The organism is Nostoc sp. NOS(2021), from assembly GCF_017115025.1.
GTDB lineage: Bacteria > Cyanobacteriota > Cyanobacteriia > Cyanobacteriales > Nostocaceae > Nostoc.
Genome location: NZ_JABXKM010000099.1, coordinates 1 through 91,902 on the forward strand (window position 1 = coordinate 1; position 91,902 = coordinate 91,902).

Annotated in this window: 67 protein-coding genes, 2 pseudogenes and 1 CRISPR repeat array; of the genes and pseudogenes, 25 read left to right on the forward strand and 44 right to left on the reverse strand. The window is 40.4% G+C overall.

The window, feature by feature from the left end:
- The 3 genes from HWQ41_RS12040 to HWQ41_RS12050 all read left to right on the forward strand — a co-directional run.
- Nucleotides 1-5,442, forward strand: a 5,442-nt coding sequence (locus HWQ41_RS12040; RefSeq protein WP_292762943.1) for an ATP-binding sensor histidine kinase, incomplete at its 5' end; no start/stop codon positions are given.
- A 21-nt stretch (nucleotides 5,443-5,463) separates the two neighbouring features.
- Nucleotides 5,464-14,700 (forward strand): non-ribosomal peptide synthetase, encoded by a 9,237-nt coding sequence (locus HWQ41_RS12045; RefSeq protein WP_292762945.1) that lies wholly within the window; start codon nucleotides 5,464-5,466, stop codon nucleotides 14,698-14,700.
- A 190-nt stretch (nucleotides 14,701-14,890) separates the two neighbouring features.
- The gene (locus HWQ41_RS12050) at nucleotides 14,891-15,745 is read left to right on the forward strand and encodes a phytanoyl-CoA dioxygenase family protein (protein ID WP_292762948.1); all 855 of its coding nucleotides are present in this window, start codon (nucleotides 14,891-14,893) and stop codon (nucleotides 15,743-15,745) included.
- A 269-nt stretch (nucleotides 15,746-16,014) separates the two neighbouring features.
- Here the strand turns inward: HWQ41_RS12050 and HWQ41_RS12055 are convergent, their stop codons facing one another.
- Entirely contained in the window at nucleotides 16,015-17,949 is a 1,935-nt protein-coding gene (locus HWQ41_RS12055; protein ID WP_292762950.1) for a type I restriction enzyme HsdR N-terminal domain-containing protein, read from the reverse strand.
- 702 nt (nucleotides 17,950-18,651) lie between these two features.
- Nucleotides 18,652-19,548, reverse strand: coding sequence for an alpha/beta hydrolase (locus tag HWQ41_RS12060; protein ID WP_292762951.1), 897 nt, complete (start codon nucleotides 19,546-19,548; stop codon nucleotides 18,652-18,654).
- A gap of 638 nt (nucleotides 19,549-20,186) precedes the next feature.
- Between HWQ41_RS12060 and HWQ41_RS12065 the strand changes: the two genes are divergently transcribed.
- Nucleotides 20,187-20,789: a hypothetical protein gene (locus HWQ41_RS12065; protein WP_292762954.1), complete on the forward strand. Its 603-nt coding sequence runs from the start codon at nucleotides 20,187-20,189 to the stop codon at nucleotides 20,787-20,789.
- Between the two features lie 104 nt (nucleotides 20,790-20,893).
- On the opposite strand, the pseudogene HWQ41_RS12070 reads toward HWQ41_RS12065, so the two are convergent.
- The 4 genes and pseudogenes from HWQ41_RS12070 to HWQ41_RS12085 form a co-directional block, all read right to left on the reverse strand.
- A pseudogene (locus HWQ41_RS12070) lies at nucleotides 20,894-21,247 on the reverse strand (glucosidase); the annotation flags it as partial.
- A 126-nt stretch (nucleotides 21,248-21,373) separates the two neighbouring features.
- Nucleotides 21,374-23,383 (reverse strand): amylo-alpha-1,6-glucosidase, encoded by a 2,010-nt coding sequence (locus tag HWQ41_RS12075; protein WP_292762957.1) that lies wholly within the window; start codon nucleotides 23,381-23,383, stop codon nucleotides 21,374-21,376.
- Between the two features lie 249 nt (nucleotides 23,384-23,632).
- Complete coding sequence (locus HWQ41_RS12080) at nucleotides 23,633-23,980, reverse strand: hypothetical protein (RefSeq protein ID WP_292762960.1); 348 nt, start codon at nucleotides 23,978-23,980, stop codon at nucleotides 23,633-23,635.
- A gap of 96 nt (nucleotides 23,981-24,076) precedes the next feature.
- Complete coding sequence (locus tag HWQ41_RS12085) at nucleotides 24,077-24,970, reverse strand: NADPH-dependent FMN reductase (protein WP_292762963.1); 894 nt, start codon at nucleotides 24,968-24,970, stop codon at nucleotides 24,077-24,079.
- Between the two features lie 446 nt (nucleotides 24,971-25,416).
- On the opposite strand from HWQ41_RS12085, the gene HWQ41_RS12090 reads away from it, so the two are divergent.
- Nucleotides 25,417-25,941, forward strand: a complete 525-nt coding sequence (locus HWQ41_RS12090) for a thermonuclease family protein (protein ID WP_292762965.1) — start codon at nucleotides 25,417-25,419, stop codon at nucleotides 25,939-25,941.
- An 11-nt stretch (nucleotides 25,942-25,952) separates the two neighbouring features.
- Here the strand turns inward: HWQ41_RS12090 and HWQ41_RS12095 are convergent, their stop codons facing one another.
- The gene (locus tag HWQ41_RS12095) at nucleotides 25,953-26,999 is read right to left on the reverse strand and encodes a low specificity L-threonine aldolase (RefSeq protein WP_292762968.1); all 1,047 of its coding nucleotides are present in this window, start codon (nucleotides 26,997-26,999) and stop codon (nucleotides 25,953-25,955) included.
- 741 nt (nucleotides 27,000-27,740) lie between these two features.
- Between HWQ41_RS12095 and HWQ41_RS12100 the strand changes: the two genes are divergently transcribed.
- The 8 genes from HWQ41_RS12100 to HWQ41_RS12135 all read left to right on the forward strand — a co-directional run bounded on the left by HWQ41_RS12100 (nucleotide 27,741) and on the right by HWQ41_RS12135 (nucleotide 35,066).
- A complete protein-coding gene (locus tag HWQ41_RS12100; RefSeq protein WP_292762971.1) occupies nucleotides 27,741-28,523 on the forward strand; it encodes an ABC transporter ATP-binding protein in 783 nt (260 codons plus the stop codon).
- A gap of 108 nt (nucleotides 28,524-28,631) precedes the next feature.
- Entirely contained in the window at nucleotides 28,632-30,071 is a 1,440-nt protein-coding gene (locus tag HWQ41_RS12105; RefSeq protein WP_292762973.1) for an MlaD family protein, read from the forward strand.
- Nucleotides 30,072-30,325: 254 nt separating this feature from the next.
- Nucleotides 30,326-31,238: direct repeats of the CRISPR family, unit length 36 nt; unit sequence CTTTACATAACCACTTCCCCTAACGGGGATGGAAAC.
- 585 nt (nucleotides 31,239-31,823) lie between these two features.
- Nucleotides 31,824-32,984 carry an aminoglycoside phosphotransferase family protein gene (locus tag HWQ41_RS12110; RefSeq protein WP_292762975.1) on the forward strand — a complete coding sequence of 387 codons (1,161 nt, stop codon included), beginning with the start codon at nucleotides 31,824-31,826 and terminating at the stop codon, nucleotides 32,982-32,984.
- Nucleotides 32,981-33,580, forward strand: a complete 600-nt coding sequence (locus HWQ41_RS12115) for a DOMON-like domain-containing protein (protein ID WP_292762978.1) — start codon at nucleotides 32,981-32,983, stop codon at nucleotides 33,578-33,580. The genes HWQ41_RS12110 and HWQ41_RS12115 overlap by 4 nt, the downstream gene beginning before the upstream one ends.
- A 159-nt stretch (nucleotides 33,581-33,739) precedes the next feature.
- Nucleotides 33,740-33,877, forward strand: a complete 138-nt coding sequence (locus tag HWQ41_RS12120) for a hypothetical protein (RefSeq protein WP_292762981.1) — start codon at nucleotides 33,740-33,742, stop codon at nucleotides 33,875-33,877.
- Between the two features lie 253 nt (nucleotides 33,878-34,130).
- On the forward strand, nucleotides 34,131-34,361 hold the full coding sequence (locus HWQ41_RS12125; protein WP_292762983.1) for an addiction module protein: 231 nt from the start codon (nucleotides 34,131-34,133) through the stop codon (nucleotides 34,359-34,361).
- Nucleotides 34,358-34,717, forward strand: coding sequence for a type II toxin-antitoxin system RelE/ParE family toxin (locus tag HWQ41_RS12130; protein WP_292762985.1), 360 nt, complete (start codon nucleotides 34,358-34,360; stop codon nucleotides 34,715-34,717). The genes HWQ41_RS12125 and HWQ41_RS12130 overlap by 4 nt, the downstream gene beginning before the upstream one ends.
- Nucleotides 34,718-34,928: 211 nt before the next feature.
- Entirely contained in the window at nucleotides 34,929-35,066 is a 138-nt protein-coding gene (locus HWQ41_RS12135) for a DUF1902 domain-containing protein (protein WP_292762987.1), read from the forward strand.
- A gap of 282 nt (nucleotides 35,067-35,348) precedes the next feature.
- Here the strand turns inward: HWQ41_RS12135 and HWQ41_RS12140 are convergent, their stop codons facing one another.
- From HWQ41_RS12140 to HWQ41_RS12190, 11 genes are all read right to left on the reverse strand, one after another.
- Nucleotides 35,349-36,998, reverse strand: coding sequence for a GMC family oxidoreductase (locus tag HWQ41_RS12140; protein ID WP_292762990.1), 1,650 nt, complete (start codon nucleotides 36,996-36,998; stop codon nucleotides 35,349-35,351).
- Nucleotides 36,999-37,127: 129 nt separating this feature from the next.
- The gene (locus HWQ41_RS12145) at nucleotides 37,128-38,249 is read right to left on the reverse strand and encodes a glycosyltransferase family 4 protein (protein WP_292762992.1); all 1,122 of its coding nucleotides are present in this window, start codon (nucleotides 38,247-38,249) and stop codon (nucleotides 37,128-37,130) included.
- 32 nt (nucleotides 38,250-38,281) lie between these two features.
- Nucleotides 38,282-39,730, reverse strand: coding sequence for an O-antigen ligase domain-containing protein (locus tag HWQ41_RS12150; RefSeq protein WP_292762994.1), 1,449 nt, complete (start codon nucleotides 39,728-39,730; stop codon nucleotides 38,282-38,284).
- Between the two features lie 178 nt (nucleotides 39,731-39,908).
- Nucleotides 39,909-40,838 carry a glycosyltransferase family 2 protein gene (locus HWQ41_RS12155; RefSeq protein WP_292762995.1) on the reverse strand — a complete coding sequence of 310 codons (930 nt, stop codon included), beginning with the start codon at nucleotides 40,836-40,838 and terminating at the stop codon, nucleotides 39,909-39,911.
- The gene (locus tag HWQ41_RS12160) at nucleotides 40,756-41,979 is read right to left on the reverse strand and encodes a glycosyltransferase family 4 protein (protein WP_292762997.1); all 1,224 of its coding nucleotides are present in this window, start codon (nucleotides 41,977-41,979) and stop codon (nucleotides 40,756-40,758) included. The genes HWQ41_RS12155 and HWQ41_RS12160 overlap by 83 nt, the downstream gene beginning before the upstream one ends.
- A 136-nt stretch (nucleotides 41,980-42,115) precedes the next feature.
- A complete protein-coding gene (locus HWQ41_RS12165) occupies nucleotides 42,116-43,108 on the reverse strand; it encodes a glycosyltransferase family 2 protein (RefSeq protein ID WP_292762998.1) in 993 nt (330 codons plus the stop codon).
- Between the two features lie 64 nt (nucleotides 43,109-43,172).
- Nucleotides 43,173-44,339 (reverse strand): glycosyltransferase family 4 protein, encoded by a 1,167-nt coding sequence (locus tag HWQ41_RS12170; protein ID WP_292763000.1) that lies wholly within the window; start codon nucleotides 44,337-44,339, stop codon nucleotides 43,173-43,175.
- Between the two features lie 153 nt (nucleotides 44,340-44,492).
- Nucleotides 44,493-46,343, reverse strand: coding sequence for a heterocyst formation ABC transporter subunit HepA (hepA, locus tag HWQ41_RS12175; protein ID WP_292763003.1), 1,851 nt, complete (start codon nucleotides 46,341-46,343; stop codon nucleotides 44,493-44,495).
- A gap of 151 nt (nucleotides 46,344-46,494) precedes the next feature.
- Complete coding sequence (gene hepC, locus HWQ41_RS12180; protein WP_292763007.1) at nucleotides 46,495-47,226, reverse strand: heterocyst development glycosyltransferase HepC; 732 nt, start codon at nucleotides 47,224-47,226, stop codon at nucleotides 46,495-46,497.
- 1,009 nt (nucleotides 47,227-48,235) lie between these two features.
- Nucleotides 48,236-50,464, reverse strand: a complete 2,229-nt coding sequence (locus HWQ41_RS12185) for a polysaccharide biosynthesis tyrosine autokinase (protein ID WP_292763009.1) — start codon at nucleotides 50,462-50,464, stop codon at nucleotides 48,236-48,238.
- A 146-nt stretch (nucleotides 50,465-50,610) separates the two neighbouring features.
- Nucleotides 50,611-51,711 (reverse strand): glycosyltransferase, encoded by a 1,101-nt coding sequence (locus tag HWQ41_RS12190; RefSeq protein WP_292763012.1) that lies wholly within the window; start codon nucleotides 51,709-51,711, stop codon nucleotides 50,611-50,613.
- Nucleotides 51,712-51,742: 31 nt separating this feature from the next.
- Here HWQ41_RS12190 and HWQ41_RS12195 point away from each other — a divergent pair, with 31 nt between their 5' ends.
- Complete coding sequence (locus HWQ41_RS12195) at nucleotides 51,743-51,898, forward strand: hypothetical protein (RefSeq protein WP_292763014.1); 156 nt, start codon at nucleotides 51,743-51,745, stop codon at nucleotides 51,896-51,898.
- A 200-nt stretch (nucleotides 51,899-52,098) separates the two neighbouring features.
- On the opposite strand, the gene HWQ41_RS12200 is transcribed toward HWQ41_RS12195, so the two are convergent.
- The 13 genes from HWQ41_RS12200 to HWQ41_RS12260 all read right to left on the reverse strand — a co-directional run bounded on the left by HWQ41_RS12200 (nucleotide 52,099) and on the right by HWQ41_RS12260 (nucleotide 68,176).
- Complete coding sequence (locus tag HWQ41_RS12200) at nucleotides 52,099-53,412, reverse strand: Gfo/Idh/MocA family oxidoreductase (protein ID WP_292763016.1); 1,314 nt, start codon at nucleotides 53,410-53,412, stop codon at nucleotides 52,099-52,101.
- A gap of 307 nt (nucleotides 53,413-53,719) precedes the next feature.
- Entirely contained in the window at nucleotides 53,720-54,958 is a 1,239-nt protein-coding gene (locus tag HWQ41_RS12205) for a glycosyltransferase (protein WP_292763018.1), read from the reverse strand.
- 60 nt (nucleotides 54,959-55,018) lie between these two features.
- Nucleotides 55,019-55,576 (reverse strand): dTDP-4-dehydrorhamnose 3,5-epimerase, encoded by a 558-nt coding sequence (gene rfbC, locus HWQ41_RS12210; protein WP_292763021.1) that lies wholly within the window; start codon nucleotides 55,574-55,576, stop codon nucleotides 55,019-55,021.
- Nucleotides 55,577-55,686: 110 nt separating this feature from the next.
- Nucleotides 55,687-56,538, reverse strand: a complete 852-nt coding sequence (locus HWQ41_RS12215) for a phytanoyl-CoA dioxygenase (RefSeq protein WP_292763023.1) — start codon at nucleotides 56,536-56,538, stop codon at nucleotides 55,687-55,689.
- Between the two features lie 50 nt (nucleotides 56,539-56,588).
- Complete coding sequence (locus HWQ41_RS12220; RefSeq protein ID WP_292763026.1) at nucleotides 56,589-57,596, reverse strand: glycosyltransferase; 1,008 nt, start codon at nucleotides 57,594-57,596, stop codon at nucleotides 56,589-56,591.
- Between the two features lie 89 nt (nucleotides 57,597-57,685).
- On the reverse strand, nucleotides 57,686-58,639 hold the full coding sequence (locus HWQ41_RS12225) for a glycosyltransferase family 2 protein (RefSeq protein ID WP_292763029.1): 954 nt from the start codon (nucleotides 58,637-58,639) through the stop codon (nucleotides 57,686-57,688).
- A gap of 207 nt (nucleotides 58,640-58,846) precedes the next feature.
- Nucleotides 58,847-60,115 carry a class I SAM-dependent methyltransferase gene (locus tag HWQ41_RS12230; RefSeq protein ID WP_292763031.1) on the reverse strand — a complete coding sequence of 423 codons (1,269 nt, stop codon included), beginning with the start codon at nucleotides 60,113-60,115 and terminating at the stop codon, nucleotides 58,847-58,849.
- A 200-nt stretch (nucleotides 60,116-60,315) separates the two neighbouring features.
- Nucleotides 60,316-61,344: an NAD(P)-dependent oxidoreductase gene (locus tag HWQ41_RS12235; RefSeq protein WP_292763033.1), complete on the reverse strand. Its 1,029-nt coding sequence runs from the start codon at nucleotides 61,342-61,344 to the stop codon at nucleotides 60,316-60,318.
- 440 nt (nucleotides 61,345-61,784) lie between these two features.
- Nucleotides 61,785-62,999, reverse strand: a complete 1,215-nt coding sequence (lhgO, locus tag HWQ41_RS12240; RefSeq protein ID WP_292763036.1) for an L-2-hydroxyglutarate oxidase — start codon at nucleotides 62,997-62,999, stop codon at nucleotides 61,785-61,787.
- 161 nt (nucleotides 63,000-63,160) lie between these two features.
- Nucleotides 63,161-63,934 carry a glucose-1-phosphate cytidylyltransferase gene (gene rfbF / locus HWQ41_RS12245; RefSeq protein WP_292763038.1) on the reverse strand — a complete coding sequence of 258 codons (774 nt, stop codon included), beginning with the start codon at nucleotides 63,932-63,934 and terminating at the stop codon, nucleotides 63,161-63,163.
- A gap of 507 nt (nucleotides 63,935-64,441) precedes the next feature.
- On the reverse strand, nucleotides 64,442-66,610 hold the full coding sequence (locus HWQ41_RS12250; protein WP_292763040.1) for a tetratricopeptide repeat protein: 2,169 nt from the start codon (nucleotides 66,608-66,610) through the stop codon (nucleotides 64,442-64,444).
- A 57-nt stretch (nucleotides 66,611-66,667) separates the two neighbouring features.
- Nucleotides 66,668-67,450 carry a PP2C family serine/threonine-protein phosphatase gene (locus HWQ41_RS12255; RefSeq protein WP_292763042.1) on the reverse strand — a complete coding sequence of 261 codons (783 nt, stop codon included), beginning with the start codon at nucleotides 67,448-67,450 and terminating at the stop codon, nucleotides 66,668-66,670.
- A gap of 51 nt (nucleotides 67,451-67,501) precedes the next feature.
- Nucleotides 67,502-68,176 carry a VWA domain-containing protein gene (locus HWQ41_RS12260; RefSeq protein ID WP_292763045.1) on the reverse strand — a complete coding sequence of 225 codons (675 nt, stop codon included), beginning with the start codon at nucleotides 68,174-68,176 and terminating at the stop codon, nucleotides 67,502-67,504.
- An 871-nt stretch (nucleotides 68,177-69,047) separates the two neighbouring features.
- Between HWQ41_RS12260 and HWQ41_RS12265 the strand changes: the two genes are divergently transcribed.
- From HWQ41_RS12265 to HWQ41_RS12280, 4 genes are read left to right on the forward strand one after another with little or no spacing between them, the layout of a single operon-like run.
- On the forward strand, nucleotides 69,048-70,454 hold the full coding sequence (locus tag HWQ41_RS12265; protein WP_292763047.1) for a response regulator: 1,407 nt from the start codon (nucleotides 69,048-69,050) through the stop codon (nucleotides 70,452-70,454).
- A 47-nt stretch (nucleotides 70,455-70,501) separates the two neighbouring features.
- A complete protein-coding gene (locus HWQ41_RS12270; protein ID WP_292763050.1) occupies nucleotides 70,502-70,864 on the forward strand; it encodes a response regulator in 363 nt (120 codons plus the stop codon).
- A 39-nt stretch (nucleotides 70,865-70,903) separates the two neighbouring features.
- Entirely contained in the window at nucleotides 70,904-71,104 is a 201-nt protein-coding gene (locus HWQ41_RS12275) for a type II toxin-antitoxin system VapB family antitoxin (protein ID WP_292763052.1), read from the forward strand.
- Nucleotides 71,101-71,505 (forward strand): PIN domain-containing protein, encoded by a 405-nt coding sequence (locus HWQ41_RS12280; protein ID WP_292763054.1) that lies wholly within the window; start codon nucleotides 71,101-71,103, stop codon nucleotides 71,503-71,505. Before HWQ41_RS12275 ends, HWQ41_RS12280 begins: the two co-directional genes overlap by 4 nt.
- A gap of 66 nt (nucleotides 71,506-71,571) precedes the next feature.
- Here the strand turns inward: HWQ41_RS12280 and HWQ41_RS12285 are convergent, their stop codons facing one another.
- Nucleotides 71,572-72,603 (reverse strand): hypothetical protein, encoded by a 1,032-nt coding sequence (locus HWQ41_RS12285; protein WP_292763057.1) that lies wholly within the window; start codon nucleotides 72,601-72,603, stop codon nucleotides 71,572-71,574.
- A gap of 232 nt (nucleotides 72,604-72,835) precedes the next feature.
- Between HWQ41_RS12285 and pheT the strand changes: the two genes are divergently transcribed.
- Both pheT and HWQ41_RS12295 read left to right on the forward strand, forming a co-directional pair.
- Nucleotides 72,836-75,286, forward strand: a complete 2,451-nt coding sequence (gene pheT, locus HWQ41_RS12290) for a phenylalanine--tRNA ligase subunit beta (protein WP_292763058.1) — start codon at nucleotides 72,836-72,838, stop codon at nucleotides 75,284-75,286.
- 105 nt (nucleotides 75,287-75,391) lie between these two features.
- Nucleotides 75,392-75,661, forward strand: a complete 270-nt coding sequence (locus HWQ41_RS12295) for a YciI family protein (RefSeq protein ID WP_292763059.1) — start codon at nucleotides 75,392-75,394, stop codon at nucleotides 75,659-75,661.
- Nucleotides 75,662-75,962: 301 nt separating this feature from the next.
- Here the strand turns inward: HWQ41_RS12295 and HWQ41_RS34290 are convergent.
- Nucleotides 75,963-76,040: pseudogene (locus HWQ41_RS34290) on the reverse strand (ribbon-helix-helix domain-containing protein); the annotation flags it as partial.
- 145 nt (nucleotides 76,041-76,185) lie between these two features.
- Here HWQ41_RS34290 and HWQ41_RS12300 point away from each other — a divergent pair.
- The 5 genes from HWQ41_RS12300 to HWQ41_RS12320 all read left to right on the forward strand — a co-directional run bounded on the left by HWQ41_RS12300 (nucleotide 76,186) and on the right by HWQ41_RS12320 (nucleotide 79,332).
- The gene (locus tag HWQ41_RS12300; RefSeq protein WP_292763064.1) at nucleotides 76,186-77,001 is read left to right on the forward strand and encodes an ice-binding family protein; all 816 of its coding nucleotides are present in this window, start codon (nucleotides 76,186-76,188) and stop codon (nucleotides 76,999-77,001) included.
- A 274-nt stretch (nucleotides 77,002-77,275) separates the two neighbouring features.
- Nucleotides 77,276-78,070, forward strand: a complete 795-nt coding sequence (locus tag HWQ41_RS12305) for a Tab2/Atab2 family RNA-binding protein (RefSeq protein WP_292763066.1) — start codon at nucleotides 77,276-77,278, stop codon at nucleotides 78,068-78,070.
- A 52-nt stretch (nucleotides 78,071-78,122) separates the two neighbouring features.
- Nucleotides 78,123-78,695 (forward strand): Uma2 family endonuclease, encoded by a 573-nt coding sequence (locus HWQ41_RS12310; RefSeq protein ID WP_292763069.1) that lies wholly within the window; start codon nucleotides 78,123-78,125, stop codon nucleotides 78,693-78,695.
- A 60-nt stretch (nucleotides 78,696-78,755) separates the two neighbouring features.
- Nucleotides 78,756-78,986 carry a CopG family transcriptional regulator gene (locus HWQ41_RS12315; protein WP_292763072.1) on the forward strand — a complete coding sequence of 77 codons (231 nt, stop codon included), beginning with the start codon at nucleotides 78,756-78,758 and terminating at the stop codon, nucleotides 78,984-78,986.
- Nucleotides 78,973-79,332, forward strand: a complete 360-nt coding sequence (locus HWQ41_RS12320) for a type II toxin-antitoxin system PemK/MazF family toxin (protein ID WP_292763074.1) — start codon at nucleotides 78,973-78,975, stop codon at nucleotides 79,330-79,332. Before HWQ41_RS12315 ends, HWQ41_RS12320 begins: the two co-directional genes overlap by 14 nt.
- Here the strand turns inward: HWQ41_RS12320 and dcm are convergent.
- From dcm to HWQ41_RS12375, 11 genes are all read right to left on the reverse strand, one after another.
- Nucleotides 79,303-80,643 carry a DNA (cytosine-5-)-methyltransferase gene (dcm, locus tag HWQ41_RS12325; RefSeq protein WP_292763076.1) on the reverse strand — a complete coding sequence of 447 codons (1,341 nt, stop codon included), beginning with the start codon at nucleotides 80,641-80,643 and terminating at the stop codon, nucleotides 79,303-79,305. The genes HWQ41_RS12320 and dcm overlap by 30 nt on opposite strands.
- 107 nt (nucleotides 80,644-80,750) lie before the next feature.
- Entirely contained in the window at nucleotides 80,751-81,383 is a 633-nt protein-coding gene (locus HWQ41_RS12330; protein ID WP_292763079.1) for a hypothetical protein, read from the reverse strand.
- Between the two features lie 438 nt (nucleotides 81,384-81,821).
- On the reverse strand, nucleotides 81,822-83,021 hold the full coding sequence (locus HWQ41_RS12335; RefSeq protein ID WP_292763082.1) for a DUF4159 domain-containing protein: 1,200 nt from the start codon (nucleotides 83,019-83,021) through the stop codon (nucleotides 81,822-81,824).
- Nucleotides 83,022-83,109: 88 nt separating this feature from the next.
- Nucleotides 83,110-84,144: a phage tail protein gene (locus HWQ41_RS12340; protein ID WP_292763085.1), complete on the reverse strand. Its 1,035-nt coding sequence runs from the start codon at nucleotides 84,142-84,144 to the stop codon at nucleotides 83,110-83,112.
- A 110-nt stretch (nucleotides 84,145-84,254) separates the two neighbouring features.
- Nucleotides 84,255-86,450, reverse strand: a complete 2,196-nt coding sequence (locus HWQ41_RS12345) for a putative baseplate assembly protein (protein WP_292763088.1) — start codon at nucleotides 86,448-86,450, stop codon at nucleotides 84,255-84,257.
- Nucleotides 86,447-86,860: a GPW/gp25 family protein gene (locus HWQ41_RS12350; protein ID WP_292763142.1), complete on the reverse strand. Its 414-nt coding sequence runs from the start codon at nucleotides 86,858-86,860 to the stop codon at nucleotides 86,447-86,449. The genes HWQ41_RS12345 and HWQ41_RS12350 overlap by 4 nt, the downstream gene beginning before the upstream one ends.
- Nucleotides 86,861-87,186: 326 nt before the next feature.
- On the reverse strand, nucleotides 87,187-87,567 hold the full coding sequence (locus tag HWQ41_RS12355; RefSeq protein ID WP_292763091.1) for a hypothetical protein: 381 nt from the start codon (nucleotides 87,565-87,567) through the stop codon (nucleotides 87,187-87,189).
- Between the two features lie 67 nt (nucleotides 87,568-87,634).
- Nucleotides 87,635-88,132 (reverse strand): PAAR domain-containing protein, encoded by a 498-nt coding sequence (locus tag HWQ41_RS12360; protein WP_292763094.1) that lies wholly within the window; start codon nucleotides 88,130-88,132, stop codon nucleotides 87,635-87,637.
- A gap of 72 nt (nucleotides 88,133-88,204) precedes the next feature.
- The gene (locus HWQ41_RS12365; protein WP_292763097.1) at nucleotides 88,205-89,941 is read right to left on the reverse strand and encodes a VgrG-related protein; all 1,737 of its coding nucleotides are present in this window, start codon (nucleotides 89,939-89,941) and stop codon (nucleotides 88,205-88,207) included.
- 69 nt (nucleotides 89,942-90,010) lie between these two features.
- Nucleotides 90,011-90,586 carry a hypothetical protein gene (locus HWQ41_RS12370; protein ID WP_292763100.1) on the reverse strand — a complete coding sequence of 192 codons (576 nt, stop codon included), beginning with the start codon at nucleotides 90,584-90,586 and terminating at the stop codon, nucleotides 90,011-90,013.
- Nucleotides 90,587-90,624: 38 nt separating this feature from the next.
- The coding region (locus HWQ41_RS12375; RefSeq protein ID WP_292763102.1) for a hypothetical protein at nucleotides 90,625-91,902 on the reverse strand (1,278 nt) is incomplete at its 5' end.

Below are 91,902 nucleotides of genomic sequence, written 5' to 3' on the forward strand. Positions count from 1 at the left end.
GGTCTAGATACTGTTGTTTTTCGGGCACAAGAATTTACGAATGAAAGAATGGTTATCCTTAAAATACTCAAAAGTGAATACGCTAATCTTGAGTATGTAACAGAGTTTAAACATGAGTATGAAATTGCTAAATCATTAGATTTACCAGGAGTTATAAAAGTTTATGGATTAGAAAATTATCAAAACAGTATCGCTTTAGTTTTAGAGGACATGGGAGGACAAAACCTAAAACAATTCATCCATAATAATAAACTCAATATAATGGATTGCTTAAAATTAGCTATTCAGCTTGCGGATATTATTATAGATTTGCATGAACAACATATTATTCATAAAGATATTAAACCACAAAATATAATTATTAATCCTAAGTCAATGCAGGTTAAAATTACTGACTTCAGCATTGCCTCACGCCTGTCAAAGGAAAATGCAATAATCAGCAATCCTAATTTGCTTAAAGGAACACTTGCCTACATGTCTCCAGAGCAAACAGGTCGCATGAATAGGTCGGTTGATTACCGCACAGACTTTTACTCTTTAGGCGTAACTTTTTATGAGCTGCTGACTGATAATTTGCCATTTAATTGCACCGACCCCTTAGAAATAATTCACTCTCATATTGCCAAACAGCCGATACCTCCTGATCAGATCAACCCAAAAATTCCGGGGGCTGTATCTAATATTGTAATGAAACTATTATTTAAAACTGCTGAAGAAAGATATCAAAGTGGCTTAGGGCTAAAAGCAGATTTAGAGATTTGTTTCAAGCAGTTATTAAATAATGGAAAAATCGAAAATTTTATTCCTGGCAAGTTAGATAAATTTAGCCAATTTACAATTCCTCAAAAACTCTATGGACGTGAGAAAGAAGTAGCATCTCTCATGTCAGCTTTTGAGCGAGTAAGTGTTGGCAGAAGTGAGATGATGTTAGTTTCAGGTTATGCAGGGATTGGTAAATCCTGCTTAGTTAATGAAATTCATAAACCTATTCTCCAACAACGTGGATATTTTATTTCTGGTAAATTCGATCAATTTAAGCGAAATATCCCTTATACGGCTCTAATTGAATCATTTCAAGAATTAACTGGACAGTTATTAACAGAAAGCGCTGAAAAAATAATTGTTTTGAAACAGCAGCTTTTAGAAGCATTTGGTGAAATTGGTCAAGTTATTATTGATGTTATTCCTGAGATTGAAAAGATTGTAGGTCAACAGCCACCTGTGCCGCAATTAGGAGCAATTGAAACCCAAAACCGCTTTAATAGAGTATTTCAAAAGTTTATTCGAGTATTTACTCAAAAAGAACGCCCACTTGTTCTATTTTTCGATGATTTACAATGGGCAGATTTAGCGTCTCTAAAATTGATTCAGATGCTGATGCTTGATGATAGCCAATATTTTTTGATGATTGGAGCTTATCGAGATAACGAAGTCATATCAACTCATTATTTGAATCAAACCTTGAATGAACTCCAAAAAGCAGGAACGATTGTAAATAATATTACACTTAAGCCTTTAAATATTAGTGATGTGTATGAATTAATAGTGGATACACTTCATACTGCAACAGAAAAAACAAAAATACTAGCTGAACTTCTTTTTAATCAAACTCAAGGAAATCCTTTTTTCTTAACTCAGTTGTTCCAAACTATGTACCAAGAAAAGCTATTAAATTTTGACTTTAATAGTGGAACATGGCAGTGGGAAATAAATCAAATTCAGACTGTTGGGATTACAGATTATGATGCCCTAGAATTAATTGTGAGAAATATTAAAAAATTGCCTCAAGAGACACAACAGGTCTTAAAACTAGCTGCTTGTTTTGGCAATCGGTTTAACATAGACATTCTAGCAATTGTAAATCAAAAATCTCAGTCAGAAACCGCCTCGGAATTATGGGAAGCACTTCAAACAAGCCTAATTCTCCCATTGAGCGATAACTATAAAGCTCCACTGTTTTTTGACAAAGACATATCTATATCCTTAGAATATCAAGAATTAAAAGTTTCATATAAGTTTTTCCACGATCGCATCCAGCAAGCTGCTTATTCCCTGATTCCAGAATCGCAAAGAAAACAAACTCACCTAAGAATTGGGCAATTAATACTAGAATCTTGCCAAACACAGGAAATTGAAGAAAACATTTTTAATATTGTTAACCACTTAAATTTAGGTACTGAATTTATTTGCGATCAATCTCAAAGAGATCAGCTAGCTAAATTAAATCTGATAGCTAGCCAAAAAGCAAAAGCATCATCAGCATACGAAGCTGCCCTTAGCTATTCAACAGTTGGACTAGAATTACTCACACCATCAAGTTGGGAAAATAACTACGACTTGATACTAGTACTTCATCTAGAAAGCGTAGAATTAGAGTACTTAAATACTAATTTTACACGAGCAACTATCCTAACTGAAATTATTCTAGACCAAGCTAGCAATCTGCTCGATCAAGTCAAGGCTTATCAATTACAAATCCAGTTTTATATGGCTCAAAATCAGATGCTTAAAGCCATTGATACTGGACTAGAAGCGATCGCAAAGTTGGGGGTTCCTCTGTCGGCGGCACCAAATAAGCAAAGTACTATAGCTAATTTACCTCAGCTTCAAGATTTAGAAAATTTTCCAGTTGTCAAAGATCCTTCCATACTGGCAGCTTTAAAAATCCTTGTTACTATTGCTGGTGCTGCTTTTATTACTAACCCGACAAAGACAAGTTTTGCCCAGATAATCTTGACTGTCGTCAATCTCTGTATTGAACACGGTCATTCAGCTTTGGCGGCTCACGGATATGCTTATTATGGGATGCTGTTATGTGGCTATCTTGAAAATATTGATGCTGGATATCGCTCTGGTCAAATAGCTTGGCAAATATTAGAGCAGTTCCAAAGTGTTGAACTTAAAAGTAAAGTATATGCACCATTTTATGGTTTTACCATTCATTGGAAAGAGCATCTTAGAGAAACAATTACTCCGTTGCAAGAAGGAATTCAAAGCGCGTTAGAAATTGGAGATTTAGAATACGCTGGCTATTGCTCTGTCCACTATTGCGGTCATATATTTTTTAGAGGAGAACAACTTGAATCAGTAGCTCATCAGCAAGCATCATATATTAATTTATTAGGAAAATTTAAACTAGATTTTCCTATAAACTACATTAAAATTTGGCATCAGCTAGCACTTAATCTGCAAGGTTTGTCACAAAATAAACATCTTCTAGTTGGTGATAGTTTTAATGAAGTAGCAATGTTGCCATATCTAAAAACTACTAATAATGCTACTTCTTTGTTTGCTGCTTATGTTGCCAAATTGATTCTTTTTTACTTATTTAAAGATTACACTCAAGCAATTGATAATGCCAAATTAGCTTCAGAATTTATAGGTAGTGTGATGGGGATGATGACGGTTGGCATCCACAACCTATACTATTCACTAGCTCTAATTGCTTTATATCCAAATGTTGAATCTAACATTCAACAAGAATATATGGCTGTGATCAATGCCAATCAGGAAAAAATGCGGATATGGGCTGGTCATGCTCCTGCTAACTATCAGCATAAATATGATTTAGTGGAGGCGGAAAAAGCGCGATTTTTAGGGCAAACCTTTATAGCTATGGAGTATTATGAGCTAGCTATTCAAGGAGCCAAAGAACAGGGATATTTTCAAGAAGAAGCACTAGCCAGCGAGTTAGCAGCAGAATTTTACTTTTCCCGTGGTAGAGATCAGCAGGCGATCTTTTACCTGAGAGAATCTTATCATGCTTATGTACGTTGGGGAGCGATCGCAAAAGTCAGTGATTTAGAGTCAAAATACCCCGATTATTGCCCATTAAGAATAAATCAGGAATCATCTACTTTGAAGGCTAGCTTACAAACTACTTCAAGCAAAATCAATAATTTGGCATCTTTTGATTTGTCTACAGTTTTTAAAGCTTCGCAAGCTATTTCTAGTGAAATCATGCTAGATGAATTGCTAGCTAAGTTGATGAAAATTGTTATGGAAAATGCTGGGGCACAAACTAGCTGCTTCCTTTTAGAGAAAAATGGTCAAATGGTAATCGAAGCATTTGTGGGAGTTAACAAAAATGAGATGTTTTTAGAAACTTCCATGTCTTTAGATAATAGTCTATATGTGCCAATATCTATACTCAACTATGTGATCAGAACTAAAGAAAGTGTCGTTATTGGTGATGCTATATCTGAAGGAAAATTTAGTAGAGATCCTTATATTATTGAGAATAAATGTAAGTCCGTTTTATGTACACCGATAATCCATCAAAGTAAACTTATCGGAATTCTGTATCTGCAAAATAACTTAACAACAAATGCATTTACTACTGAACGTTTAGAAGTTTTAAAAATTCTTGCCTCTCAAGCAGCCATTTCTATTGAGAATGCCAAGCTGTATACTAATTTATCTAAACTAAATGATAATCTGCAACAAGCTAACCAGCAATTAGAAAATTATAGCAAAAATCTGGAGCTAAAAGTCGAAGAAAGAACACAGGAATTACATGAAAAAAATGTGTGTTTGGAAGAACAAGCAGAACAATTAGAACTTACACTAAAGCAACTACAAGCAACACAGTTACAGATGATTCAGAAAGAAAAAATGTCTGGCTTAGGTCAATTAATTGCTGGTATAGCTCATGAGATTAATAACCCAATTAATTTTATTTATGGCAACATTTCTCATGCTAGTGAGTACATTAAAGATATGTTACATCTAATTAAAAGTTATGAAAAAGTATTACCCAATCTGACTCCTGAAATGCTGGCAGAACAAGAAGATATAGATTTGCAATTTTTGATTGAAGACTTACCCAAATTGCTATCTTCAATGAAGCATGGAGCCGAACGCATCCGCCAGATAGTTCTGAGCTTACGTAACTTCTCCCGTTTGGATGAAGCAGAAATGAAGCCAGTTAATATTCATGAAGGTATTGATAGCACCTTGCTAATCTTACAACATCGACTCAAAACTGAGTCAGGCAGTTCTAATATTCAAATTATCAAAAATTATGGCTCCTTACCATTAGTAGATTGTTATCCAAGTCAACTCAACCAAGTATTTATGAATTTGTTAGCTAATGCTATTGAGGCTTTGGAAGAATATAACTCTCACCGTTCATTGGAGAACACTGAACTTAATCCAAGTTATATCAAAATAACTACTGAGTTATTAGAGCAAAATCTGCTAGCTATTCGCATTGCTGACAATGCTTCTGGGATGACACCGGATATACTTTCTCAGATTTTCAATCCTTTCTTTACAACCAAACCTATTGGCAAAGGTACTGGTTTAGGATTATCTATTAGCTACACAATTATTGTAGAAAAACATGGAGGTGAAATCAGTTGTCAGTCAATACCAGGAAAAGGAACTGAGTTCATAATTGAACTTTCAGTAAATCAAAAAAGTTTTAAATTAGTCAAGTAAAAACCTTACCCTAAACTAATCATGATGATTAACAATTCTCAAGTTACAAATGTTTCTAATATCTCAATTTCTGAAGTATTTATGGCTTTGGTAACAGGAACTATACTAGATAAGCCTTATGAACCTTCAAATATTGGAAAAATATCCCGATTAACAACTACACAAAGGGATTTATATCTGGATAATATGCTCCATCCAGATAGTACTATTTTCAGTTTAGGAATATCGGTAAAGCTACCAAAAAATTTAGATAGATTTATTTGGGAACAGGCAGTAAAAATACTATGTCAAGCAGATGATACAATTAAAACAAAGTTTATTTTTTATCAAGGTGAAGCTTTTCAATTTGTAGATCAAAGTGCTGATATTCATTTTGAATTTATCGAAATAAATACTAATAATGCTTATTTTAATAGTTTGGAATATATCATAAAAGAAAAAGTTAAAACAAAGTTTGAATTTCACAAAAATTATTTATTTAAAAATATTTTAGTCAAGGATAATCAGGGTAATTATACTGCTATTGTAGGTGCGCCTCATATTCTTTTTGATGGATATTCTGCCAAAATTTTCTTTGAAAAAGTTGGAAAAGTTTATTTAGATTTAAAAGCAGGTAATATTCCTCAAAAATTTAAACTTGGTTCTTTTTATGATTGTATTGAAGAGCATCTACTTGAATTTGATACTCAAGAAAATCAGCAGTATTGGCAGAAATCTTTAAGCAATATTATTCCTGTCACATCTTATATAAAACCCAAAGGAGAAAACGAAGCCCAATCTAGAAAAGTACAAATTACTGGGAATCAGCTAGAGCAAATTAGAAAATATTGCCAATTAAATAAATGTAATATCCCAGCTTTTTTTAGGGCTGTGTATGGTATTTACTTGAGTAAGTATTTACAAGCGCCAGGAGATTTTGTATTTTACGATATTGTCGGTAAAAGAGATAAGCAAACACTTAATGTTTTAGGTTGTCTTTATCAAGTAGTTCCTGTTATTGTTAATCAAAATCTTCTTGGAAACAATTCAACCATTTTTAATTATCTTTCATATATAAATGATTATCGAAAAAATCTCAGCCATTATCAAAATATTTCTGTATTTCAACAAAAAAAATCTTTGAAAGAGGAACCATTAAAATTCTTCTATAATTTTTATAAATTCAGAGTTATTAATCTACCTATTGCTGAAGAAAAGCCTAGATTAACTGTTCATAATTCTTTTGCTGATAATGAAGTTCATCTTATAGTTAACGAGTTTAAGGATACTATAGAGATAGAAATATTTTATAATGAAACTTTTTTTGTATATGTAAAAACTTTAGAAAGATTGCTCTTCTTAGCCAATCAAATTATTCAAGGTTGTGAGTATTTTCATCAATTGAATATATTGCCAGAAAGCGAGCATAAAGACTTATTAGAAAGCTGGAACAATACCAGTACGAATTACGCATTAGATGAATGCGTTCATCAGCTATTTGAAGCGCAGGTGGAGCGATCGCCAGATGCTATAGCAGTAGTCTTTAAAGAGGCACAGAAGCACGAACAATCTTCACTTACTTACCAGAAGCTCAATCAGCTAGCGAATCAGTTAGCACATTATCTGCATTCGCTAGGCGTGAAGCCAGATATGCCAGTGGGAATCTGTGTAGAGAGAACGCTAGAAATGGCGATCGCAGTTTTGGCAGTTCTCAAAACTGGTGGGGCTTATGTACCAATGGATTCAGCTTATCCCAAGGAACGTCTAGCCTTTATGCTTGAGGATACTCAAGTATCAGTTTTACTCACTCAACAAAAACTATTAGCAGAGCTTCCTGAAACCAAAGCGCAGATTATCTGTTTAGATACCGACTGGGACAACATAGGCCAATATAGTCAGGAAAATCCCTCTAGTGAAGTAACAGCAGAGAATTTAGCCTATATCATCTACACTTCTGGTTCTACAGGCAAACCAAAAGGTATCTGTTTAGCTCACCGTCCTTTAGTGAATTTACTGCAATGGCACTTAAACTCACTATTAACAGGTGTACGTACCCTGCAATTTGCCTCTTTGAGCTTTGATGCGAGCTTTCATGAGATGTTTGCTACTTGGTCTTCAGGAGGAACTTTGTTTCTCATCTCAGAAAACTCGCGTCGGGACACTACAGCTTTAGCTCATTTTATTCAGAGTCAAGAGATTGAAAAAGTTATCCTACCTGTTGTCGTGCTACAGCAAATGGCAGAAATGGCTGTATCTCACTTGGAATTACTTACTAGCTTAAAAGAAGTTACTACCACCGGTGAGCAACTGCAAATCACCCCAGCCATTGTCAAATTATTCAAATCGCTACCACACTGCTCATTTCATAATCATTACGGGCCATCAGAAACCCACGTAGTAACAGCTTTGACATTAGATCAGAATCCTGATTCCTGGCCTACTTATCCATCTATAGGTCGTCCCATAGCTAACACCCAAATCTACATACTCGATCCAGAGTTAAAGCCAGTTCCGATCGGTGTTCCGGGAGAGCTTTACATTGGTGGCGATAGTTTGGCTAGGGGTTACTTCAATCGACCCGATCTCACTGCCGAACGTTTTATTCCCAATCCTTATGCGAAATCGCATCGCTTGTATAAAACAGGTGACTTAGCTTGCTACTTAGCAGATAGTAATATTGAATACCTGGGTCGGATAGACCAGCAGGTGAAGATTCGCGGCTTCCGTGTTGAGTTGGGGGAGATAGAAACAATGCTATTGCAGCATCCTGACGTGCGCGAAGCCGCAGTCATAGCGCGTGAGGATGTGCCTGGGGACAAGCACTTAGTTGGTTATATTGTCTCCAACTTGATTCCAGAACGAGTACCTTATGAAAGTGTTTGTCGAGTGGAAACTGATGACAACCGGATAGTAGAACTACAAACAGAGGATATCTCCATTGGTGGCGTTTGCTTGGTAGGAGTGCCATTTAGTTGGGCTAAAGGTAAGCGCGTCCGTCTTTGCCTACGCTTGCCAGTGACATCGGAAGAACTATGGTTAAACGGCAGCGTTGCTTGGAATCAAGGGAAGCGGGCTGGTCTTCAGTTGACTTTAACACCTACCGAAAAAAACCTGTTTCACCAAAGCATAGAGCATATCTTGGAAACCCAACATCTATGGAGAATTTTACAGCGCACAGTGAGTGGCAACATCCGTAGATTTCTCAAACAGAAGCTGCCAGATTATATGGTGCCTTCTAGTTTTGTGATGTTAAATGCATTGCCACTAACACCTAACGGGAAAGTAGATCGTCGCTCCTTACCAGCACCCGATCGCACTGGACGGAATCTGGAGCAAGATTTTGTCTCACCTCGTACCACCGTTGAGGAAGTACTAGCAAAAATTTGGGTGGAAGTTTTGCGATTGGAGCAGATTAGTGTCTACGATAACTTTTTTGAGATTGGGGGACACTCACTGCTAGCAACTCAGGTAATCTCTCGTATTCGAGATACCTATCAATTAGATTTACCATTGCGGTGTTTATTCGATGCACCTACTGTTGCCAGCTTGGCTGAAAGTATCGAGGCACAACTCAAGCAAAATCTAGAATGGCACACTCAAGCGATTGTACCTGTAACGCGCAACCAAAACTTGCCTCTTTCCTTTGCCCAGCAGCGATTATGGTTTCTGGAACAGTTGTTGCCTGACAGTCCATTTTACAATTTCCCCCAAACTTTTCGCCTGTTTGGTCAGGTGAATCTGAGCGCTTTAGAGCAAAGCATCAACGAAATTGTTCGGCGGCACGAAGTTTTACGCACCACTTTTGCTTTATCAAATGGGCAGCCTGTACAAATTATTGCTCCTGCTTTGAGTGTACCTATACATCTGGTAGATTTGCGATCGCGAAGTGTCTCTTTCAGAGAATCGCTGTCTGAATCACAAAAAGATACAGAAATTCAAAGGTTAATGATTGAAGAGTTCCAGCAGCCCTTTAATATCAACCGTGGGCCCCTATTGCGAACAACCCTATTGCAGTTAGATGCAGAGGAATATCTACTGCTTTTAAGCATTCACCACATTGTTTTTGATGGTTGGTCTGTCAGCGTGTTGTTTCGAGAACTGACATTACTGTATCAGACTTTTGCCAATGGTCTACCTTCTCCCCTGGCTGAACTGACCATTCAGTATGCAGACTTTGCTGTATGGCAAAGACAATGGTTGCAAGAAAAAGTCATATCACAGGAACTAGTTTATTGGAAGCAGCAGTTAGCAGATTTACCCATTTTGGAGTTACCTAGCCATCGCCCCCGTCCAGCAATCCAAACTTATCGCGGGGCGCGTCAACCTCTAGCATTCTCCAAATCTCTCAGCGAGGCAGTAACTCGGTTCAGCCAGCAGGAGGGAGTTACCTTATATATGACGCTCTTAGCAGCATTCCAAACACTGCTATTCCGCTATACGAATAGCGAAGATATCTTAGTAGGTTCGCTAATTGCCAATCGTCACCACCAAAAAATTGAGAATTTAATTGGATTCTTTGTTAACACTTTAGTACTACGCAGCGATTTTTCTGGCTCTCCTAGTTTCCGCCACTTGCTCAAGCAAGTGCGAGAAGTTACCTTAGAAGCCTACGCTCATCAAGACATCCCCTTTGAAAAGCTGGTAGAGGAACTAGAACCAGAGCGTGATTTGAGCCGCCATCCCTTGTTCCAAATCTGCTTTGCGCTGCAAAATGTACCCATGCAAGCTCTGGAACTTTCTGGTCTAAGCATCAATCATCGCTTGGAGTACAATGGTACAGCCAAGTTTGATCTATTCTTAGAATTATTTGAAACGCCAGATGGGATTAGTGGTTGGTTTGAATACAGCACCGACTTATTTGACGCTGCTACCATCTCTCGCATCGGAGAACATTTTCAGACTTTAGCCGCAGGAATTGTCGCTAATCCAGATCAGAAAGTTGCAGATTTACCTCTTTTAACACCTGCTGAACGCCAACAATTATTAGTGGGATGGAATCAAACTCAAGCAGATTACCCGCAGGAAATTTGCATTCATCAACTATTTGAAGCCCAAGTAAAGCGATCGCCTGACTCTGTAGCAGCAATTTTTGCAGAACAGCAAATCACTTATTGCGAGTTAAATGCTAGAGCTAATCAATTAGCCCGCCATTTGCAAGCTTTAGGTGTCGGGCCAGATGTATTGGTAGGGATTTGTGTGGAGCGATCGCTAGAGATGATCGTAGCTCTATTAGCGATTCTCAAAGCTGGTGGAGCTTATATACCTTTAGATCCAGCCTATCCACAACAGCGTTTATCTTTGATGCTGTCAGACTCTCAGGTATCAGTGCTATTAACCCAACAACATTTATTGGTGCAACTGCCTAAACATCAAGCGCATATTGTCTGTTTGGATAGAGACTGGCGGGATATTGCTACACAAAGCCAAGATAACCTTGATACTAGTATTAATCCTGACAACTTAGCTTATGTAATCTACACCTCCGGTTCCACTGGCAAACCAAAAGGTGTACAAATTATGCACTGCTCTGTAGTGAATTTCCTCCACTTCATGGGTCAGCACTTAGAACTGACAGAGCAAGACATACTTCTTTCCGTCACTACTTTATCCTTTGACATTGCAGTACTAGAAATTTTCCTACCCATTACTCTCGGTGCCCGTGTCGTTATGATCAGTCGGGAAGAGACTATGGACGGCACAGAGTTAATCGCAAAATTAACGAACGGTGCTACCGTTATGCAAGCTACCCCAGCCACTTGGCAACTGCTTCTAGAAGCAGGTTGGCAGGGCAGTAAACATCTGAAAATACTCTGCGGTGGGGAAGCTTTACCAAGAAAATTAGCTCAACAGTTGCAACAGCGATGTGCTACTTTATGGAACGTTTATGGCCCCACTGAAACTACCATCTGGTCAGCAATATATAAAGTTATATCTGAGGACGGACACATTCTGATTGGTCGGCCTATAGCCAATACTCAGTTCTATATACTCGACTCTCAGTTACAACCTGTCCCTGTGGGTGTGCCAGGAGAACTCTACATTGGTGGCGCTGGTTTAGCACGCGGTTATCTCAATCGCCCCGATCTTACAGATGCTCAGTTCATTCCCAACCCCTTTAAGGAGGTAGAAGGCAATAACGATCTTCGCCTTTATAAAACAGGGGACTTAGTTCGCTATCTCCCAGATGGCAATATCGAGTATCTCAGTCGTATCGATCACCAAGTGAAGATTCGCGGCTTTCGGATTGAGTTAGGAGAGGTTGAAGCCGTGCTGAGTCAACATCCCTCAGTCAAGATAGGTGTTGTGATAGATCGCGAAGATGTACCCGGACAAAAGCGTTTAGTAGCTTATGTGGTGCAAAATCAACAAGATGAGAATGCCCAAGAGTTATTAGCAGATTGGCAAACCGAACACCTTTCCCAGTGGCAAACACTCTACGATCAAACCTACAAGCAAACTACTGAGGAACAGAACCAAGTATTTAATACTATTGGTTGGAATAGTAGTTATACAGGTACGCCCATCCCTGCGGAAGAGATGCGTGAGTGGGTAGACCACACTGTTGAACGCATTCTTTCTCTACAACCAAGCCAAGTACTAGAAATTGGTTGCGGTACAGGTCTGTTGCTATGCAAAATTATTTCCCATTGCAGTAAGTATTGGGGTACTGACTTTGCGCCTGAAGCCTTGCGACAAATCCAACAGTTACAAATGTCCGGTCAAGATTGGCCACAACTGACTTTGTTGCAAAGACCAGCTGATAATTTTGAAGACATTCAGACAGATGCTTTTAATACGGTAATTATCAACTCGGTAGTTCAGTATTTTCCCAGCATTGACTATCTGGTGCAAGTTTTGGCAGGAGCTATCAATGCTGTGAAGCCTGGTGGTTTTATCTTTGTCGGAGATGTGCGTAGCCTACCCTTACTAGAGGCTTACCACGCTTCTGTAGCATTGTATCAAGCATCATCCGCACTTTCCACAGTACAGTTACAAGAGCGCGTTCAACAACGCCTCAACCAAGAGGAAGAACTGGTAATTCACCCAGCCTTTTTCACCGCATTGCGTCAGCACTTCCCCAAGATTGGCCACGTTCAAATTCAGGTCAAGCGCGGTCAGTATCACAATGAACTCACAAAGTTTCGCTATGATGTGATTCTGCATGTAGGAACTAATACGGATAATACTGTAGATATTCCTTGGCTAGATTGGCAAAAACAAGAGCTAACGCTGTCATCTGTTCGTCATCTGCTATTAGCAACTCAGCCAGAAATTCTCTTAATTAGAAACGTACCTAATGCTAGGGTAATTAAGGAAGTCAAGACTGTAGAATTGCTAAACAACCCAGATGGATTTAAGACAGTAGGCGAACTGCGATCGCATCTAGAACAACTTCCCCAGACAGGGATTGATCCTGAAGAACTGTGGAATTTGAGCCAGGATTTACCCTATTTGCTCGATATCATTTGGTCAGACTCTAGTGTGCTTGACTGTTATGAGGTAGTTTTCAGACATTGCCAAACACAAAGGGTAGATGTATTCTCAGAGGCGATCGCTTTTCAAGATCCAGTTCACACTAAGCCTTGGAATTACTATGCCAATCAACCGCTACAGAGTAAGTTTACTCGCAAGCTGGCTTTAGAACTCCGCCGCTTTCTCGAACAAAAGCTACCAGAATATATGATACCTACAGCTTTTGTGTGCCTAGAGAAATTACCATTGACACCCAATGGCAAGTTAGACCGTCGCGCACTACCGGCTCCGGATCAGTCCAGATCGAATTTAGAAGTAGCATTAATTACGCCTCGTACTCCTACTGAGGAACAAATGTTCGACATCTGGGCTAAGATACTCGGTATTGATCATCTGGGCATTCGAGATAATTTCTTTGAGCTTGGCGGTAATTCTCTGCTAGCAGCGCAGTTAATGATGTCTGTACGAGAAACTTTTCAAGTAGAACTGCCCGTAAGATGTATTTTTGAGCAGCAGACTATAGAAGGTCTCAGCCAAATCGTTGAGAAAGTACGTCAAGAAGGAACTGCTAGTCTCAATACTGTTGTTAATCTCAAAGCTGAAGCTGTACTCGATCCAAATATCTATCCTCAGGGAGTGCTTGCTAACGATATCAGTCAGCTAGAGCATATTTTCTTAACAGGAGCAACAGGCTTTTTAGGTGCTTTCTTAATCCATGAATTGCTACAGCAAACTCAGGCGAAAATATATTGTCTTGTGCGTGCTAATAACGAAAGTGAAGGTTTCAAAAGACTACAGGAAACCTTAGAAAAATATTTAATATGGGATGCAAGCCAAAGTTCAAGAATCATCCCCATACCAGGAGATTTAGCTTTGCCTTATCTTGGACTTTCCATAGAGCAATTTGAGAAGCTAGCAGAGCAGATTGATGTGATTTATCATAGTGGCGCTCAAGTCAACTTTGCTAAACCTTACTCTGTAATTAAGGCAGCAAATGTTCTTGGTACTCAAGAAGTTCTCAGATTAGCGTGTCAGCATCAACTCAAGCCAGTACACTACATCTCAACAATGGCTGTTTTTGGTGCAATGGCCTGTTTAAATGGATTGAATATCCTTTATGAGGACGATGATATTGATAATAGTGAACCTTATCTTTCTCAAGAGATTGGCTATACACAAAGTAAATGGGTAGCCGAAAAACTTGTTTGGATTGCTAAATCTAGAGGAATCCCTGTAACAGTCATTAGATCAGGATTTTTAATGGGTCATCCGCAGACTGGCGTAACTAATACAGATGACTTCATATCTAGATTGATCAAAGGTTGTATACAAGTAGGTAGTTTTCCAGAACTAGTCAATCAAAAACAAGATTTAATCACTGTAGATTATGCCAGTAAAGCCATTGTACAAATATCTAGGAAGAAAGAATCTTTAGGAAAAGCCTTTCATCTAGTGCCTTTACCATCCGAAAATATCGATCTAATTAAATTATTTGAGTTGATATCGGCTTGTGGATACCAACTTCAAAAAGTACCATATTCCCAATGGACAGATAATTTAATCAATCAAGCTCAGTATTCACAGACAAATCCCTTGTTCCCGCTTTTGCCAATGTTAACTGAAAAAGTGAATCAAGAACTAGCTGCATGGGAGCTATATCAAAATACTGCTGATTTAGACTGCCGCAATACACTTGATGCAATTGCCGATACGTCTATTATATGTCCATCAATGGATACTGAATTAATCAGTAAATATTTAGCTTATTTCCAACGTAGCGGATTTTTAAATATGAAGTTTGTATAGCAGACTAATTTGTTGGGGGGGGTAACAGATAGGTAATACTCATTAATACCTAAATAAGCAATGAATGATTTTAATACTTTTTGAGTAGTTTAACCTATCAATAAATCCTTAACTATTTAAGTATTTATGGCAATGTCTGTAAATCTTAAAAGAGTTAAATTTTAATTGTTCCTCGATGTAGGGTTTTAATATGTACTTAACAGAAGAGCAATTAGTAATCTATAAAAAACAAGGATTTCTTTTATTGTCAGAATATTTCTCCCGCACTGAAGTCGAAAAGATGAAAGCAGAATTATCTGCTCTATCTACAGAAAACTCACCCAAAAAAATTCTTGAGAAAGATGGTAAAACTGTACGTTCACTTCACGGGTTGCATACTAAAAATGATGTTTTCAATTGCCTAACACGACATCCATTTATTGTTGAACCTGCTATGCAAATAGTTGGCAATGAAGTATATATATATCAATTCAAAGTAAATCTTAAGGCAGCATTTACTGGTGATATTTGGAAATGGCATCAAGACTACATTTACTGGCGTAAAGAAGATGGAATGTCAAGACCACAAGTAGTCAATGCTATGTGCTTATTAGATGATATGAACGAATTTAATGGGCCACTATTTGTTATTCCTGGTTCCCATAAAGAAGAGATGATTGATGTTACTACTCATAATCCTAAAGTGGCAACCACAAATTCTAATAGTTCTAGTGATAGCGATGCATGGATATCGAGTTTTAGTGCTAATTTGAAGTATTCTCTAAGCCAGGAATTAGTTACTGATTTAGTATCAAAGTATGGAATTACTTTGATAAAAGCTGCGGCGGGTTCAGTACTATTTTTTGATAGTAATATTGTACATGCTTCATCAAATAATATCTCCCCATTTGGGCGTTCTACAGTGATTATTACTTATAATAGTATTGAAAATATTCCTTTACCAGTTCAAAATCCCCGACCAGATTTTCTTGTGAGTAAAGATTATCGACCAGTCACTCCTCTAGCACCTAATGCGTTATCCCAGTTTTCTGGCGTCAAGCTTTAAAATAGACAGGACTTACGCAAAATTATGAAAAAACGAGCCACCTTCTGGTGCGTCGGCTGACGCCAACACGCAGCGTCTCGTTAGAGAAGGACGCATTCGCGTAGCATATCGTAGAGAAGGACACGAAGGAATAAGAGTTTTAGAAAGTTCTTGCGTAAGTCCTAATAGATATTGAGTAAAGATGTAGAGATATTAAACAATCCTAATAGTTTATCAGGAGAAAATGTACTACCTAGATTTATGCTAGATTTACAGCAGATTATGTAGCTTTATCGATTAGGATACACATGGCGCATTTCAAAACGACTTTGTTCCCAAAGTGGTAGCAAAGCCTGTTTAGCAGCATTTAATTGAGCTTGCGAGAAAGAGATTTTCCCATTTTCTATAATCCAAATAAATGTCCGAGTTATTAAATCTGCCTTTAAACTAATCTCGTATTCACAATTATTTATTCTTGCTACTTGCTCATCTAAGCAATCCATAGCATGTTTAAAAGTTAAGTTTGTCCAGTCTGTGGAATTGCTAGGATTTCCTTCTTGCGTATTTTTCCACTCAACCTTACGCAAATTTCCTATAATATAGTCTATGCCTATTATGGAAGAATCAGTATTACGCACCAAATTTGTATAGGCTTGGTAATATGGTTTCAAGAGCGAAGCAACAATATTTTCCACATCTATATGTAGCCAAGATTGGATGTCGCGAAGATAAGGTGCTAAATCTCTGATATGCTCAATTTCTTTAATAAACACACGATCACTTGTGTAATTTGTTATTTTGGCTAGCAATTCAGCTTCAGATAGTTGAGACTTTCCTGAGTAATAATTAATAACTTTTGGAATATATTTCTCTAATAACCACTGTTTGGTATATCTAGCTGTCCAGGTTCCCCGTACTCCAATATCTTGCTGCCATAAGGTAAATTTACTTATCTCAATAGATTGTAAATTAACATCATTTAGTTCATAGATTATATTAATTTGATTATTAGGCAATAAATACAAATCTCTATCAATTCTGGGTAAGAGAAATGTATGATCGCGAATTCCTCGACTCACTCGAATTGATATATCTTTTCTATGAAATAGATGCCATTCTGACTTGCCTTTAGTATAATCAAATTCATTAGCAAACTGCTGCATTAAGTCCCATAATTCTTGTCTTACCGAAAAAAGGATAAAACCTCGAGTTTCTGAAAATTTTACGAGTTCAAAATTCCATGTTTCTAAAGCATTTTCAAATTCAATTATTAAATTTTTATATTCTTGGCAAACTCCATCAATACACAAACACAAGTCTACTGCTTCTAACTCCGATAAAATTAGAGTTGTTTGACCTAAATATACCTCAAAATTATTTTTATCTAACCGTTTAAAAAACCGACGACATCCCCAATCTGCCTGGCTGTGCAATCCAGTCATTAATTGACCTAAAATATCTTGATGATTTAAGTAAATTTTTAGACCTCTTAAAATGATGCTGCTGAACTCTATTTCACAATTACCCTCTCCAAAAGCTTTGGGTAAATTACATGCGATCGCTACTTTTGGTTTCACAACAACTAAGCGGTAGCCTTCTTGCGTTATGGAAGGCTCAAAATCAGATTTTTCTAAAACATCCTGTAAATCTGGATAGCGTCTTATAAATTTTTCTATTAAGTTATATTTAGTATATATGAAATTAGTTGCTGTATTTTTATCGATGTTTTTAACTAAATGAAAATTTAGCTGATTATAAAATTCTGAGGCAATATCATTATTTCTCAGGGCATCTATATTTATCTCAAATAGCGACTCTTCTCTATGGTAATGTAGGCGTTTAAAAACCTTTATCTCATATCCGTTACTAACAATAAAAAATAGTGTCTTAAAATGATTACTATAAAATTTGGCTTGCTCAATAGCGTCATTTAATTTAGTCTTTTGCGGTTCTATCGTTACCACAAAAATAATTGAGGTATCTGTATTTTGTTCGTCAATATCATCTGTTGTATAATAAATCTGAGCCATTTCTGGGTTTTTGCCGTACTTTCCTGATTTAGATGTTTTTAAAGGGTATTCACGATGACATTTTTCTGGATAACAGAGATAGTGAAGCATTGGGAAAATCAACTTTTGTTTGACATCATCTTCATTTCGTAAAAGACGATGGTCAAAACCTTGTATCCATGTAATGAATTGTTTAATTGACTCTGGAATAGTCATCAGATAATCTACCTGCTAGTATAAATTTCCTATGCCTTATTTTGTTTGTGTAATTAACAATTTATCAAGTCAGTTTGGATAGTATAGTGATTGTGAATACTATAATGAAAGCATTCGTCTTTAACTTGACCTGGGAGCATCTCACTTTTGTAAAAATATACCCAGCCGTTGCTTCCGTATTTTACCCAAGTTGCTAGTTATTCATTCGAGGATACCTTCTCTACGAGAGGCTGCGCCAACAAGACGCGCAGGGACGCTAACGTAGATGGCTAATTAAGCAACAAAATCAATAAGCCTTTTTACTTAGTACCTTTTAATCGGAAATATGCCCGATTAACTAGGTACTTGATTATCCTCCAGGCGCGGTTGCGTTGTACGTAACCGAAATTTCATTGTGCGCGATCGCCTAATTAAGATAACTCTATAATTAATAACCTCTGACTTGGGTTATTAGCACTAACAGTAACTGAATTATTTATGTTTTTAGCGAGATGTTTTTGCAGTATACATAAGCAACCTGTAAGTAAGTTTAAGTTAAATTCAGGGCATTACCAAATCGAGATATGATTCAGTAACGCCCTGAATTTAATTTCTTAAGCCTCGACAATCCTAAGTCTAGCTACACAATTATGGTTGAAATTAGATCAGTAAAGAAGGCATAAAGGAGGAAATTAGATGAAGCTTTGATTACTGAACAAACCACTAATTAAGCAAAGGCAAAAATTGGCGAATTAATCCAATTGTCACTGCTGGCAATTCCAACTGCGGTGTTAACCCCACATCTTCCAACTGTTGAAAAAATCGGATCGCTTGGGGATTGATTTCGGCAAGGCGGCGACCAATTGAGGGCCCTGTAAATTCCGACTTTTGTCCCCAAATAATGGCGGTGGGAGTGGTCAACTGTTGAATGTAAAGGGATAAATCAAAGCATAAATCGCCACGGACAAAGGACAGTGCTGCATACTCAGCATTAGGCTGTTGAGCGGATTGTAAATAAGCATCTACAATTTCTTGGTACACTCGATTGGACTGAGCAAATTGCCGTTGCTCTAAGAAGCTGCGAATACCCCCACTCGTAGCAATTCCAGTGCTGTAAAGTAAACGGTCAACAAGGGGAACGCTGACTAACTGGGCAAAAAAACTACGGGAATAGTCTTCGCCAAAGTCGGAAAGTCCGGCGGGGGTAGTGAGAATTAAAGACTTGAATAAATCAGGATGATCTGCTGCTACCCGAATTGTAAATCCTGCGGTTAAAGAAGAAGCGATCGCTGTTACTGGCCCAGTACAAGTCTGCTCGAAAAACTCCCGAATCGTGGTCAAATAATCCTCAATCTGATAACTCCGTGCCGGATGCTCAGACCTACCCCAACCGATCAAATCTGGTGCAATCACCCGATATTCGGCGGCAAAAGCCGGATAAACTTTTGACCACTCATAAGCAGAAGAACCACCACCAAAGCCATGCAGGAACACCAAAGTTTCCCGATCATCTTTGACAGTTACATTGTGCTGCCAAGGTGAGCCAGCGGCAGTATAATATACCATTCTACCTAGTGAGGTATTTATGGAGCGTTGTTCAAATCCTAGTGGTTGAAACATCAGTATTTTTTGTTGACTGTAGTAATTAGTTGGTACAAGTGACAGAAGAAACCTGAGGACGCAAAGAAAAGTCTGTAGCTTGCTTCCGGCGATAGCGCAGCCTCTTTTCTACGAGAGGCTGCGCCAACGAGTCCGCAAGCGGCTAGCTTTGCCTTCCCAAAGGGTACAGAACTTCTCCTAAGGGAGACGCGCAAGGGACGGAGCAGATTGAGAGAGCATTTGATAATTTCTTCGCGTCACCGCGTCTTTTTTGATCACCCCGGAATACTTACCTATTTAGTTCAAACTCCCCACTCATTATTATTATCGGCGAACCAATCACTCTAGGACTTCTTGCTACCGCTAGATTAAGTAGATATAAATTTACTGGATTACTTGTAAAGATTTGGTAATTATTTTTTCATAATAAAAAATAACTTAACCTTGTAATTACTGTTTTATAAGGGTTTTCCGTGGTATTGACTATTACTAAAGCGTGAATGAAACATAAGTTTTTATGGTAATCTATCAAAAAACTCATAAATAATTTTGAGCGTCAAAAATAGTTAAAACGCTCATTTTAATAAACTATTAATTCTACTTCTATATGTAGAAACAATAGCTTTTAATGTATAACTAATCTGATTATTCTCTAAGTAATGGTAAGGTGGGATGTCATGGTAAAGCAGGCTACTCTTCAATCAAATAAACTACCAACGATTGAAGACGCTAAATTTGCGCTTGACAACTTTAATATCCAAAACGAAATTACAGCTTCAGCTTGGCGGGGTCAGATTGAGCCAGCTATTGACGCTGCCAGAGTGACTGTACCGACTTGTATTTGTTTAGACTTAGAAGACTTGAAGTGTTTTGAAGCAGTAGAGTGCCAGTATGAACGCTGGGGAGTAATTTTTCACAATACTCTAGCAATACAGCCATCAAATCCAGCATTTCCAACCTATTCAGGGCTAACAGTCTTAATGGGAGCGCCTAAAAGCGGATTTTTAGAAGCTACTTTCTTGCATCCGGTTAACTCGGTTAGCGCCTTTGTCACTAGTTCGCAACGGCTAGTGCTTTCCGCCTACGATCGCGATCGGCAACTGCTCGGTCAAACTGCATTACCAAGCGCTAATCTTGCCAATTCAGACTCGGCAATTTCTCCCAATACCTTATTATCTATAACTGTGAATAACATATACAGCGTTACCTTCTGTGCTTTTGATGGTCAATTCACCCTTGATAACTTTCGTTTTTGTCTTTAATAAGACTTACGCACAATAGATCCCCCGACCCCCTTTTAAGGCTTGCTCTAATTCCCTCCTTAAAAAGGAGGGTTCGGGAGGATCAGGTTTGGATGTCCTTATGTTAGAGCGATCGCTAACATATTTAAACAATACATCCTCATCCAATTAGTATTATCAGATTGGTCGATGTGTCCGCCTGTAGGTAAAGCCGCATTGCGGTCAAATACACCAATATTATCTAAACCGAGAAATCCCCCTTGAAAGACGTTGTTACCTTCAGCATCTTTGCGATTCACCCACCAGCTAAAATTGAGCATTAGCTTTTGAAATACCCGCTCTAAAAACTGTCTATCTGCTCGTCCATATATCTTCTGTTCAATTTTGTAAATACGCCAAGTTGCCCAAGTATGAACAGGTGGATTAACATCACCAAATGCCCATTCATAGGCAGGAATTTGCCCATTAGGATGCATATATAGCAGGGAACAGGGAATAATATCCCAAATTATTCTCAAACAACTGTAAGTCCTGAGTTATATCATGTCCGGCTGATTAGTTGTCATATCGTAAGTGATTAGGCGGATATGATATTATTCCCCGGATCAAATCTCTGTCGCCAACCAAGCACGTAAAACCTCTGCCACTGTCCACGCTTGGGCAATACATCCCCGTGGAGTCATCGGAGCATCACCATCAAAAATTTCGCTGAAACTGCCAAGACCGTGTGCAGTGAGATGATTAGCCATTGGTTCCAAAAATTGACGAGCCTGCTCAGGGTTTTTGTAGACGCGCAGGTGTGCTAGGACGAACGGCCCCAACAACCAACCCCAGACGGTTCCCTGATGGTAAGCTCCATCGCGTTGATACTGATTTCCGCCGTATTTACCCTGATATTGGGGATGTTCGGGGGCAAGCGATCGCAACCCATGAGAAGTTAACAGCACTCGTCCGCAAGTTTCCACCACACTCCTTTGCTGGGCAGGTGTGAGCGGACTTTCTGGTAATGAAACAGCAAATATTTGGTTAGGACGCAACGCTGAATCATCACGATCAGGACTGTCTATCACGTCATAGCAATAACCTGTCTCCTCATTCCAGAAGCGAGAAAATCTATACTCAGCACGGTCTGCCATTGCCTCATATTCTTGATGTGGTTTACCAAGCTGACGGGCAAACTTTGCCATTGTCCGTAGAGCATTATACCAGAGGGCATTAACTTCAATCGGTTTGCCAATTCGGGGTGTTACTACCCAATCGTCAACCTTGGCATCCATCCAGGTCAGTTGTACACCTGCAACACCTGCATAAAGTAAGCCATCGGCTGGATCGAGGTGGATGTTGTAGCGTGTACCGCGACAGTGCCAATCAATGATGTCTGCAAGTATTGGAAAGAGTTCAGCAAGCAAATTATCATCGTCCGTAGCGCTGTAGTAGGCGCGGACTGCTTCAAAGTACCAGAGAGTGGCATCGACAGTATTGTATTCTGGTTGCTCACCCGCATCGGGAAAGCGATTCGGCAACATTCCTTGATCTACGTATCTGGCAAAGGTGCGAAGAATTGAGCGTGCTACCTCTGGGCGACCAGTCGAAATTGTCAAACCAGGTAGACTAATCATTGTGTCGCGTCCCCAGTCGCTAAACCAGTGATAACCAGCGATGATAGTTTTACCGTGGGGGTCTTCTGGTACTGGGCGGTTAACAATAAACTGGTCAGCAGCTAGTACTAGCTGGTTGATCCAGCTAGGTGATTCCTTAGTGTTGAGGGGTCGGTTACTATTCCAAAGTCCTGTTAGCTTCTGCTCTTGAGCGCGGCGTAACTTAAGTGTGGCTTCGCTATTGAGATTTGGTTGTTTTTCTGTGCTGGCTACAAACGCGATCGCTTCCCCAGGATTCAGTGTAACTTCAAAAGTGGCGGCGTGGAGATGGTCTTCTTTGTCGCTCAATCCCCGATAGCGTTCAACTGCCAAGTCAAAGCCATAATACCAATTGTGAGCAGGGGATGCACTAACGCGTGAAGCGCAGCTATCGCCTTTGGGCGAATCGCTCAGTAGATACAGTGGTACAGCACCCGGATAAGCAGTTACACAAATCCCCTGTTCCACTTGCTCAACAGACATCTGCCAACCGTTGCTTTGGGTGTAGCCGTGATAATCGCGGTAGTTGACCATTGCTTTGAGCGTTAACTTCAGCGGTTGGGTGGCACGACGCAGAGTATATTGGACATAGGTTGTGTTAGCGCCTTGTTGCATCCACACCCGTTTTTCTAACAAGGCATCGGCAACAGCAAAACACCATAGGGGTATTGTGTTTTCCAGAGAAAAACGTTCAATATGTTGATAACCGTGGGGACTGACAATCCCATCTGCCCAACGATTGGTGTATAGAGAATAGGAGCGAGTGTCATACAGGATAGTTTCATCTAGTTTTGCCAGCAGCAAAGTGCGACCTAAAGGTGGTTTCAATGCTGCTACCAGTAGTCCGTGATAGCGGCGGGTCAATAAATTAGCCACAGTTCCAGAGGCGTAACCACCAATACCGTTAGTAACTAACCACTCCCGCGATTCTGCGGTGTCAAGATTGCCGCAGATTTCCCGCCCAAATTGTATACACATAACTCAACACTTTTTTTGGCGCTCAATATCTGGATTATCGATTATGAATCCTCTACTGTGCTGAGAGTGGTATTAAGAGTTAATAAAAGCGCAATTTTCGGTTAATCCCAACTAAAATCTTAACTGCTAATCAGGGCTAAAATTTATTAGCTTAAGCAATGTTAAATACTAGTATCTTTGGTAAGACATTTCTGTAAGTAGAAGCTAAAATGTCTCTAAACTTACACACAGGCATTAACAATTCAAAATTCAAAATGGTGTACCGTTTTGTGGTTGAACGGTAATCTCAATTAGAGCATAAGCTTCACCAGTTTCTTCACCTACCGCCTTAAAGGTATATAAATCCCCAAGCACCCAGTATGAAGAACCTTGTCTGGTTGCTGTAATAAGCTGCTGTACATTGACTGTCATGATGATTTCCTTTTGAAATTTACCTTTGAACCTCACAGAAACTTTAGTTGCCAAAAGCATTGGCATTGTCAGTCGATGCATTGGCATTGCAAGTCGATGCATTAGCATTGTCAGTCGATGCATTAGCATTGTCAGTCGATGCATTGGCATTGTCAGTCGATGCATTGGCATTGCAAGTCGATGCATTAACATTGTCAGTCGATGCATTAACATTGCAGGTCAAAAAACTTGTGTGTACACCGTAGCTTTTTCCAGGGGGCTAGGGGAAAGCAAAATTGCGACTTAAGTAACTGGGGTGGCTTCCACTTGACCAGTCTGGGCATTATCACTAACTTTCAGAACGGTATCCATCGCATCAGCACCCATCCGAGCAGCTATTTCCGGGCAGGGTTTATTGGCATGGATGTTAACTTGAGTGCTATCTTTCTTCTCTAGGCTGACTTCTCGCCGCCCATATTTCAGAACAGTTGACATCCAAACTAACTCGTCCATAAACTTTTCCATGCGGCGAATGTAGGTTGGTTTGTCAATTAAATTGCTCGACTCATCAAATAGTTTCTGAACGTTGCTAAAGTTGAGGTCATAAAAAATAGTTATTAGTCCCAACTCCCGCATCACAGGTAAGAGGTTTTGGATTACCCTTGTGCCACCAAAGGGCCCTGATGAAACGCCACATAGTCCAACGGCTTTATGAATGTATTCTTTGAGGCAGGTATCAAGCACGTGTTTGAGCAAACCCGGATAACCGTGGTTATACTCTGGTGCAACGATAATTAATCCATCTGCTCGCTCAATAGTTGCAGAAAATTGAGGGTCTTTGAGTGATTCTCCTGCATCATCTGTAGCGATCGCAATATCTCTAATATCGATTAGTTCGGTTTCTAGGCGATCGCGTGCTGCAACCTGCTCCACAATAAATTTAGCAACGTATTCACTTTGGCGACCTTGACGGGGAGTACCAAGAATCACTGGAATAAATAAGGATGAATCTGACATAGTTTTTTTCTCGCTACTGTTCCTGATAATTCCAAAATAGCCCACCATCCACAAAGAAAGTCCTACCTGTAATGTAGTCAGCATTAGAAGACGCCAGAAACGCCCGACATCTTGCGGTTGACCTAAACGACCAAGAGAAATATTTTGTAATAACGCACCTAACTTTTCTCGATCGTTCAACAGCTTGGTATTAATAGGAGTTTCTATTCCTCCCGGTGCAACGTTATGACACCGCTTATTTCTACCTATTAAATTGTTGTATAAATTTACATTTAGTTAAGTAAAAATTCATAATTTTGTTGTATGCAAATAGCAGATGTCTCTAGTAAAATCTTTCTATCAAACTAGTCCAGCGTCGCGGTAGCGAGTCCGCGAGCGTCTTGATTCTGACTTCTGAATTCTTCTTCAATTTTATAACCCATGCAATAGGCATCCATGAGGAAAGAGTGTTTAATTACCTGTAGTTATTCAATGAAGATTTGATTGATATAAATACTAGATATTTGCAATAAATCTCATCAATAGACAATATTTATTACTTTTACTTACAACTTGTGAGCTAAATCACACTAGCAACCTAAGCACTGAAATAAAATTATATTTATGCATAAAATATTACGAACGCAATGATGGAATTACTTGAACTAATTTTGGTGCTAACTACAGTAGTTGGTGTTGCAGACGGGAACACAATTTTGGTTAAAGATAATGCAGGACAAACAACTACAATCAAGCTAGCGTGTATTAATGCACCAGAGGCGACTGACCAGCCCTATGCTTTAGCAGCAACACAAAAGCTAAAACAGCTACTACCACCTCAAAGTCCTGTAGTGATTAGAAGCACAGAACAACTCAAAAGTGGTCGCACAGCTGGTGAAGTGTTTGTGGATAATCGGTCAGTAAATCTCCTTTTGGTAGAGTCAGGTAATGCCGTTGTTGACCGAGAATCTTTACAAAATTGCTCCGAAAGCAAAACCCAATTTTTAATTGCAGAAGCTAATGCTAAAAATAAGCGCTTGGGATTGTGGCAGCAATCAAAAGCGCAGTTGAAGTTTCATGCTAAGTCAGCACTTACATTGTCAGTTATGACTAATTGCGTTCGCCTAAGTTTGAGCAGTTTTAGGATTGCTGTACTTATTTCATTATTCTAGATTTTTCATATTTATTTTTTGTAAATAGTTGCCTTTTTAATATCACCAATCAATTCATCAATCCTTGATTTTGTTGTGTTCCAAGAACACATAAAACGTACTCCTCCCACACCAATAAATGTATAAAACTGCCAATTGTTTGCTTTTAAGGCGTGAATGACTTGTTCTGGTAGTTTAACAAACACGGCGTTGGCTTCTCTGGGAAACATCAAGTCAACACCTTCTATGTTTAATAGTTGATTTTCTAAGTAATCAGCACATTGATTGGCATGTCTGGCATTTTTTAGCCAAGCACCAGTTTCTAATAAACCCAACCAGGGAGCAGAAATAAACCGCATTTTTGAGGCTAGCTGACCTGCTTGCTTGCATCGATAATCAAAATCCTCTGCTAGCTCTTTGTTGAAGAAAAGAATGGCTTCACCTAATGCCATTCCATTTTTTGTACCACAAAAGCACAACACATCCACTCCAGTTTTCCAAGTAATTTCAGCAGGGCTTTGATTCATCGCGGCAACTGCATTTGCAAACCGAGCGCCATCCATATGAATCTTTAAGTTATACTTTTTCGCAACTTCTTTAATTTTCAGAAGTTCTTCAACAGAATATAAAGTTCCTAATTCAGTTGATTGTGTGATGCTAATAACTTTAGGTTTGGGATAATGAATGTCAGTACGTCTAGTGACAATTGCCTCTATCGCCTCTGATGTTAACTTGCCATTTTTACCTGGAGCAAGTAACAGTTTAGAGCCATTAGATGCAAATTCAGGTGCGCCACATTCATCTGTTTCTATGTGAGATGTTTCATGACAAATGACGCTGTGATATGACTGACAAAGGGCAGCTAAAGATAAAGAATTTGCGGCTGTACCGTTAAAGGTAAAAAATACTTCACAATCAATTTCAAAGAGTTCCCGAAAATAATCTGTGGCTTTTTGAGTCCATTCATCATTTCCATAGGCTGGAACACTACCTTGATTTGCCTTAATCATATATTCCAGCGCTTCTGGACAAATGCCAGAGGAATTATCACTTGCAAACTGCTCTGAGTTACTATTCATAATCTCTACGTTGATTTTTATCAGTAATTTTTACAATATTAGTGAATAATTTTGGCACTTGCCAACTCTAAGATTGACGGGGATGCTATTAACCTCTCAAATTATCTCAGAACTCTGCTAATTAAAAGAACTTTGGATAGTAGTAAACTAGATGTTTCTCAGGACTTACGCAAAAAGGCAGTGAAAGCCTTGATTTACCGTAGGGGCAATTCATGAATTACCCCTACATTCCGTACTTGATGCGTAAGTCCTAGTTTCTATAGCCCTACTTAATCGTTGGTGAACAACAAGATTTCCAATTTTTTAGATAAGTCGGAAATCTGAATCTTTTGATTTTCACAAATAAAATAGAATTGCTATATCTTGCATTAACCTGTTAATAATTAGTTTTTGTTGTCGTAGCTTTTCTCTGAGTAGTTATCGCCCCAAATAGTATATTTATACTATAAAATGATATATGACTTTGCTGATGTCCACAGAAAACTAGAGTCTTAGTTTCCCGTTACTGAGACGTTAGATTACTACGGTGTCTTTGTCAGCTTTGCGTTGAGGGGATTTTGGGACGTTAACACCGCAAATAACTAAATATTATGCTAGAAAAATAAAGTTTGTTAATCATATACTTATAATGTACCATAAATGCCCTACCAATACAATAACTATGACATCACTCTTGTAGGGGTACAAATTGGGGAACCCGCCCAAGGCACTGGCTCACCAATGACTAATGACTAATAACTAATGACTGAACCATTGATTGAACTGAAAAGTGTTTCTAAGTCCTTTGGTAGCCATAAAGTTCTAGATAATGTAGACTTGACCATTTACCGGGGAGAAGCACTGGGGATTATTGGCCCATCAGGGACTGGTAAATCAACAATTTTACGGGTAATGGCGGGGGTACTTAGTCCCGATGAAGGAGAAATTTATGTGCAAGGAGTGCGGCGAGACGGTTTGATTGAGGATGGTGTCCAGGAGGTTGGCATTGGCATGGTGTTTCAGCAGGCGGCGCTATTTGATTCGCTGACGGTGGAGGAAAATGTGGGATTTTTACTTTATCAAAATTCAAAGCTACCGCGATCGCGCATCCGAGATTTGGTAAAAGAAAAATTGCAGATGGTAGGTTTACCAGGAATAGGCGACCTCTACCCAGCCGAACTTTCGGGGGGAATGCGAAAACGGGTAAGTTTTGCCCGTGCGATTATGTCTAACCCCGATAGCCCCACAGAAGGCGCAGAAGTTCTATTATACGATGAACCGACAGCCGGACTTGATCCCATTGCCTCAACAGTAATCGAAGATTTAATCCGTTATTTGCAAAGTTCACATGAAACTTGTAGTACCTATGCCGTTGTTACCCACCAAGCCAGCACTGCCCGCCGTACAGCTGATAGACTTATATTTCTCTATGAAGGTAAAGTGCAGTGGCAGGGTACAGTTAGTGAAATACACAACACAGAAAATCCGTTGATCAGACAATTTATCAGTGGAAGTGTGGAAGGACCGATTCAAGTCGGGGGCTAGAAACTTAAAAGTGAGGAGTTAAGAATGAGGAGTGAGGAGTTAAATTCGACTCATAACTCATAACTCATAACTCATAACTCCTTGTTGGTTGTTGGTAGAGGCAAAAAAATGCGAGGTCTTATGACAAGCAGCTTCGCGTCTGGGCGAACATTTCGAGAAGGCTCTGTGGGGTTATTACTCCTGCTAGGATTAGGGGTATTTGGATTACTCTTTTTGTGGTTAAATAGATTCACTGCTGCTGGTCGTTCATACAAAGCTATTGTGGAATTTGCTAACGCTGGCGGAATGCAAAAGGGAGCAGTAGTTCGTTATCGTGGCGTTAAGGTAGGAACTATTTCCCAGATTCTACCAGGCCCAAATGCCATTGATGTAGAGATTGAAATTGCCAAAACTGACCTAATTATCCCCCGAAATGTACTGGTGGAAGCTAATCAAAGCGGGTTAATTAGCGAAAGTATTATCGACATTACACCAAAAGCAACCTTACCTGCTGGGGTTGTGCTTGCTAAACCCCTAGATAAAAATTGTGATACCAGTCTCATCGTCTGTAATGGCTCTCGGTTAAAAGGTCAGGTTGGGATCAGTGTTGATGAACTAATTCGCAGTTCAACTGACCTAGCTGCTGCATACAATAACCCAAAATTTTATAGAAATGTGAATGGGGTTCTGGAAGCAACTACAGGCGCAGCATCCAGTTTTACTGAGCTAAGTCACGATCTCCGAGGTTTGACCAAAAGCTTACGACAACAACTAAACACATTTTCAGCCACTGCTAATTCAGTGCAACGGGCAACAAACAAACTTAATGCATCTGCAACTCAAACTATAGATAAATTTGGTGCAACTGCAACTCAAGCAAATCGTTTGCTGAACAACTTGGATAATCTGTTGACAACAAATCGTTCGGCGCTAGTTGGTGCTTTGAACAATATCACCGAAACCAGCAACCAACTGCGTGTTACAGTCAGTAGCTTATCACCATCTGTCAATCGATTGACTCAAGGAAAATTACTCAACAATTTAGAAACTCTTTCAGCAAATGCGGCGCAAGCCTCAGCTAATTTACGCGATGCTTCTAAAACCTTAAATGATCCAAAGAATGTGGTGCTGCTGCAACAAACTTTAGATTCAGCACGAGTAACGTTTGAAAATACCCAAAAAATTACATCTGATTTGGATGAATTGACAGGTGATCCGACTTTCCGCAAAAATCTGCTGCAATTGGTGAATGGTCTAAGTCATTTAGTATCTTCTACACAACAGATGCAGCAACAAGTGCAAGTTGCTAGTACTCTCGATTCGGTAAAAGCTGCTGTGAGCAAACCAAATAATCTAATTCCTACCCCAGCACCAACCCAACAGGCGGTGTTTCATGACAAATCTTTACCCGTCTATACAATTAATCCCTCACCTGCTAATTTTGAAACTGCCGATACCAACCTTCAACCAACCCCCAGTGAGTCTATCCCGAATTCATCCCAAGAAGACCTCTTGAAGCAGCTGCGGGAGTATGGTAAGCAACGGGAGCAACTGGAGACGGGGAAATAGGCAATACAGCTTGACAATTTTAAGTAAGATATTTTACTGTAAGGTGAGTGTGTTGAAACTCATCGACACCACTCCCCAGAACCTTGAAAACCGCATAATTCCGTTGACTGGTGTCGATTATTTGCACAGTAAGGGTTTCAAGCTGTAAAAAGCATCGCTTATTGAGAATTTTTGGAGAGTTGTTGATAATTTAAAAAGTGGTGTCGATTTGGGGGTCTCAAACCCTTGCTCAGTAAGCTTTCCAAAACGTAACTCTTTACATAACCACTTCCCCTAACGGGGATGGAAACCTACAACAATCACTTTGTAACCAGTCGCTTTGACTTTACATAACCACTTCCCCTAACGGGGATGGAAACTTTATATTGTGAGCTTTGTTTTTGACAAAGCTATTTTTCTTTACATAACCACTTCCCCTAACGGGGATGGAAACGTTTTACAGCGTCTCTTGCCATTTCGGCTGCCTCCCTTTGACTTTACATAACCACTTCCCCTAACGGGGATGGAAACCCGCTGTTATGGCGCTGGAACATAAGGAACATAAACTTTACATAACCACTTCCCCTAACGGGGATGGAAACTTTACGAAGCCTGAGGGCAAACTTCCGTGATAACTAACTTTACATAACCACTTCCCCTAACGGGGATGGAAACGCTTTACCCAATTTGGAGGCGCTGCTTGAAAAATGCTTGCTTTACATAACCACTTCCCCTAACGGGGATGGAAACACACAAATCACTAATGTAATTTCTACAATTGCCCTTTACATAACCACTTCCCCTAACGGGGATGGAAACGTTATTCAGCAACAATTCACATACGGCAATTTGGCCCCTTTCCTTTACATAACCACTTCCCCTAACGGGGATGGAAACTCCATTTTGTGTTTCTAACCGAATAGTAACATCATGCAATTTCTTTACATAACCACTTCCCCTAACGGGGATGGAAACATGGCAACCATCGCAATACTAGTTCCTAAACCTTTCTTTACATAACCACTTCCCCTAACGGGGATGGAAACTTCAACTTTTCCAGCCGTTTGGGCTACACAGCGTGTCTTTACATAACCACTTCCCCTAACGGGGATAGAAACGCCTTGGACAACCCTTGAAACGTCGAACTTTTACCTTTACATAACCACTTCCCCTAACGGGGATGGAAACTGAAGCAGACAAAGCGATCGCAAAGGGCACTGAACTTTCCGGCGATCGCTTCCAGGACACTGCATCAAGGACAATCCCTTGACCTTTGAAGTTACGATTTGGTAATTTAGATGCTGAATTAGAGGCGATTATTCCTCAGTTAATGCAGTTATCTAGGTAAGAATATTTTGTCTTACTTTTACAGGCTGACCGTGAGGAATTATTATCACGGTTTCAAAGGTAAGTAGGTAGGCACGATCAAACTGATATATGTTTAGTTTTGTAAAAACGGTGAAATAACGAATTTGTAAGATATGTGCTGAATTTAGATTTCGTTACATACTTGGAAGTTTTCCGGGCTTGGTGTTTACGCAATACTGGATCACAATCAAGGTTTTTAATAGAAACTATATCAGCATAAGCACAGAAAGCTCTATCCTCTAAAAGTACATCTCCATGATTGAGAAATTCATATAATTTTCTAGCTAATTTAATATCATAAGTGTTCAGGACATCGATAACTAGCGCAACGGCGGCTCCAGTCGCTAAACTAAAATATCACACCAATTTTGACTCTTTGATGAGTAGTGCAGGTCAAACACGAACATGACAGAAGAATTCAATACGCAGGGCGCAGAAAATGTGGTTGCGATGCCTTCTCTTCGAGACGCTTTGCGAACGGCGGGCGCAGCCATCGCTAACCAATTCGCCCAATGGGGGAAGGTTACAGGCGTTAAAGCATTTGGAAGTGGTAATATCAATGACACCTTCTTAGTAACTCTAGATTCCTCAGAAGAACAACATTTTGTCCTGCAACGCATCAACACGCAGGTATTTCGTCAGCCACAACTGATTATGCAGAATATGCGTACCTTCACTGAGCATGTTCGCAAACGGTTGCAGCACACACCCCTAAATCGTCGCTGGGAAGTACCACGCGTACTATTAACCAAGGATGCTCAAGACCACTGGAGGGATGCAGACGGCTCCTTTTGGCGGGCGATTAGCTTTATTGAAGGTTCCCAGTCCTTTGATACTATGCGCGATCGCACATACGCGCAAGAAATCGGTTATGCCTTGGGAATGTTCCACAATCTGATCAGCGATTTGCCACCAGAAAAACTTGCCGACACCCTTCAAGGGTTCCATATTACACCACTTTATCTCCAGCATTACGAGGAAGTATTGGCGAAAACTAGGGCGCGTCAATCTGCTGAAGTTAATTATTGCTTGCAGTTTGTTAGCGATCGCCAAACCTTTGCACATATCCTAGAAAATGCCAAAGTTGAAGGCATTCTACCCCTGCGTTTGATGCACGGTGATCCAAAAATTAATAATGTCATGTTTGACACTGTTACCCAGCAAGCCGTCAGCGTCATAGACCTCGACACTGTTAAACCCGGTCTGGTACATTATGATATTGGTGATTGCTTGCGATCGGGTTGCAATCCGGCTGGAGAAGAAACTGAGAATTGGGAAAGTATTTATTTTGATACTGATTTGTGTCAGGGAATCCTAAAAGGTTATCTCTCAGTGGCAAAGGCGTTTCTGACTGAGAATGACTATGCATATATATATGATGCGATTCGTCTGATCACCTTTGAACTAGGACTAAGATTTTTTGCTGATTATTTAGCAGGGAATGTCTACTTTAAAGTTAAGCACCCAGAACATAACTTGGTAAGAGCGATCGTCCAGTTTAAGCTTACCGAAAGTATTGAATCTCAAGAAATGCAGATTCGTAATATTATTAAAGACATGAAATGAACGACCAGACATTTTCTCTGCAACCCTTCCCTTCTACAAAATCTCTGCCTAATTTGAAAATTGCAGGCAATATTGCTCGAAATGGTAATAAACTTGTCATCTGCTATGTGCTTGAAGGCGATTTAAAAGAAATTGCGTTGGCAAAGCCTACCGTTCGCGTAGCGTCTCGCACAGAAGGTATCGCTCCACCATCAAATACACGCTCACGCAAGCATGAATTGTGGAAAGACACTTGCTTTGAGTTCTTCCTTGGCATCAAAGATTCTCTACGGTATTGGGAATTCAACCTCTCCCCTGCCGGACACTGGAATGTCTATCGCTTTGATGGCTACCGTCAAGGAATGCAAGAGGAAACAGCTTTTACAACACTTCCGTTTAGCGTTCAGAATCAAGCCGACGGTTTAGCACTTGTGTTGGATGTCGATTTGAATAAAATCGTCTCGGCAAACCAAGCTATTGAAGTTGGCATTACTACAGTTATTAAAGATAAAGATGGTGAGGTGACTTACTGGGCGTTAACTCATCGAAGCGCGGAGGCTGACTTTCATCTGCGAGACAGTTTCATAATTAAATTGTTAGACTTGACCTGGAAATAAAATTTATCCTAAATATGTCGGCGTTGCTGATTGATGGGATGAATTTTGTCTCACGCAAAGGCGCAAATACTGTACCTTTAGTCTTGGGAAAAAATCTCAATTCATTCCACAAATACTAATAATTTCCAAAAGCAGGTTACCTTACCTGTTTTGAGCCAATTGAGTTTTTCACCTATTGATAATTCTTGGACACAAGTTAATAATATAGAAGAAGCAGCTTACGAAGTATTTATTTATGAAAAAGAAAAAAACTATGCTGCTGTATTACAAACGATAAATGGTGATTACAACTTATAGCAATACAACAATTTAGACCAGTTAAAGTTTTATGTAGATCATATTTATAGCCCAGATGTAATCCGAAAATACATAATTTGAATGCGATCGCCCAATATTTAGTAAGGTACAACATTTGCTCGTCTGTAATTGGGCGTTTTGAAAGCAGATTGCGATCGCTCATCGCCATAGGTTAGTTTCCCCATAGTTGTATCGGCTGTACTTCATCAATGAGGTACACTAAAAGCAGAAGTTAAACACCAGTTGTGTGATTATGTTGTCTATCGAACAACTGATACAAGAAGTATTGTCTTTGCCAAGTGAATCAAGAGCATTTCTGGCAGAAAAGCTGCTTGAAAGCCTAGAATTTGACATTGATCCAATGGTTGAGGCTGGTTGGATGACTGAGGCAAAACGGCGGCGAGATGAAATCCGCAGCGGTGCTGTTGAGCCGATACCAGGGGACGAGGCATTAGCACAGAGCAGGCGACTTCTTGAACAATGAAATATGTATTTCACCCTAAGGCGCTGACTGAATATTCTCAAGCAGTTCAATATTATGCCGAAAGTCGTGTAGAGTTAGCACAAGGGTTTATCGATGCAGTGGAAGATACAGTTTATCAAATTAGGGAGTCACCGACTCGCTGTCCACTAATCGATGAAGACGCTCGACGATGCCTGACACGAAAGTTTCCCTACGGTATTATCTATACAATCGAGCAAGACTACATTCTAATTCTTGCTGTTATGCATTGCAGTCGAGAGTCTGGATACTGGAAAAGTCGTAGAAGCCCGATGCCGTTTCAATTTGTTGAAAAGTTAGGATTGCAGTCGAGAGTCTGGATACTGGAAAAGTCGTAGAGAATAGCGATCACCACAATCCGCCAGTTTTGGAAGTAGATTGCGATCGCATTTATTTTGAGTATGAACTGGTTAGTGCATTACCCATAGCGAAGATCAGCTTTTAGCTACGTTTCACTCGATATTGAGACGATGTGATACTTCACTCAAGAAGCTATTCAATTGTTTTAAACTTGAATTACCGTCGTAAATTTGTGTGTAGCGCTCGCTCATGACACAAAACACATTGAAAGTTCATGCATTTTGGGATAAAGATGCAGAAGTTTGGGTTGCAACTAGTGAAGACGTGCCGGGATTGGTAACAGAAGCTTCTACGATTGAGTCTCTTATATCATGTCCGGGTAATTAGTTGTGATTCCCATAGTCATTGCACCCCACCCCTTAATCCCCTCCCCGCCGGCGGGGAGGGGAGACAAAACGCAGCTTTGGCGGGGTGGGGTTCTTCGGGTTTAATAAGTAATCAAGCGGACATGATATTACAGAAAAACTCAGAGAAATGATTCCAGAACTCCTTATTCTGAATAAAATTGTGCCATTCGACGGTTGAGCGATCGCGATCCTATCTGAGTTGTGAAAGTGGAGAATAGCGATCGCTACATCTAAAACGTGACGATTTTACGCCAAGTTATACTTATTGACACAATTCAGTTTTCACATGGTCTGCCAGTCGAATTGCCAAGGCGACAATGGTAAGCGTAGGATTAGCATAGCCTCCTGTAGGGAAAACAGAGCTACCTGTTATGAATAAATTAGAGATGCCGTGAACTTGACAATTTGCATCTACTACTCCTTGTTTTGGGTCATCATGCATACGCGTTGTTCCCATATTATGATGCGTACTAAGAGAAGCAACTGGACGATCTCCATCCAATTCAATCTGCAACTCACCCAGTCCTGCACTAGCAAATTCTTCTGCAAATAGGAACTGCGATCGCTTCACACTGCAAATATCTATTTCATTCCAATGATTAGTTAATTTTGCTTGAGGACAACCAAGTTTGTCTAGTTGATTACTGAGTGTCACCCGATTATCTGGATTTGGGGTTTGTTCAGTTTGGCTGAGAACTTCAAACTTTGTATATTTCTGCTCATTACCTTCATGGTCAGACCATCCTCCATGACTCAAATCAGGGAACAAATATTCTTTTTTGATATTATACTTATACCAATCAGCTACTAAATCATCAATATTCGTAATTACATTTTGCAAATGTTTAAAAACATTCTTAGGTAACTGCCCTTGTCGAACTGAAGAGAACAAAATTTTTGCAGAAGCCTTTGCTGCCGATCTAAACCTTTGATCTCTAGGATATAACAACGCGGTCATATTTAGTAATTTTTCGCGGCGCATAACTTGTTCCGTCAGGGCAAATTTTCCCATCACTGCGACATTATTCACCCGACGTAAGTCATACAAAGCCATCGAATTAAAGATTTTGCGATTTTGCGGAACAAGCATACCACAACGGATAAAAGGATGATCCATAAAGAACCTACCCACTAAATCATGTTGATTGCCTAATCCATTCTTTTGAATTCGGTTTGATAGCAACAATAAACGTGCGTTTTCAATACCACCTGCGGCTAAAATAAATACTTTGGCAACAACCCAAAACTTATTACCTGATAAACAAGCTACTTGTACACGTTTCACTGTCTGGGCTGCTTCATCTGCCTCAATTTCTACCACGTTGGCGTTGAGAAAGGTGCTGATATTAGGAGATTGATTAATTTGGTGGCGATATTCATTGGTGAAAATATCGCGTGGGCCAAACTGAAACATACTAGTAGTAACTCGATCACTTGTGAAATGTGTCCGAGGAGATTGAGCAGTTTCCCAAGCCTCAGCTTCATAAGCAAAAGAACCGAGTTTACAAACCGCTTGAGCACGTTCATAAAATGGATTCAGGTGAGATTTACTAAAAGGCCAGCCACTGTATGGTATCCAATCTCGTTTTTCAAAATCTATTTCGTCTAACGGCACATGCCTCAGACCAAGTTGATTTTTATTGATTTCAATATTCCAGACATTAGCTAGTCCACCAAATTGACGATGACGCATATCTTGCAGTGGTGGAAAAGGATCTCCAACAGTTTCACCCTCACCAAGAGATGCAGTCTCTTGATTAAATTCCATGTCGCCACTTTCTAGTAAGCAAACTTGAAAGTCTTGCCCAATTAATTCTCGTGCAAGTGTAATTCCTGCTGGGCCACCACCAACTATACAAACTTCGGTATTGATAACTTCATCTATTGGCAATTTCCGGCTATCAATCAACATTAATTTAATTCCTTTCAATCTAATTTATTATTCTTAACCACAGAAGCACATAGATAATTAATTGATGTAAATCTGTGGTTTTATTTTCATAAAATTGACTTTTGCAAGAAGTTTACCGTTTCATTCAGCCTATGAAACACTCGGTATCGCAGAACGAATTGCATTAATAAAATTTTGGGCATAATTCTGCGTTGAGAAATCGAGGGCGCGTTGTCGTGCAGCTATTCCCGCACTCTGGGCAAATTCTTGCTCGTCAAGATAGCGGAGAATTGCGATCGCTAATTTATCCGCATCGCCGTAAGGTGTTAATAGTCCATTCATGCCATCGGTAATAATCTCTGTCGGGCCGCCTGCACTGCCAGCAATTACAGGTTTACCCAGCGCCATCGCCTCAATAATCACAATCCCAAACGGCTCTTTATCTGATGCATGAACAAATACATCCATCGCCTGCACCCACTCCGGGATATTACGCTGTAGCCCAGCCATAATTACTTGGTCTTTCAAGCCCAATGCGGCAATTTCTGCTTTTAAGAAGTCCTGATAATCCGGTTCCAAATCGTGTTTACCGCCAACCACTACACAATGGGCATCGGGATACTTCTGTAAAATTTTGGGCATCGCTTGCACCAGTACATGCATTCCTTTCCATCGTTGCAATCGTCCAACAATTCCAATCAACGGCCCGTGTAAAGGTAAACCCAACTTCCGCCGTGCTTCTTCAGGAGAAGGTAAAGCATTAGGCTCAAATCGGTCTAATGCGACACCAGGATAAACTAAAGGTGTTGGTCTGTGGGGCCAAATCTCTGCCTGTGCTTGCTTGCCATCTTGCGAGAGGGTGATAATTGCCCGCGCTGGGATTAAAGTAGCGATTCGTACCAACCAAGTCTGATCACTAGGCACTTCTAGTTGATACCACACAGCAGGCAAGCCCGCCAGCATCGCCGCCAAGCCTCCAGATATATGCGTGATCCACATCCAATTGACAATTATATCTGCACGTTCGCGGCGGCCGATCGCAGCTATCCGAAAAACAGCAGCAATAAAACGGTGGATTTGGCGTAAACGTCCACTTTCCACAACTCGCGCATCAATACCGAGGGACTTTACTTCTTCTACCATCGGGCCGTCTTCTAAAAATATCACCAGCCACTCAACACCGGCATTACGTCCCTGCTGCACCAAATCCCAAAGCATCATTTCACCGCCACCTCGTTGCTCGGCTAGTGGCATTACAATAATTACTTTCATAATCTATAACTATCCTATTTAATTTGTAATAATCAGAACTCGGACTTCTTGTAGGCAATCTGAGGATTGCTATAGTATTTATGTCCTGCCATAGCCATAGCTAAAAATCCCCAAAGAATCATCCCTGCGACGCTCAACATGCCGCTACCAATAACTAACTGTGCAGAAGAACTGATACCAATGGCGCGGGCAGCACTGACAAAACTATCAAAACGACCTTCACCATAGCTGCTAACACTAATAATTAACAAAATTAATCCACCCATATAAAAGATGGCTCCAAACCAACCAAGGGTGAAAAACATATCTAAAATGCCACTATCAATTACCACTACTTCAATTTGACCAGTTTTTTCATTGACCTTCCAAATATTTCCTAAGCCGTTACCTAGACCATTAGAAAGAGCTAAACCAAGGTTTTTGTCGTAACTTCCCGATCTATCTTTAAAGCTGCCATCTTCTTGAAGATTAGAAAAAGTTTGCAAACGGGCTGCTAAAACCCCAGAAATTGGCTGAATAGTTGCTAATGGCACAACACAAATTGCCATCACCACGATTATGGTGATTAAGCGCATTTGAATCTGGGCCTTGACTGAACCCATAATCATAATTATTCCAAATAACCAGCCTCCCCAATTAGTACGTGCTTGTGTCAACAGGAAGGACAAGTAACCAACAGCTGAAGCTGGAAAAATTAAGTTTCCTGAACTAGTAAATAACAACAGTAAACCAGCTTGCATGACAGAACCAAAGGGGCCGACTGAGTGCAATGTACTCCAGACGCGCATCCCGAAAGGCACAGGGTTTCCAGAACTCATGAATAATTTTGATTGTATAAGCCAGTACCTATCCCACTCAGGAGCTACCACGAATTGATATACGCCATAAGTTCCTAAAATCAACACACACCAGAGGAATGTTCGCTGAAAGTTCTGGCGATAGCTGGGATAATCTCGCCAGTTTATAAATAAGTGAAAAGCGAAAATGATCGGACTGAGCCAATCCATCAATCCGCGTGCTACAGGGATAGGTGGATTGTAAATCAGACCGATTAGAAAGCCATAAAACACTCCGATAAAAGCCAAAACAAACGGCAAAGCCCCTTGGCGAGAGGCGCGGGGAAAGTGTCTTAAGAAAGTTCCTATGGTTACAAACACCACTAAATAAGGTGCTATGAGCATTTGACGGGTAGGGTCCCAGCCCACCCGATAGTCAACTAAGCGGGTAGCTAAGGGCGTGAGAAACCAGATCCACCAGGTAAAACTGATGTAGAGAATGGGATGCCGCAAGTATAAAAATACGCCTACTATTAAAGCTGTTACCGGGTAAATTAGGCGCAATGCGGCAGTAGCACCAGCAAAATAGCAAACTACAGTTAGTAGTATAAAGCCTGCGATCGCCATCCAACCCTGTTGCGATCGCTCTTCAGGAGAATAGCTTTCTTGTAAAAAACTATTGAAAAGTATCTGCTTAGAATTCATTCAATTTTAGACGCGCATATAAATTTGGCTGCTTGAAAGAATATTCGTAGGTTGGGTTTCGTTCCTCAACTTATGCAACTGAAACCCTGATTTTTAGGTAGGGGCAATTCATGAATTGCCCCTACCGCGTGTAGTTTTGCGTCAGTCCTATTAGAGAAGAAATTGAATTCATTATGAATTATGAATTATGAATTATGAATTGTTTATATCCTTGCCAACGCCCACGCCAGGATGCTAATAACTTCTTACCAGCCAACTGCCCTTGGCTAGGTAAAAATCTCAGCCATTGTACTAAACCTAAACTATCGCATGTACCCACGAATACTGCCCAGAATAAAAATACAATCCGGCGGATAAATGGCAGATGCTCTAATAAAACTAAGGTTTCATTATGGACTAAATTAATAAAGGCAATTTCATTAAAGTTATTTCGCTGATCTTCATCAAAACGTTGTGCCGGATAGTGATCTACAGCAACGTTAGGATCATAAATTATCTTCCAACCAGCCCGCTTTAATGCCAGAGTAAATGCCATTTCAAAGTGTACCTGCGCTCCTGCACCACGCATCCGCTTATCAAAGCGTAATTGCCCGATTGCTTGGGTACGAAAACTCATATTTACACCTTTGAGAACATCGACTTCACGAGGTTCTCCTACTCCCAGATGATGGTTGCCAATCACTCGCCCAAACCACTGCAACTGTCCGACTACTAAACGGGATTCGTCTTCTAATTTGCTGCCGTGGTGTATCCAATCACGTCCTCCCAGACCGCCGAGACGACTATCACAGGTAAAGTAAGCGGCGATGCGCTCTAACCAATCCGGGTGGGGAGCCGCATCATCATCAGTAATAGAAACAATATCGCCCTCCACTGCTGCTAGTCCGGCGTTGAGGGCTGCTACTACCCCCGGTTGTGTCACTTTCACAGTATGCAGTGGCAGTTTGTGTGCGTTGAATTGGGCGAGAAATTGCCAAGTTTCTGCATCTGTATCGCGGACAACCACTATCACCTGATCAACAGGTTTAATTTGCTCCTGTAGCGCCAAAAGGCAGCGTGAGAGGTCTTGTGGACGGCGATAAGTCGGTATGAGAACGGTGTTCCGCATTCTTGCTTAACTCCTCAAATAGATCCACATAAGTTTGTGCCATCGTAGTCCAGCTATATTGTTCTGCCACAGAGCGAGCAGCTTGACCCATCTGTTGCATCACGGCATCTACACTCACCAAAGACATCAACGCCAGAGCTAAAGCATCGATATCATCTGAGTCAGGTAAGACGATGCCACATTCTGGTGTCACTAACTCTGCACCTCCGGTAGCTGTGGCAGTAATTACTGGCAGTCCTGAAGAAAGTGCTTCTAACAATACGAGGGTGCAAGCTTCGTATCGGGAAGGAAAAACAAATAAATCTACTGAGCGCATAATTTCGGCGATATCACGTCGATATCCGACAAAATGCACGCGTTTACTTAACCCTAATGATGCTGCCAGTTGTGGGAAAGGGCTACCTTCGATATGACCGACCACCGCCAAATGTAAATCGGGAACTTTCACCAAGGCGTGCAACACTGTATCTAAATTCTTTCTAGGTGTGCGGATGTCTCCGGCGAACAGTGCTAGGGTAACGTTTTCTGGTAAACCTAATTTTTGGCGATGCCTACACCGGGCTAGGCCGGAGCTTTCACCAGGGGCAAACTCTTCTAAGTCAACGCCATTGACAATTACGCGAATCCGAGAACGCGGTACACCAATGTTGACTAATTCCTGAGCTACCTTTTCGGATACAGCTACGACAACCTGCGCTTTTTGGAAAGCCTGTTTTTCCCAACGGGCATTAAAAGCCGTAAACAGCCATTGGTAGAAACCATACAAATCGCGGCGGTTGCGGGAAATATGAACAGGCGATCGCAACCATGAACTGTGGACAAAATGTACAGCATTCACATCAGCCGCAGCCAGATTAATTGCTCCATTGATTTTAACTAAATCAATGCCAGAGCGATTTTGACGTAACCAATCTGCACTTTTTTGGGCAAATATGAAATTACGAACAAATTCTGTAGGATAGCCTTTGACTGGAATTTTAACCCAATCAACTTGACTATTGTCTTCTAGTTCTGGTGCGACTTCACTAGCTAATAATGTCAGGTGATGACCACGACGAATTGCTTCTTGAGCAACTTCGTAATTTACCCGACCTTGACCATCACCTTTTTTGATTTTATGGGTAACAATACAAAGTTTCATACACTACCTTCCTTAATAATAAAATCTCAGGCAAAGGCGGAAAGTAAGAATTAAAAATAATCTTATTCTTATTCTCTCTGCGTCTCTGCGGTTAGTTAAAAAAATTACTTTCTACAACTCAAAGAATACTGTTATATTATTCTGATATTTTCATTAACTTACTGGCTAAAAATCGGGGAGCAAAACTAAGACTAAGTGCGGCAATAGTTCGCAGATTAAACTTTTGTTTTTTCAATGCCTGCCAAAAATAAGGACGTGCTGCTGCCATCTGTTCACTTCGTAGCAAACCAATTCCCAAAGTTGTATTAGCTTCCAACCATTTCTGTTGAAAATATGTCCTAAATTCCTGTAAACGAGCGTCTTCCATAAAGACTTGATAACAAAACATTTCGCTTTTAGCTTTGCGGATTTTTGCTTGCACATCTCGACTACCACTGAGCATAGTATCAGTTTGCTCATGGGCACGATATCGCGTCAATCTTTCTGGATAGTAGTAAGCACCATAACCAGATATACAGCAAATATAGGTTAAATATAAATCCCACATACCGCCAACTTCTGAGGGAATACTATCCCAATTCACAAAAATATTGCGGATCACACAAGCTGCCGCAGTCGGTATACTTTTATCTATTAACCCAATTTTATAGAAAGGTTGATGAATTCCTGGTGTTAGTTTATCTCGCTTGTAACCGCGTGTATTTTCTTCAGTTCCAGCATCCTTAATTATGCCATCTGCATCTATGATATATTGGTCACAAAAAGCGAGAATTAACTCAGAATTTGCTTCTAGTGGTGGTACAAGCTTTGCTAAAAAGTCTTCATTCCAGATATCATCATCATGGAGACTAGCAAGATATTTACCTCGCGCCATTTTGAAGGCGTGTTGCTGATTAGCTAACATACCTACATTTTGCTGATGTCGCCAAAATCGGATGCGTAAATCACTAAAAGATGCGACAAGTGCTTGGGGGTTTTCTGAACTACAATTATCAGAAATAATAATTTCAATGTTTAGATAGGTTTGTTTTATAGCACTAGCGATCGCTTGCTTGAGATACTTTGGTCGATTATAGGTGGGGATAATAACGCTAACTAAAGGTTGTTGGTATTCTTGATGCAATGACATATTTTTCTCCCTTTATATTTCATAGGTAAAAGATGCACTATTTGATGTTTTGACTAAACTAAACTTATTTAGCTTGAGGGATGCTATATCTATATAAACTTTTCGCTCTAGAAGGAAATTCAGCTATTGTTTTTGCATAAATTGTTCGCAGATTTTTTACATGAGTATCCATTGTAAATTCCTTCATCAATAAAGCATGACCTTGTTCACCCATATATCGGCTTTTTTGATTATCTATATACAACTCATTAATGGCATCAGTCAGCTTTTGGATATTATTACTTGGAACAAGAATACCCGTTTCTCCATCTCGTAAATGTTCTGGAATCCCTCCGACTGCACTACCAATTACAGGTCGATAACGAGCATAAGCTTCTAGAGTTACAAGACCGGCAGGTTCAGGCCAAACACTGGGAAAGATGACTGCAAAACACTGTTGATAAAGTTTATTTATTTTATTGCGATCGCACCAACCATGCCAAGTGATCCGGTTATTCAATCCGAGGGTGTTTGCTAACTTTTCTAACCGTGGTCGTTCCCAGCCTTCACCTGCGATATCAAGTTGAATTTGTGGGTCTGTATGTATTAAGGTTTTGAGTAACCATTCCAGACCTTTATCAGAAACAATCCGTCCCGCAAACAAAATTCTATGATTTTGGTGGACTTCTAAACTTAGGGGTGCAGTTGCTATTTGTGGTATAGAGATTCCACAGTGTAGCGTTACAGTTTGTTCTGGGGGTACACCATTTTGAATCAATTGTTGCCGCACATATTCGCTATTAGCAATGAAAGTAATTTTTATCTTTTTTAAGACATCTAAAAAATGATGAGTAGTTTGAAGTTCTTTAAGAGTTCTTAATGGTTTACGGCTACCACATTTATCTACTAATTTACCCCGGATACAACCTAAGTAAGAGAAGTTGCGATCGCAGATTGTCCGCTGCTCTGCTAAATATTTTGTGCCACTAGGACAGTAGAATGAGTGATTATGAACGCTGAATATGGTAGGACATTCGCCTGTAAGCTGCAATAGCAAATCTGGGCTGTGAATGTGCAGCAATTTGAACTGGCTTTGATCTACATTATTGAGCGATTTTATCACGCGATCGCTAACATCATGTGGTCGATGTTCAAACAGAGAAGCTAAATAAGTTTCAACACCTCCGCCTTCACCTACCTCAAAATTAGAGCATTGGTAAATCAGGTCTTGATCAAATATTTTCTGGTACATGTTTTCCGTTATTGTTCAGCAATACCATTTCACCAAATCCCTGATATAGATACATAGGTAGTGGCGTAGAGATGTACGTCCCTACAGCCGATTTATCTGTTGCAAATATTTGGGAAAATTGATTTAATTTTAACTAAATTTTGGATATTGTTTCTAATCTGATTGCCTTACTTCATACTGCATCTGATGATATTTCCACAGCTTACCTTTGAGTTCTAAAAGTTCTTGATACTTACCTTGCTCTACTATCCGTCCGTGTTCTAAAACTACAACTTTATCTGCTTTAGAAATGGTAGAAAGACGGTGAGCGATCGCAATAACTGTTTTACCAACAGATAGCTTTTCTAATGAATCTTGAATTAAGCGCTCAGATACAGAATCTAAGGCGCTAGTTGCCTCATCCAAAATTAAAATTTCTGGGTTCCGCAGTAAAGCACGCGCAATCGCAATTCGCTGTCTTTGTCCTCCAGATAACCGGACACCCCGATCTCCTAATTGGGTATCAAAACCTTCGGGCATTTCCAAAATAAATTCTAGTGCATTTGCTAGTTTAGCAGCTTCTTGAATTTGCTCATTAGTGGCTTCTGGAGTCCCGTAAGAAATATTTTGCCAAACATTAGTATTGAAGATAAAAGTATCCTGACTGACGACAGCTATTTTGCGACGGAGGGAGTTAATTTCAAACTGCCGGACATCAATTTCATCAATGTAAAGATATCCATCTGTAGCATTATAAAATCGGGGAATTAAATCAGCAAGGGTTGTTTTCCCAGCGCCAGATGCTCCGACTAATGCCGTCATTTTCCCCTTTTCAATAGTCAGGGTAATATTATGTAGCACTAGATTTTTATCATCATAGCCAAAATCTACAGAGACTAAATCTATTGACCTTTTTAAACCTTTAAACTCAACTTTGCCATTTTGAAAGTAATATTTATCATCGCTTTTCAACAGATTTTTAATGTTGTCTGCTGAACCATGTAAAGTGCTGAGATATGCTCTCGTGCCATTAATATCTTGAACAAATGGTATGAAGCGAAATAGCACAAAGAAAAAGGTTAGCAAAGAAGCAACTTGTAGTGTTCCGTTGGTAACAAGGCTAGTGAACGCCAAAATAATCATTCCGATCAATACCGTAGTTGCTACACCTTCGGCAATTGGCTTAACAAGTGTCCAAGTGAACACAACTTTCGTTGTAGTACTTATTACCTTATCGCTAGCTTTGTAGTAACGCTGACGCTCAAATTCTTGGGTACCACACGAGTGAACAGTGCGAATGCCATTAATAAATTCTATGGCTGTTGATGTAAAATTAGCATTAGCAGTTGTCATGCCAAAACTTGATTCTCTGACTCTAGCGTTCAGATTAGACAAGCCTACACCTAAAAGTGTAAATAGTAATGCTGATATCAGCGTCAGTTGCCATGATATCAAAAACATTGATATTAAGTAGACAAAGGTTGTTAGTCCTCTAGTTACTAAAAATGCTGCGCCACTGAAACCCTGTCTGATCCTTTCGATTTCTGTGGTAATTGTGTTAATTAGTTCACCAGAACGAGTTTTGGCAAAGTAACTTAACGATAAGGATTGTAACTGTTCAAAAATTTGTTTACGTAAGCGGTCGGCAAGATGTAGTTGAGATAATTCAGTATAGACTTGAGAAAAATAATTGAAGGTGGCACGTAACCAAGTACTTAATAAAATCAGCAAAGATACGCGATAGAGACGATTAATTGCCGATGTCTTAGCTCCCAGAATCCAAATATCAAACCAGCCTATTCCTGTTTGGACAGGTTGAGCATTAGGACTGGTTAAGCTTTGCAAAAAGGAAAGTAAAAAACCAATACTCACACCTTCAAAAGTTGCCGCCAGAACCGAAAATATTAGAGCTAAAATTGCAATTTTGCGAAAGTGTTTAAATTCTTGTAATATCAAATAGTTTTCCTGCCAGAAGCTGGTAGCTTTGAGCAGATTACCGAGTGGTTGAGGAAGCTTGAAATGCATGGATTTTTCTAACAATAATTTTGCATGTAATACCAATTACCTGTGAGATTGCATAGAACAAGTTGCTGTTGCTCAGAGCAAGTTGTCTCACCAAGCCTGATTTTGTGCAATTTCACAAATAATTGGTTTAATAATTTTGAATTTTGAATTCTCAAAGTGTTTGGCTATCCAGATGTAACAGGTGAGACTGTGCCTCTACTTCCCATGAAGCCGTAATTTCTGGTAGTTTATTTAGCTGTATTGCATCTTCCAAAGTCCAACAACAAGATCCGGTCAAACTCATGTCACCCCGCAGCACATTAAATAACTGTGGTAAATTGTCAAGACCGTATTTATGCATCCAACGCCCTAGCGGTGTGATGTTGTGCTTTGTAGTTGTGCAAAACCTCATCGCCCCAAAGAGTTTACCCCGTTCTCCAACACGCCACTCACGAGAAAAAAGTGACCCTGGCGAGTAAGCCTGCATTAATACAATCAATCCCAACATGACTGGACTTACTAATAGCAGCAAAACGAAAGCAGCAATCCAATCAATTAGTCGTTGTAATTGTCTCCAGGGTTGGTTAGGTAGTTTATTGCCAGCAGGTATGCTTAGGAATATTGGTTTTTGAGCTTCTTCACATGCATCTGCCCAAAACCTGAGCAAAGCCTCACCCAATTTTGGATCTATGCTTACCAAACTTACAGGAGAATGTTGTAAGCATTCTACTAGCGATCGCTTACTATCTAATGAAGGCAGATATGGTTGTTTAACTCGTCCAGGCGGCTTCACCAACAGCTTACCCCGTCGCCACTGGAGTGTGCAGTACTCAGAGCGATTACCTTGGTGTTGCTGGGTTAGATCATATAAATTCTTTGAAGTTGGAATTATTGAAGCTGTCATATGTCTTTGGGATTATACAGGAGTGAATTGCTGAGGAGTTATCAAAGGCTATCAATGCCAAAGACCCAAATCCGCATCTTGTTGTAAGTCCAAAAAGTTGGAGATATTCGTAATTCGTAATTATGTCATGTCCGCCTAATCACTTGTAGGGTTCTCGCTTGGATGCAGTACAGTTTTGACCTCTCTCCAAACCTCTCTCGTAAAAGGAGAGAGGCTTTGAGTCTTACTCCCCAACGCTAGTAGGGGAGCCAGTGCGTTGGGCGGCTCTGCCGACTTGTCCCTTGCGCGTCTCCCCTTCTCCCAAAGGGAGAGGCTAGCGCCAAGGGAGAAGCACCTGGCGTAAGGGGTTGGGGGTTAGGTCTGTATTGGACTCAACTGCAAACTGCGATATTAAAAAACTCTCCGCATCAGTCTAAACAATGAGTCTTTAAGCGAACATGATCTAGTCTGAAACAAAGCTACCTGTGAAGTTGGGGGTCTTAAAACCTATGCTTAATTACGAGCAACTTTACTATTAATATTCATGGGCAAATCATGATTTTCCGGAAACTACTGACAGTAGAGAAGTGTAGAGGGAAATTACCCATGAATCTATATCTACGTTTAATTACGCTGAGGTGTTCATTGTGTCGATAGATTTACCAAAACCAGTCCACTCTTGTCTTCTAACCTTTTTGGAAGTGCTTTAATCTCTAGAATATAAGACTATGTAGAAATAGCGATCGCTCAAATAAATTCTTTATTTACTCTTTAAAGAGCCAGTGATTTCTCTGATAATCCATAAAGATAGCATAAATATACTGAATTTTTCCTGATCGCAACAAAATTAAATTTTGATTATTACCTCGTTCCCAGTCGGAGACTGGGAATGCCTATTTTGAGGCTCCGCCTCCCTGACTCGCGGCAGAGCCGCAATGAGGAGCATTTCCAGCCAGAGGCTAGAAACGAGAAAAATGCAAGATCCCCGACTTCTCTAAGAAGTCGGGGATCTATCATCTAGCGGTACTAGCTATTTTTCCACAGCTTGGCGTAGAGCTAATTGCTGTTGTTTGATATTGGGTACGTAATTAATGCTAGAGTTTGATACACCATTAGCTACAACCCCAATCAGATTTAACTTACTTAACATGGCTGTCGCTTGAGTCAGCTGACTTCGGGTCACAATACCAATGCTTGCCACCATGACCACGCTACGACAAGATGATGCGGTAAGCATGGCATCCACCAAGCCGAGAACTGGGGAAGCATCTATGAGTACCAAATCATAGTTTTCCTCAAATGCTGCCATTAATTGCATCATCCGAGGGGAACTCAACAGATTAGCTGGGTCGGCAGGTTTGGGGCCAGCAGTCAAAATATCGATGTAGGCGGAACCTGAGTATTGAAGACTAATTTGGTTGGGTAGAGTTGCATCACTAGCCAATAAAGTTGAAAGCCCCTGTTCATTAGGAAGATTCAGTTGTTCGTGCAGACTGGGATCACGTAAGTTGGCATCAATTAGCAACACCTTTTTGTGTAAACGGGCAGCACTCATTGCCAAACCCAACGCCAAGGCTGATTTACCCTCATCGGCTAAAGCTGAGGTGATCATCAAAGATTTTAAATTAGTAACAGTATTTAAAAGTTCAATGTTTTTGTAAATCAGATCCAGCGATTCCCAACGCGGTGGAGATTGCAATACCTGAATTGTCCAGGGAGCGAGAACTTCTGGCTTACCAAAAGGCAACTTGATCATTGATTCTTTAGGTTTGGCTGGCGGTAACTTGGGAGTTGTTCCCAACAACGGCATGGCCATTTGCTTCTCTAACTCAGCAGTGGTGTGAACTGCATCATCAGCCGATTCCCGAATAAAGGCAGCAATGCCTCCTAACATGAACCCAACCACAGCACCTAACAGCAAGTTCTGCTGGAGATTGGGGCCTAATTGTCCGCCTTTTTGAGGTTCTTCTACAACTTCCCAATTAAATCCACCCTTGGAAAGTTCTTGCCGCAATTGCTGTTCTGCTCTTAAAAGCTGCTCTAATCTTTCACGACTAAATTGCAACTGCGGTAGCATCCGATTGTAATAAGCCAACAGAGGCGGGAAGCGTTTAATTTCAAGACGCAGCTCGTTTTCTTTCTGAGCCAAAGTTTGATCGCGAGCAGTTAAAGCAACTATAGTGGTCTGCGTTTCTACTAGCTGACCAGCAAGGCTGAGATCAATTTGCCCAAGCTGTCCTCGTTCGAGAAGAGAATCTCCCGAAGTGAATCCACCATTAGACTTTCCGCCTAAAGTTCTTCCTACCTCTTGTTGCAATAATTCCTTCTGGCTCTGAAGCTGTTCTTTGAACTTTTGCACACTCGGAGTTTGATCTGTAAAGCGTAAGCGTTCCTGTGCTAGTGCGAGTTCGGTTTTTTGGATTTCGTTCAGTAAGCCTTGATAGCGAGTAGACTGACTCAGACGAGAAGCAACTAGAGCATTTTGAGGAGAACGGTTAAGTTGTTCTTCTAAAGATTTTTGACGTGCTAAAGCTTCCCCATATTGAGCGCGAGTTGTCTGTCTTTCTTGGGCAATATTGTTCAAAGCTGTCTCAATCGCTTTGGCCTGTGACTCTGGATCAATTAAGTTCTGATTTCTGCGAAACCTTTGTAAATTTGCCTCAGACGCATTTACCTCTTCACTGGCTTTACTTAACTGTTCCCTGATAATTTGCAGACCTTTTTGTAAACGCGAATTCTGTTGATCTTTGTTATATTCCACATAAACTTGTCGAATTGCACTCAGAACTTTTTGTGTCTTTTCTGGATTTCCAGCAGTGTATTCCACTTGAAAGATTTTAGTAGCGACATTATCTTCTTTGCTCCTTAATTGAGTTAAGACCAAAGAAGCTTTAATCTCACTTGAACTTATATCTGGATAATCAGACTGAAGTTTATCAACTGCTTTTTGGATCAGTCCCGAACTCTGCATCAAGTTAAGCTGGGTTGCAGTATCTATAACCACATTAGAGTCAGTAAACTGGTTGTCTAACCCAGCACCTTCTGTCTTACCTTGATAGTTAGGTTCTACTAGCAGTTGCATTGAACTTTTATAAGTAGGTTTTGTCTTAAAAGTTACCACACCAGCAAGAGCGATAGAAGTAATAAATACTGCCAAAAACCAAGGAAATCTCCGTATAAGTACTGCAAATATTTGTCCGTAACCTAGTTCACTTTCAGAAGCTGGAGTTAAATGAGGATTTAGACTAGTTTGAACCACTTTTATTATCCTTGTCTTTTCTACGAAAGGCTATGCCAACGAGACTTACGCTAAGAGATTCTCCGAAGAATACCTATTTTTTTTAACAAACCGCCAAGAGGAGAGAAAATAAATAGGTAATCTTATAGTGGAAAGAGATTCAGAAATCAAATGAATAATTGATGCACGCCACAAGCTTGGTTAATAATTTGCTCAACTTTCCCAAAGAATGCTTTCTCTGAAAAGTTTGCTACTGCATGATTACGGATGCGATCGTAATCCCAAGAAATGCCCTTGGCTTCTAGTAATGCAATTTGTAAGGATTCGGGTGTTTGCCTTTTGAAAAAGACTCCTGTTTCACCTAATATTTGAGTATCTAATACTCCACCTGCTCCATAGGCTATGACTGGTGTGCCACTAGCATTAGCCTCTACTGGAACTAATCCGTAGTCTTCTAGGGCTGCGACAATAATAGACTTGGCTTTGGAAAACAAGTCTTTGCGGGTTCTATCACTTACGTGTCCCAAGAACTCAATATTTTGTAATGCTTTGGATTTTAACCGTGCTTGTTCTGGTCCGTCACCTGATATTAATAACCGCCATCCTAGCCAATTGAAAGCTTCCACTATTATATCAAGACGCTTATAACTGATCATCCGGGCTGAGGCCAGATAATATTCATCTTTTATATCTGAAAAAAGAAATTTACTAGTATCAATTGGATAGTTCACCATCATTGCCTTTTTGCCATAAATATTTTCAATACGGCGGGCAACAACACTGGAATTAGCAATATAGAGGTCAGGTTCCTGTGCATATTTCAGGTCTACCTTTCTCATTACTTGGAAAACTTGTTCGATTAAAGGAGCAAAATATCTATAGTCTCCGTACTCTCTTAAATAAGTTGCTGTATCCCATAAGAAACGGGTGACATTATGGCAAAAACAAATGTGGCGGGCATTGGGGTTTTTTCGCACTGCTTTGGCGAAACTGGTGCTACTGCTAATAATTAAATCGTAGTCTTGCAGATCCAAGGCACGAAAGGCAGGAAAATATAGAGGAGCCATCGACCTGAAATATTTTGCTGCACAAGGAATCTTTTGCAAGAAAGTTGTATTAACTATGCGATCGCCTAGATCAATAGTTTTTTCTGGATCGTACAAAGATGTGAAAATATCTGCTTCAGGATAGCGCTTACAAAGCAGTTCAAACACACGCTCTGCCCCACCTCGCTGGGTTAAATAATCATGGACTAGAGCAATTTTCATGAATTTGACCTAAAGTTTCGATCAGGTTTGTTTGAACGCTCCCCAGCAAGTTACTATCAACAACTTTAGTGTCCCACAGTTAAATCGGCGGTTAGAAACCGCGTCTACACGAGGCTTTACCCACCTCCGTGGGTTAAGAACCCTTGATTTTGTATCAGTCCGCGCAGGCGGACGAGAGTTTGTGTAGCCGCGAATTCTATTCGCCCTGACTCTACGCCCCTACAGTCAATTCATTTCTTGCAAATATTTTTGGAACCGATATTAAGGACTTCCAACAAATAAATTATCCAATCTTGTGGGGTGGGCATCTTGCCCGCCTTTGGCTATGGGCTCTCGTGTCGCCCACCCCACAAGAAGTAGTTGAGTATTTTTTTATTTGTCAGTCCCTTACCCAACTGCTACCAAGATTTTTTCTGGGGCGAAATAAGTGTTTTGCTCAGTTCGTAGTTGGTCGCATAGTCTGCCTTCCGGTAGTTCTACATCCTCGTATGTGAGGACTTGATCTTTAGAAATATCTCGTTTTAGGCGACACCCTTCAGCTAAACCAATTGGTAGGAGATTTTGCTGTTGGACGATATCGGAATTCTCACATTGTCCGTAGGTCATGTAGTAGCCGATGCCATCTAAGGTTTCTCCTGCTTTCAGGTCGATTTTGGCGGTGGTGACAACATCTACTAGCGGGCCTGCTAATGGAGACATGACGGCATCACCGAATAGGACAGCACGCGCTACGGACAGGGGAACTTCAAAATGACAGAGGTGATAAGGAGTATAGAAGCTGTAAAGAGGGCCTTCGCCTAATTTGTATAAGTTGAGATAGTGGCGTTGCTTGGGGTCGTCATGAGTGGCAAATACATATACGCCTGGGCCAGGTTTTGCTCCAACTACATAATCGACAATGCCGCCCAGTTCCTTGAGTTGTTCAACATCATATAACTGGGTCATTTCATCGACATAACCGTTGAAGTCATATCCCAGCATTCCCCGTTTGGCGACTTTCATCCCTGTGGCATTGGCAACGATCGCTTGCTCAAAGGAAATTTTGGTTCCATCGGCAAAGCTAGCCACCATGTGAGGCTTTTGACCCCAACGTTTAGCAAATCCTTCCTGGGTAGTGGGATTGCGATAGGGGTCTTGGAGTCCTTTAATGTTACCGCATAATAACGGAGTTAAACCAATGCTTTTCACAAAGCGGTAAAGGTTCATTTGTACCCCTGGCTGATCACCATCACAAGCGCTGAGAATAACGCCTGCTTTGTCGGCATACACTTTCAGGATGGGGCCAATGGTGCCGTCGAGTTCGGCATTCATCATGATCACATGCTTGCAATGAGCGATCGCTTCCATGACGATCTGAGCGCCAAATTCCACTGCACCTGTGACTTCGATTAATGCATCAATGCCCTCAGCCCGACACAGTAACTTAGCGTCTTCTGTGACTGCATATTTACCGTTAGCGATCGCATCTTCTAATTCGCTGACAGTTGCAACAACTTGAATATCTTCAATTCCGGCTTCCGAATAAGCTTGTTTAGCTGCCTCAATCTGGCGATTGGAGATAGCTACTAACTCCATTCCTGGCACGGAGTTGACAATTTGGTTGGCAATTCCTCGACCCATAAAACCAGCACCAATCATTCCCACTTTGATAGGATTTCCTGCTGCTGCACGGGCTTGTAAGGCGCGATCGATAATAATCATGAACTAAACTCCTTTTTGGAACTGTTTATTGTGATACAAATTCTCGATAATTTTGCACTTAATAATTTGTTACAGCTAAATATTAAGTACATTTTCACGGGAAATTGCTGGCTCGTCTACATGAGACTTAACCCACCTTTCCTTGCGGAATGCTACGTGAAGGTGGGTTAAGAACCCTTGATTTTGTATTAGTCCACGGAGGTGAACTTGGTTTGTATAGCCAAGCTAGTGCGGTCTTCTCTACGAGACGCTGCGCGATGGGGGTTTCCCCCATGAGCAACTGGCGTGCGATTTCTAATCGCCAGCGTCAAGTACTAACTAGCTGTTTGCTAGATGCTATAGAAGCAGTCTGTTTTTTCTGGCTGTGATTTTCGATAATTTGCTCCACAGCATTTCTGTAGGCTTGGGCAAACTTTTCTTTGGTATGATTTGCTCTTGCATATTCCCATGCCTTATTAGACATCAGCTTTAGGTCTTCAACAGGCAAATTGGAAATATTTCTAACTTTCGCCTTAATTTCTTCAAGGGAAAGATTCTCGAAAATCACACCAAAATCATGAACATCCACACCAGATTCATAGCTCAAAATCGGAATTAATCCGGCTTGCAAGCTAGTTATTACTGCTCCTGCCTGTCCTTCAGAAACGGAAGGATAAACAAGTCCCAAACAATTATTTGTAACCTTTAAAAAGTCAGGGCTGCTAACATCAATCCAACCATAGGTGTGAATGTTGGGTGTTTCATACAGTTCTTTATAGAAAGCTTGCTCAAATTCTTTGTCGTTACTTACCGGGCCACAAACTGTTAAATGGTATTCCGGCATTTGGGCAAAGGCATCTAAAACTAAGTCTAATCCTTTGAGGACTAAAGCACTACCACCAAACCACAGAAAATTCTTTCTTACCGCTTCAAAGTCTTTCTCGGCGGGAGAGGGATAAACGAGTGACGAAGAAATAGGAATACGATACATTGGTTTGTTCGCATATTTGAATGTATCAACTGTGAAATTGTTGCCTAATACGGTAGCATAATCGGCATATTCAATTCCCAAGTTGGGCGTTTCAAATCGCTGTGGACGTAGGGTAATACCTTTGCGCTGTTGGAGTTCTAGAAGTCTGTTGCATTCAGCTGCATTGCGAAACACCATATTAGCAATGTCAACGTGGAAAATCTTGATGCAATCTTTATTCAGTTTTGGTGCAAGCGCTTCTAGACGATGACGGATATCAATGAAAAATGCGTAGTCTTTTTGAGGAACGAATTTATCATTGTGGAATTGGATAACATCAACGTTATAGCCCAGGTCTAAAAAAGTTTGGGCGATTAGTAGACATTCCCAATTCCAACTCTGGTCATTGGGGATAGGCTGACCTGGTTTTATGAGAAATGGTTCAATCCGATAAGAAAGAAGTACATTTCCTTTGGAAGGCTGTTTAGGCTTCAGGGAAACAACCTGTAAGGTCTTAGCGTAATTGATGCGAGCTTGGACTTTTTTGGAGACGAAAGAGATAGTATTTTCGACACGAGATAGAATATTATTTGCCATTTTTTCTACCTATATTAATGATTTTGCTCTCACATAAAAGCGCAGAGAAAGAGCCTATAGTTATCTGGAAGCTGTACCGCCAACAGTCATCATTCTCAACAAAGGCCAATTTAAATCTTTCTCAGATATTTCAGTCACATCTAGAGGCCAATCAATATTAAAGAATGAGTCGTCATAGCGTAAACCTCTTTCATACCCTGGCGTGTAAAATTCACCCACTTGATATACGACTTCAGTCTCATCAGTGAGTGCTTGATAGCCATGAGCAAACATTTCTGGAACATACAAGGCGCGGCGATTTTCTGGAGTTAGTTCTACACCAATGTGTGATAAGAAGCTAGGAGATTCAGGACGCATATCAATAATTACGTCATAAATTGCGCCTTTAGTACAGCGAATTAATTTTGTTTCTGCTGCTGGAAGAATTTGATAATGCATTCCCCTGAGAGTGCCTTTTTTGTAGTTAAAAGACAGGTTACATTGAGCAACTGTTGGCTTTAATCCGTGTGCTTCAAATTCTTGAGCGCAAAAAGACCGAGCAAAAAAACCACGGTGGTCTGGCTTTTCTTCTAAGTCAATAATGAATGCATCTTTGAGTGCGGTTTCGGTGAAAATCATATAATTCCTTTGAGATTAATGTTGAGTACAGAAAATACTTGCTAACTGCTTAGTGTTTGCGCCAGAAAATAACAGTAATGAACGGGGATTTAATAACCTACGAAAGGGTACTAAGTCGAAACTTTAACTGTATCTGATGAAGAACGTAACTCTGCTCTGGGATAAGTATCATCCCAGTATTGGGTGCAGAGGTCTGGTCGTTCGGGAGGGTTGGCGGTGTAACAAAAGAATAGCGCTGATCGTTCTTCTGTGCGAACTCTGCCGTGATGCAAAGCATTTTTCGTATCTACAAGAATGACTGTACCTGCTGGGCCTGGGCAGGATTTCCAAGCTGATTTGGGGATGACTGGTTTTACTTCTTCATCATCGATACCCAGATAGCCTGACTTCCAAAGTTTGTAATAAAGTCGAAAATAATTCCAACTAAATAGGGAAGTTAAAGAGCGCGGAATGTATTCAAAAGGCCCAGCTTTTTGTTCTACATCATTCAAGTAAATAAAGATTTTGATAATGCGACGGTCTTCTGCATCGCTATGCCATAGTAATGTCCCAAACTGATGTTTGCTCTTGAAATCCTTGCGTAAATGTACACCATGAAAAGCAACAGGAAGACCAATATAATTTTCGATGATATTGAGCAGTCTTTTCTCTATCGCCCAAGCATAAAATTCTGGTAAAGCTGTAACTGTGGAAATTTGTGGTAACTTTTCATCTAGATGGTCGTTGTTGGGATTTTCCATCTGAGACAATTGATGGTAAGCAGCTTTGAGCAGTTCGGAGCTAGAGTTTAACCCTAAATCTGCCAATGTTGTGACGCAAACGCCATCTTTTTTGAGAGCATTAAGGATGTTGCGATCGCATCCTTCCAATGCTGGCAAATTTCTGCTATGCTTCAACCGAGATACGTAGTATTCAAAGTCAGAAGACAGTGTAGATATTTTGCGTTTAATTGCACTAAACATGTCGTACATCCCTTCTAGTTTTGATGTATATTTGTAAGTAATTTAGTAGCTTATGGCTTATAGCTTTGCACTTCTTGAGTAGATATTTCACTTGATTCTGCTAATCCTAACTCTTTACAAACCATCACGTCAAAAGCACACAAACTGACTAAAGCCAAAAATGGAACTACTGTTTTGATGGCGGACATAGGCCATCTTCTTAAAGCACCTAAGAAAACTTTTAAATTGACTTCTTTACCGTTCTGCAAAAGCATCCGCCTGCAAAACTGCTTAGAATATCCATTCTCTTCCAGTTTCAAAATCACTTCGGGTATGTGTTTGTATTGCATTAACAGTGCAGATTTTGGTTCTTTCTGCCAATAACTCACACCAACAACACATTCCAAATAAGTTTCTTTAGTGACAATTACACTACCATTAGCAGCACAATATCCAGCTAAATATGCTAAAGATATCCAGTTATTCTCAGCGTCTTGCCAATTTTGTAAAGCGCGTTTTACTAGGTCAGTCCGGTAGATTGTAGCAGTCAGAAAAATAACTGCACCGACACTTTTTGATAAACAATGTTCAAATATAGCTTTACCATCACCATCACCATCTTCACTATCTATATCAAACCAGCGATTACCAACAATTTTTGGTGGATGAACTGGTTCACCAGTAATTTGGTTCCGACCGGAAAAGTTGAGGAACAATAATGATAAATCTTCATGCTGCTTGAGTTTGCTAATCACATAAGCAATGGCTCTATCTTGAATTGGATCATCATCACCAATTGTCCAAACATATTTTGTTATTGTAGAATTTAGGCAATACATAATATTTTTGACTACGCCTAAATTCTTTAAATTTTTATTTGATTTAAATGTAATATTGCTAAGTGTTCCTTGCCATTTTTGGATCACCTCCTGAGTATTATCTGTTGAACAATTATCAGAAACTAAAATTTCACAGTCATCTTCAAAACCTTTAATAGCTTGAGCCAGCCATGCTAACTGTTTATCAAGTAACTTAGCACGATTATAAGTCGGTATAGCAATGGTCAGTAATTTATGCATGGTAATAAATAGTAGTCAATAAAATTGGTATATAAGTGGTTATCGCCAAGAACCAGTGTTAACAGGAATTTGGCAATTAACACACTAAATTATCGGCTAGTCTCTAGTTGCTTGGGTGGAAAAAGAATTGCCCAAGCTGATATGCTTAACAAACGCAGGTAAGGAATAAATATCTTTATTGTCAAGAAAGGCCAACGTTTTAAAGCACCTAATAAGATTTTCAAGTCAGTTTTTTGTTGGAAATTCTGCCAAATCATTTCCTGACAAAATTTCTGAGGATATCCTACCTTTAGTAGTTTTATATAAACTTCAGGTATGTAAGCATATCGCATTCTAAAGTTCCATGTTGGGTCAAGATCCAAAAGACTAGCGCCCATAGTACATTCTAAATAAGTGTCTTTAGTGACAATGATACTTCCATGAGCAGCGCAAAACGCAGTCCAATATGCTTGAGATGCCCAATTACTAGTAGCAGATGACCACTTTTGTAAAGCTTGTTGTACTATATTTGTGCGATAAATTGCTGCTGATATAAAAAGTACACCACCAAAATTTTCGTTCAGATAACCTTGGAATACAGCTTTACCATCAACTCTTGGCTCGTCGTTATCACTATTTAACCAGCGTTCTACAATAAGTTGACCTGTTCGTTTTTCGCGACCAGAGAAGTTTAAAAACATTAGCGCTAAATCTGAATGTTTTTTTAGTGTTGTTAACACATAATCTAGAGTTCTCTCCTGAATTGGATCATCATCACCAATTGTCCAAACATATTTACTAGTTGGGGTTTTCAAACAACAAGCAATATTAGCCATTACCCCGATATTTTCACTATTTTTGTTTGACGTAAATCTTACATTACTAAGAATTATCTGCCACTTTTTAATGACTTCATGAGTATTATCTGTAGAGCAATTATCAGAAATAAAGATTTCACAGTCAGACTCAAACCCTTTAATAGATTTAGCTAACCAAGTCAGTTGTTTATCTAGAAGCTGGGCACGATTGAATGTAGGAATGGCGATAGTAAGCAATTTATTCATATTAAACTCAACTCTGTAGTTAATAAGAACCAGAACTAACAACAGCTTAGTAATTAGCAAGCTGCTTTCCAGTCTAATTTTTTATGCTTTGGTGGCAGAAACTTTATCAGAAATGCGCCTTTTAATTATTATTTAAATATTGTCTATCATCATCACAACAATTAAATAATTAGTAATAAGAGGCATTTCCTTGCTTCTGTTTAGTAATTACGACGCTATTAAAAGCCTATCAGGAATAGGAGATGGATAAATTTTTACTTCAGGAATTGGCACTACAAACTGTCCCCCCCACTCACCAATAAATGCCATTTGTTCCATAATTTCCTCCTTGAGATTCCAAGGTAAAATTAGGACATAATCTGGTTTGGTTTCGCGGATTTTGTCTGTTTCAAAGATGGGAATATGAGTTCCAGGTAGAAATAAGCCTTGCTTGTAGGGACTGCAATCTACTGTGTAATCGATAAAATCTTTACCAATCCCACAGTAATTGAGCAACGTATTACCTTTGGCTGGTGCGCCATAAGCAGCGATTGATTTACCTTCTGCTTTAGCCGTCAAGAGAAAATTTAATAGCTTGTGCTTTGTTTCTTTGACTTTTTCGGCAAATGTAATGTAAGTCTCTATCCGATGCAGTCCAGCAGCAATTTCTTTTGCTTTCAGATGGCTAACTTGTTCACTAATACTAGGATTCTCAGCGTGGTCATGTTTGGCATAAATTCTTAGTGAACCACCATGAGTTGGTAATTCCTCTACGTCAAAAAGTTGCAAGTTGTGTGCTGCAAAAATTTTTTCGATAGCGAGGAATGAGAAGTAAGAAAAATGCTCATGATAAATCGTATCAAACTGATTTTCTTGAATGAGTTGTAAAATGTGAGGAAACTCCATCGTCAAAATGCCATTGGGTTTGAGGATGAGTTTGATCCCAGCGATGAAATCGTTTATATCGGGTACATGAGCTAAAACATTATTGCCTATTAAAAGGTCAGCTAATTTTCCTTGTATTACGAGTTCTTTGGCAGTTTCAACTCCAAAAAACTTGTTGATACTAGGAATGCCTCTGCCTTGGGCAACCTTGGCGATATTTGCTGCTGGTTCTATTCCTAAAACTGGGATTCCCTTTTCTAAAAAATATTGCAGTAAGTAGCCGTCGTTGCTGGCAATTTCAATAACTTGATTATGATGATTAAAGCCAAACTTTTCTACCATCATATCGGTGTAAGCTTTAGCATGTTTTAGCCAACTTACCGAGTAGGAAGAAAAGTAAGCATAGTCACTGAAAATGTGATCTGGAGTTTCAAACTCTTCTAATTGAACTAAGAGGGTATCTTCAGAGACATAAGCATGGAGAGGATAAAATTTTTCGGCATTATTTAGCTGTTCTGCCCTAAGATAAGCATTGGCTAAAGGTGACATTCCTAGATCAATAAAAGTTTGATGCAGAGGTTGACCACTGAAACGACATTTTGCGATCGCCATAATTTTCAACTCACTGATTGTAAATAATTGGATGGATGAAATAAGTCCGAATCAAATATTATTAATTTCGTAAATATTGATGTTATTAGTGTGTAATTTTTGATTTCATAGGTTCGTAGTTTGCACTTTAGTGCTAAAGCAAAAACTACGAATAATTCCTCTGATTAAATTATTCTTTACACACTAATCGCAAACTTTAGTTACTTTTTATTCCAGAAGAAATCTTTGTCAATTTGCTCTGTACGAATCAGATACTCTAGCTGTTTTAAGCGGGTAAATCCTCTAAACAAGAAGGTATCTTCAGCCATATGTATTTGACTGAATAAATCAAATAGCTGCTGGGCACCAAGTCGGGCATTCCAATCACATTTAAATCCGGGTAGGATTGTGTTGATTTTCTCGAAGGATACCCGATAGCTGCGGTTATCTGCGCCGTTGTCACCAAAAGACAATTTACAATCTGGGAAAATATCAGCAATAATTTCCGCGATTTCTTTGACGCGATAGTTGTTTGCGGTATCTCCGACGTTGAAGATTTGGTTATGTACAATGTCCCGTGGTGCTTCTAAGGTGCAAACTATTGCTTTGCAAATATCCAGTGCGTGGACTAATGGCCGCCAAGGTGTACCGTCACTGGTCATTTTGATTTGTTTGCTAGTCCATGCCAATCCTGCTAAGTTGTTTAAAACAATATCAAAGCGCATCCTGGGAGAAGCACCAAAGGCTGTGGCATTCCGCATAAAGGTGGGAGAGAAGTCATCATCAGCGAGTGGTCTGACATCTCTTTCTACCAGAGTTTTGCATTCTGCGTAGGCTGTTTGGGGATTAATTGGGGATTCTTCTGTGACATCATCTGCGGTAGCAACACCGTAGACACTGCACGAAGACATATATACAAAACGACGCACACCCATAGCCTTAGCCAGACTAGCCAGACGAACTGAACCTACATGATTAATTTCGTAGGTAATATTAGGTGCTAATTGTCCGGCTGGGTCGTTGGAGAGTTCCGCCATGTGAACTATTGCTTCGACACCTTCCAAATCTTCAGGGATGATGTTGCGGATATCTTTGTTGAGGGTTTTGGGTGTTACTCCACTAGGGTTGTACAGCCAACCAACTTTATAGAAACCGGTATCTAGACCAATAACTTCATGTCCCCGTTCAATTAATAGAGAAGGTAATAACGAACCAAGATAGCCTTCTGTGCCAGTTACTAATATTTTCATTGTGGTTAATGCCTTTGTATTGATGAGTTAAATTCTTCGTTTAGTAGGGTCGCACAGATGTGTGACCAAAGGAACCGCTATAGCGTTTTTCGTTTGTATGCAATAGCTCGACCTCACTTCCATTCCTCTCTCCTAAGAGGAGAGAGGCTTTGAATCTTACTCCCCTTCCCTTGCAGGGAAGGGGTTGGGGGTTAGGTCTGTATTGGACTCAACACAGAAGCGCTATATCTGAATCTGCTAACAGTCATGACGTAGTTACTAAAACCTTTTGCCGGCTTACCCATTGGGTAGCAGCACTCTATAACGGTTCTTAATTGATGCACTACACTTTTTTCTTGTGGGATGGACATCTTTGCCCGTCCCTTGTATTTTCAGGCGAACAAGTCACCCCACAAGATTCATTCCCTAATTCAGCAGTTCCGGAAATAACAACTATCTATCTATGCAGTTACTACATTATCTAGATGCGAGAGTTGGGGAATTTGAGTGACTAGCGCTTTGCCAATTTCTAGAGAAGATGTGGCAGCCGGAGAAGGAGCATTGCAAACATGAATGGAGTTTTGACCGGAAACAATCAAAAAGTCGTCTACAAGCTTGCCATCGTTCATTAAGGCTTGAGCGCGGACTCCTGCATGGGTGGGAACTAAGTCTTCTGCTTGGACTTCGGGAATTAGTTTTTGCAAACTTCTGGTGAAGGCTGCTTTACTAAAGGAACGAATGATTTCTTGGATGCCTTCATCAGCGTGTTTTGCTGCCAATTTCCAGAAACCAGGATAGGTGATGACTTCAAGAAAATCCCGCAGGTCAAAGTCGGTTTTTTTGTAACCTTCGCGTTTGAACGACAGAACCGCGTTTGGCCCTGCATGGACGCTACCATCAATCATCCGGGTAAAGTGGACACCCAGGAAGGGGAAATCTGGATTGGGAACTGGGTAGATTAGTGTTTTGACCAGATAGCGTTTTTCTGGGGTGAGTTCGTAGTATTCTCCCCGGAATGGGACAATTTTTGCTTGGGGTTCAACTTGACCTAGTTTGGCGGTGCGATCGCTATGCAATCCAGTACAATTAATTACAAAGCGTGTTTCAAAGCTACCGTTGTTTGTTTCCAGTACCTGATTTTTATCACTTGGGGAGATTTTCAAAACTTTTGTATTCAGGTGTAAATCCCCACCCTGCTGTTGAATTAGCTGGGCGTATTTAAAACAAACTTGCTTGTAATTAACAATACCAGTTGAGAATACCCGAACTCCACCTACACATTTTACGTGAGGTTCAATTTCCTTGACTTCTTCGGGGCTGATTCTCTGGACTTCTATGCCATTGTCTAAGCCGCGTTTGTAGAGATTTTCTAAGCGTGGTAGCTCTTGTTCTTCAGTTGCAACAATTACCTTACCACAAACTTCATGCTCAATTCCATGCTCTTGACAAAACTCTACCATAGAGCGAGAACCATCACGACAAAATTTAGCTTTGAAACTCCCTGGCTTGTAGTAAATACCAGAATGAATCACCCCGCTATTATTGCCGGTTTGGTGAAATGCCCATTGGCTCTCTTTTTCTAGTACTAAAATACGTGCATTGGGATAGCGTTTTCCTAAAGCCAACGCTGTCGATAGTCCAACTATTCCCCCACCTATAATCGCAAAATCATACATTAGTATTATTGTACTTGTAATTACAGTAAATCTATGAAGTCATTTGTCATTTAACTCCTGACTCCTAACTCTGCCAATTTTAGATTTTGAATTTTGAATTTTGGATTGAAAGAAAAATCTAAAATCTAAAATCTAAAATTGAATGACTCCTAACTCTTCTTTTACCAAACTTTCCAAGGAGCCTGACTGTTCTTCCATAGCCCCTCTAGATAGTTTTTATCGCGTAAAGTATCCATCGGTTGCCAAAAACCATCATGTTTAAAAGCAGATAGCTGTTCCATATCAGCTAGCTTTTCTAATGGCTCTTGCTCCCACACCGTAGAGTCATCAGCAATTAAGTTGATTACTTCTGGTTCTAACACAAAATAACCGCCATTAATCCAAGCTCCATCACCTTCAGGTTTTTCCCGAAAGCTGGTGATTTTAGTTTGCTCATTTCCTAAGGAAATGGCTCCAAAACGTCCGGCTGGTTGAACGGCTGTGAGTGTTCCTAATGAATTTTGTTGTTTATGAAACTTAACTAGCTCGGTGATATTAATATCACTTACACCATCACCATAAGTGAAGCAAAAAGTTTCATTACCAACATGTTCGCTGATTCGCTTTAAGCGTCCGCCTGTCATTGTATTATCACCCGTATTTACTAAGGTGACACGCCAGGGTTCAGCATAACCAGAATGCACGTTCATCTGGTTAAATCGCATGTCAAATGTCACATCTGACATGTGTAAAAAGTAGTTAGCAAAATACTCTTTAATTATGTAACCTTTGTAACCACAACAAATGATGAAGTCATTAATGCCGTGGGCAGAGTAAGTTTTCATTATGTGCCAGAGAATTGGCTTACCACCAATCTCAACCATCGGCTTGGGTCTGATACTAGTTTCTTCACTGAGGCGTGTACCAAGCCCTCCAGCCAAAATCACCGCTTTCATGCAATTACCTCGGAGATTTGTAGGGATATTATTATTTGACTTTATCGACATGAAGAGGATGCACTTAGATAGAGAAAAATTGATTTCTGATTTCTTTTTCTCCGTCAACAATCTAACTGTAATTTTCGGCAAAATTATGAAGGAAATATAAATTAAAATCTTTTCTATATAAAAGCTCTATGAATATCTATAAATACGGAAATAAATTACTCAATCAAATAAAAATATTACCTATAAAATAACTAGGATTAGCGCCAGCTAACCCTAGTCATGCTTGATTTCTGAAATCAAAATCAATAAGATGTCAGTAACAAAACTTACTTGTTTTTAGAGGATGTTTTCAAAGTATTGGACGAATATAATTCGCTACTACACAAGCTCTCGTCTACCTCCGTGGAAAGCAGGCAAATTCAAGGGTTTGTCAACCTACGGAGCTAGGTTTTGTCTCGTGTAACTGAGACTTATAGTCGCCCAGACAGTAATAAATTAGACTTTACAAACATCCTCTTAGTTAGTTTTTTCCACATTAGTTGAGCCTTGGAATAAAGGGTCACATTTGTTTTCTACGACCACGCACATGTTACTGAGTGCTTGCTGATAATTATCCATATCATCTTGGTCAAGAAAGATTTTGGCAGATGCCTGTATATCTTCGATAGCTTTCGTCTGGTTTTTGTTAGATTGACTACCGCCATATTGTGCCAGTTCATAGCGAACCATGCCTCGTTTGAGATAGGCTTTTGCTAGTTTAGGGCTAATAGTTAATGCTTGGTTAAAGTCAGCGATCGCTTGATTATATTCTTGCTCATAATTGCTACTATATTGAGCAATTTGATAATAGACAACACCCCGCTGAAAGTAAGCTTCGGCTTTGGATACATTAAGTTTTATTGCCTGAGTAAAATCTGCGATCGCTCTTTTGTAAGCTTGTTGAGATTCACCGCTATATTTAGCCATTTGGGCGCGGACAATCCCCCGTCTGATATAAGCTTCAATTTCATTATTATCCAGACCGATGGCCCGATTATAGTCAGCGATCGCTAGGTTATATTGTTGATCAGGATCGTTGCTATATTCGGCGAGCATATAGCGGGCATTTCCCCGATTTACAAGAGCTTTGGTTTGATTGGGCTTGATTGTGAGAGCTTGGCTATAATCTGTAACTGCTCCTTCGTAGTCTTTTAGGTTATAGCGGGCATTGCCACGATTTACAATAGCTATGGCATGTGTCGGTTCTTGTTGAATTGCCTGACTAAAGTTGACAATTGCTTTGTCATAGTCTCGCTCTTTGTAAGCAGCGTCACCCAGCTGATAGTAATCAGCGAAACTAAGTTTGTTATTTGTCTGGCGAGACTTCAATGTTTGTTGGGTGTAAGCATTTTGGGAAACCAACGGCTGAGTAAATTTAATCATTACGTCCGCATATCCCAATAAACCAAAACCCAGCAAGCAAAAAATAATCGGGTACAATTTTGACTTCTTGGAAGGTTTATAAAACGAACCGCTGGGAGTCATTACTGGATGCCAATAATTAACTAGGTGCGATGACATGGCTCGCTGTGGAAAACGCGGTGTCTGGGTGTAGTGCTTTTTGGCTTTGATTCGCGGTTGTAGATGTTCTCTAGCTTCTATAGCCCGATGCGATGGGAAGGGGTCGCGTCCGCCTAATCGCACGGTACGTTCACACCACGGACAGCTACGCATGTGGTTGTTGTAGCGATGCTGGGGATTTGTCGTGCAGGTAATCAGGGAATCTTCGGCTTCAGCTATTGCTGAGAGCCAAGTCTGGGCACTGGGGCGCAGCAGTGGGTTGTTGTGACCCGCTTCAAAACAACGCACAAATAGTTCTTGTAAGCTGGGATGGAGAATTTCCCAAGGGGGTGCAATGGGTGTCGGAAGGTAGGGTACGTGCCGCTTTTCACTGTAAGTGAAATGACCTGATGCAATGCGGGCTTCATAGGGCGGTGGCTCAATAGCGCCTTGAAAAATCCCCGAAAATGGGTGGGTGCCTTCCATTAAGAGTTGAAATACTAGCACCGCTAACCCAAATAAATCGTGAGAGATTTCGCGATCGTGCTGGGCAAAAGTTTTATTCTGAAGTTCTGGTGGGGTAAACTCTGGTTTACCTACTGGGCAGCGATAAACAACATTGTTGTTGGGGTCGGGTACTTGGAAAGAGTCTGTGTCTATTAAAGTCACCAGTGCGGTGTCACTGACGAGGATATTTGACTCGTTCACATCACCAATACAATATCCACTAGCGTGCAAAGCTGCAAAAGCCGCCGCCAGATTACGAGCCGTGCGGAGCAGGTACTGATAGTTGAATAGGGGGCAGTGTTGGCGACGGGTTCTGGGGTTGTAAAAGTCGATGATTGGACGCATCCCCTGAATATGTGGCATCAAAAAGCCAAGGATGCTATTTTTGCCATCTGCTGCCCGTAATAAATCCTCTGGCCAAGCGATAGAGATATGCCCCAAACTAGCCGTCGGGTTTTCTGGCGGGTTGGCAAGCATCGCCTGGAGTTTATCAGCATGGGCAGTTGTTGGCTTGTGGTAAATCTTCGCCACCAAGTTGCTATCGGATGGCACTGCATAAACACAAGCTTCACCGCCACGCCCCAAACTGACATTGAGGCTGAGGATTTCTTTTCTAGGGGAACAACGTAGTACCTGCATAATGAAATTACCGCTAACGGGAGTTATTGTAAGATGTGAAACCTGTAGATGTATTGCTCATGAGTCGTTGAATGCAGCTATAATGAGTGTCAAATCATCATCAGTGCGTTGTGTAATCCGCTCTGAGCGTAAAAATTTTACCAACTGCTCCTTCGCTTCTGTCTTATCCTCGGTATTGGCTACAAATTCAAACAGGGGAAAAAAGAACGGTTTGTGAGGTTCGCCAACAACCATATTCAAAGCCAGCATTTGTAGTCCGTCAGTAATGATACCAACATTTACGATGTCTGTACGCCATAATCTCATCTGCACCGTATCTAAGGCAGTAGGCGAAGTTAAAAAAGTGGTTTCGTTGATGTATTCACCGCTATCAGGTATAGTCAGTGCTAAGAGGTTGCCCATACCATCTTTTGCCACTGCCAAACCATCACCTATCTGTGCCACAGCGACAACTTCTGGTGTGGCAATCATCATAATTAAGGTAGTTGCTAAATCTTGAGGCTGTTTGTCACAAGTAGCCGCCTCATCCTCCACAGCTTTTTTAGCCGCTAGTATGGCATCATTTAAGAGCGATCGCACATCAGCATCATCAGTCAACATTTTTCGGGTCAGTCCAATGGTTGAAATGTTTTCTATTGCTGTCTCCACAGCAATCATCGCTCCCACTTTCCCAAGACTAGCAGAACCCGCGCCATCTGCTGCGGCGGCCACTAAAACATTATCTGACAATATCTGCCAGTGATGAGCATCCTGACATAACTGCTTGTTTTTTAAGTGACTTGTACCACATACAGACGCAGCCACAATCCGCCATTGAGCAATCTGTTTTGATATGTTCATAGATTTTTTTTTCAACAGCTAGCTGTCTAAACATCAAGCTGCGATTTTTAATTAAACAGTCCCCCAACCAATCGGCGGTAGTGCTACCTGTTCGTCCACCTGCGAATGGGAAACAGCTGACATACTAGTTGACAACCAGACAAACATTTCGATAAAATTTAATCCTTTCAGTTTCAGGGGGGTACGCACAGTTATTTGATTTAAACGCGTCATATTCGCATTTTCTACACCTACCGTAAAAAATGCTACACGTTTATTTGCTTCATCTCCCTGTAAGCGCTGGGCTGCTTGCTCTACTACATGCTCTAACTCGCCTTGCGGTTCTCCATCGGTAATCATAAATACCCAAGGACGATAGTAAGCAATCCCATTGGCACGATACTGAGATTTCCGCTCTTGAATTATGTCTAAAGCTTTATGAATTCCTGCACCCATCGTAGTCAAGCCCTGTGCTGTCAAAATAGGCGGATTGAATAGATCGGCAGTCACAAAGTCTTGTACTACATTGATATTACTATCAAAAGTGACGATCGCCACTTCCACCCGTCTTGCGGCTAAGGAATTTTTGACTAATTCATCCTTTAAACTTAGTAAACCCTGATTTAAAGCCTCAATCGGATCTCCTTGCATCGAACCAGATGTGTCTAGCAAAAGCACACAAGGACAACGTGGTTCTGGGTTCTCAGCAAATTCTACTACTTCATCAAGTCTTAATGTATCATGCATAACTTTTTGTGTTATGTTAAAGTTCAAAGCTTTATTTCCCTTTTCTCAGAGTGTATAATTCCAGTCGCCGAGCCGACTACAGAATATAGTATCTAGTGGTAGATGCTCTAATCTTTATTAAACAAATTATTTTCATGAAGTTCACTATATATTTAAGAAGAACTTGATCACAGCTTAGTTTAGCAAAAAAGAGTTTATCAAAACCCAGCATTACCTGTTGTAATGTATCTACCAAAAATTTATATCCCTTAAACCTACAGTACAATAAATACGTAAACTTTCCTAGATAAGTTTTTAAAGATTTTATGTAGGAGAATCCTTCCTTTATAGAAAAGTGATCAACCATAATTAAGAGCGTTAGCTTTAGAAGTATACCAGTGTAACTGCGCGAACTTGGAATCAAATTTACCTGTTTTTTGTGAGTGGGCATAAATAAACGTCATTACTAGGGTCTTCAACCAAGAGTTGTCGATAGTGAGTAAAATCCAGAAGTAACCAACATCTACCCATAGTCTATAGGAATCCGATTTGATTTCTGAACTTACTTGCGTAGGGAGGGAACTCTTAACAGGGAACAGGAAAGAAGGGAATAGATGTGTACTGAGTTATTTCAAAAATCAAATACGAGTCCTATAGCGATGATAAGTGTTTACTTTTATTCATACCCACTTACTTGTTTTTAGAGATAAATTAAGTAGAGCGTGCTAAATATCACAGAGAAGTTGAAAAAATTATAATTTTTAATATATATACATATTTTAAGATAAATAATTTGTGCGTAGAGAAATATTACAAAGAAGAGAATACTTCATAGATCATATTTTCAATCTACAAATGTTCGGTTGTTGATTCCGTAAAAAACTTGAAAAATATGAATAATTCCGGTGCATTCACCAAACTACGTCCTCTAAGTTTGTTAAGACAGTTATCCAATTCTTCCGACAGTACTTGTTTACAAGCATTGAGTAACTCAGTTTCTTGGTCGATTTACCTAGAACAGGGCAAAATAACCTATGCTACCCATTCAGTGGAACCATTTGATCGATTAGAACGTCATTTGCGTCGCCTTAGCCACCAAATTCCACTGCTTACCAGTGAGGTTCGTGTTCAATTACGTCTGATGTTTGAACCTGACTCACACAGTCAGTTAATCGAACATGATAGTAATTCTAAAAGCCACCCTCCTGAGTATCAGGCTATATCCTGGCTTGTTAGTCAACAACATCTACATTCTACACAAGCAGCAGTGCTAGTTCAGGAATTAGTTAAAGAGGTGATTGAATCATTTTTGCTCATCAAAGAAGGTACTTATGAATTAACAGAACCAGTTAATAGAATGGCAAAAATTTGTCGGCTAGATGTAGAAAAAATTCTAGAACGTTGCCAAATACGATTACAGAATTGGCAGGCTTTTGTTCCACAAATTTCTTCTCCATATCAACGTCCATATCTGTTGATTAACAGCAAACTTGAGGAAAAAGATTTACCAAACCTCCAGCCAGATTTAACTAATTGGATGAAGGGTTTCAGCCTGTGTCATCTGGCTGTAATTTTGAATCAAGATGAAATCCAACTGGCTCGCAATTTATACCCTTACATCGTTAAGGGTGCGATTATATTGCATGAACCTGATCCACCATTTGATAAATTACCAAAGATATTTGAAGAGCGATATCTACGACGGGCTACGCCTACGCTTTTCTCAAAATTAATTACAGAGTTAGTTGACACCAAAGAAAAACTAAGTATCACCGTCAACTCTTACCCAGATATTTCTGAAGAGAATATAGCACCTGTTCAGCGATTACCACAGATTTCCACTCCTCCAAAAGAAAACTTTCAGGAACCAACAATATCAAATAACATAAATCCTGCTTCCCAAAGAGTAACGGCTGCTACTGTAACGGCAGAAAAAGTCCACAAAATCGTTTCTGTAGATGATAGCCCGACAATTCTCAAAGAAATTAGCCATTTCTTAGAAAATGAAAATTTTTCTGTAGTGACTATCAACGATCCAGTAAAAGCAGTTTTGTCAATTATAAGGCACAAACCAGACTTAATTTTGCTGGATTTAAACATGTTAGGAATCGATGGTTATGAATTGTGTCGGATTATACGAAATAATTCAATATTTAAGAAGACTCCGATCATTTTTGTCACTGGAAGTAAAGGGATTGTAGACAAAGTAAAAGCGAAATTAGTCGGGGCATCTGGATATCTGACTAAACCGTTTACTCGCGCCGAATTACTGAAAATAGTTTTCATGCATTTGGCTTAAATTAACGATAAAATATAACGACTTTGAGCTAGTGAGGATAAATCAATATGGCTACAGTTTTAGTTGTCGAAGATGCTCCTTCTCAGTTGGAGTTAATCAATAGTTTTTTAAGAGACAGTGGACACACGGTAATTAAAGCTTATGATGCCAAAGATGGGATGAGCAAGGCAATAAATCACCAGCCAGATGCGATTATTACTGATGTGGTAATGCCAGAAATTAGCGGTTTTGAATTCTGTCGCCAACTGAAAAGAAATCCAGCAACTCAAAAAGTACCAATTATTATTTGTAGTTCCAAAAATCAGCCGATTGACCGAATTTGGGGAATGCGACAAGGTGCAAATGTTTATTTAACTAAGCCTTTTACTAAACAACAATTACTAAATGCGCTCAAATCTCTTGTAGAGTAAGAGAGATAATTCGTAATTATTAATTAGAAGAATCTGTACATGGCTACTAATCTAGAAATTGACGAAAACTTAATTAAGGAAGCTCTGGAACTTGGTGGTCATCCAACTAAGGATGCCGTTGTTGAAGAGGCATTACGAGAGTATATACAACGTCGAAAGCAACTGAAAATTCTGGAGCTATTTGGCACGATTGAATACGAAGATGATTATGACTACAAGCAACAACGCCGGAGTAGATGAAAGTCATTGTTGATACTTCCGTCTGGTCTTTAGCTCTCAGACGCAATTATAAAGTTGACAACTTACCCCATGTTGCAGTGTTACGAGAATTAATTACTGATGGTCGAGTTGCTTTGCTGGGTGCTGTCCGACAAGAGATACTCTCAGGGATTCGTGACGCTAACCAATACAATCGGCTAAAAAGTTATCTCCGTGCATTTCCCAATCTTGAATTAGATATGGAAGACTATGAACTTGCTTCTGAGTTTTATAACACTTGCCGAAGCAATGGTATACAAGGTGCAAACACAGATTTCCTCATTTGTTCCACTGCATCTCGGAGAAATTACACAATAATAACCACAGATAAAGATTTTGATAATTTCAGTCAGCATATTCCGATAACGTTGTTTCAATGCTAAGTCTACGCTATTTACCCTGCACTCAAGTTAAAAATTTTCATCTCAGGCGATCGCATTGTAACAAAGTTATATTGGCTCCATGTACTCTCTAAGTAACTGTTCCCAATCAACAATAGATACATTATCACCAATAGAAATAATCATCACTCGACTAGGTTTTTTCAATGGGCTTATATCAAGTGCCATAAGTGTTGAAACTGCATCGTCTGCACGAGACTCGATAACTCCGTATTCGGAAGCTGGATCAGCTAAACCAAACGTCACAAAAGATGCGAAATCGCAACATTTTTCGTAACCGTTCATAGGATCGGTTATGTATTTCCGCTTTATTTTTAATTCTTCTAATTGCTTTTGATAAAAATCTGCTGGTTTTACAATTGGAGGAGGTGTCCACTCTTTAATATCGAAACGATGATAGAAGATAAAATAGCCAAGTCCCTCATGTTGGAGCAGCGCTTCTAGTTGTTCTAAATCGATACCAGCGCTACCTCCTTCAACTTTCTTGGCTTGAAATCGTGCAACCTTAAAGAACTCTGGTTGGTTTTCATAACGTGCTTGAATGATAAGACCAAAATCTGCACCTGTAAAAGCCTCTCGACTTTCATTCGCAGTATCTGCATAATAAACTCGCATCTCAGACAAAGATGGTTGTGTTACTTCTGTTAATTGCTTCCAATGAACACCAAAATCTTCAAGCCTCTCCATAATTTGAGAAACAAAATGACCAGTTAGCCTTTCCTCATTACTCCAAAATGGAGTAAATCTGAACATGAACTGATGCTCGGCTGTTGAAATAGCCCAAAATAATGCCCAGATTGTACGAGGCTGAAATGTATTTGGATTAGTCAAAATATTTTCATAAAAATCCCTGTAGTTGCTAATCAATAGACGTAATAAATCTTCTCTTAAAAATATTGGAGTTGATAATGATTTTGGTGACACGAAGATACCGGACTCCATAACTAAAAGTGCAGTATACGATAAATTTTTTTTGTAATGCTGAAAAGACCCAAAGCCACTACGATCGCGAGTCCAACTTTTGACAAGAGGTTTAACTTTATTTACAAGTCTATCAAACTCATTGTTTTCTTCCATCATTAAAAGCTTAAGAACGACACACTATAAGATTTCAAAGCTGTCCATAACCTGAAAATACATCTTTGTTGTAACTCCATACCACAAATTTCTGCCTCAATAATATTGTTCTGCCAGTCTAACGTAGTAGGATTGTTCAAGTGAAAGGGTACACCTTGCGGGACGAGTAGCCATCGCTCGCTAGTAGGCACCCTAAAATAAGAGCAAAAGACGATTCCTAAAACAAGCACACTCCATGCGTATTTCTCTAAATTGGCTGCGCGAACTAGTAGAGATAAAACTTAGTCCAGAAGAATTAGCCGAAACCCTGACAATGGCGGGGTTTGAGGTAGAAGAGATTGAAGACCGCCGCACTTGGGCAAATGGCGTGGTGATCGGGAAAGTCCTTGAGCGTCAACCCCATCCCAACGCCGATAAATTGAGTGTTTGCCAAGTGGATATCGGTGCAGGTGAGATTTTAAATATTGTCTGTGGTGCTGCCAATGTGAAGGCAGATATCTATGTGCCAGTGGCAACTACGGGTACTTACTTACCCAACATCGATTTAAAAATTAAACCTGCAAAATTGCGTGGTGTCGCATCTCAGGGCATGATTTGTTCTTTAAAGGAACTCGGTTTGCCCACTGATGTAGACGGAATTCATATTTTTACCCAGGAAAATTTACCATTGGGTAGTGATGTGCGTCCGTTGTTGGGTTTAGATGATGTAATTTTAGACTTAACTGCAACTGCTAATCGCGCTGATGCTCTGAGTATGGTAGGTGTAGCACGGGAAGTAGCAGCTTTGACGGGTGGAAAGTTGAGCATTTCTGAACCTGGTGAAGTCTCTATTTCCAAAAGTGCCGGAAATTTAGCTTTAAAAATTGCCGATACCCAAGCTTGTCCTGCATACATTGGTACGGTAATTGAACAGGTCAAAATTGCTCCATCTCCCGAATGGTTGCAACAGCGTTTGCGGGCTGCTGGAGTACGTCCCATCAGTAATGTTGTGGATATTACTAACTACGTTTTGTTGGAATGGGGACAACCACTACACGCCTTTGACCGCGATCGCCTACAATCTGTCGCAAGTAGCGAAAATTTAACCATCGGCGTTCGCTTCGCCACTGCTGGAGAATCCTTCAAAACCCTGGATGGACAAACTCGCACCCTATCAACCCAAAATTTATTAATTACCGCTAACGACAGACCCGTTGCACTGGCGGGAGTCATGGGTGGACAAGAAACGGAAGTCCATGAAGGTACTCAAAGCCTAGTTTTAGAAGCAGCTTTATTTGATTCTGTGGCAATTCGCCGTTCTTCCCGCAGTGCAGGCTTAAGAAGTGAGGCTTCTGGCAGATATGAACGGGGAGTTAACCGGGCTGAGTTGGAAATAGCTAATCGCCGCGCCTTATCCTTAATTAGCGAATTAGCTAGTGGAATTCTTGTCCAGCAGGAAATTGCCGACACCCGCCCCCATCCGTCTACTTGGAGTCGTTCGATCGCACTGCGTTTAGACCGAGTTAATCAGATATTGGGGCCAATCGATTTGGAAGAGGATACAGGTGAACTCCAAGAACAAGATGTTGAGCGCATCCTGACAGCATTGGGATGTCAGTTAACTCCTTCAGGAGAAGATAGCAGCCATCAACCCACATGGTCAGTTTCTGTCCCACCCTATCGTTACCGCGACTTAGAGCGGGAAATTGATTTAATTGAAGAAATTGCCCGTCTCTATGGCTACAACAAATTTTGTGATACCCTACCAGAAAAAGCCGAAGCTGGCTATCTGCCTTTAGATCAAGAATTGATTCGCAAGTTACGAGCTTTCCTCCGGGCTGAAGGATTGACAGAATTAATCCACTATTCTTTAGTCAAACCAGGAGAAGACAGAAACATAGTACTGTCAAACCCCTTATTTGTCGAATATTCAGCGCTGCGAACCGATTTGATCTCTGGGTTAATTGATGCCTTTCAATACAATTTAGAGCAAGGTAATGGTGCCCTCAACGGTTTTGAAATCGGGCAAATTTTCTGGCGAGAAGAAGACGGTTTGCAAGAAACAGAAGCCCTGGCGGGGATTGTGGGAGGCGATCGCACTCTTGGCAAATGGTCAAAAAGTGGACGCGAAGAACCCATCACCTGGTTTGAAGCCAAAGGCATTTTAGAAAGTGTATTTCGGCAACTTGCCTTGGAAGTAGAATTTCAACCCGATCGCCGCGACGATCGCTTACATCCAGGACGCACCGCTTCCCTGTGGATTCGGGGTAATAGACTGGGTATTTTTGGGCAACTCCATCCCCAATTGCGACGAGAGAAAGGCTTACCAGATTCCGTTTATGTTTTCCAGTTGGATCTAGATGTACTTTTAGATTCTCTAGAACAAGATGAAGTCCTTGTGCCAACATTCCAGCCCTATTCTACCTATCCAGCTAGCGATCGCGACATCGCCTTTTTCGCACCCGTGAAAATCTCAGTTGCCGAAATTCAAAAAGTAATTACCAAAGCTGGTAAAGATTTGCTCGAATCGGTGGAATTATTTGATGAATATCGTGGCGAAAATGTCCCTGAAGGACAGCGAAGTTTAGCATTCCGTCTAATTTATCGGGCTAGCGATCGCACTCTGACTGAGGCAGAAGTTGAACCAGTACACAATAAAGTCCGCGAAGCCTTGGTGGAAAAATTCGGCGTCAACCTGAGAAGTTAGTCATTTGTCATTTGCTAGGAGTGAGGAATTAATAATTCCTCAATCCCCGATGCACTGGCTGCAAAATCCAAAATCTAAAATCTAAAATCCAAAATAGTCTTAGCTATGCCTAAATATGTACTCTGGGGAACTTACTGCGAAGACGTTCTCAAAAAACGTGTCCCTCACCGTCAAGCTCATTTAGACGGATTAGCAAAACAGAAAGAATCCGGTGTGCTGATTACCATCGGCCCCACCAAGGATGTCACAAAAGTTTTTGGGATTTACGAAGCCGAAGACGAAGCCACTGTGCGCGAGTTAATTGAAAACGATCCTTACTGGAAAAATGGCATCTGGACTGAATATTCTGTCAAAGAATGGATTCAGGCTTTTTAAATTGTTATTGGGCATTCTTGCCAGGTTAAGGTAAATAGACTTTGGGAGCATCCACTTTTGGCGGATCTCGCCCTCAGACTAGAAGTCTGGGGCTATACAAACTAAACCCGCCTGCGCGGGTTTCAGAGAGTCCGCGTAGGCGGACTTCGTTTGTGTAGCCGCGATTTCCAATCGCCCGGTGTTTCTTCCAAAAGTGGATGCTCCCTAGACTTTTGTCAAATGGTAAAGCTAATTCATCAGCTACCACGTCTCCCAAGTCAACTAATACTGCATAAAAATCTATTTAATTTTTCGTACAAGCTTAAGCAATCGGACTCCTGGCATATTTTTCAAATAAATCATTTAAAGCTTCTGCCAGCAATGCTTGACTACTTCGGTCTTTGTCAAGTGCAAATTCATCCCGCCTTTATACAACCCTAAAGATTGCGTAAAGGTTAAATAAAACACAATTTTTTTCTTTGAGATACCAGCATACTTGTATTTGTTAAGACCAATTAGCAATAAGTGATAGCACTTAAAAAATAATGTTTAAAATAAACTACAAATACGCAATAGTCTTGGGAATCGTGGCATTCTCCAGTTTTCAAGCTCCAGCAAAAGCCGGTTCTCTGCTGGGAACGGCGGATAACTTCGGGGTCTTGGGTGGCTCGACGGTGACTAATACCGGCAAGTCCCTCATCACGCAATCTCTGGGTGTCAACGCAGGTTCTTCAGCTACTGGCTTTTCTCCAGCGGTCGGGGTCGTGAACGGAGGGATATTCACATCTGATGCAGTTGCGGCTCAGGCTCAACTGGATAACGCAAGTGCGTACAATTATTTAGCAGCCTTGAGTCCCACTAAGGAGTTGACTGGTCTGGATCTGGGTGGAATGACGCTCACACCTGGGGTCTATTCTTTTAGCTCATCGGCTCAGTTGACAGGAAAACTCACGCTCGACAATCTAGGCGACCCGAATGCGCTCTTCGTTTTCCAGATAGCCAGCACCCTCACCACCGCAAGCTACTCGTCTGTTGTCACGACCAACGGTGAAGCTGCCAATGTGTTTTTCCAGATCGGCAGCTCCGCGACTCTCGGAACCTACACTCAGTTCCAGGGAAATATTCTAGCGCTCACGAGCATCACCCTGACTACTGGCGTAAACATTGACTGCGGTAGAGCCTTGGCGCAAAATGGTGCCGTGACGATGGATACTAACAAGGTTTCCAGCACCTGCTATACAAAGCCAAAGCCACAGGAAGTAGCAGAGGTTCCAGAACCTGACTCATCACTTGGTGTTATCGGCTCCGGGATAGTGGGTCTATTATTCGCCTTCAGCAAAAGATTTAGAAAAGGGTGGTAGGTTGCAAATAGTTTTTTGAAATACTTGATTGGCAAAGAGTGTAGCAATCTATGGTAGAAAAAGATAGGCCCCGAATTGTTAATCAGACTTATCTGTTTAAAATGTTACCAGTATTTTACCAAAAGCATAATAATAATTAAATAGAGGGGGATGAGGCGAGCGATGTTCGCCTCATCCCCCTCTCCTCATTCTTATTAAGACTGTTTTGAGTATTTTAACTGATTGATAAAAGGCATTTTATCTTAACCTCTCAGGAATGCCCCACTCCCCACTTATGAAAATTTGGCAGGCTGATTTTTATCGTCGTCCGTTGCCAGATGCATCTGGACAAATTTTATGGGAGTTGTTGATTTGTGACGCAACTCGCAGCTTTGAGTATGAAGCTAGCTGTCTCCAGTCAGCAGCAAATTCTAATTGGGTTGCTACTCAACTTGAATTGGCATCTGGTGAAAAATTGCCGGATGTGATTCAGGTATTTCGTCCTCAGTCTCTAAGTTTAATTGAGGCCGCTGGACGCAATTTAGGTATTAATGTCGAACCTACCCGCCACACCTTGGCGTTGAAGCAGTGGTTACAAGAAAAGCAATATCCCTCAGTGCTGGATAAACCGCCCCCAGCACCATTATCAGAAAACCTCTGGGGAGAACAATGGCGTTTTGCGACTCTAGCTGCTAGTGATGTAGAAACGAGATTTAGCGATCGCCCCATTCCCATTTTGCACATCCCAGAACATCTCAAGCCGATAAATTTGGGTTTGGCATCAACAGTACCCGTCCCTGGTGTAGTAATTTATGGTGGACGGCAATCAATGCGCCTAGCACGGTGGTTGCAGCAAGCCCGTTCTGTGGCGTTAAACTATATTTCTGGCGCACCGGATGGCTTAATATTAGAAGCTGGCTTAGTGGATAGATGGATTGTTGCCACTTTTGAAGATCCAGAAGTTACAACAGCAGCCCAAGCATTTGAACAACGAAAAAAGCATTGCCGAGGATTGCATTTTTTGTTAGTTCAACCCGATGATTCTGGTATGACTTATAGCGGCTTTTGGTTATTACGCACAGAATATTGATATTAATTGCCAAAAATATTGTTCTGTTTATTGAGTGAATTTTGAATTGCTTATGACTCTTAGCAAATTTCACCCCTATCTTTCTCCAGACGCATACCTAGAAGCTGAAAAATCCAGCCTGAATAAACACGAATATATTCAAGGGCAAATCTATGCAATGTCAGGGGCGAGTGATGCCCATGTCACAATTACGACTAATCTCATTGCCCTCTTGAGAAATCATGTTCGCGGTACTAGTTGTCGCCTTTACGCTACAGATATGAAAGCTCGTATTGAATCACTAAATATTTTCTATTATCCTGATATCCTAATTACTTGTGACCAAAGAGATATAAAATTTGAATATTTTAAACGTTATCCCTGTTTAATTATTGAGGTTCTTTCCCCATCCACAGAAGCTTTTGACAGAGGCGATAAATTTATTGACTATCAAGAATTAGAAACATTTCAAGAATACGTCTTAATCAGTCAAACCCGCCAGCGTGTTGATTGTTTTCGTCGCAATGCTGAGGGAAGATGGGTTTTATATAGTTATAAAGGAAATCAAGAATTACAGTTAATCAGTCTAAACTTTGCCTGTTCCCTAGCGGACATTTATGAAGATGTGTCCTTTCCAGAAACATAGACTTGGCAAATTATATGATGATAAAATCATATTAAATAGTAATACTAAAAATTCATACAGATGCTCAAAGTGACAATTACCTTAGAAGAAGATATTCTGCAATTTGTAGATCAGTATGCACATGGAAATCGTAGTGCATACATTAATACATTGCTGGCAGAACACCGCCGCCAAATTTTAGCAATAGAAATGATTGCAGCACTCAAGCAGGATGCTGAAGATCCAGAATACCAAACTGAAATTGCTACTTGGGATAGCGTTGCTGGAGATGACATAAATGCCAGCGAATAACTTAACTTATTGTCGGGGAGAAATACATTGGGTGAATATTGATCCAACAGTGGGGGGTGAAGTAAAGAAAATCCGCGCTTGCTTGATTGTGCAAAATGACATCATGAATCAGTATGGGTTGCTGACAATTGTCATGCCATTTCGGCCCAGAAGTAAACAAGCCCCCTACGTTGTGAATGTGAAAGCAACACCAAATAATGGACTAGACCAAGACCGTTTTATTGATGTTGGGCAAATTCGTGCTGTTGACCATAGTCGTATTTTGGGTTTGGTGGGTGTGCTAGAGTCAGAGTACTGGGAACTTATTCATACAGCTTTAAATGTAGTTCTGGGATTTGTGGTTTAGGGGTGTTAGAGAATAAAGTGAACGCCCAGATTTATCTATTCTTTCTTGAGTAGAATATAAGGTTTTTATAATTATTTCCTGGGCCACTGCTTTGACTACATTAATACTCACAGAATTTCCTAGTTGATAATAAGCCTTATCATCATTGGGATGAAGTATAAAGCTATCAGGAAAACCTTGCAGCCTTGCAGCTTCTCGCGGAGTTAATCGCCGCACTCTCTGATTGTGATAAACTCCTAATCTATTAGCATCACTAGCAACCAAGGTTACCGAAATCTTATTTGGATCTACAAACTTATAAACTTCAAATGAAAAGTTACCTGATAGAGGTTTGTATTTATCATTAATAAGTTTTAGATATTTTTTTGTAACTAGTGAATTCAAAACTTTCCCTAAATCGGGGTGTTCAAAAAAGCTAGCTATTTGCTCATGAGTTAATAGTTTGCCATCTTGTTCTTGTCCAAATTCTTTATTCCGTCTCTTTAATATGAAACAGTTCATTAGTTCAATCTCCTCGGCACTACACTCGCCACGTAATCCTAAATCCCAGGAATGAATAGAGTTTCCACCCCGATAATCAATCAGCCTTATCCCATGTAAGCGATTTAAGTCATTATTAAATATTCGTTGCAATGCATTGACAAACTTTGGTGAGCAATTATATTTTTCATCTGGATTACTTTCCAAAATGTCGGCAACAGTCACAGATTTTTGTGGTGGATAAAATAAAGATAACTGCTGAGGATTATATGAATGCGAGTCTTTAGGTCCCACGTCAGAAATCAATTCAAAAGTGGGAGAAGCATCTAAAATTCCTAGCAGATAAATGCGGACACGATTTTGCGGTAAGCCAAAGTTTGCACTGTTGAGTAAAAAAGCATGAAAACTATAACCTCTTTTTTGAATTTCATGCTTAATTGTTGCTAAGGTTCGCCCTTGATCGTGACTATAAAGCCCTCGGACATTTTCAAAAATAAAAGCTTGTGGTTTATAGGTATTGAGTAATCTTGTTATTTCAAAAAATAGCGTGCCTCGTATATCAACAAACCCTTCTTTTTTACCAGCATGAGAAAAAGATTGACAAGGAAACCCAGCTAATAAAAATTCATGTTCTGGTAGTTGATCAATTAATCGAATGTCACCTAAAGCTTTTTGACCAAAGTTTTTTTCATAAACTAATTGAGCATCTGAATTTATTTCGCTGCTGAAAACACATTCACTTTCTATATTTAAAGAATCAGCTGCCTGTTCAAAGGCTAATCTAATTCCCCCTATTCCTGAAAATAAATCCACAAACCGAATTTTAGGCATAGATATTAAGTTACTTTTATCCCAAAGTTTAATATCATATATTACGTAGGCTTACTTGTTTTTACAAAAAATATTCCTTTAAAAAACTACAAAGCACATCAAGCTCTTTAAGAGAAAAGCAATTTATCTGGTAGACCGATGTAGTTACCAATTTCACACTTTGCTAATATTTCTGCTGTTTTTTCATCAATAGAACTACCACTAAACAAAACTACGGCTATTATGCCTTTGTGCAGTTCTGAAAGAGGTTGATTTTCTAGTAGTTTTTTGCCACTGATACCAAGTTTACTGTTATTAAGTTGACCCAGTACAGGCAAAACTCGAAAACTATAGTTATAATTTTGTGTATTCCATAAATAATCTAACTTTCCCAAAGAGAAGATTGTGTTAAATTGACTGTTTAATCGCTGAAGCATTTCACCGCCAAAATCAGCTAGCACGAGTAAATGTTTTAGAAAGAGATTTGCTGACATATTTGAAGAATTAACAATTTGAAATAATCCCTCTAAGCTAGACACATCAACGCTCAAAATAGCAATAAATTGGTCTTGAGTTTCAATGAGTTTTGGAATTATGCTAAGTTCAGCTTCTTGTCTAGATAATTCTGAAGGCCAAAACATAGAGGCTAACTTACGCAGTTCCTCAACGGTTCTGTGATAATTTGGATTCAGCATAGTAACCCGCATTCCGTAGGTGCGATCGCAAAATATTGTATTTTTGAAGCATGAGAGATTCACCATTAGATATCAGAGTACAAGATATTGAACACTGTGGTATAGTCGCTCTTATATGTGATGAGATGAACCTAAGTAAGTCGGCACGAATTAACCTAACTATGTAACAAAATGTAAAACCATCAAAGTCCTTGCGATTGCTTCTCTACGAGACGCTACGCGAACGTTGCACTCCGTTTCACTCGCAATGACATACTTGTAAATTTTCCCAACCACCTACTTAGTAGAGCAAATAAACCGTCTATTAGTGGGACTTAGACAAAAAACACCCATAAAAAAATAGCCTCAAATGTATATACAAAGAGGCTTTGACATCGTTTTGCTTGAGTTTTTGCTATATCTGGGTTTGGGCCATTTTTGAGCATTTAGTGTATTTCCCTTACCCTGCATTAATTTGAGGCTTGTTTCTCACTCAAAAATGTTTAAGTCCCGCTAACTTGGCTTTCACCACTGTCCTGAATTATCTTCCTGTTGCAAACCTATCAACTGTCGCCGCTTCCAAGCATAGTGAAGAATATTAATTCCGAGTTCCTGAGCTGTACGAATGGTCAATCTGGGTAAATTCAATTCTCTATCTAGTCCCCAAGCAGTTGCTATATCTCCAATCGCTAAAATAATTCCTCCACCGATTAACAGTTTAATCTGTTGTTGATTAACCATTGGCAAGGCAGCAAATAAGAACGGTTTTGTCCTTAAAGGATGACTCCGTTGCAATTCTTCTAAGGGTCTTAAAGGACTTTCTAACTGTTGTGCCAATGCTTGAGTACTCTCAATCAGAGAATTAGCATTTGTTGGTGCATCAACTATAAGCACACCACCTAAATTTAAGTAATTTTTTAGCGATTCAAATTCGAGACTATTTAAAGATATGGCTTGTCCACCTGTCAGATAAAGTATGTCATAGTCTTGGATATTTTCTCCTAAAGAAACCTGACCTGGTTCATCAGCCCCTCGCAAACTGGGATATAGGGGTTCTACTGCTTGTAACAAGTACGAAAGGCTGAAAAAATTACGCGCACATTCAGGATCACTATGATTCGCCTGCGCCATACACACAAGTGCTTGAGGACGCATTTGTGCCTGACGGCGATAACGCAAATCAATATTGTTATATCCAGGAAAGAAAGCATCCGCAGGTTGATTAATTTCAGTATGTCCGGGTTGCAGAAGTATCCGGCATATTTCTATTTCTGAACTGGCTGGTATAGAGTTTATTTGGTCAATTCTATAGGTTTCTTGAACAATATCCCTTTGCTGTCCGCGCCGCAATTCATCAGGGTCTACATAGCTAACTACTAAGTAGATCATGATTGGTTCTGAACTTGCTACTTCTATATCAATAGGAAAATCATAAGAGGTCGGTACAACAATTAGATTACCTGCTAAATCAATTGCAATACCAGGCTGAATTTGCACCCAACGTCCATCTCGATATTTAGCTTCTACTTGGCTGGGGGCAGTCACATCTCGAACGCCTAAACCGCAGACAATTCCTGGTTGGTTTAAACTTTGATATTGGGCATTTTGCCGATTACGGTGGTAATCATGGGCTGTGCGCCAGCGTTCTGCATTGATTAGTAAACCGTCTGCGGCTTGCAGGCGTTCAAAGGATTTGATTGGTGGAGGTGGGAAAGGATGGGACATAAGTAATTCAAAATTCAAAATTCAAAATTCAAAATTAAGAAAAGCTCACGCAGAGGCGCAGAGTCGCAGAGAGAAGAAGTTTGATATTTTATTGGTTAGGAGGATTTTCGATAGATAGTTCATAGGTGCAAAAAGCAGGTTTTTCTTGTTCTATGATTCTTTGAAGAAGTTGTTCGTTGATGATGCCACCGGAAATGTTGGAACGCAAACGCACTATAAAGTGATATGGTTGCCCACCTGCTAAAACTGCATTTCCTAATTGTGCCTCTCCTATAATAAAACTTGGGCCAAAAGGTTCTGTAATACTAATATGTTTATCAGCTTCATTAGGTAAATGTTCGTCTAGAGGTAAACCAGTATAAAGATGTAAATAGAGACGTAATCCTTTACGAGTTCCCCGCCAGCGATAAAGTTCTACAGCACGGCGAATTAAACGCCGCTGTTGCTGGAGATCCCAAATTGAATCTACTTGCCAAGCAACCCAGTGAGCCATAAAGGGTAGTAGTGCTTGCGGTGCTGTCAAGGGATCGAGGTTTGCCCACATGACGTTGTAACTATCAACTATTGGTTGAAAAGCTTGCTCAAATATCTTCATGAAGCGACCAATAAAGTCTACTTCCCGATACAAAATTGGCAAGAATTCCATGTAGGCAGTGTAGGGACGGATGTATAAATCGAAATACTCGCTTCTCTCGATTTGTTCGTTGTCAGTGCCTGGGTCTATGTGTAGAGTAATTAGGCTGCGAAAATTGAGCGCTAGTTTGTCTTTTTTTCCAGGGGAAATTGCTTCTTGGTCTTCAAAAAATGTGTCGGGAATTGAGAAGTAGAGGACAGCATCCATTTGTCCGCGAGGCGGTATCTCACTGCCTTCTGTGCCAATCTGACACCACTGGGACGGAAAGTTTCCTTCAACGCTTAAGCTCACCCGCAAAGAACGCTGTTCTAAGTTTTGCACTTGCACAATCATCTCGCTGGGATGCCCAGGATGCAAGAGTAAACTACGTCCAGCTACATCCATGTTTTCCGCATTTGCAAATGCTAAACCTGCCACAGGTAAAGCTTCGGGAATTTGCATTGGGGTTAATTGAATGCGTACAGCTGGACTAGAGCGACTTTGAACCATAACTTCTTTCCTGATTACCAAATGTAAATGGGTTTATCCTTTGTCCTTTATCCTTTGTCAGTTGTTGTTTGCAAATGACAAATGACCAATGACAAATGACCAATGACTAATCAGCGATTAATGATCTGGATATCGTGATTTGAACGTAGATTGGTATCAGCCCAAGAACATATCAAACCTTCCGATCCTGGGTCAATCAATTGTTCTGGCGATGGTTGTCGTCGCCAATTTTCTCCTTGCTTGCGGATGGGAAACAGCAAGACGGGGCCTAAATGACGCACGCCTGGGGTTTGTTGCAGTAAGGCTACAATATCTGATGTATAAACTGGTCGCCCAAATGGCCAACCTTTGCCGTCCATGCCTCCAGTTAATGGATTTAAATATTTATACAACGATCGCCTTAAATTCCGACGAATTTCTTCTCTGGCAAAAGGGTTGTCGTATGCTGGCTCTAAAGCAACTTCTGTCTGTACAGAAACACCTACATAATTTGGTTCTTGTAATTCTATTTGTACCCCTAATAAGCGTCTTTCATCTAAGTAACTTAAAATTTGCTCTTGGAGTGCATTACTGAGAGCAAAATCTTCTGGTGTCATGCCATCGCCTTGGGCGATCGCATCTGTGTTTGCATAGGGAACTATCAGTAAACTAACTATACCAGCTTGTCTTTGAGAATTCGCTGGCAAACAACGGACGCGAGCGATCGCACCAGCACCCGCCTGTTGAGCTAAAACTTCAAAATCTTCGGCAGTGACGGCGCGATCGCGCGTGCGGAGGATGCGCGGAGCCTTGATCACAGCTTGCTCCAGCGATTCGGCATCTGCACCATTGATTGCTGGGACACGATTGATCACACTAGCAATATATGGATATGCAGACTTCAAAAACTGGATTGCCCCAGGTTGAACATTGCCTTCTCTACCACCACCTGTACGATAAGCAACCATTTTAATCTCTGAGCCACGGGGAGGAATTGCGCCGTACTGGTGTTCAGACTGGTTATTTTCAATAACTTGTACAGATGTGTCATCTAGTGATGGTTGCTGGATTCGCGTTCGCACGTATGTTTGCTGTTTAAGTTGGCTAGGTTCCCGAATCAGCGGCCCAAATTGAATTGTACCAGTGATCGAATCGATGGTGTAATGAAAGTGATGGGGCCCAGAATCTGCAAAATCTCTCACCTCAGTCCACTTCTGAGGCAATCCACCAGCGGGAGTAACTAAAATATACTCATTTTCTCGGCGTTCTAAAATCGGTGCGCTTTGTAATTCAAAAGTCTGACCGGGTGTACCATCACTAATTCCTAAGCGCTCATCTTCAATAAAGGTACTGTGACTAGCCCTAACTGTACCGCCAATTGACCGCACTGCTAAACCAGTAATTCGTGGTGGACGATTGTAACCAGATTGATTCGCTTCTGTAGTCATAAAGCTACAGCGTAGCCAGCGACCCCGGTAAGAGGTAAAGTTGGTAACAGGCCAATTTTGCGGTAAATGCAGACGGATATCTGCTCCTTCAGACGGATTACCACCCTGTTCAGCGAGTTCGTAAAAACTGAAGCCGCGAGTCTCATCATCTGACTCTTGAAATAAAACTGGTTGCCAATGTTCTCCATCCCAGGCTGACCACCTCCGAGGCGGTTGATTGGGGTTAATACCAGCTGGCGTAGCTGCGGCTCCTTGAAAAGTAATATCTAGAACATTACCATCTAGAGGATCATCAGAAGCGATCGCTAAATAAAAGCAGTTACCAGGCTGGGGTTCCTCCTCAAATATCGGTTGTTCATTACCTGTCCAGTAACCGTTAGATTCACGATTCCATGAACTTGTGACTCTTTCTCGCAAAGATTGGGGAATATCCTCGGTGGTTTGGGCAGTTAAAAAGTGTTGTATGCGGGGGTTGCCGATAATTAGAGGAGAATCTGTACTAAAGGTAATAGCTTCTGTAGTTTCAGTTTGGATCGTTGAAACTTCTAATCCTGCCGGAATAGTGTAGGCTTCAGGCAGTGCAGCGCTTAAATAAAAAGTTAATTCCGTGCGGGCTGGGGCGGGAGGTTGGAGACGAATACCCAGTAATTCTAGAAAAGCGACATAATTTTTGCGAGGAACTTGGTTAAATCTGAGCAACATCTGGTCAGTTAACCAAGCAAATAACTCAATTAGCGTAATTCCTGGGTCACTGAGGTTGTGGTCTGTCCATTCTGGACAGTAGCGAGGAATACGCATAATACATTCTTCCACCAAATCATCGAAGGCGCGATCGTCTAAATTGGAAGAAGGTAATTTTGGTAGAAAGTCAAAGTTCACGATTCCTCCCCAGCTGAAACCAAATAATAAGGATAAACAAAACTATAAATATCGGGGCCGTCTTTGAGTCGATAATTGATGATGATATCCACTCTGCCACGCACAGGGTCAGGATCAGTGAGAACTTCATCGATAATAATGCGTGGTTCCCAAACTTCTAAAGCTTCCAAGACATAAAGACGAATTCGCAGTAGGGTATCGCTATTCAAGGTTGCAAACGCCAGTTCTGACAAGCGCGAACCAAACGTAGGTCGATAAACCCGCTCACCTACTCCCGTGCGGAGGATAATCCAAATAGATTCTTTAACTTTTTGATCTTCACGGCTAAGTTGTATCCCACCTTGCACACTTAAATGCAGTGGATAAGCCCAACCTGTTCCCAAATAGGCTCGTTGACGACCATAAACCATATCTGGCACTTAGACAGCTGTTACATGGATATCTTCAAAGATATCGCCACAGAAGGTTTAAGCCTATTCGCCAAAGGTCGAGGTTGAAGAGGCAGGGGGGTAGGGGAGGTAGAGGGAAAAGCCGCTTAATAAGCGGGTTTCTCAAGTTGGCATAGATATAATTCTGACTTTTCACAGGATCTGGAAAACCTCACTTCTATTTCTCTCTCCTACAAGGAGAGAGACTTTAAATTTTCCCCCTTCCCGACACGGGAAGGGGGCTAGGGGGTTAGGTCAATCGTTAGCTTTTCAACATGACCTGAATTGTCAGATATAATCATGTCCATTTAGTTAACAGGTGATGCGTTAGTCACGACAGCTTCACCATTCATAACCACAGTTGAAGTTGTGGTAACAACAGCTTTAATTTTTCTAATCACACAATCAGTTGTGGTTACCACAGCTTCACCATTCATAACCACAGTTGAAGTTGTGGTAACGACAGCTTTAACTTTTCTAATCACACAATCAGTTGTGGTTACCACAGCTTCACCATTCATAACCACAGTTGAAGTTGTGGTAACGACAGCTTTAACTTTTCTAATCACACAATCAGTTGTGGTTACCACAGCTTCACCATTCATAACCACAGTTGAAGTTGTGGTAACGACAGCTTTAACTTTTCTAATCACACAATTAGTTGTGGTTACCACAGCTTCACCATTCATAACCACAGTTGAAGTGTAAATAAGCTTTAGATAAAGCTTGATTCCCTCTGCTCTTTTGCCTCTTTAATCAGCCGCGAATCAAAACAGTGGGATTACCTTTGATAATTTTATTCGGTGGCCCTAATGCTTCTATAATAGTATCGCCCATACGACAGGCAGGCAGGTTGTTAATCAATACTGTCTTGCTACCGTCAATTACAACACCGGGGCCATGTGGAGGTACGGGCGAGGGTGTGACGCAATTATGAATATCAGCACCGGCGGCAGCAGCACTAATTGTGCTACCCATAGTAGCTGATGCTGTTGTCTTTGTAGTTTGTTCGGCGGCTAAAGCAGCAGGTGCCCCTGGTGTACCAGCCGCCGCCTTAGTAGCAGTCTCAGCTGCTAGGACAACCGTATCAGAAATTTGTTTGGCAGATAGCAAAGCCGGTACTGCTGCTGCAAGCACACCCCGCCACGCAGGTAAAGACCCAATCAACACATTGCGACTACCTGGGCCTCCTGTCAATACTGGCGGTAAGGGATGCGCTACATTGTCGGTAATTCTTGCTGCTGGTCTACCCATGACAACCTCCTAATAATATTTTTCATGATCAAACTTTAAAAAAGCCGAATCAAAATAATTGGTAATTCGTAATTAATTAAGGCGAATCATCAGACCTTTGACTGTAATCGTCCCCCTGGCTGAAATGTCTATATTTCCAACAGCATCTAATGACAAATTACCTTTTGATTCCACTGAAACAGACCTAGCGATGTCGTCCATTGTGATTGTATGACCACGTTTGGTTTCAATCACTATACACTTTTGACTATCATTGAGATAGATTTTGTGACCGTATTTAGTTTCTAGGCGAATACCTGTTTTACTAGTGAGTTTATCTTCGTCGATAAACTGTAGAGTATGTCCGACACGAGTTTTAAAGGTGCGTAATCTTACGCCACGTTTTGCAACTGAGTCACGCACCTTTTCCGGTGGTGCATCCTTCCCGTTCCATACTCCGCCAATTATATAGGGACGGTGAATATCGCCATGCTCAAAACCTACCAGTACTTCATCGTCTATCTCTGGTAAACAGTCGAAACCTCTGTTTTTCCCTGCTCCCAAAGCTACAACTCTCGCCCAGTCACTTGTATCTTTTTCTGTGAGGGTGGGAAACTTGACCTTCACTCTACCCCATCCCTCTGGGTCTTGGTTATCAGTTACAATTCCCACTAATAAAGTCTCAGATGGCTGTAAGCGTTTTTGTGTAGATAGAGTTGTGAATAAGTCACCAGAACGTAGTCCTCGCACGCTGAAATCAGTGTCATAAATCCGATTACTGTAGAAATGGCGTGTTTCTGTAACATAATACTTACCACTATAGCGATCGCCCATACCCTGAAGATCAATTACTTGCCCCGGTCGAATATCAGGATTCCCCTCTGCCTTGGCATCTGCATAAACAAATTCTCCTCCCAGTTCATCACACAGAGCCTGAGCCATAGTCTTTGCTTCTTTTGCGCTAGCAACGGGTTTATCTACAACAATCATTTCCTGGGACTTAAGATTGGGAAATGCACTACTGGTACTACTTCCTAGCTGATTACCTGTCTCGGTTAATTGCTTCTCTTTCTTAGCTGTTTGGGTAATCAATTGTTTCTTGGTATAGTCCCAGGCACGTACTTCCACAGAACTCACCTGTTCAGCACTGGTGACGCGAATACTAAATTTATTAATATCAACTAGCCATTCTAGTGGTAAAGCTTTCTGAGCTTTTGGTTTGCAAAAATTTATTTGGCCATCTGTAACAAATAGTTCAAAACCAATACGGGCAGCCCTTTCACGCAAAAACTCCATATTAGTTTGGTTTTCTTGGAAGACATACTTATGCACTGCGCCACTTAAGTCTATATCGCCAAGTCTTATCCCTACTTCTTTAGCTATTTTTTTGACTATGCCGCTATCAGTTTCATTCAAGAAAGAACGATTATAACGACCTCTGTGAAGACGATGGGAAATATCATAGCCGCGAACAATTATATGAGCTTCAGATTTTTCATTAAAGTGAACTTCCATCCCTGTAATTTCGCCTTCAATCAAGAATTCTCCTATTTCCTTTTGAAAATTCTTATCTTGAGTAGTACTCGAAGTAAAACCCAAATTCACTTTCTTACCAATTTTAAACAACTGCTCATATCGCCAAGGCTTGTTTTCTGGTTGGTCAGATGTGGAAATATAGCTATTATGTATTACTAGCGTAAACATTGCTGGCAAATGAAGGCTTTCTTCTATTGTCATTTGCAACACATCCTTCATTAATTCAGGCGAAGCGGGTTTTCCGTCTATCTGGATTTTAGGTTCGCTTAAATAAAGGCTTTTTTTAGGAGGCATAACTATTATTTTTTTAACTATGAGATTTTTCGAGCAGTCTTGAATCACAAAGTAGTAATCAATACTAATTTATCGCCTTGGTAATTTTGGTTGCTCAGTTTTTCCCAGCTTTTGATCTAGCGGAGTATTTTTGCCTTTAGAAGATGATGTTTTTCCTCCAGGAAGGTTTTTTTTATCTACTTCTTGCAAAGCTATATCTACCAGTGCCCTGACTGGTGTACCATCACTAAGAAACATATTTAAAGTGTAAGTTAGACTCGTGATTACACAATAAAAATACTCTGACCCCCATGTAAATATGTAAACAGGTGGACGACTGTCAGTTGCTGTACTCATAGTTTCTACACCTTTCTTAATGTCATCTATATACTTTTTCATCACCGACTCTTTCGTTTCATAAGTATCATAGAGTAACTGTTTAAGTGTGAACTTGTAAGGTTCAACTCCAGAAAAATTTACCTTAGGAAGTAGAGTTGTTCCTCTATTACCTTGCCTACTTTCCCACTTAACAGTCCGAGCAAAACTAATGTCTGTGGGATTAAACATTAATTCAATATCTGGTGCTTCACCGTTAAAAGCTATAAGTTTGGCTTTCTCAAGTTGGGGCTGACGCTTTTGAATAACAATAATTGCTGGACTTGCCATTTGAGTATTTCTCCGAAAATTAATTACTGAATGAGAATTTACCAAGGTAATCGACCTGAGAAACCGCCATGACGCTCTCGCTCAATTTCTACCCGTTGTCGTAATCTGTTATAAATTTCACGGGCTAGAGCTTCAAGAGCAGCCGTATCATCTTTATTATCTTCTTGAGAAGATGAGGATACGCTCTCTATCGTCTCGGTTACTGGTTCTATTTCTCTAGATATGTCGGCTGGAGTGACTTCTCCACCATCAGCAAAACCTCTAGGTGTAGGAAGGTGTTTAGCAAAAACTTGTGGTGATTCTGAAACATGAGAAAATTCAGAATTTTTGCTGTTAGATTCCATATCACTAAAGTTGAAGCTAGTGAATTCATCATTATTTCCATTTAGTAAATCTTCCACACTTGACCATTGAGAAGGTGTGTTTGACCCTTGGGAAGGTGTGTTAGTGATGGGATTTGCTTTTCGGAAAATGAGGGGAGGTGATGAGTATTGAGGTGAAGGTTCATCAACATGAATTGTTTTGTTTTGAAGAAGATTAAGCTGTGGAGAATTGAGGATCGAAAGCTTCTGTTTTCCAATATCCAACCCCAAGGAAGAAGGAATTAAAGATTTAGATATCTGAGGTGAGTGAGTCTCAGCGCTTTTTAGCTGCAATGAAGTGTCTGGAAAAGAATCGACTTTAGTCGGAGTTTCTGGAGAAGTTTTTTCTTCTGATTCCTTAAAATTGGGTGTCTGTAAACTTGGAAGGATAATATCCTGCGGTGTCCCACCAGTGTTGATGTGAGGTAGTAAAGGTAAATTATTCTGTGCATCTCTGGTATTAATCACAAACTCCCCAGGCGTAAGCATTGCTGGTACAGTATCCAAGGGTGCTATCTGCTGGCGATTTTCAACGTGGGAGTCTGTCAGATGACCACCAGTAGCATAACCTTTAGGTGCTGGCAAATTTTTAATGGTCGCATTTTGCTCAACTTTAGGTACTGTGCTTACCTCATCTTGTGGGGAAGTTGGTTCTTCTGGGATATCTGGATTATCTGAGGTATCAACAAAGGTTGATATTTCAGGATTTGTTACCGCAGAGGAAAATTCTGATTTTACTGGTTGTTCATTGTCAAGAATTTTCCTGAAAATACTCCCAGTTTCACCAATCTCAGGCGATGTGGCGGTAATTAATGGTGCGATCGCAGTTTCACTAATCTCAGGCGATGTGGCGGTAATTAATGGTGCGATCGCAGTTTCACCAATTTCAGGTGATGTGGTAGGAAGTGGTGCGATCGCAGTTTCACTAATCTCAGGTGATGTGGTAGGAAGTGG

Coding starts and splice junctions, on each gene's coding strand:
- HWQ41_RS12045 (WP_292762945.1), top strand. CDS start 5,464: ATGATGATTAACAATTCTCAAGTTACAAATGTTTCTAATATCTCAATT.
- HWQ41_RS12050 (WP_292762948.1), top strand. CDS start 14,891: ATGTACTTAACAGAAGAGCAATTAGTAATCTATAAAAAACAAGGATTT.
- HWQ41_RS12055 (WP_292762950.1), bottom strand. CDS start 17,949: ATGACTATTCCAGAGTCAATTAAACAATTCATTACATGGATACAAGGT.
- HWQ41_RS12060 (WP_292762951.1), bottom strand. CDS start 19,548: ATGTTTCAACCACTAGGATTTGAACAACGCTCCATAAATACCTCACTA.
- HWQ41_RS12065 (WP_292762954.1), top strand. CDS start 20,187: ATGGTAAGGTGGGATGTCATGGTAAAGCAGGCTACTCTTCAATCAAAT.
- HWQ41_RS12075 (WP_292762957.1), bottom strand. CDS start 23,383: ATGTGTATACAATTTGGGCGGGAAATCTGCGGCAATCTTGACACCGCA.
- HWQ41_RS12080 (WP_292762960.1), bottom strand. CDS start 23,980: ATGCATCGACTTGCAATGCCAATGCATCGACTGACAATGCCAATGCAT.
- HWQ41_RS12090 (WP_292762965.1), top strand. CDS start 25,417: ATGATGGAATTACTTGAACTAATTTTGGTGCTAACTACAGTAGTTGGT.
- HWQ41_RS12095 (WP_292762968.1), bottom strand. CDS start 26,999: ATGAATAGTAACTCAGAGCAGTTTGCAAGTGATAATTCCTCTGGCATT.
- HWQ41_RS12100 (WP_292762971.1), top strand. CDS start 27,741: ATGACTGAACCATTGATTGAACTGAAAAGTGTTTCTAAGTCCTTTGGT.
- HWQ41_RS12105 (WP_292762973.1), top strand. CDS start 28,632: ATGCGAGGTCTTATGACAAGCAGCTTCGCGTCTGGGCGAACATTTCGA.
- HWQ41_RS12110 (WP_292762975.1), top strand. CDS start 31,824: ATGACAGAAGAATTCAATACGCAGGGCGCAGAAAATGTGGTTGCGATG.
- HWQ41_RS12115 (WP_292762978.1), top strand. CDS start 32,981: ATGAACGACCAGACATTTTCTCTGCAACCCTTCCCTTCTACAAAATCT.
- HWQ41_RS12125 (WP_292762983.1), top strand. CDS start 34,131: ATGTTGTCTATCGAACAACTGATACAAGAAGTATTGTCTTTGCCAAGT.
- HWQ41_RS12130 (WP_292762985.1), top strand. CDS start 34,358: ATGAAATATGTATTTCACCCTAAGGCGCTGACTGAATATTCTCAAGCA.
- HWQ41_RS12135 (WP_292762987.1), top strand. CDS start 34,929: ATGACACAAAACACATTGAAAGTTCATGCATTTTGGGATAAAGATGCA.
- HWQ41_RS12140 (WP_292762990.1), bottom strand. CDS start 36,998: ATGTTGATTGATAGCCGGAAATTGCCAATAGATGAAGTTATCAATACC.
- HWQ41_RS12145 (WP_292762992.1), bottom strand. CDS start 38,249: ATGAAAGTAATTATTGTAATGCCACTAGCCGAGCAACGAGGTGGCGGT.
- HWQ41_RS12150 (WP_292762994.1), bottom strand. CDS start 39,730: ATGAATTCTAAGCAGATACTTTTCAATAGTTTTTTACAAGAAAGCTAT.
- HWQ41_RS12155 (WP_292762995.1), bottom strand. CDS start 40,838: ATGCGGAACACCGTTCTCATACCGACTTATCGCCGTCCACAAGACCTC.
- HWQ41_RS12160 (WP_292762997.1), bottom strand. CDS start 41,979: ATGAAACTTTGTATTGTTACCCATAAAATCAAAAAAGGTGATGGTCAA.
- HWQ41_RS12165 (WP_292762998.1), bottom strand. CDS start 43,108: ATGTCATTGCATCAAGAATACCAACAACCTTTAGTTAGCGTTATTATC.
- HWQ41_RS12170 (WP_292763000.1), bottom strand. CDS start 44,339: ATGTACCAGAAAATATTTGATCAAGACCTGATTTACCAATGCTCTAAT.
- hepA (WP_292763003.1), bottom strand. CDS start 46,343: ATGCATTTCAAGCTTCCTCAACCACTCGGTAATCTGCTCAAAGCTACC.
- hepC (WP_292763007.1), bottom strand. CDS start 47,226: ATGACAGCTTCAATAATTCCAACTTCAAAGAATTTATATGATCTAACC.
- HWQ41_RS12190 (WP_292763012.1), bottom strand. CDS start 51,711: ATGAAAATTGCTCTAGTCCATGATTATTTAACCCAGCGAGGTGGGGCA.
- HWQ41_RS12200 (WP_292763016.1), bottom strand. CDS start 53,412: ATGATTATTATCGATCGCGCCTTACAAGCCCGTGCAGCAGCAGGAAAT.
- HWQ41_RS12205 (WP_292763018.1), bottom strand. CDS start 54,958: ATGGCAAATAATATTCTATCTCGTGTCGAAAATACTATCTCTTTCGTC.
- rfbC (WP_292763021.1), bottom strand. CDS start 55,576: ATGATTTTCACCGAAACCGCACTCAAAGATGCATTCATTATTGACTTA.
- HWQ41_RS12215 (WP_292763023.1), bottom strand. CDS start 56,538: ATGTTTAGTGCAATTAAACGCAAAATATCTACACTGTCTTCTGACTTT.
- HWQ41_RS12220 (WP_292763026.1), bottom strand. CDS start 57,596: ATGCATAAATTACTGACCATTGCTATACCGACTTATAATCGTGCTAAG.
- HWQ41_RS12225 (WP_292763029.1), bottom strand. CDS start 58,639: ATGAATAAATTGCTTACTATCGCCATTCCTACATTCAATCGTGCCCAG.
- HWQ41_RS12230 (WP_292763031.1), bottom strand. CDS start 60,115: ATGGCGATCGCAAAATGTCGTTTCAGTGGTCAACCTCTGCATCAAACT.
- HWQ41_RS12235 (WP_292763033.1), bottom strand. CDS start 61,344: ATGAAAATATTAGTAACTGGCACAGAAGGCTATCTTGGTTCGTTATTA.
- lhgO (WP_292763036.1), bottom strand. CDS start 62,999: ATGTATGATTTTGCGATTATAGGTGGGGGAATAGTTGGACTATCGACA.
- rfbF (WP_292763038.1), bottom strand. CDS start 63,934: ATGAAAGCGGTGATTTTGGCTGGAGGGCTTGGTACACGCCTCAGTGAA.
- HWQ41_RS12250 (WP_292763040.1), bottom strand. CDS start 66,610: ATGCAGGTACTACGTTGTTCCCCTAGAAAAGAAATCCTCAGCCTCAAT.
- HWQ41_RS12255 (WP_292763042.1), bottom strand. CDS start 67,450: ATGAACATATCAAAACAGATTGCTCAATGGCGGATTGTGGCTGCGTCT.
- HWQ41_RS12260 (WP_292763045.1), bottom strand. CDS start 68,176: ATGCATGATACATTAAGACTTGATGAAGTAGTAGAATTTGCTGAGAAC.
- HWQ41_RS12265 (WP_292763047.1), top strand. CDS start 69,048: ATGAATAATTCCGGTGCATTCACCAAACTACGTCCTCTAAGTTTGTTA.
- HWQ41_RS12270 (WP_292763050.1), top strand. CDS start 70,502: ATGGCTACAGTTTTAGTTGTCGAAGATGCTCCTTCTCAGTTGGAGTTA.
- HWQ41_RS12275 (WP_292763052.1), top strand. CDS start 70,904: ATGGCTACTAATCTAGAAATTGACGAAAACTTAATTAAGGAAGCTCTG.
- HWQ41_RS12280 (WP_292763054.1), top strand. CDS start 71,101: ATGAAAGTCATTGTTGATACTTCCGTCTGGTCTTTAGCTCTCAGACGC.
- HWQ41_RS12285 (WP_292763057.1), bottom strand. CDS start 72,603: ATGATGGAAGAAAACAATGAGTTTGATAGACTTGTAAATAAAGTTAAA.
- pheT (WP_292763058.1), top strand. CDS start 72,836: ATGCGTATTTCTCTAAATTGGCTGCGCGAACTAGTAGAGATAAAACTT.
- HWQ41_RS12295 (WP_292763059.1), top strand. CDS start 75,392: ATGCCTAAATATGTACTCTGGGGAACTTACTGCGAAGACGTTCTCAAA.
- HWQ41_RS12300 (WP_292763064.1), top strand. CDS start 76,186: ATGTTTAAAATAAACTACAAATACGCAATAGTCTTGGGAATCGTGGCA.
- HWQ41_RS12305 (WP_292763066.1), top strand. CDS start 77,276: ATGAAAATTTGGCAGGCTGATTTTTATCGTCGTCCGTTGCCAGATGCA.
- HWQ41_RS12310 (WP_292763069.1), top strand. CDS start 78,123: ATGACTCTTAGCAAATTTCACCCCTATCTTTCTCCAGACGCATACCTA.
- HWQ41_RS12315 (WP_292763072.1), top strand. CDS start 78,756: ATGCTCAAAGTGACAATTACCTTAGAAGAAGATATTCTGCAATTTGTA.
- HWQ41_RS12320 (WP_292763074.1), top strand. CDS start 78,973: ATGCCAGCGAATAACTTAACTTATTGTCGGGGAGAAATACATTGGGTG.
- dcm (WP_292763076.1), bottom strand. CDS start 80,643: ATGCCTAAAATTCGGTTTGTGGATTTATTTTCAGGAATAGGGGGAATT.
- HWQ41_RS12330 (WP_292763079.1), bottom strand. CDS start 81,383: ATGGTGAATCTCTCATGCTTCAAAAATACAATATTTTGCGATCGCACC.
- HWQ41_RS12335 (WP_292763082.1), bottom strand. CDS start 83,021: ATGTCCCATCCTTTCCCACCTCCACCAATCAAATCCTTTGAACGCCTG.
- HWQ41_RS12340 (WP_292763085.1), bottom strand. CDS start 84,144: ATGGTTCAAAGTCGCTCTAGTCCAGCTGTACGCATTCAATTAACCCCA.
- HWQ41_RS12350 (WP_292763142.1), bottom strand. CDS start 86,860: ATGGTTTATGGTCGTCAACGAGCCTATTTGGGAACAGGTTGGGCTTAT.
- HWQ41_RS12355 (WP_292763091.1), bottom strand. CDS start 87,567: ATGAATGGTGAAGCTGTGGTAACCACAACTAATTGTGTGATTAGAAAA.
- HWQ41_RS12360 (WP_292763094.1), bottom strand. CDS start 88,132: ATGGGTAGACCAGCAGCAAGAATTACCGACAATGTAGCGCATCCCTTA.
- HWQ41_RS12365 (WP_292763097.1), bottom strand. CDS start 89,941: ATGCCTCCTAAAAAAAGCCTTTATTTAAGCGAACCTAAAATCCAGATA.
- HWQ41_RS12370 (WP_292763100.1), bottom strand. CDS start 90,586: ATGGCAAGTCCAGCAATTATTGTTATTCAAAAGCGTCAGCCCCAACTT.